The organism is Kitasatospora sp. RG8 (assembly GCF_017813315.1).
In the GTDB taxonomy this organism is placed as follows: domain Bacteria; phylum Actinomycetota; class Actinomycetes; order Streptomycetales; family Streptomycetaceae; genus Kitasatospora.
Map to the genome: position 1 here is coordinate 1 of NZ_JAGIYX010000019.1, position 115,343 is coordinate 115,343.

The 115,343-nt window shown below is 74.0% G+C and carries 71 protein-coding genes and 1 pseudogene (1 of these 72 running past the window's edge); 35 read left to right on the forward strand and 37 right to left on the reverse strand.

The features are described 5' to 3' along the window. Positions 1-519, reverse strand: a pseudogene (locus J5Y04_RS25615) (hypothetical protein); the annotation flags it as partial. A 10-nt stretch (positions 520-529) separates the two neighbouring features. Between J5Y04_RS25615 and J5Y04_RS25620 the strand changes: the two are divergent. Further along, positions 530-850: a hypothetical protein gene (locus tag J5Y04_RS25620; RefSeq protein ID WP_209414668.1), complete on the forward strand. Its 321-nt coding sequence runs from the start codon at positions 530-532 to the stop codon at positions 848-850. 134 nt (positions 851-984) lie between these two features. Here J5Y04_RS25620 and J5Y04_RS25625 read toward each other — a convergent pair whose 3' ends face one another. The 11 genes from J5Y04_RS25625 to eccD all read right to left on the reverse strand — a co-directional run bounded on the left by J5Y04_RS25625 (position 985) and on the right by eccD (position 34,758). After that, a complete protein-coding gene (locus J5Y04_RS25625) occupies positions 985-1,464 on the reverse strand; it encodes a hypothetical protein (protein WP_209414670.1) in 480 nt (159 codons plus the stop codon). Positions 1,465-1,580: 116 nt separating this feature from the next. Further along, the gene (locus J5Y04_RS25630; RefSeq protein WP_209414672.1) at positions 1,581-2,246 is read right to left on the reverse strand and encodes a type VII secretion system-associated protein; all 666 of its coding nucleotides are present in this window, start codon (positions 2,244-2,246) and stop codon (positions 1,581-1,583) included. 124 nt (positions 2,247-2,370) lie between these two features. Continuing rightward, positions 2,371-27,237, reverse strand: coding sequence for a toxin glutamine deamidase domain-containing protein (locus J5Y04_RS25635; protein ID WP_209414674.1), 24,867 nt, complete (start codon positions 27,235-27,237; stop codon positions 2,371-2,373). 76 nt (positions 27,238-27,313) lie between these two features. Next, positions 27,314-27,613 (reverse strand): hypothetical protein, encoded by a 300-nt coding sequence (locus J5Y04_RS25640; RefSeq protein ID WP_209414676.1) that lies wholly within the window; start codon positions 27,611-27,613, stop codon positions 27,314-27,316. Further along, positions 27,606-28,070 (reverse strand): YbaB/EbfC family nucleoid-associated protein, encoded by a 465-nt coding sequence (locus J5Y04_RS25645; protein WP_209414678.1) that lies wholly within the window; start codon positions 28,068-28,070, stop codon positions 27,606-27,608. The genes J5Y04_RS25640 and J5Y04_RS25645 overlap by 8 nt, the downstream gene beginning before the upstream one ends. Before the next feature lie 38 nt (positions 28,071-28,108). After that, positions 28,109-30,373, reverse strand: coding sequence for a hypothetical protein (locus J5Y04_RS25650; protein ID WP_209414681.1), 2,265 nt, complete (start codon positions 30,371-30,373; stop codon positions 28,109-28,111). Positions 30,374-30,498: 125 nt separating this feature from the next. Further along, positions 30,499-30,918, reverse strand: a complete 420-nt coding sequence (locus tag J5Y04_RS25655) for a hypothetical protein (RefSeq protein WP_209414683.1) — start codon at positions 30,916-30,918, stop codon at positions 30,499-30,501. Between the two features lie 39 nt (positions 30,919-30,957). Further along, positions 30,958-31,260: a hypothetical protein gene (locus J5Y04_RS25660; RefSeq protein WP_209414686.1), complete on the reverse strand. Its 303-nt coding sequence runs from the start codon at positions 31,258-31,260 to the stop codon at positions 30,958-30,960. A gap of 116 nt (positions 31,261-31,376) precedes the next feature. Next, entirely contained in the window at positions 31,377-31,736 is a 360-nt protein-coding gene (locus tag J5Y04_RS25665; RefSeq protein ID WP_209414688.1) for a hypothetical protein, read from the reverse strand. 126 nt (positions 31,737-31,862) lie between these two features. Next, positions 31,863-33,311, reverse strand: a complete 1,449-nt coding sequence (eccB, locus tag J5Y04_RS25670) for a type VII secretion protein EccB (RefSeq protein ID WP_209414691.1) — start codon at positions 33,309-33,311, stop codon at positions 31,863-31,865. Positions 33,312-33,378: 67 nt separating this feature from the next. Further along, a complete protein-coding gene (gene eccD, locus J5Y04_RS25675) occupies positions 33,379-34,758 on the reverse strand; it encodes a type VII secretion integral membrane protein EccD (RefSeq protein ID WP_209414693.1) in 1,380 nt (459 codons plus the stop codon). 461 nt (positions 34,759-35,219) lie between these two features. Between eccD and eccCa the strand changes: the two genes are divergently transcribed. The 4 genes from eccCa to J5Y04_RS25695 all read left to right on the forward strand — a co-directional run bounded on the left by eccCa (position 35,220) and on the right by J5Y04_RS25695 (position 46,266). Further along, on the forward strand, positions 35,220-39,173 hold the full coding sequence (eccCa, locus tag J5Y04_RS25680; protein WP_209414851.1) for a type VII secretion protein EccCa: 3,954 nt from the start codon (positions 35,220-35,222) through the stop codon (positions 39,171-39,173). Between the two features lie 211 nt (positions 39,174-39,384). Further along, positions 39,385-42,294: a hypothetical protein gene (locus tag J5Y04_RS42970; RefSeq protein WP_209414694.1), complete on the forward strand. Its 2,910-nt coding sequence runs from the start codon at positions 39,385-39,387 to the stop codon at positions 42,292-42,294. Between the two features lie 158 nt (positions 42,295-42,452). Continuing rightward, positions 42,453-45,317 (forward strand): BTAD domain-containing putative transcriptional regulator, encoded by a 2,865-nt coding sequence (locus J5Y04_RS25690; RefSeq protein ID WP_209414695.1) that lies wholly within the window; start codon positions 42,453-42,455, stop codon positions 45,315-45,317. Positions 45,318-45,438: 121 nt separating this feature from the next. Beyond that, positions 45,439-46,266 (forward strand): MBL fold metallo-hydrolase, encoded by an 828-nt coding sequence (locus tag J5Y04_RS25695; RefSeq protein ID WP_209414696.1) that lies wholly within the window; start codon positions 45,439-45,441, stop codon positions 46,264-46,266. Between the two features lie 147 nt (positions 46,267-46,413). On the opposite strand, the gene J5Y04_RS25700 is transcribed toward J5Y04_RS25695, so the two are convergent. Further along, entirely contained in the window at positions 46,414-47,070 is a 657-nt protein-coding gene (locus tag J5Y04_RS25700; protein ID WP_209414697.1) for a TetR/AcrR family transcriptional regulator, read from the reverse strand. Between the two features lie 101 nt (positions 47,071-47,171). Between J5Y04_RS25700 and J5Y04_RS25705 the strand changes: the two genes are divergently transcribed. Then, positions 47,172-48,200, forward strand: a complete 1,029-nt coding sequence (locus J5Y04_RS25705) for a hypothetical protein (RefSeq protein WP_245205434.1) — start codon at positions 47,172-47,174, stop codon at positions 48,198-48,200. A 133-nt stretch (positions 48,201-48,333) separates the two neighbouring features. Here the strand turns inward: J5Y04_RS25705 and J5Y04_RS25710 are convergent, their stop codons facing one another. The 3 genes from J5Y04_RS25710 to J5Y04_RS25720 are packed head-to-tail and all read right to left on the reverse strand — an operon-like array spanning position 48,334 to position 50,778. Next, positions 48,334-48,612 (reverse strand): hypothetical protein, encoded by a 279-nt coding sequence (locus J5Y04_RS25710; protein WP_209414699.1) that lies wholly within the window; start codon positions 48,610-48,612, stop codon positions 48,334-48,336. Between the two features lie 2 nt (positions 48,613-48,614). Continuing rightward, positions 48,615-49,235, reverse strand: a complete 621-nt coding sequence (locus tag J5Y04_RS25715; protein WP_245205435.1) for a SigE family RNA polymerase sigma factor — start codon at positions 49,233-49,235, stop codon at positions 48,615-48,617. After that, complete coding sequence (locus J5Y04_RS25720) at positions 49,228-50,778, reverse strand: sodium:solute symporter (protein WP_209414704.1); 1,551 nt, start codon at positions 50,776-50,778, stop codon at positions 49,228-49,230. Before J5Y04_RS25720 ends, J5Y04_RS25715 begins: the two co-directional genes overlap by 8 nt. 398 nt (positions 50,779-51,176) lie before the next feature. Between J5Y04_RS25720 and J5Y04_RS25725 the strand changes: the two genes are divergently transcribed. Continuing rightward, positions 51,177-52,832, forward strand: coding sequence for an AfsR/SARP family transcriptional regulator (locus J5Y04_RS25725; RefSeq protein ID WP_209414706.1), 1,656 nt, complete (start codon positions 51,177-51,179; stop codon positions 52,830-52,832). A gap of 110 nt (positions 52,833-52,942) precedes the next feature. Here the strand turns inward: J5Y04_RS25725 and J5Y04_RS25730 are convergent, their stop codons facing one another. Next, entirely contained in the window at positions 52,943-54,601 is a 1,659-nt protein-coding gene (locus J5Y04_RS25730; protein WP_245205437.1) for a long-chain fatty acid--CoA ligase, read from the reverse strand. A 267-nt stretch (positions 54,602-54,868) separates the two neighbouring features. Here J5Y04_RS25730 and hemA point away from each other — a divergent pair, with 267 nt between their 5' ends. From hemA to J5Y04_RS25815, 17 genes are all read left to right on the forward strand, one after another. Then, positions 54,869-56,134: a 5-aminolevulinate synthase gene (gene hemA / locus J5Y04_RS25735; protein WP_307853288.1), complete on the forward strand. Its 1,266-nt coding sequence runs from the start codon at positions 54,869-54,871 to the stop codon at positions 56,132-56,134. Between the two features lie 147 nt (positions 56,135-56,281). Then, on the forward strand, positions 56,282-57,091 hold the full coding sequence (locus tag J5Y04_RS25740; protein WP_209414711.1) for a 2OG-Fe(II) oxygenase: 810 nt from the start codon (positions 56,282-56,284) through the stop codon (positions 57,089-57,091). Positions 57,092-57,147: 56 nt separating this feature from the next. Further along, a complete protein-coding gene (locus J5Y04_RS25745) occupies positions 57,148-61,467 on the forward strand; it encodes a non-ribosomal peptide synthetase (RefSeq protein ID WP_209414713.1) in 4,320 nt (1,439 codons plus the stop codon). A 4-nt stretch (positions 61,468-61,471) separates the two neighbouring features. Beyond that, entirely contained in the window at positions 61,472-62,230 is a 759-nt protein-coding gene (locus J5Y04_RS25750; RefSeq protein ID WP_209414716.1) for an SDR family oxidoreductase, read from the forward strand. 85 nt (positions 62,231-62,315) lie between these two features. Beyond that, positions 62,316-63,089: an SDR family NAD(P)-dependent oxidoreductase gene (locus J5Y04_RS25755; RefSeq protein ID WP_209414718.1), complete on the forward strand. Its 774-nt coding sequence runs from the start codon at positions 62,316-62,318 to the stop codon at positions 63,087-63,089. 92 nt (positions 63,090-63,181) lie between these two features. Beyond that, on the forward strand, positions 63,182-64,432 hold the full coding sequence (locus J5Y04_RS25760) for an ATP-grasp domain-containing protein (protein ID WP_209414854.1): 1,251 nt from the start codon (positions 63,182-63,184) through the stop codon (positions 64,430-64,432). 5 nt (positions 64,433-64,437) lie between these two features. Next, positions 64,438-65,706: an acetyl-CoA carboxylase biotin carboxylase subunit family protein gene (locus J5Y04_RS25765; protein ID WP_209414720.1), complete on the forward strand. Its 1,269-nt coding sequence runs from the start codon at positions 64,438-64,440 to the stop codon at positions 65,704-65,706. Next, on the forward strand, positions 65,694-66,989 hold the full coding sequence (locus J5Y04_RS25770; RefSeq protein WP_209414722.1) for a hypothetical protein: 1,296 nt from the start codon (positions 65,694-65,696) through the stop codon (positions 66,987-66,989). Before J5Y04_RS25765 ends, J5Y04_RS25770 begins: the two co-directional genes overlap by 13 nt. 109 nt (positions 66,990-67,098) lie before the next feature. Continuing rightward, positions 67,099-67,770: an aspartyl/asparaginyl beta-hydroxylase domain-containing protein gene (locus J5Y04_RS25775; RefSeq protein ID WP_245205439.1), complete on the forward strand. Its 672-nt coding sequence runs from the start codon at positions 67,099-67,101 to the stop codon at positions 67,768-67,770. A 179-nt stretch (positions 67,771-67,949) separates the two neighbouring features. Further along, a complete protein-coding gene (locus J5Y04_RS25780; RefSeq protein WP_209414726.1) occupies positions 67,950-69,632 on the forward strand; it encodes a class I adenylate-forming enzyme family protein in 1,683 nt (560 codons plus the stop codon). Between the two features lie 56 nt (positions 69,633-69,688). Further along, the gene (locus J5Y04_RS25785) at positions 69,689-70,000 is read left to right on the forward strand and encodes a phosphopantetheine-binding protein (protein ID WP_209414728.1); all 312 of its coding nucleotides are present in this window, start codon (positions 69,689-69,691) and stop codon (positions 69,998-70,000) included. A gap of 30 nt (positions 70,001-70,030) precedes the next feature. Further along, a complete protein-coding gene (locus tag J5Y04_RS25790; protein WP_209414737.1) occupies positions 70,031-70,795 on the forward strand; it encodes a 3-oxoacyl-ACP reductase family protein in 765 nt (254 codons plus the stop codon). Between the two features lie 11 nt (positions 70,796-70,806). Then, the gene (locus tag J5Y04_RS25795; protein WP_209414739.1) at positions 70,807-71,385 is read left to right on the forward strand and encodes a hypothetical protein; all 579 of its coding nucleotides are present in this window, start codon (positions 70,807-70,809) and stop codon (positions 71,383-71,385) included. Continuing rightward, the gene (locus J5Y04_RS25800) at positions 71,382-72,185 is read left to right on the forward strand and encodes an SDR family NAD(P)-dependent oxidoreductase (RefSeq protein WP_209414741.1); all 804 of its coding nucleotides are present in this window, start codon (positions 71,382-71,384) and stop codon (positions 72,183-72,185) included. The genes J5Y04_RS25795 and J5Y04_RS25800 overlap by 4 nt, the downstream gene beginning before the upstream one ends. Positions 72,186-72,207: 22 nt before the next feature. Beyond that, positions 72,208-73,491, forward strand: coding sequence for a beta-ketoacyl synthase N-terminal-like domain-containing protein (locus J5Y04_RS25805; protein ID WP_209414743.1), 1,284 nt, complete (start codon positions 72,208-72,210; stop codon positions 73,489-73,491). A gap of 1 nt (position 73,492) precedes the next feature. Beyond that, positions 73,493-74,812, forward strand: a complete 1,320-nt coding sequence (locus tag J5Y04_RS43615) for a beta-ketoacyl-[acyl-carrier-protein] synthase family protein (protein WP_209414745.1) — start codon at positions 73,493-73,495, stop codon at positions 74,810-74,812. Between the two features lie 6 nt (positions 74,813-74,818). Then, positions 74,819-75,502 (forward strand): alpha/beta hydrolase, encoded by a 684-nt coding sequence (locus J5Y04_RS25815; protein ID WP_209414747.1) that lies wholly within the window; start codon positions 74,819-74,821, stop codon positions 75,500-75,502. Positions 75,503-75,543: 41 nt separating this feature from the next. On the opposite strand, the gene J5Y04_RS25820 is transcribed toward J5Y04_RS25815, so the two are convergent. From J5Y04_RS25820 to J5Y04_RS25840, 5 genes are read right to left on the reverse strand one after another with little or no spacing between them, the layout of a single operon-like run. After that, the gene (locus tag J5Y04_RS25820) at positions 75,544-76,323 is read right to left on the reverse strand and encodes a 3-oxoacyl-ACP reductase (RefSeq protein ID WP_209414750.1); all 780 of its coding nucleotides are present in this window, start codon (positions 76,321-76,323) and stop codon (positions 75,544-75,546) included. A gap of 5 nt (positions 76,324-76,328) precedes the next feature. Beyond that, positions 76,329-77,702 (reverse strand): aldehyde dehydrogenase, encoded by a 1,374-nt coding sequence (locus J5Y04_RS25825; RefSeq protein WP_209414753.1) that lies wholly within the window; start codon positions 77,700-77,702, stop codon positions 76,329-76,331. After that, a complete protein-coding gene (locus tag J5Y04_RS25830; protein WP_209414755.1) occupies positions 77,699-78,427 on the reverse strand; it encodes a gamma-glutamyl-gamma-aminobutyrate hydrolase family protein in 729 nt (242 codons plus the stop codon). Before J5Y04_RS25830 ends, J5Y04_RS25825 begins: the two co-directional genes overlap by 4 nt. Continuing rightward, positions 78,424-79,782 carry a glutamine synthetase family protein gene (locus J5Y04_RS25835; protein ID WP_209414757.1) on the reverse strand — a complete coding sequence of 453 codons (1,359 nt, stop codon included), beginning with the start codon at positions 79,780-79,782 and terminating at the stop codon, positions 78,424-78,426. Before J5Y04_RS25835 ends, J5Y04_RS25830 begins: the two co-directional genes overlap by 4 nt. Further along, on the reverse strand, positions 79,779-81,386 hold the full coding sequence (locus J5Y04_RS25840) for an amino acid permease (RefSeq protein WP_209414759.1): 1,608 nt from the start codon (positions 81,384-81,386) through the stop codon (positions 79,779-79,781). The genes J5Y04_RS25835 and J5Y04_RS25840 overlap by 4 nt, the downstream gene beginning before the upstream one ends. Positions 81,387-81,597: 211 nt before the next feature. Here J5Y04_RS25840 and J5Y04_RS25845 point away from each other — a divergent pair, with 211 nt between their 5' ends. The 3 genes from J5Y04_RS25845 to J5Y04_RS25855 all read left to right on the forward strand — a co-directional run bounded on the left by J5Y04_RS25845 (position 81,598) and on the right by J5Y04_RS25855 (position 85,048). Beyond that, positions 81,598-82,347, forward strand: a complete 750-nt coding sequence (locus J5Y04_RS25845) for a GntR family transcriptional regulator (RefSeq protein ID WP_307853289.1) — start codon at positions 81,598-81,600, stop codon at positions 82,345-82,347. 67 nt (positions 82,348-82,414) lie between these two features. Next, positions 82,415-82,774, forward strand: a complete 360-nt coding sequence (locus J5Y04_RS25850; RefSeq protein ID WP_209414761.1) for a zinc ribbon domain-containing protein YjdM — start codon at positions 82,415-82,417, stop codon at positions 82,772-82,774. A gap of 213 nt (positions 82,775-82,987) precedes the next feature. Next, positions 82,988-85,048, forward strand: a complete 2,061-nt coding sequence (locus J5Y04_RS25855; RefSeq protein WP_209414763.1) for a discoidin domain-containing protein — start codon at positions 82,988-82,990, stop codon at positions 85,046-85,048. Between the two features lie 108 nt (positions 85,049-85,156). Here J5Y04_RS25855 and J5Y04_RS25860 read toward each other — a convergent pair whose 3' ends face one another. The 5 genes from J5Y04_RS25860 to J5Y04_RS25880 all read right to left on the reverse strand — a co-directional run bounded on the left by J5Y04_RS25860 (position 85,157) and on the right by J5Y04_RS25880 (position 88,312). Beyond that, positions 85,157-85,519, reverse strand: coding sequence for a hypothetical protein (locus tag J5Y04_RS25860; RefSeq protein WP_209414765.1), 363 nt, complete (start codon positions 85,517-85,519; stop codon positions 85,157-85,159). Then, positions 85,519-86,517, reverse strand: a complete 999-nt coding sequence (locus J5Y04_RS25865) for a S8 family serine peptidase (protein ID WP_209414767.1) — start codon at positions 86,515-86,517, stop codon at positions 85,519-85,521. The genes J5Y04_RS25860 and J5Y04_RS25865 overlap by 1 nt, the downstream gene beginning before the upstream one ends. Before the next feature lie 76 nt (positions 86,518-86,593). Then, entirely contained in the window at positions 86,594-86,830 is a 237-nt protein-coding gene (locus J5Y04_RS25870) for a hypothetical protein (RefSeq protein WP_209414769.1), read from the reverse strand. A 214-nt stretch (positions 86,831-87,044) separates the two neighbouring features. Beyond that, complete coding sequence (locus J5Y04_RS25875) at positions 87,045-87,293, reverse strand: hypothetical protein (protein WP_209414770.1); 249 nt, start codon at positions 87,291-87,293, stop codon at positions 87,045-87,047. Positions 87,294-87,331: 38 nt separating this feature from the next. Next, positions 87,332-88,312 carry a hypothetical protein gene (locus J5Y04_RS25880; protein ID WP_245205440.1) on the reverse strand — a complete coding sequence of 327 codons (981 nt, stop codon included), beginning with the start codon at positions 88,310-88,312 and terminating at the stop codon, positions 87,332-87,334. A 767-nt stretch (positions 88,313-89,079) separates the two neighbouring features. On the opposite strand from J5Y04_RS25880, the gene J5Y04_RS25885 reads away from it, so the two are divergent. Further along, a complete protein-coding gene (locus tag J5Y04_RS25885) occupies positions 89,080-89,373 on the forward strand; it encodes a hypothetical protein (RefSeq protein ID WP_209414772.1) in 294 nt (97 codons plus the stop codon). 120 nt (positions 89,374-89,493) lie between these two features. Here the strand turns inward: J5Y04_RS25885 and J5Y04_RS25890 are convergent, their stop codons facing one another. From J5Y04_RS25890 to J5Y04_RS25910, 5 genes are all read right to left on the reverse strand, one after another. Next, entirely contained in the window at positions 89,494-91,098 is a 1,605-nt protein-coding gene (locus J5Y04_RS25890) for an MFS transporter (RefSeq protein WP_307853290.1), read from the reverse strand. A 186-nt stretch (positions 91,099-91,284) separates the two neighbouring features. Beyond that, positions 91,285-92,922, reverse strand: coding sequence for an alkaline phosphatase (locus J5Y04_RS25895; RefSeq protein ID WP_209414776.1), 1,638 nt, complete (start codon positions 92,920-92,922; stop codon positions 91,285-91,287). 281 nt (positions 92,923-93,203) lie between these two features. Continuing rightward, positions 93,204-93,398, reverse strand: coding sequence for an MbtH family NRPS accessory protein (locus J5Y04_RS25900; protein ID WP_209414784.1), 195 nt, complete (start codon positions 93,396-93,398; stop codon positions 93,204-93,206). A gap of 174 nt (positions 93,399-93,572) precedes the next feature. Further along, positions 93,573-99,221, reverse strand: coding sequence for a non-ribosomal peptide synthetase/MFS transporter (locus J5Y04_RS25905; protein ID WP_209414786.1), 5,649 nt, complete (start codon positions 99,219-99,221; stop codon positions 93,573-93,575). Next, the gene (locus J5Y04_RS25910) at positions 99,218-102,577 is read right to left on the reverse strand and encodes a non-ribosomal peptide synthetase (protein WP_209414788.1); all 3,360 of its coding nucleotides are present in this window, start codon (positions 102,575-102,577) and stop codon (positions 99,218-99,220) included. Before J5Y04_RS25910 ends, J5Y04_RS25905 begins: the two co-directional genes overlap by 4 nt. Before the next feature lie 258 nt (positions 102,578-102,835). Here J5Y04_RS25910 and J5Y04_RS25915 point away from each other — a divergent pair, with 258 nt between their 5' ends. The 3 genes from J5Y04_RS25915 to J5Y04_RS25925 all read left to right on the forward strand — a co-directional run bounded on the left by J5Y04_RS25915 (position 102,836) and on the right by J5Y04_RS25925 (position 105,802). Next, positions 102,836-103,402 (forward strand): TetR/AcrR family transcriptional regulator, encoded by a 567-nt coding sequence (locus tag J5Y04_RS25915; protein WP_209414790.1) that lies wholly within the window; start codon positions 102,836-102,838, stop codon positions 103,400-103,402. Positions 103,403-103,850: 448 nt separating this feature from the next. Further along, complete coding sequence (locus tag J5Y04_RS25920; RefSeq protein ID WP_209414792.1) at positions 103,851-104,294, forward strand: SRPBCC family protein; 444 nt, start codon at positions 103,851-103,853, stop codon at positions 104,292-104,294. Positions 104,295-104,440: 146 nt separating this feature from the next. Further along, positions 104,441-105,802, forward strand: a complete 1,362-nt coding sequence (locus tag J5Y04_RS25925) for a carotenoid oxygenase family protein (protein WP_209414797.1) — start codon at positions 104,441-104,443, stop codon at positions 105,800-105,802. A 110-nt stretch (positions 105,803-105,912) separates the two neighbouring features. Here the strand turns inward: J5Y04_RS25925 and J5Y04_RS25930 are convergent, their stop codons facing one another. After that, the gene (locus J5Y04_RS25930; protein ID WP_209414857.1) at positions 105,913-106,590 is read right to left on the reverse strand and encodes a TetR family transcriptional regulator; all 678 of its coding nucleotides are present in this window, start codon (positions 106,588-106,590) and stop codon (positions 105,913-105,915) included. A gap of 104 nt (positions 106,591-106,694) precedes the next feature. On the opposite strand from J5Y04_RS25930, the gene J5Y04_RS25935 reads away from it, so the two are divergent. The 4 genes from J5Y04_RS25935 (at position 106,695) to J5Y04_RS25950 (ending at position 111,634) form a co-directional block, all read left to right on the forward strand. Continuing rightward, positions 106,695-107,636 (forward strand): oxidoreductase, encoded by a 942-nt coding sequence (locus tag J5Y04_RS25935; RefSeq protein ID WP_209414798.1) that lies wholly within the window; start codon positions 106,695-106,697, stop codon positions 107,634-107,636. A gap of 499 nt (positions 107,637-108,135) precedes the next feature. Beyond that, complete coding sequence (locus J5Y04_RS25940) at positions 108,136-109,392, forward strand: sensor histidine kinase (RefSeq protein WP_209414799.1); 1,257 nt, start codon at positions 108,136-108,138, stop codon at positions 109,390-109,392. Continuing rightward, entirely contained in the window at positions 109,377-110,024 is a 648-nt protein-coding gene (locus tag J5Y04_RS25945) for a response regulator transcription factor (RefSeq protein WP_209414800.1), read from the forward strand. Before J5Y04_RS25940 ends, J5Y04_RS25945 begins: the two co-directional genes overlap by 16 nt. 236 nt (positions 110,025-110,260) lie before the next feature. Next, positions 110,261-111,634 (forward strand): FAD-dependent oxidoreductase, encoded by a 1,374-nt coding sequence (locus J5Y04_RS25950; RefSeq protein ID WP_209414801.1) that lies wholly within the window; start codon positions 110,261-110,263, stop codon positions 111,632-111,634. An 88-nt stretch (positions 111,635-111,722) separates the two neighbouring features. Here J5Y04_RS25950 and J5Y04_RS25955 read toward each other — a convergent pair whose 3' ends face one another. The 4 genes from J5Y04_RS25955 to J5Y04_RS25970 form a co-directional block, all read right to left on the reverse strand. After that, positions 111,723-111,914 (reverse strand): hypothetical protein, encoded by a 192-nt coding sequence (locus J5Y04_RS25955; protein ID WP_209414802.1) that lies wholly within the window; start codon positions 111,912-111,914, stop codon positions 111,723-111,725. Between the two features lie 305 nt (positions 111,915-112,219). Beyond that, positions 112,220-113,089 carry a nuclease gene (locus J5Y04_RS25960; protein WP_209414803.1) on the reverse strand — a complete coding sequence of 290 codons (870 nt, stop codon included), beginning with the start codon at positions 113,087-113,089 and terminating at the stop codon, positions 112,220-112,222. 552 nt (positions 113,090-113,641) lie between these two features. Further along, complete coding sequence (locus tag J5Y04_RS25965; RefSeq protein WP_209414804.1) at positions 113,642-114,691, reverse strand: M4 family metallopeptidase; 1,050 nt, start codon at positions 114,689-114,691, stop codon at positions 113,642-113,644. Positions 114,692-115,057: 366 nt separating this feature from the next. Then, a protein-coding gene (locus J5Y04_RS25970; RefSeq protein ID WP_209414805.1) for a DUF899 family protein crosses the window boundary here: on the reverse strand, positions 115,058-115,343 show its end. Its footprint extends 344 nt past the window's final position; only the last 286 of its 630 coding nucleotides appear in the window; its start codon lies beyond the right edge, outside the window — the gene reads right to left on this strand; its stop codon occupies positions 115,058-115,060.

Below are 115,343 nucleotides of genomic sequence, written 5' to 3' on the forward strand. Positions count from 1 at the left end.
GGACGCCGGGGCGCCGGGCGCGACGGACTGCCCGGCGGCGGGGGCCGCCTGCCCGTCCCCGCCGGTGGCCGCGCCGGCACCGCCGGCCGCGGCCCCGCCTGCCGCCGCGGCGCCGTCACCCGGCCCGGGCTGCGGTGGCTGCCCCGCCGGCTGGGCCGGGTCGCCGACGTTGCCGTGCGCGTCGGTGCCCGGGACGAACCCGTCGCCGCCGCCGTCCTGCTGGGTGTACCCGGCCGGGGGCGGGCCGTCCGCACCCGGGTGCGGGTCGTCGCCGCCGAGGTCGGAGAAGACCAGGGGCAGCCCGACCAGCACCAGCCCGGCGACGGCCGCCGCGGCGATCATCGGCCTGGAGATCCGGCGCGGCCCGGCCTCCCCGGGCGCGGGGGGCTCCAGCTCCTGTCCGGGGACGGCGACGAGACCCCCGCGGGCTTCGCCACCGGCCGCTGCGGCGGGCGCTCCGGCGGCCGCGCCGGCCCCGTTCTGCCCACCCCTGACGGGCGGCACCGGGCCTGTGGCCACCCCTGCCGTCGTGGCCGTCGTCCGGGCCGTCGTCCGGGCCGTCGTGGATGCGGTCGGGGAGGTGGTCGGGGAGGCCGTCGTCGAGGCGGGCGTGCGGGCCGTCGTCGAGGCCTCGCCGGCCGCCGTCGGAGGCAGTTCGGCGGTATCGGCCGTCTCGGCCGCCGCCGCGTTCGCGGCCGTCCCGGCCCCCGGTGCCCCGGACGGGCCGGCGGCCGGCGACTGCGGCACCACCCACGCCACCACCGGCAGTTCGTACCCGCCGCCGGCCGGCTCGTCCGGCTGGTTCCCGCGGCCGTTCCGGTTCTTGCCCACGATGGCCCCCTGGCCCTAGACGACGACGCTCGCAGGAGGCCGCCGCTCCGGCCCTCACCGGCCGGACGACGGACCGTCCACCCGTACCCACGGACGGCGGGCCGCGGCGGGTTCAGAGGCCCCCGAATTCGTCACGCCGGCCGGACCGGAAGGCTATCCGGTGGGCGCGCTGCCGTCCGGCCGCCAGACCGGTCGCGGCGGCTCCGGCGGGTTCAGGACGAAGTCCGCGGCCCGCTGCACGGTCTCCGCGTCCGGGGCCGGGCCGAACACCCCCCGCTCCCGGACGTGCGAGCGCAGGGCGGCTTCGGGCGCGAGGGCGTACCGCTCCAGGTAGTAGGTCACGGTGTCGGTCCAGATCCACTCGCCGTCGGTGCGGTAGTGCAGCGGGACGACGCCCCTGCGGGTCGCGTCCAGCACGTCGTCCATGAGCATCGGCGTCATCAGCACCGCCGCCCCGGCCCGCAGGTACGCGACGAGGGCGGCGAGTTCCTCCGGGTCGTCGACGACGGCCCGGTCCGGGGCGAAGCCCGGCCCGGTCACCGGGTCGACACGGTCGAACACCGCCGCGAGCCGGAATCCACCGTCCGGGCCCTGCCGCACCCCGCGGTCCGCCCGCTCGCCCGTCCCCGCCATCGGTACCCGCTCCCGTCGTCCTCGGCCCCGGTCCGGCACCGCCGCGGCTGCGGCCGGCGCCGGGGCACCCTCACCCGGAGGAACGGCCGGCAGGCCCGGGGGCGTTCACCGGCCGCTCAGCCGAAGGGACGGAGCGACGGCTCAGGACCGCCGGACCGCACCCGCTCCTCGACCAGCTCCCGCAGGGCGTCCTGCTCCAGCCGCATCGCGGCCGGGGCACCGGGATTGACCAGGATGCGGCACCCCCGCGGCAGCCGTTCCAGCAGGTCCGCGACGCCGAGCACGGCGTGCTCCGGACCGCCGGCGGCCGCCAGCCACGACCGCGCCGTGAAGACGACGGCCACCGTCTCCCCGTCCGGCAGCTCGATGCCGGCGACGCCGCCCTCCCCGTCCAGCGGCACGGCGACCTGTGCCGACGCCAGTGCGCGGTAGACGTCGCCCGGCGGCCCGTACCCGGTCACGGACAACTGACCGGCGGCGTCGACCGGGTCGGTCGGCGCGGGCCACTCCAGCGCGAGCGGCGACATCCGGTACTCCTCGTTCGCCGCGAACTCCTCGACGCCGCCGTCCTCCCCCGCGCGCCACTGGCCGATGACCGCCCAGGCGGGCGGCGGCCCGTCGCCCGCCCAGGCCGGGTCGACCAGCCCGATCCAGTGCCCCGGGGCCACCCTGGCAGCGGCGGCGATGTGGTCGGGAACCCCGATCACGTCCGGTACGACGGCCCCTTCGCCGCCCGCCCCACTGGCCGCCGTCCCACCCGCACGCTCGTCCGACACGGTCACAACAACGCTCCTGTCGACTCGTTCGCCCCTCGCGGCCGCCGCGACCGCCCCGTCTCCCCCTTCTACGGCCCGCGTCCGGAGCCGCGTTCACCCCCTCAGGACCGGCGCCCGCGTGCCGGACCCCTCAGTCCGTGACCGGCGGGCCACCCAGCAGGAACGTCACCTCCTCGCCGAGCTCGGAGCCCCAGTCCCCGCCCCCGTCCTCGTCCTCGTCCTCGTCCGACCCGGCCCCCTCGTCATCGCCCTCGTCCTCGTCCTCGTCCTCTTCCTTGTCCGAGCCGGAACCGTGCGGCACGCCGCCCAGGAACAGGAAGGGCACCTCCTCCCCGGACTCGGAACCCCCGTCGGTCCCGGACTCCCCGTCCCCGTCCGACCCGGCCCCCTCGTACTCGTTCTCGTCCTCGTCCGTGCCGGAACCGTTCAGTACTCCGAGGCCCGAGAACAGGAAGGTCACCTCCTCCGCGGACTCGTTACCCCCGTCGGACCCGGACTCCCCGCTCCCGTCCGCGTCCGGCTGCCCGGCCTGGTCGGAACCGGCCGGCTCGTCGTGCGCGAACACGAACTCCAACTCGTCGTCGGAGCCGGATCCCTCGGAGTCCGAGCCCTCGGAGTCGGAGCCCTCGGCCCCGGAGTCCTCGCCCTCGGCGGCAGCGGGGAACGTCTCCGCACCGGAGCCGGCCGGCGCCTGGTGCGACTGCGCGACCGCCGGTCCCTCCCCGTCCGGGCCGGCCTGCGGCACCTCCTCCTCCGCCACGATCAGGATGTAGTCCTTGTCGACGTCGCCGCCGGGATCGGGCATGGCCTTGCGGTCGGTCACCCTGAAGCGGGCCCCGGGCAGGAGCAGCACCTCGGCCTCCTCGCGCTTCTGCGAGAACGCGGCGATGTCGCGTCCGCTGCCGCCGCGCAGGGTGAGCATGTAGACCACCCGGTGGCGGTACGCCCCGACCGGGTCCTTGGTGGCGAACATGTGGGCCTTGGTGAACCTCGTGCTGGTACTCGCGTAGGTGTCGAACTCGACGTGGTCCTTGGCGAAGAAGGAGGTCATGAACGCGCTGACGTTGCTCTCGTTGCCCCACTCCCAGGCACCGCGGTAGACGGTCATCTCGTTCGCCACCGGAAGCTCCCTGAGCGCCTCCAGCAGCATGCCGGCGTGGAGCTTCGACTCGGCGACCACCGACGGCAGCAGCTCGTCGACCTTGTGCTCGATCTTCCTCATGATCTCCGGCTTGTCCTCCGGGCCGGCCGTGCGGTGCAGGTTGACGAGGTCCGTGACCTCCTCGTCCTGGAAGAAGATGTTGGGCGGTAGGGCCTCGGAACCGGCCAGTTCCTTGACGACCATCTCCTTCAGGACGTGACGCGTCGCCTTGGTCACCACGTCGACGAAGGGCAAGCCGCCGCCGATACCCCGGGTGCGCTCGACGACCAGGTTGATCAGGGCGTGATCGTTTCCGGTGTAGGCCCGGATCGCCATCAGATGGGCCACGGTGAAGTTGGGCAGCCGCGCGCGCATCTCCCCCACGGGAATCCCGTGCTTGCCCAGCCAGCGCCTCAGCAGCACGTCCGTCGGAGGGCCGAGCACCCCGTTGATCTGCTGATGGAAGAACTTCCTTGCCGCGTTGGCCTCCAGCTCGTCGAGCGCGTAAAGACCGCCCTCGTCGCCGTCCACGAGCATCCGGTCGAAATAGTGCCGCTCGTGCGGCAGCATGCCCCACGCGTCGAGTTCGCGCAGCCGCGGTTCGGCGAACGCGGGGCCCAGCGCGTCCAGGCTCCGGTACATCGACACCGCGTCGGTCAGGTCGAAGGTCCTGCCGTCCACGCCCTGGAATCCCGCGATCTGGGCGCCCCGCAGGATCTCGTACAGCGAGTGGTCGTTCTGGAGGCGCATCCAGCCGATCAGGCCGACGACGAAGTCCTCCGGCCGTGCGTCCGGGACGTTCAGCCAGTCGAAGGCGCTGAACATGCGGGTGGCCGTGCCGGACAGTCCGCCGATCGCGAGGATGCCCCGCTCTTCGAGGTCGCGGTACCAGGTGGAATCCGGGTCCAGCTGGTACCGGGCGCCGCCCTCGATCGACCCGAGCGGGAACTCCGGCCCCTGCCGCCTGGGGATCCGCCCGCCCGGGAACACGTGGCCCTGCGCCAGCAGCTCGTCGATCTCCTCCGGTGTCATCTCCTGCAGGTCGCTCGAACGGAGGTCCGTCCGGCCGGAGACCTTCGCCGTCACCGTGGTCGTGACGTTCCCCTGCGCGTCCGGGGCGCCGGTCACGACCTCCACCTCCGACACGGTCTGCCACTCCGGGAAGATTCGGGCCGTGTCCGGCTCCCCCTCCGGCGTGAGCGGGACGGTGCCGAGCTCGCGGGTCGCGGCCGCCGTGAGCGGCAGCACCTCCCGCTCCAGGAGCAGCGCCCGTTCGCGCCGGCTCAGCTCGACGTCGGCCCGCCTGAGCTGGGACGGCGTCAGCCTGCCCGGCGTGAGCATTTCGTCCGCGCGCTGCGTGCGGATCGACTGGCTCATGCCGAGTTCGCTGGTGTTGTTCAACGGTTCGGCGCTCCACCGCATGAGGTTGCCCAGCGCGAACGGGTCCTCGGAGAAGTTCCTGGCCTGCGGGGACGAGACGGCCGTCAGCATGCCGTGGAGCAGGCGCCGCTCCGAGCTCTCCAGGTAGTCGCGGTAGGGCCGCAGCTTCTCCACGTTGAGGCCGAGGGCCTGGCCGAGCAGCATCTCGGGGTCGCCGAACACCTTCAGCAGCAGCTCCTTCAAGCCGCCGATGTACTCGACGCCCTCGCCGCCGGGCCGGTAGTAGGCGGCGTTGTAGAACGCGGTGTACTTCTCCCGCGGGTTCCCGGACTCGACCATCTTGTCGATGTCACGGACGGTGAGGCGGGAGTGCCCGATCTGGCCCGCACTGGTCACGTCGTCACGGGTGAGGAGCTGCCTGAGGTGGACGTCCTCCTGCCAGTCCGGACCGTGGCTGAACACCAGGATCCGGAGCAGGTGGTTGAGCGCCAGGCCGATGGCGGAGTCCTCGTGTGCCACGAGGCCGACGGCCCGCTCGGCGATCTGCCGCTCGAACTTCTCGGCCTGCTCCTTCCACCCCGGCTGGGCGGCGATCGGGTGCTTGGGGAACAGCCGCTCCGGGCCCGCCACGCCGAAGGTGTGGCCGGGCGCCCCCGTGGCGGGGTCGTGGAAGAGCAGCTCGTCGTACTGCCCGTCACCGCGGATCTGGTCGTGCGCGGCGTCCTCGACGTAGGCCCAGACGGAGGCCGTGCCGGTGACGTCCGGCGCGGTCTCCGGGAACTCGGCCAGCTGCGGGTCGATCCACATCAGCTCGCCGCCGTCCGTGTGCAGCACGGTACTGGCGTGGCCGATCCGGCCCTGTTCGGCGGTGAGGACGAGGGCCCGGGCCCCCGGTCCGGCTTCCCGGACCAGGGCCGTGACCCGGTTCAGGGCCTCGGCGCCGGCGCCGTAGTGCCAGGCGGGGCCGAGGCGCCTGGACAGCTCCCAGACGCCGTCGCGTTCGGGCTGCCGGTCGGGGCGGCTCCCGGCGGGGTGCGGGTCGCCGTCCATGGTGTCCCACAACGCCAGGTTCACGTCGAGGCAGTTGACCCGGTCGCCGTCGGGGTTGAGGTGCCTCAGCAGCGCCCCGGTGAGCTGCGGCTCGCCGCCCGGCGCACCGGGCAACCCGGCCAGCCACGCCTGGTGCTGCTCAGGGGTGGGCTCGACCAGGCCGCGGTCGGCCGCCGGGGTGACGTCGCGGCCCATGCCGTGGTGCCGCTTGGGCCCCGGACCGTCCGACTCGGGGACGTGGTCCTCCTCGGCGCGGCGCTTGGCCTTGGGGACGAGGACGTTCCAGATGTCGTCGCCGGTGGGCTGGTGGTTGCCGGTCCGCCCGTCGTCGGGCGGCGGCAGGAGCGACCTCCCCGGCGCCGGTGGCTGCGGCTCGCCGCTCAGCGGCGGTTCACCGGACGAACTGTCCGGCCGGGTCTCCGGCCGCGCGTCGGTCCCCGGCAGCACCGGGGCGGCCTCCGCGTCCTCGCCGACCTGGCCGACCCACGCGGTTCCGACGGCATCGGGCGAGTTCCGCCGGGGGTCGCCGGCGAAGCTGCCGAGGTACGTCCGCCCGGCCAGGGCCGACGGCTGGTCCGGCTCGGCGGTCCCGAGGATCGGGCGCTTCAGTCCCGGCACGAAGCGCAGCAACGCCTCGCCGCCCGCCTGATGGCTCTTCACGATCTTGTCGAAGATCGACTTGTCGAAGGCCGACTCCGGCTGCCAGAACATGTGGGCGCCGTGCTGCACGCCCATGTCCGCCCCGACCATGGCCGCGACCGCCTCGCCGTACTCGTCGGCCTCGATCCGGTAGCCCAGTCCGTCCTGCATGTCGAAGATGTCGTGGTCACCGGTGATCGGCTTCCAGACGCCGTTCCCGTCCAACCCCTGGACCACACCGTCCACCACGCGGAATGCCCCTGCCAGCGACTCCATCACCGGCTTGAGCTCGGCGTACTCGACCGACCGCTGCTCGAAGCGCGCGACGACGCGCTCCCAGCGCCCGGGCACCGCGTCGAGCTCGGGCGAACGCACCGGCGCCACCGGCTCGAAAAAGCCGACCAGGCCCTTGTCCTCCGCCTTCGCCCCGAGCCAGAGGTCCTCGTCGCTGATCGTCTTGGCCTTGATCGCCTTCGGCTTGGGCAGGGCCCCCCTGTTCAGGTGGGGCACCGAGTCCGGGTTGGTGGGCCGCACCTCGATGACGATCCGCCGCTCGTCCGCCATCCGCTGGAACTTCTCCTGGTTGCGGACGGGCACCCCGAGCGCCTTCTCCGCGAACTGCGGCGACACCTCGACGAACCGCGCGTTGGCGTCGGCCGCCGCGAGGACCTCCGCCGGCACCTCTCCGTAGACCGGACGGCCGGAGCGCACCGTGAGGCCGCCGCCCGCGACCACCACCCGCGCCGGCGGGTCGCCGGCGTCGTGGTCCGTGCCGGCCACCTGGCCGGGTCCCCGGCCGTCGTCCTCGTCCGGGGCGGGCGACGCGGAGTCACGCCCGGCCCGCACCGGCTCACGCTCGACGGGGACGGGCACCGGCCCGGGCCCGGCCGGGAGTACGGCCTGCTCGGAGTCGCCCGTGCCGGGGCTGACGGGCTTCCCGACCGGGGGCTCGGCCGGCGTGTCGGCAGCGGGCTCGACGGGCTTCCCGACCGGGGGCTCGGCCGGCGTGTCGGCAGCGGGCTCGACCGGCCTGGCGCTGGAAGGCCCGGCGGGCGCCTCGCGGCGCCAGCGCTCGCCGGTCTCCCGAGCCGCCCGCGTGAAGACGGTGTCCGCCGGAGCGGTGATCGTGCGCTTGATCTCCGCCTTGGGGACGGACACCGCGAACGGGACGACACCGACGGAGGTCGCCGCCCCGGCCGGGCCGGTCTCGCCGTGGTGGAAGGTGAACCGGAACTTCACATGGCCCTCGAAGTGGACCAGCGGGACGGGGACCTTCGAGCTGGCGATGATCCGCCCGCCCACGGCCTGTTCCCCGCCCTGGCGCACGCGGTAGCCGCCGCCACCGGTGAGGGCGGCGGAGAACTTCCCCTTCACCTTGGAGAACTCCGCGCCGATCTGGCCGATGAACTGGAAGTGCCGGGAGTTGAGCGCGCGTTCGCTGCGCCGCACCGTGGTCTCGCCGACCAGCGCGACCTCCGCCGCGGGCTCCTCCCGCAGGTGGGCGAGGTCGACCAGCTCGGCCCTCACGGAGACCCAGGCCTTGCGGCCGTTCACCCGGAAGGGCGTGCTGGTCAGTTCCCCGCCGGCCGTCAGCCGTGGCAGGGCCGCCATCAACCGCTCACGGCCGAACTCGCTCATCACCCGCTCGGAACGCCGGCCGCCGCCGGCCACCCGGCCGTCCCAGGCGCCGGGGTAGTGCCGGCGGCCTTCGGCGTCGAGCAGGCTCCGCAGGGAGCCGACGTCGGACAGGTCGCGGATCACGTGGGTGACGGCGAGACCGTCGGTCCAGACGGTTTCCGGCGGCACGGAGTGCGTCGTCGGCGTGGCGTCCCGGTCCGGGCGGGTGGTCCCGTCCCCGGTGGTGATCGGCGGGGGCGCCGTGAAGCGCCGGCCGGCAGCGTCGGCGGCCGGGCGGGTCTCCGCGGTTTCGACCAGGGCCTGGAATTCGACCTTCGCGTACCCGAAGGCGTGCCGGCGGACGCCGAACGCCGTCTTCGTCATCGGGGCGATCCGGTCGGGTGCCCGGTGGCTCCCGGGCTTCGCGGCGCCCTCGGTCCGGTGCCGGGCGAGGTCGGCCAGGTGCCGGTTCCGCTCGGCCAGGTAGCGGGCGTGCTGCTCCTCGGTGCCGGGCCGCCCGCCCAGTTCACTGATCCGGGCGTCCAGTCCGGCCACCTGCCGCCGCAGGTCCGACTCCCACTTCCCGGTGACGGCGGCGTCGATCCGCTGCTGCTGGGCCTCCAGCACCTCGCGGAGCGCCTCCTCGTACCGGCGTTGCAGCACCTCACGCTCGGCTTCGTACCGACGGCGGAGGGCCTCGGTGCCGGGCCTGCCGTCGAGCTCCTTCAGCCGGCCGTCCAGCTCCCTGACCGGCCGCTGGAGGCCGTCGATCCGCTCCTGCTCGGCCCGGGCCGGCCTGGGGACGCCCTGGTCGACGGTCCTGCCCCAGAGTTGCAGGTTCCGGCGGAACTCCAGGTGCAGCAGGGCGGTGCCCTCGAAGACGCTGCCGGGGACCTTGGACTTGGTGCCGATGCCCGTCCCGGCCGCGCTGGCGTTCTCCTCGACCCGGTCCTTCCCGCTGATGTGCGTCAGCGTGCCGCCCGCGACGACGGCGGCGGGGAGCGGGCCGAGGGGGTCGGAGGTGCCCACCAGCCGGAAGGCGGTGGCCTCGCTGGTGCTCCGGGTGTAGGCCGTCAGGCCGTCCGTTCCCCCGCTGGAGAAGCCGCTGGTGCTCCCGCTGTTGAACTCGGTCGCCTTGGTGTCGGCCACGTGCGCCATCTCCTGCACGCTGGCCCGGACGGTGACGGTGCCGCCGCGCACCGCGATGGTCCAGCTCTGGCCCGCCATCAGCGACCGCAGCCTCGGCTGGAGCGCCTCGGCGGTGAACTTCGGCGCCAGCTGCTGCTTCACCCGCCGCCAGTTCCGGTCCGAGCCGAAGACCTCCCGGCCGGTGGCGTCCAGCTGGCTCAGCACGGCGTCGGCCCCCGGCCGGGGCCTCGGGGCCTGCCCGGCCCCGGCCGCCGCCGCGGCTGCCGCGGTCGTCGCGGTCGTCGGAGTCGTCGCGGGCGGCCCGGACGGGCCGTCGGACACCGGCTGGAGCGGGATGTCCCCCTGCTGCTCCGGCCGGTGCTCCGGTGCGTGCACGCCGTCGCCGTTCGCGGGCACGGCGGCCGGCGCCACCGTGTCGCGTGCGGCGGCCGGCGGCACCGTGTCGCGTGCGGACGGGTGCGACGGGGAGACGTGCAGGACGATGTCGGTGGCACCGAGCACCAGCGACTTCATGATCCGCTCGGGTACCTGTCGCAGCTGCGCGGGGGCCGGCCTGGAACCGGTCGCCGGGTCGACCGGCAGTTCACGGACGGGGAACGCGAACTCGGCCCCGGTCGTCGCGTGCAGGGTGTGCCGGATCGCCCGGTTCCCCGGGAGGCCGAACGTGCGGGACAGGTCCACCTCGATCCGGAACGTCAGGTCACCCCGGAAGACGGCCGCCGCTTCGACCGTCTTCCCCTTGGACACCGCGTTGGTGCCGACGTCCCGGGTGCCGCCGACAACGGCGTCCGTGTTCCAGGAGTGGCCCAGCCCTCCCGTGACGTACGAGGCCTTGGCGGCCACGGCGACGGTCTGGGTCGTCCTGGTCCGGTGGTCCTGCATCGCGCCGGTGGACGTCGAGGACTCGGTGCCGGTCTCGAACTCGAAGTCCTTCACGGACTTCAGGTACTCCTTCATGGTGACCGTCGCCTCGACGATCCGGATCTCGCCCCGGACGCCGTTGGCGGACACCGACGTCCCCCAGCTGCGGCCGGTGGTCAGCGCGGACGCCATCGGCCGGAGCGTCACCGGGTCGAAGAACGGCATCAGCTCCGCCGCGACGTGGTCCCACCGGTCGCCGAAGACGGACTCCAGCGTGTCGCGGAGTTCGTGCATCACGGCCAGGCCGTCGGTGAGCGTGAGCACGGCGTCGGACGAACCGAGCTGCCGGTGCTCGGCGACCCGCTGCGGCGGCTGGTACGCGAGGGGCGGCGTGTTCTCCCCGCCGTCCCGCGAGGTGGTGGTGCCGGTCTTCCCGTCATTGACGGGCGCGACGGGCTGGACCGGCTCCGCGGGCACGACGGGCGCGGCGGACTCTGCGGGCTTGACGGGCAGGGCGGCGGACCCGCCGTCCGCGGCGGGTTCCTCGGGACGGCTGAAGACCTCCGGCTTCGCCTCCGTGCCCTCCGTCAGGTAGCTCTCGGCGTGGGACTGCGGGACGGCCACCACGAACCGGATCTCGGGGTGGGTGCCACCCGCCGTCGGGGCGAGACCGCCCTGGCCGGCCACCTTGATGTTCAGCCGGGCCGTGGCGAGGTAGACCACCATCGGCTCGGCGAACTTGGCGCTGGACACCGTGCTGGAGCCGCCGGCCGCGCGGTCACCGCTGCGGTGGCGGAACGTCACCCCGCCGCCCTCCATGACCGACAGCCACTCGCCGCCGGGGAAGGCGTAGTTGAATCCGCCCTGTACCTGCCCGCCGTAGGAGTACCCGGTGATGTCCCGCGAGGCGTCGCCCTCCGCCGTCTCGTTGAGGACGTTCAGCTCCGCCTTGTCGATCGTCCGCAGGAACTCCAGCCGCTCCACCCGGGCGGTGGCCCGGACGTCGGTGTCCGCGTGCCGCGGCCGGCTGAGCAGCGGGCCCTGCAGCGGGACGTCCCGGCTCATCGCGGGCAGCGAGGCGGCCAGCCGCTCCAGGTGGAAGGTGTTCCGGACGGCCTGGCGGAACTCCTTCCAGCCCTCGGGCCCGAAGGCCCGCGGTCCCAGCTCGTCGAGGGCGGTGTGCAGGTCCTTGCCCTGCCCGGTGTCCCCGGCCGGGTGGGCGTGCGCGAACACGTCCAGGACGACGGTGCTCTCCGGCAGGCCCGACCCCCAGATCCCGGGCTTGGGCCGCCACGCGGTGGAGCCGGGCTCCAGGCGAGGCGGCAGGACCGGCTGCGGCGCGGCACTGCCGGGGCGGAAGGGCTCCGGTCCGGCCACCACCACGGAGTCGGCGGCCTCGGACAGCACCTGGAAGCCGATCTCCGCGGTGGCGTGCGGGCCCGCGGCCGGGGCGTCCGCGGCAGGCCTGTCCGCAGCCGGGCTGCCCACGGCCGGACGGTACTCGAAGGCGAGAACGGCCCGGCCGTCGAAGACCACACCGGCGGTCTTCACCTTGACGGCGTTGCCGGCCCGCACCGTGACCTGGTCGATCGCACTGCGGTCGTGGCCCAGCTGACCGGACGGCAGCGCGCCCGTGACCCCCATCGGCAGCTCGCCGAAGTCGGTGTGCTTGACGGAGGGCTGTCCCGACAGGTTCCGGCTGTTCGTGACGGACGAGACGACGGTACGGGTCACGTCCGTGCCGGTGTTGAACTCCGTCTGGTCGGTGTTGCGAAGGTGGGACATCTCCGAGACCCGCGCGGAGACCAGGATGCTCCCCCGGCCACCGGAGAGCACGATCTCCAGGGGCTCGCCGGCCATCATGGACTTCAGCTCGGTGCGCAGGCTCTGGAGGCTCACCCTGCCGAGGATCTCGGTGCGCACCGTCGCCCAGTCACCACCGAACGCCTCGCGGCCGAACGCCTCCAGCGAGGCCCTGGTGGTGCCTTCGGGGAGCGAGGCAGCGGGGGCGGCGGCCGCGAGCAGCGCGCGAACGCCGCCGGCCGTCCGGTTCCCGGCCGCGTCGACCGTGTGGACGCTCTTGACGACGTCCAGCCCGCCGAGCGCCAGGGACTGCTGGACCCGCAGCGGCGGACGGTAGTGCTTCTGCCCGGCGGGCAGCACGGCGCCCGCGGCCTCGGCGGCCGGCACGACGACCGGAACCGGCAGGTCGACGCGGAGCCGGTGCCGCGCGTCGCCGGTGCCCTCGCCGACCGGCATGCTCTTCCCGCCCTTGCGGACGTCGGAGAAGTCGAGCTCCAGCCGGACCTCGGCGTCGACCCGCAGGGCGGGTTCGGGCGTCTTGCTCCGGGAGAAGGCCCGGCCGCGGCTGTGGACGGCGCCGGCCTTGCTCAGGTCGTTCACCACGCCGGCCTGGCCGGTCATGCTGGTGTCCGGCGCCTCCGGGGAGAACTTGCCCCCCAGGAGCAGCCCGATGCCGAGCCTCCTGCGGCCCTCGTCGAAGGAGCCCGCGGTGGCGAACGAGTCGCTGCCGTCCTCGAACTCGAACTTCTTGTCCGTCCCGGTGCTCTCGGCCCTGATGACGCGGGCGGTCACCTGGACGTCGCCCTTCCAGCCGCGGAGCTCGAACGGCACCGCGAGGGTCTCCCCCTGGGTCATCGCCGACAGCACGGGTTGCAGGGCGTCGAGGTCCAGCGCGCCGGACAACTGCTCCCTGGTCTCCCTGGCCAGCTGCTCGCGGGCCGCGGCCAGCTGCTCCTCGACCTCGGTCAACCGCTCCCGGGCCGGTGCCGGCTGCTGCCCGGCGTCGGTCACCTCTCCCTGGGCCTTGCGATGCCTCTCCAGCAGGTCCCCGGGGAGCAGCCCGGGGACGGCGGTCAGGGCCGTGACGACCTCCGCCACCACCCGATCGGCGCGGCCCGGTATCGGCAGGACCCGGTCGCCGCCGGCGAGTTGGCCGTTGGTCGGATCGGTGAGCCGGGTCGGAGGCGCGGCCGGCTCCGGAGCCTTCGTCGCCTCGACGGCCTCCTCGACGCGCGGCACCTCCGTCTTGGGCACCTCCGTCTTGGGCACCTCCGCCGTCGGCACCGGCGTCAACAGCGGTGCCTCCGGCGACGGCGGCAGGTCCAAGCCGGACAGCTGCTCCGGAACCTCCGGCAACAGGACCGGCGACTCCGGCAACGGCGGCAGGTCCAACCCCGACAACTGCACCGGAACCTCCGGCAACAGGACCGGCGACTCCGGCGACGGCGGCAGGTCCAACCCCGACAAGTGCGGCGCCTCCGCACTCGCCTCCGGAGGGGCCGGCAGCGGCGGCGGATCCGCAGGCACCGGCTGCCGGGCGGGCCGCAGCGCCGAGTAGTGCGCCCCGGCGCCGTCGCGGTAGAGCATCACCGTTCGGCGATCGGGGTACTCGGAGAATCCGAGGAAGCCCCCGTCGTGGTGGAGGACACCGATGTTGAGGCCCACCGCCGAGGCCACGATCCGGGGCACGTCCTCGAAGAAGAACGTGTTCCAGAGCTCACGGTTGCGGATGACCAGGTCGACCATCCCGCTCCGTGACATCCCTCGCAGGGTCTCGGGGTCCAGGGCCCGCGGCTGTCGGGAGTCCGGCTCCACCAGCACGGGCCTGGTGAAGATCGGACGCTCCTCGAGGTAGCGGCCCCAGGTCGCCTGCTCGGTGAGCACGGGGTTGCCGAACTCCCGGAGCAGGGCGAGCGAGTCCATGCCTGCGGGCGGCGTGCCCGGCCGGCCCATCACGCGCCACAGCTCGATCGGCGCCAGGTCCTCCAACAGTGCCTGCAGGACCTCTCCGGTCTCGTCCGCGAACTGCCGCTCGGTGGCGCCCTCGGGCCCCCGGTACCAGCGTGAGGCGGCGTCGCGCAGCCCGGCGACGTCCAGGTGGTGGTGCTCCCACTCGCCGAACTGCCGGTTCGCGCCGACCAGCAGGGACGTGAAGAGGCAGTCGCCGTCGCCCGGCACGGTGAGGGCTTCGAAGGGCTGTCCGGCGATGGTCAGCCCGGTCTGGTGAACGGTGCGCTCACGGGCCGCGACCTCCGCGACCGGCCGTGGTGCCACCGCGACCGGGGCGGGACCGTGGTCCGCGGGGACCTGGGTAGGACCGTGCTCCGCGGGGACCTGGGTAGGACCATGGTCCACCCCGACCGAGGCGGGACCGTGGTCCGCGGGGACCTCCGCCGCACGGTCGCCGCCCGACCCGGCCGGGACCATCTCGATCGCCTCCGGCTCCTCCACCATGGTGCTGGTGACCGTGCCGAAGCGGACCGCGCCGGGCAGATCGCCGACGATGTCGTCCCGGGTGCCCTCCGAGCCCTCCGGCAGGAGCCCCTGCTGCTCCTCGCCCACCGGCGGCAGGTTCGCGCCCAGCTGCTCCTGGACCGCCTGGTCGGGGTCGCCCCCGGGCCCGCGGTGCCGGACCCACCGGCCATAGGGAATGATCACCGGCCGCCCGTTCGCATCCACACCGACCCCGGCCGAGACGACCAGACGGGCCGCGCCCTGATGGGCCGCGCCCTGTGCAGGGACGAACCAGACGTCCCGGTCGGCGGCCACCGCCGAGGTGCCCAACTCCCGTTCCCGCAGGAACCGCAGGACATCCGGTACGTAGGTCGAGTCCAACGCCGAGCCGAGGCCGCACGCGACGAACACCAGCTCGTCCGTCCCGTTCCACGCCCCGTCCTCCGCCAACAGGACGGCCAGCTCCTCCGGGCCGATCGCCCGGCCGTTCCACAACGGCCGGCCGTCGTCGCCCGTGTGCACCACCACGAGGTAGCGGCCCGGCTGCGCCGGGAACTGCGCGAGCGCCTCCTCCTGCCGGGCCCTCGCCTCCTCCGACATCGCCGGGTCGACGATCACCCGCCCCCGGACGCCGGTACCGAACTCACTCAACGACCGCCACGGGACGGCGCTCCTGACCGGCTCGTGCGGCACCGTCGGCACGCCGCCGCCGTCGGTGCCGGGGGCCTCGGTGTCCGGGGCCTCGTACCAGGGGTGCAGGTACTCGTCGGGGAACAGGCCGCCCGGCGCGACCTCGGTGCGCAGCTCCTCCTCCGTCAGCGGCGGGAGGGTCCGGTAGCGCCAGGGCGTGTCGTCGTAGCCGAGCCGCTCGTCGAAGAGCCGGCTCCCGAGCATGATCTCGTGGAAGGTGTGGTCGTCCGCGTCGATCATCCAGGCCAGCAGCGCCAGCCGCAGGAGCCGGGGGTCGACCGCCGCGTCCGCCGTTCCCCGCTTCGCCGCGAGCGCGCCGATCTCGGCCGCGGACTGGAGGAGGCCGTACGCCGTACCGGAGGTGCCGCTGCTGACCAGACCGCCGCCGCGCATGGCGCCCTGCTGGAGCTCGGCGTCCAGCCGGTAGTGGAACGCCTTGGCCCCCGGCTGCCAGCCCAGCTTCCCGTCCTTGTCCACGGCGCTGTACCACTCGCCGCCGCTGAGCGGGGGCTGCACGTCGAACGGGTTGAGGGCCGTCTCGCGGTCCTCGGCCGGACCGTTCTGCCGGGCGTCGCGCTCCGCCGTCAGCGCGTCGGGGCGCTGCAGCCTGTCCTTCTCGACCAGCCTGGCGAAGTGGTCGGAGCGGTAGCCGTTGTAGAGCATGGCCATGCGCTCGCGGAGCGTGCCCTCCTCGACGACGCGCTCCAGCAGGTGGCGCTCGGTGCCCACCATGCCCGTCACGCCGGCCAGCCTGGTCCCCAGCTTGTCCTTCTGGTCCGCGGGCGTGAGGTCCCAGGCGAGCCGCACCAGCTTCCCGACCTCGCGCTGGACGTCGTCCCGTCCGCGCAGGTGGGCTGCGAGCCTGCGCTCGTACTCCTCCGCCTGCGCCAGGTAGCGGATCCGCCCGAGGTCGCGGGGGTGTGCCGGTGGGGCCTCGTGCAGGGCGGCGGTCTCCGCCGGCGCCGGCACGGGCCGGGCCATCCGCTGGAGCAACTCACGCCTCCGCAGACGGGCCTGCGCCTTCTCCCGGTGGGTCCTGATGAGGTAGTTCTCGTACTCGGCCACGAACTCGCCGGCCGAGTACTCCTTCCAGGTCAGGGCGTCCTTGCCCTCCTTCACCTTCAGCGACACGAGCCGCAGTCCGCTCTCCCGGACGGCGGGCTCGTGGTGGGCGCCGCTGCCCTGGAGGAACCCGCCGTAGAACTCCGGGTGGAACTTGAACTGCGATCCGTCGGTGAGGAAGTCGTAGTCCTGCATCGTCTTCGCGATCTGGTTCGCCTTCCAGTCGTCCTTGGTGTGCTTGACGACCTTCAGCCCCCTGGCGGGCCGCGCCAGCTCCAGCTCCATGACGACCGGCAGGCCGCGCAGCCCCTCGTCGTACGACGCCGCGTGGCCGAAGGTGTGGCCGGTGTACAGCCCCGGCCCCAGCTCCGCCCAGTTCGCGGCGTTCTTGATCTTGCCGAATCCGCCGCCCAGCAGGTAGGTCCGCACCGTCATGGCGTCGGTCACCCGGAACACCCGCTGTCCGGCTCCGATCGCGACCTCCTCCGCGGTCGTGACCGGGACGGCCTCCTGCGGGCCTCCCGCGGCCTGCGCGTTCTGCTTCTCCGGCTCCGTCGGCCCTTCCGTCGCCGGTTGCGCCTGCTGCCCCTTCTGCTGCCTGGGCGGCTTCCTCTGCTGCTGCTTGCGCGGGCCGGCCAGCTCGTCCAGGTACTTCTTCCCGACGGAACCCTCGGTGGCCGTCGCGGTGGTGCTCCCGGCTCCCAGCCGTTGCACGCCCGAGTAGTGCGGCAGGCTCCCCGGACGCTCGGGGTCCCTGAGGACCACCAGCTCCGGACCGCCCGCGCCGGTGCTCGTCCGGTGCTCGCCCTGGACGACGGTGAGGGCGACTCCGAGGGCACCGGCGATGATGGCCGGCGCCTCGTCGTAGAACGGGGTGTTCCACAGGGACCGGTTCCGCAGTGCGAGGTCGTACATCTCGCTCATCGTCCGGGCGGCGATGTCCTCCCGGCGAAGGGTGGTCGGCTCGGTGTCGCCCGGTTCCAGGTACACCTCCCAGGTCGCCGTGGTGTCGTCCTCGTCCAGACGGTCGAGAGGGTGCTCCCCTCGCCGGTTGGTGTCGCGGTAGAGGGTCGCGCCGCCCTCACCGCGGAACCACTCCGACGCCAGCCGCCGCAGCCCGTCGGCGTCGAGCCCGGCGTGCCGCCACCCGGGCAGTGCGGCCCGTCCACTGCCGAGGACGGCGTTCAGCAGGCAGTCGCCGTCCGCCGCCACCTCGACGACCCGGTGCAACGCCCCGCCGAGCAGCAGGACCCGGCTGCCGGGGGACTCCTCCGGGGTGGTCTCGTGAGAGGGCGCGGACGGCGTGTCGGAAATCTCCCCGGTGTCGCCCAGCCCGTCGCGCCCGGTGCGCTTCGCCTGCTTCTTCTGGCCCTTGCTCCGGCCGCCGGCCGCGCTCGCCGCGGGCACGGGCTCGTGGGAACCCTGCTCGGTGTCGGGGGTCCCGCCCGGCTCGAACCTGACCCAGCGTCCGCGGGTGCCGTGCTCGTCGCTGAGAATGCCGAGCGTGGCGACGCGCTGCCCGATGCTCACGTTGACCGAGGTCGTGGCCGCCCACACGACGTTCCCGGTCGCGTCGGCCAGTTCCTGGGCCACCACCTTCCCGCTGTCACCGCGCGCGCCGGCCTGACAGGCGAGCAGCACGATCTGGGAGTCCTGCGGCATCCGCCGGAAGCTGGGCCGCCGGCGGACGACCTGGCCGAGCGCGTCGCCCGTGAGGTAGACCTTCTTCTTCCCGCCCGGCTGCTCCGAGAGGGTGGGCAGGATCGCCGCGAGGTGCGTGGCGTGCGTCATGACCGTGTAGATGGGCGCCGAGACGTCCCACGGCACCAGCCCGATCGAGCCGAGGTCGGGGTTGTCCGACGAGGCCGCGGTCGGGTCCTCCCGTTCGAAGAAGTCGGACGGGAGGTACTCGAAGTGCGGGGTGGTGGGGTCGAATCCGTCCCGCACCTTCTCCCACTTCCGGGTGAGGGCGGTGTCCCGGTAGAGCCGGCCGCCCGACTGCCGGCCCAGCGGGAACAGGACGGGATGGCTGTCGAGGTCCGTCTCGTCGACGACCCCCGGTTGCTTCGTGTCGACCCGCCGGCCGTCCTTCTGGCCGATGCCCATGGTCGGGATGCCGCCGATCCCCGCTTCCTCCGGCAGGGCCGGGTCCGGCGGCACCTCCTTGATCCAGAACCCTCGTTCGACCTTCTCGTCCTTCAGCTCGGGCCGCAGTCTGGCCTTCACCCTGACGAGGCCGTCGGCCAGCGACGACGCCACGGAGTTGGTCCACACCGTCCGCCCGGTCGCCGCGGCCAGGGCCCGCGGGAACGCCAGGTCCGCACCGAGGACACCGGGGCCGACCAGCACCAGCGGGGTCTCGGGGGTGAGCCGGTCGAGCGGCAGGTCGGACGCCACGGCCTTGGCGAACGGTTCGGGTTCGAGGGCCTCGACCTTGTGGGGCATCAGCACGAGGAACGGCCGCGGCCCGGTGATCCCGGTCAGGCTGTAGTGCTTGTTCTTCTTCTCCTTCACGGCGTCGCCGGTGACGACGGCCGGGGGGTCGGCCGGAGCCGGGACGACGGCCGGGGAGTCCGCCGGAGCCGGGACGACGGCCGGGGGGTCGGCCGGAGCCGGGACGACGGCCGGGGAGTCCGCCGGAGCCGGGACGACGGCCGGGGAGTCCGCCGGAGCCGGGACGACGGCCGGGGGGTCCGCCGGACGCACCCCGGCGCGCTCCACCGGTTGGGGGCCTCCGTCGGACACCTTCAGGGGTTCGGCCCAGTGGTAGACGTCCAACACGTCCTCGGCCACCTCGGGCGCGGTGTCCGGCCAGCGCCCTCCGCGCACCGCGATGCCGACCGTGGCCCCGCCGGGCGTGGTCACGAGGCGGGTCTGGTAACGGCTCTGGCGCTTCTCGGGTGCCGGCTGCGCGGGTTCGCCCGCGGCAGGGGACTCGCCCGCCGCGGGGGACTCGCCCGCCGCGGGGGACTCGCCCGCCGCGGGGGATTCGCCCGCGGCAGGGGAGGTGTCGGTCGGCTTCACCGGCGCAGCGGCCTGGTCCGGGTGCGGTGGCGGCGTGTGCGTCGACAGCACGCCCCTCAGGGCGGCGTGCAGCGCGGCCCCGGTCAGGAGTCCGTCGGCGGTCCCGGCCGCCTCCACCACCTTCCGGAGGTGCTCCGGCAGGGGGCGCGCCCGTTCCGGCAGCGCGAGCAGGTCATGCGCCATCCCGGCCAGCCAGCCGCCGGTCAGGAAGGGCGCCTGCATCCGGTAGTGGTCGCGGCCGAGCTGCTCCAGGCGTCGCAGCACACGGAGCTTGCCGGGGTCACGGGTGATCGTGCCCGCGACCTCGTCCCGGTGGTACAGGTCGTCGTACAGCTTCAGGAGCGCCCCGGCGGCCAGCCGCTCCCGGGCGGACGGGGCGGATGCCGACGACGCCTCGGTGGTGGGGACCGTCGCCGGTGCGTCCGCCCCTGCCGGTTCCTTGACGGCCTCACCGGCACCGGCCGCATCGGCGGCCAGTTGCCTGGCGGCCTCGTCCAGTGCGGTCCGGTCGATGGTGCCGCCGGTGCCGTCGATGTTGCGCGTGGTGATCGCCTTGGGCTGCTTCGCGGGTGCTGCCGCCTTCTTCGCAACCTTGGGGGCGAAGCTCGTGTCCGCGACGGCGGGCCTCGCGAGCGGCAGCGGCGGAGCCTGCGACGCCGCCCAGCTGGTGTCCGGCCTCTCGGAGTCGGAGGAGGCGAAGTCCGATCCGTCGAAGTCCTCGGCCGCGTCCGAGGCCTCGTCCACCCCCTGCTTGGTGATGCGCCGCTGGCCCTTCTTCTGCGGCTCCTCGTCCTTCTTCTTCTTCGGCTTGGACTTGGTCTTGGACTCCGCGCGGGCCGGCTCGTGGGAGCCCTTCTCGGTGTCGGGGACCACGCCGGGGACGAACTTGACCCAGCGTCCCGGCGTGCCGTGCTCGTCGCTGAGGATGCCGAGCGGGGCGACCCGCTGCCCGATGCCCATGTTCACGGAGGTCGTGCTCGCCCACACGGTGCGCCCGGTGGCCTCGGCCAGCTCCTGGGCCACCACCTTGCCGTTCTCGCCGATCGCGCCCGCCTGGCAGGCGACCAGCACGATCTGGGTGTCGTCCGGCATCCGCCGGAAGCTGGGCCGCCGGCGCACCACCTGTCCGAGCGCGTCGCCGGTGAGGTGGGTCGTCCTCTTCCCGTCGTCCTGCTTCGTCAGCGTGGGCAGCAACGCCGCGAGATGCGTGGCGTGCGTCATGACCGTGTAGGTGGGCGCCGCGACGTCCCACGGCACCAGCCCGATCGAGTCGAGGGAGGGGTCGTCCGCCGAGGCCGCCGTGTCCTGGGACTCGTCGAAGAAGTCGGACGGCAGGTACTCGAAGTGCGGGGAGGTGACGTCGAAGCCGTCCCGCGCCCCTTCCCAGAGCCTGGTCAGCGAGTTGTCCCGGTAGAGCCGGCCGCCCGACTGACGGCCCAGCGGGAAGAGGATGGGCTGGCTGTCCAGGTCCTCCTCGTCGATCCGGCCCGGCTGCTTCGCATTGACCAGCCGGCCGTTCTCCCGGATCACCGTCATCGTGTCGACGGTCCCCAGCCCGCCGGTGTCGACCGCCACCGCCGCAGGATCCGGCGGCACCTCCTTGATCCAGAAGCCCCGCTCGGCCTTCTCCCCAGCGTCCTTGAGCGACTCCCGCAAATCGGCCTCCACCCGGACGAGGCCGTTCTTGAGCTTGGACGTCACGGAGTTCGTCCAGACCGTCCGCCCGGTGGCCTTGGCGAGGGCGCGCGGGATGGCGAGCTCCGAGGCCATGGTCCCGGGGCCGACCAGCAGCAGCGGCGTCTCGGGAGCGATCTGACGATCGGCCAGGTCCGCTGCGATGGCTGTGACGACGTCTGCGGGTTCGAGATCCCTGACCTTCCGGGGAAGCACCACGAGGAACGGCTGGGCCCCGGTCACCGCGGCCAGGCTGTAGTGGCGGTTGCGCCCCTCCTTGGGTGTGGCGGCCGGTGCTGCGGCCGGAGTGACGGTGGCCGGAGTGACGGTGGCCGGAGGGACGGCGCCCGGTGCGGTGGCCGGTGTGGCGGCGGCCCGCTGTACGGGCTGCGGGCCGCCGTCGGTGACCGGCCTGGGGGAATCCCAGTAGTAGACCGCTCGCACGTCCTCGTCCACCGGCTGGTCCGACGCGGCCCAGTCGGCGTCCTTCGCACCGCCCCGCAATGACGTGCCGACCACGGTGCCGCCGGTGGTGCGCAGGTCGCGGGTCTGGAAGGGGGTGCCGGTGGGCCGCGTCAGCGGCACCGGTGCCGGTGCCGCCGGTGCCTGCGGGGCGGCGACGACCGGCGGTGCTGCCGGTGTCGCCGCCGCGGGCGGCGACAGCGCGCCGCGCAGTGCGGAGTGGAACGCGTCCCCGCTCAGCGACGGGTCGATCTTTCCGGCCGCCGTGACCACCTGCTCCAGGTGCTGCCGCAGCGGGCGCTGCCACTCGGGCATGGCGTGCAGGTCCTGCGCCATACCGGCGAGCCAGCCGCCGGTCAGGTAGGGCGCCGACATGTGGTAGCGGTCGCGGGCCAGTTGCTCCAGGCGCCGCAGCGCCCGCACCGACCCGGGGTCCCGGGTGATCGTGCCGGGATCCGCGTCCCGGTGGTACAGGTCGTCGTAGAGCTTCAGCAGCGCCCCGGCGGCGAGCCGCTCCCGCGCCGATGGTGCGGACGCCGAGGACTCCGTACCGACCCCGGCCCCGGCCGTCGTCGACGTGGCGGGCTCGCGGGCCAGCTCCCTGGCGTACTCGTCCAGCGCGGCGGTGTCCACGGCGCCGCCGGTCCCGTTGATGTCCCGGGTGAGGATCACCGCCGGCGCAGCCGGTGCCGCGCCCTTCTTCGCTGGCTTGGGGCCGAGGTCGGTGAGGTCGCCGAACCGGTTCCCGTTGGTCCCGGCCCCGGGGCCGCCGGTGCCGGCCGTCGGCATCTCCCCGAGCGCCGTGCCCGGGAACTCGGGCATCAGGTTTCTGGCACGCAACGACTCGACGCGGACACCGAGTTCGGCCGCCAGCTCGTGCCAGGCCCGGGTGGCCGCCACCTCGCCGGGCGCCCGGGAACCCGATCCGCCAGAACCCTCACCCTGCGCCGCGATCTCCTCGGTACGACGGGCGATCCGCGCCTGCGCGTCACGCAGCGTCAGGTGCTCCGACTCGCCCGAGTCGCCGCCCGACTTGTCCCGGAGATCCTGCAACAGCAGCTTCCAGGCCTCCTCCGCCGCCGCCCGCTGCTCGGCACGGGCGGACGGGGCGGAGGCGAGGGACTCCCCGCCCGGCACGGCCTCGACGTCCCCGGCACCGGCGGCCGGCCGCTCCCGCAGCGACAGCACGGGAGCGGTCCGCACGACGGGAGCGAGCGGCGTCTCCACGGCCTCGGGCATCAGACCCCGACCACGCAACGAATCGACGAAGATACCGAGTTCGGCCGCCAGCTCGTGCCAGGCCCGGGTGACCGCCGCCTCACCGGGCACCCGGGAACCGAGACCGCCGGAACCCTGGCCACCGCCGTCGCCCCGCGCCTCGATCTCCCTGGCACGCCGGGAGATCCGGTTCTTCGCGTCACCCAGCGTCAGATGCTCCAACTCACCCGATCCGCCGCCCGACTTCTCCCGGAGGTCCTGCACCAACAGCTCCCAGGCCCGCTCCTGCTCGGCCTTCCGTTCCTCGGCCTTGGCCTTCTGCTCGGCCTTCCGCTCCTCGGCCTCCCTGGCTTCTCGGGCCTCCCGGGCCCGCTCCTCGACCCTTGCCCGGCCCTCCGGGGACGCCTCGTTCTCCTTCCGGCGCTGGTCGGTGATCGCGTGCTGCCGGTCCCGGGCGGCCGCATCGGGGGCGTCGCCGGACCGCACGCCGTCCTTCCCACCCTGGTCGGCCTTCTGCTGGGTCTCGGCAGTGCCGTCCGTCAGCCGGTGCCCCTCGCCGGGGAAACTCTCCGGCTTCGGCTTCGGCTCCGGCTTCGGCGCCGACGCTTCGGCACCCGGCTTGTCACCCGTCGGCGCCGGATCCACCTGCGTCTCGCTGCCCGCGGACCGGCCTCGGGACTTCACCCCGCCGGTACCGCTCCCTGAATCGCCGCCCTCGCGCCGCGGTGAGCCGTTCGACTCGGCGTCAGACTCTGCCGCTCCCTCTTCCCTGCGCTTGAGCTCGTCAAAGGTGACGATGTTCGACCGCTTCGGGGCCCTCCCCGCACCCTCGCCCTGCCCGACGCCCTCGGCCTTCACCGGGCCGGGCGAATCCGCCGTCGGACCACCCGCCTCCCGCAACTTCTCCTGACGCTCCAAAACCGCCTTCGCCCTGTCCGAACGCGCCCCATCAGCCGACCCACCCAACCGATGGCCCTCACCCGGGAACGGCTCGGCCTTCGCTGCACCCTCCTCGGAACCGCCACCACCCATGCGCTTGAGATCATCAACAGTGACGATGTTCGACCGCTTCGGAGCCTCACCCGGGAACGGCTCGGCCTTCGCCCCACCCTCCTCGGAACCGCCACCACCCATGCGCTTGAGATCATCAAGAGTGACGACCTCCGACCGCCTCCAGGCCTTCCCAGCACCCTCGGACCTCACCGAACCGGGCGAATCCGCCGTCGGACCACCCGCCTCACGCAACTTCTCCTGACGCTCCAGAACCGCCTTCGCCCCGTCCGAACGCGCCCCATCAGCCGACCCACCCAACCGATGGCCCTCACCCGAGAACGGCTCAGCCTTCGCTGCACCCTCCTCGGAACCGCCACCACCCATGCGCTTGAGATCATCAACAGTGACAACCTCCGACCGCCTCCAGGCCTTCCCAGCACCCTCGGACCTCACCGAACCGGGCGAATCCGCCGTCGGACCACCCGCCTCACGCAACTTCTCCTGACGCTCCAGAACCGCCTTCGCCCCGTCCGAACGCGCCCCATCAGCCGACCCACCCAACCGATGGCCCTCACCCGAGAACGGCTCAGCCTTCGCTGCACCCTCCTCGGAACCGCCACCACCCATGCGCTTGAGATCATCAAGAGTGATGACCTCCGACCGCCTCCAGGCCTTCCCAGCACCCTCGGACCTCACCGAACGGGGCGAATCCGCCGTCGGACCACCCGCCTCACGCAACTTCTCCTGACGCTCCGGGAAATGCGTCCCCGGCGACAGGACCTCTTCGACCTCGTTCCGGAGGTCCCCCTGGTCAACGGGCTTCACCGGGCCGTTCTTCGGGTCGCTCTTCTCGCCCGGTCCGCCGCCGTCCCGCAGGCCCGGCTTCACCCGGCCGTCGCTCCCGGTGGTGCCGCCCCCGATGTCCTCCGAACCGGCCGGAATCAGCCCGTCCATCTTCTGCCCGTCGCCGCCGGCCTGGTCGCGATCGGAGTCCGACGCGTCCTTGTCCGGCCGGTTCTGCTCCGGCTTCGGGCCGGCGTCCTTCTGCCCTCCCGGGCCGTCCTCGGTCCGCAGCGGGCTCGGCGGCTTCTCACCAGCACCCGGATTCCTGGCCCCACCGGCGTCCGACGCATGCGGGTCCGCAAGCCCCGACTCCCGGAGCCGCGCCTGGCGCTCCAGGAACAACTGCCGCGTGAGGTTCCTCGTCGTCGCGTCCTCACCCGTCCGGTCACGCTTGGGGTCCGGAGTGTCCTTGTCGGGCCGCTTCGGGTCGGGCTTCGGGTCCGCCTTCGGGTCGGGGCCGTTCGGCCCGGCGTCCTTGTTGCCGCCCGGGCCGCCCTCGGTCCGCGGCGGGATCGGCGGCTTGTCATCACCACCCGGATTCCTGGCCCCACCGGCGTCCGACGCATGCGGGTCCGCGAGCCCCGACTCCCGGAGCCGCGCCTGGCGCTCCAGGAACAACTGCCGCGTGAGGTTCCTCGTCGTCGCGTCCTCACCCGTCCGGTCACGCTTGGGGTCCGGAGTGTCCTTGTCGGGCTGCTTCGGGTCGGGCTTCGGGTCCGCCTTCGGGTCGGGGCCGTTAGGCCCGGCGTCCTTGTTGCCGCCCGGGCCGCCCTCGGTCCGCGGCGGCGGGGTGTCGCCGTCGCCGCCGCCCTTGGGCGGGTGCGGCGGGTTCGGGCCCGGCTTCGGGTCCGTCCTGGGGCCGGGCGTCGGGTCGGGCGTCGGATCGGGCTTCCGGTCCGCGTGCGGCTCCGGGGTGGGCCGGGACGGCGACGGCTTCGGGCCGTCGCCGTGCCCGCCGGTGGAGCCCGACGTCCCGGTGGAGCCCGACGTCGCGGTGGCGCCGCCCGCACGGTTGGCGTCGCCGCCCGTGTTGGTCCGCGTGTCGCTTCCGCCGCCGCCCGAGGACTCGGTGCTGCGCCGGGGGGCGGGCTCGGGGATGTTCCTGCCGCCCGTGTTGTCCTTGGCGCCGGAGCCGGACTTGTCACCCCCGCCGGACCTGTCACCCCCGCCGGACCTGTCGCCCCCGCCCGACTCCGTCACGACACCCGGTTTCGGGGCCTCCGGCTTCGCCGCGCCGGTGGACGAGGTGGAGCCGCCGGCCTTGTGGTCCGAACCGGACGCGTTCGACCCGCTCTCCGTCCGGTGGGAGGAGGGCGGCGGGGTGAGCGACGTGGTGGAGGCGGAGGCGTCACCGGCGCGGAGGTGTTCGGCGCCGCCGCCCGGGATCTGGTCGTGGCCGCCGGGCCGGGGCACCGGGAACGGCGCGGGGTGCCCGGAGATGTTGCTGATCGCCGACAGCAGGTGCAACGGGTGCAACGCGCCGTAGTACTTGCCGTTCGCAGCGTTGATCTGGGAGCTGTCGAGCCCCCGGACGAAGTCGACGTACTTGGTGGTCAGCGGCGAGGCCAGGCCCATGATCATGTGCCGGGCGCCGCCCATCATGAAGCCGCCGACGAAGCTCATCCCGCTGGCCGACCACTCGCCGTTGTAGATCTGGTTGAAGAAGCCCTCGGTGAGGTACTGGTTGGTCCCCATCTTGATCTGCTCGCCCAGGACGTGCCCCAGCACGAACATGGTGTTCATCCGGTCGACCCGGCCCGCGAGTTCGGGCAGTTTCTCGGCGAGCGCCCGCAGGCCGGCCGACGGGGCGTGGGCTCCCCCTTCGGCGATCTCGCGCAGGGCGGTGGCGAGCGCCGTCCGCCCCGCGGCCGACCTGGCGCCGTTCTCCGCGAAGGCCTTGCCGAAGGCCTGGCCGAGCTCCCGGGCCGTCTTCTCGCCGAGTTCCTTGCCGAGCCCCTTCTCGAAGGCCTTGCCGAGGTTCTCCGCGAACCGCACCCCGGCGGCCGCACCCGTCTTCCCGCCCGCCGCGAAGCCCTTCGACAGGTACTGGGAGTTCTGCTTGAGGAGCTTGCTGATGTTCTTGGCGAACTCGGAGGCCACCGGGTTGGCGAGCAGGCGCCCGGCTTCCTTGCCCACCCCCGCCCCCGCGCCCTTCGCCGCGCCGGCCGCCGCGCCGGCGCCCAGCTCCCGCACCAGGTTGTTCAGTTCCTTGGTCACGAAGATCTTGGCGAGGCCGGCGCCCAGCAGCTTGCCGAGGCCCATGCCCAGCAGGTGCAGCGGCCCGGCGATGGCCCCGCTGATCGCGCCGAAGATCGCGGCCTGCTTGGTGAGGTCCTTGTCCCACTCGTGCCGGTTGCCCTGGCCGAACTGGATGCCCTGGAGGATCGCGTCCAGGACCAGGCCGCCCACCACGCCGAAGAAGGTGTGCGTCAGGATCACCTGGACGAGCTTCTTCAGCAGGTTGATGATGATCGTCTTGACGACCTGCTTGAGCCCCTCCGCGGCGACCATCGAGCCCCCGAAGGTGAACGGGAAGAAGGCGATGGCCAGCGCGATCTCGATGAGCAGCTGGACGATCTGACCAATGATCATCCATTTGGTGTACTCGACCGTGTTCGCGACCTTCCCCGCGAACTCGCTCAACTCATGGGAGAGTTCCCCCGCGAGCGTGAGGTAGTCGGCCTCTTCCTTCTCTCCGATGAACCGCCCCATCGCGTTGGCGAAGGCCTCGGCGGCCTCCCCCTCGAACTGGCTCCGGCACCTGGCCACCAGCTCGACGATGTACCCCTTCAGCTTCGGCAGGTCGTCGGCGAGCGCGGCGTAGTCGTCCCGGACGTCCCGCAGCAGGCCCTCGTCGGATTCGGGCCACGGCATGCCGGTGAGGACGTGGAAGAACGTCGCGACGCCGGGCGAGACCTGGATCGACGAATGGGCCATGGCGGGGAGCCTCCGACTGCGAAGCCTGCTGGTGCGGGTGGGGAAGTGGCGCCGCAGGGCGCTGGGGCGTGGCCGGTCAGACCAGTTTGGCGGCGTGCTCGTCGGCCGCGTCGAAGAGGTCGGCGGTGTTCTGGCCGTTCTCGCCGACGCTCAGCAGCTTGAGCTTGATGCTCTCGACCAGCCCGTTGAGGCTCGTGGTCGGCTTGTCGACCTTGCTGTGGTACTGCTGGCCGATCTGGTCGTGCCCGCCCGCCTTGACGTTCTTCAGCCCGATGTCCTTGAGCTCACCCTCGATCTTCTCGACCAGCGCCGCCATCTCGGGGAACTTGGTGAACTCCGCCTTCAGGTCCTCAAGCTTCACCAGCTGCTTAGCCATTGAACTCCTCCTGCTTGTCCGACCGCCGGGCCCGGTCCGCTCCCGGCCGCATCGCGGTGAGCGGCGCCAGCAGCGCGTCCAGGTCCAACCCGCCCGATCCGGGCAGGAGTTCGTCCTCCCGCTCGCCGGTGAAGGCCAGTCGCAGCGACTCGCCGACGCCGTCGAAGGAGCGCATCGCCCGAGCGATCTGCTCGCCCATCCGGGCCTGGGCCTCGTTCAGCACGTCCTTCAGGACGGCGGCGAGGTGGGCGGGGGCCATCTCCTGGTAGGCGGTGGTGTGGAAGGTCAGCGCGAGCACCTGGCCCTGCGCGCCGATCTTGGCCGTGACCAACCGGTCCTTGGTGGTCGCCGAGGCGCTCGACGCCTGCAACTCCTGCGTCATCGCGGCCATCCTGGCCTGCTGTTCCTCCAGGGACGCCATCGCCTTGGCGAGGTGCTCCTCGAACGAGAACTCCATCTCCGTACCCTTCCCGACTGTGGAAACGTTCGACCGGCTCAGCGGCCGATCACTCCGTGGACCGCACCGGTGTCGGTGCCCCAGACCTCTTCGTCCTCGGACAACCAGGTGGTCCGCTGGCGGTCCTTCTCTCCCTGGGCGCCGCCGCCCATGCCTCCGCCCATCGGCATCATCGGGGCCCCGGCGCCACCGGAGGTGGTCACCGAACGGCCCCGCATCGCGGCGGCCTCCTCCGCGGCGAGGGCGGAGGCCTTCTGGCTCATCGCGGCCTTCTCGCCGGCCGCGGCCCCGGCGACGGTGGCCGTCTTGCCGCCGGGCGCCATCCCGCCGCTGTTCTCGATGGCCTTGGTGCTCAGCCCGCCACCGGAGCCGACCAGCCGGGGCCCCGTGCCGGAACCAAGGCCCTCGCCACCGCCCGTCCCGCCGAACAGCCCGGCGTACGGGCCCGGCGAGCTGATCCCGGTGCCACCGCCCGACGAGCCGCTCCCGTAGTCGCCGAAGGACCCGAGGTCGAGGTTCCAGGAGGGGAGGGTGGACGGCGGCCGGGTGGTGCTGGTCTCACCGCCGCCACCACCACCGCTGCCACCCGAGATGATCGCGTCGACGGCGTGCTGCCGGTCGGTGTAGCGCTGGGTCATGTCGGCGATGGGCCGGCCGGTCGAGTCCAGCAGCGTTCCGTCCGCGGCGATGGTGCCCCCCTTGGGCATCATCACCGGGTTGCCGTCACGGTCCAGCACCTGCTTGCCGTCGGGGCCGATGACCGAGCCGTCCTCGCGGACGGTCGAACCCTTCGGCACCTTGGCGTTCGGGCCGTAGATGCCGCTGCCCGTACCCGGCGGGATGTCCGAACCGACCGGCACGACGACCGGCTTGCCGTTCTTGTCCTTGACCGGTTGTCCGTTGCCGTCGTACACCTGGCCGTTGGCGCCGATGTATCCGCCCGGGGGCAGCAGCACGGGCTTCTTGTCGGCGTCCAGGACGGGCTTGTGGTCCTTGTCGAGGATCGGCGTCCCCGCGCCGTTGCCGCCGATGCCGCCGCCGCCGATCCCACCGCCGCCCCCACCGATCACCGGGGGCGGGGGGAGATGGGAGTTGGAACCGCCGCCTCCGGTACCCCCGCTCCCCGAGCCGCCACCGCCCCCGCCCGCGCCGCCGCCGAGGTCGAGCTTCTTGTTCGTGCCGTCGCCGCCGCTGCCACCGCTGCCACCGCTGCCGCTGCCACCGCCGAGGTCGGTGTCGTTGCCACCGGAACCCGTCTTGTCCTTCTCGGGGTCCGGGGCCGTCGCCGGGGGCAGCTCCAGGCCGACCGGCCGGTAGCCGAACCCGAAGTCCGTGTCCAGCGTGCTGTAGGCCGCCAGCAGCCCGTCCATCGGATCCGCCGACATGACCTGGCGCTCGCTCACGACCCGGGGCGCCTTGCGATTGTCGAGGAAACGCTCGACGTCGGCCAGCCAGATGGCCTTCGCCCGCTGCTCCAGCCTGTCGTAGAAGTCCTGCTCCCGGGGATCCCCGAACGCGGTGCTGACGGACTGCAGCTTGTTGTTGGCGTCGAAAGTCGGTGTGACGTTCTGCAGGGTTTCCGTCAGCGCCTGGAAGATCGCGTGCGAGGGCCACTGCTTTCCCGTGCTCCAGTACCACTCCTGGACGTAGTGGAGTCCCGTGATCGCGTAGTCGATGGCGTTGGCGGCCGCGTTGAGATCGGTCTCGAACGGCTCCTTCTCAAGCTGCAGCCGCATGCCGTCCAGCTCCAACGCGTACTGGTTGAGGAGCGTCTTGAACGCGCCTGCCGCGCTCCCCTGCCAGGCGCTGTCCGGCGCGTCGAGCTTCTCCGCCCACTCCTTCACCACCGGCACCCAGGTGTTCAGCCAGGACCTGACCTGCCCGATGCCCGTCGCGCCGGCTCTCAGGCTCGCTGACTTGACCGTGTCGTTGCCCGTCCCACCCGGCATGAGCGGCGCGAAGATCTCGCGATGCTGGTTGAGGAACTTGGACAACGGCTTGTCCGTGTCGTTGCCCCAGTCGGTGTAGTTGACGCTCAACGTGATCGAGTAGTTGTAGTGAGCGAGGCCGATGGAGTAGTTCCACGCCCACCAGATATCGGGTGACCCCATCCCGGAGTACCGGCCGTCGGCGGCTGTCGCATTGGTGTAGTAGCCCCCACCGGCCACCATCTTGTTGATCGGCCTGAACCAGGGCTTGTCGGCCGAGGGCCCCGCGACCTCCTCCCTGGTGACGATCTTCGCGGTGCGCTGAGCCTCGGAGGCGAACGTCTTGAGGACGTCCTCCCATCGCATCGTGGCCATGGGCTTCGCTGTCTCCTATCCGGTGGGGCGCTGCAGGGGGTGGGTCCGGACGACGGGCCCCCGGGGAACGGCGGGGTCCGGTGAACCCTGGGGCTCACCGGACGGGTCGATCAACCCGGCTTCTACTAGGCGGACTTCGGAGGAGCCGAAGCGATGACCTTGTTGAGGATCTGCAACATCTCCGCGGTCGTGATCGCCTCCTCGTGGGCGCTGTCCATGATCTGCATCGCCTTCAGGATCTCCAGCTGGGCGTCGGTCATCTGCAGACCGGCTTCCTTGAGGTCCGAGGCCAACCCCTTGGCCAGTGCCGCGAACTTGGCCTTGACGGAGCCCGCGAGGGGGAAGGAGCCGGCGAATCCCGTGTACAGCTGGGTGTACTCACCGGGCTCGATCCCGCCGAAGGAGAGCATCGCCTTGTACCCGGGGTCGGAGGCCAGTTGGTCCAGGAAGTTCTTCAGCTGGACGTTGGCGAAGTACTCCAGGTCGTCGTGGTTGACGCTGAGCGTGTGGTGGAGGTCGACGCCGCCCGGCCCCGGCTCAGCCATCGTGTCCGCCCCCTCCGCACCCCCGGTTCACCGCGGTCATCAGCCGACACCCGCGGCGCCACGGCGGTCCGCGTCACGGAGCAGGCCGTGCATCTCGCGCAGCTTGTTGGCCGCGTCGGTGACCTGTCCGCTCATGACGGTGTCGAGGGCGTCCAGGTGATCGGCGAAGTTCTTGGCGGCCGTCGCGAGCTCACCGCTGAGGTTCGCCTGGTCCTTGCGGAGCGCGTCGCGGAAGCTCTCCATCTCCGACTGCATCGTATTGCCGGCGGCGACCAGGTCGTCCGCCGCGTCGTCGATGTTGGCGTGCTGGAGCCTGATGCCCGAGGGCGCAGGGGTCGTCATGGGAGGAGGTCCTTTCGATGGGTCGCCGTGCGACCTCGTTCAGCCGTGGAAGCGAACGCACGGACGGCGCGAGGGCACTGCGCGGATCGGATGGGGGAACGGAAGGGGAGAGGGCGTCAGTGCGCCTTGGGGTTGAGGCCGGACTCCACCATGGCGGAGTAGCCTCCGCCGACCTGCCCGGCCACGTTGTAGGCACTGTCATGGCCGGCGAAGACCGTCCCGCTGCCCGCCAGGAGGTCGGCGTGGAAGCGGTCGTACTCCCGCGAGAGCTGGACGTACTCCTCGTGCCATTCCTTCATCTTCTGTACGAAGACGCTGCTGCAGGCGGCCTGGAAGTGCTCGTGGATCTCGGTGTTGATGGCTTCGACGTTGGCGCCGGCGGCCTTCATGCTGCTCATGTGCGTCTCCACCGTGTGGAGCACGTTCTTGATCGTCGTGTTGTCGATCTGGAGAGTGCCGGGGTTGGGAGTGGTCACCGGGGTCCCTTCGTCGGTGTGCGGACGTGCGGCGGCCGCCGCGGGGAGGGGTCGAAGGACCCGCTCATCCCGTTCAACGGGCCGGTGCCGCAGGTGGGTTCAGCGGGGCGGCGGTCCGGTCGGGCGTCAGCGCGCGCAGGTCGGGGCGGCCGAACGGGCGGCCGGGCCGGCCGCGCCGGTCAGCGCGGCCGGGTCGAGGCTGGGCCCGGTCGGGAACAAGGTCAGCAGGCCCTCCGGAACGGCCGACGGGACGGTGTCGCCGTACCCGAGCTGCTTGGCGACGGCCGCCGAGGCGAGCGGGTACTTCACCCCGGCATCGGTGACCAGGTAGAGGGTGGCTCCGACGCCCGCACCGGACAGGGCACGGACCAGGGCGCCACCGCCGGGCCGGACGGCGATGCTGTCGGCACCGGCGCAGGCCGGCTCCACGCCCGGCTGGGCGGCCGGCGGCGGGCCCGCGACGGCGGAGGCGTCGAGCAGGCTGACGGAGGTGGTCGGCGCCTGGTCGGTGAGCCGCAGCTCGGCGCAGACGCCCCGGCTCTGGGGGATCGTCACCAGCTCCGGCGGCGCGGTGGGCAGCCCGGCGGCGGGTGGGGCCTGGGCGGCCGGGGCGGTGTGCGCGGCGAGGTCGGCCGGGCTGAGGGCGGCGGGGGTGACGGCCGCGTTCTGGTAGGCGGCGCTCTGGGTGCGGGGGTCGTTGCGCAGCAGCTCGAAGGCCATCCGGCTGAGCGGGGTGAGGCCCGCCGCGGTCAGCAGGTAGGGGTCGCCGCCGGGGCCGGTGAAGAGCTGGCCGATCCTGGTGGGGCCGGCGGTGAGCTGCGGGCCCGCGTTGCCCCGGCCGTCCGGGACGGTGGCGGTGAGGTCCGGTCCGGCGGCCAGCGCGTTGAGGAAGGCGGCCGTGACCGGATGGGCGGTGACGGCGGCCTGGCCGAGGGCCAGGCGGGCGTTGTTGCGGGTGTCCAGGCGGAGCCGGCGGCCGTGCCAGAGCAGGTACTGGGTGTCGTCGGGCGCGACCACCAGTGCGCCCTGGCCGTCCGTGAGGCTCGTCCCCCGGTTGCCGGGGCCGACCGCCAGGGCCAGTTCCGGGCGGCGGCCGCCGGACGGGGCGGGCCCGCTGACGGCGCAGGCGAGCCAGGGCGCGTCGGCGAGCCGGTCCGGGCCGGGCAGGCCGTCGGGGGCTCCGAGGACGCCGATCGGGGCGCCGCGCGGGGTGTCGGCCAGCGACTTCACGCTGACCTGGTCGACCACCAGCTGGTCGCCGGCCAGCAGCCGGGCACTGGCCTCGTTCAGCACGGGGTGCAGGCTGCCGTCCAGGTAGAGGTACCGGGCGCCGCTCTCCTTGACCACCACCAGGGTGCCGGGCTTCTTCCAACCGGTGGCGCCGCCGGGGACGAGCGCGCCGTAAACGGCGACGCCCAGGCACACCAGGACGGCGATGACCAGCCCCGTCATGGTGCCCCGCGAGGTGCGTCCGGACGGGGTGTCCGGGGCGTCGGGCTCGCCGCGGAGCATGCCGGTGGCGAGCCTGCCCATCACGAACAGGTGGGCCTGCACCTGGTCGCGCTTCGACTGCATCTCGTGGTTCTCCTCGGGGCGGCGGAAGGTGGTGGGCCGTCGGGACCTTGGGGGCCGTCAGGGAGGCTCAGCCGGCGATGGCCCGCAGTGCGTGGTAGACCCCGGCCACGGCCAGCGCCAGCGGGAGCACGGCCATCGCCACGGCCGAGTGCAGCAGGTCGGCGGCCCGCCCCCAGTACGGCAGCAGCCGGCGTCCGGGTACGGTCCAGGCCGCGATCGCCAGCGCGGCGGCCACGGCGAGCAGTCCGGCGAGCAGCAGCAGGCGGCCGCCGGTCCCCTGGCCGAGCGCGGCGCCACCGGTGAGCAGCGCCAGCCCGTAGACGCCCGGCAGCAGGACGGCCAGCCGCTGCGGGATGCTCCCGACGGCCCGGGCGTGCAGGAGCAGCAGGACGGACAGGGCGGCGGTGAGGGACTCCGCGGCCCAGCCCTCCGCCACCCCGATCACGGTGGTGCAGAGGGTGAGGACCAGCCCGAGTGCCAGGTGGAAGGAGGTCAGGTAACCGTCGGCGACGGCGCTGCGGCTCAGCACGGTGGCGCTGGGGAAGGCGGCGATCCCCTCCTGGAGCTCGTCGGCGTTGCGGGGCAGGGCGGGCAGCCGAAGTCCGGACAGCCGGAAGCAGATCCCGGGGACGAAGGCGCCGATGACCACCGCCAGCACGGCGAGGACCGCCGCCGCCTCGGGTGCGGTCACACCGTTCAGCACGAGCACGCCGGCCAGGACCACGTGCAGGGCCACCAGGACGGCGCCGAGGAACAGCGGCGCCGAGCAGCCCACGGCGGCCACCGCGAGGACCGCCGCGCCGGCGGCGGCGGAGCCGCCCGCCAGCAGCCGGGCCCCGGCCACGCCGGCCCCTCCGCCGGTCGGCAGCAGGCCGCCGGCCAGGGCCAGGTAGGGCACGGCCATGGCGCCCAGCGCGGTTCCCGCACCGGCGTCGCCCACCGCCCGGGAGGCGCTGACGGCGCCGAGCAGCAGCAGGACGCCGGTGACGGCCGCGGCCAGGTCCCGGGTGGACTGCGGCCCGGGGAGCAGCAGCAGGGCCAGCCCGCCCGCCAGGACGGCTACGGCCAGCCCCACCGCCAGGTGGTGGGTCAGCGCGGGCCGCCAGGTGTCGGGGCGGGCCTGCATCCCGGTGGCGACGCCGTCCGCCAGGTCGTCGAAGTGCACCTCCGGCAGCGCGTCGCGGCGCGGACGCAGGTAGAGGTCGTCGCCGTCGCGCAGTTCGAGCGCGTCCGCGCTGAGCTCCTCGTCCAGCGGCGCGCCGCCGAGCCGTTGGAGCACCCAGCCGTCGTGGTCGACTCCCTGCTCGTCCACCCCGGGGCCCGCGTAACCGAGCACGGCCGGCAGCAGGTCGGCCAGCGGAACGTCCGCCGGCACCGCGAGTTCGAACACCGCGTCGGGTGTCCGGAACCTCAGTCGGCACAGTCCGGCAACGGCGGTCCCGTTCAAGGCTCTCCTACCCTCCGACGACCCGGGAATCTCCAGCGGACCGGCCGGGGCGGCGGCGTGGCGGCGCACCTCGGCGGGACGGTCCTGGCGGGGCGGGCGCCCCGGCCGCCTGGGGGAGGAGCAGCCGGGGCGCCGCCCGCACCGGGAGTTACGTGGGGCGGGGCCCGGGAGGTTCACCGCCCGGCGGAACGCGCCGGGGTGCCGGGCCCGAGGTGCGCCGGGGCGGCGGGCCCGAGGTGCGCCGGGGTGCCGGGCCCGAGGTGCGCCGGGGCGGCGGGCCCCGGGGTCCACCGCCCGCCGGGGCAGCCGCCCGTGAACCCGCGGCGGGCCGCCGTCCGTGTCCCCTGACGGACGACACGCGTCCCGGGCCGCGGATCACCGGCCGGCCGTCCCCCATCGCGAGGAGCCCTTCGTTGAGCGTGGTGCTGGTCAACCGTCCTCCCCGGCGCCCCGGCCCGGAGATGCCCGACGGGGAGATCCAGTTGCAGGAGCCGCCCGGCCTCCCCGAGCAGCAGAGCGGGATGGCGAGCGTGATCAGCATGGCGCCGATGGCGCTGAGCTCGCTCTCGATGGTGTTCATCTTCCTGCGGCCGGGCGAGAGCGGCGGCATCCTCATGTACATCGCGATGGGCATGATGGGGCTCTCCGCCGTGGGCATGCTCGTCACCCAGCTGATCCGCGGCTCCAGCGACCGCAAGCGGGAACTGCGCGCCGAGCGCCGTGACTACCTGCGCTACCTCTCCCAGATCCGCCGCCAGGTGCGCGGCCACATCGCCCGTCAGCAGGAGGCCCTGGCCTGGCGCCACCCCGCCCCGTCCGCCCTGGCCGCGCTGGCCCGCACCTCCCGTCTGTGGGAGCGCCGGAGCGCGCACCCGGACTTCGGCGACGTGCGGATCGGCACCGGTCCGCAGCGCCTCGCCGTGCGGCTCGCGCCGCTGGCCACCAAGCCGGTCGAGGACCTGGAGCCGCTCTGCGCCCACGCGCTGCGCCGCTTCATCAACGCCTACGGCACCGTCGCCGACCAGCCGATCGCGGTCTACCTGCGGGGCTACGCGCAGGTCCTGCTGCGCGCCGACGACCGCGCGGCGGCCCGTGACCTGGCCCGCGCGATGCTGGCCCAGCTGGCCGTGTTCCACGCCCCCGACGAGCTGCAGATCGCCGTCGTCACCGACGCGGAGCACCGCGCCGAGTGGGAGTGGACCAAGTGGCTGCCGCACGCCCTCCACCCGGTGGACACCGACGGGGTGGGCCCGGTGCGGCTGGTGGCGGGCTCGGTCGCGGAGATCGAGCAGCTGCTCGGCGGCGAGTTCGCGGCCCGGCCGCCGTACGAGCCGGACACCCAGCCCGGCCGGGACGAGCCGTTCACCGTGATCGTGCTGGACGGCCCGCAGGCCGGCCCCACCAGCCGGGCCGCCCTCGCCGGCTACCGCAACGCCACCCTGATCGACCTCGGCGACACCCTGGAATGGAAGCCGTCGCGGTTCCGGCTGCGGCTGCGGATCGAGGACGGTGCGCTGGCCATGGTCGGCGCGGACCGCAACCACCGGGACGACGTCACCGACCTCGGCCGGCCCGACGCCCTGCCGGCCACCGCCGCCCGCCGGCTGGCGGCCGCGCTGGCGCCGTTCCGGATCGGCGACACGACGGAGGCCGGGGAGCCGCTGGACGCCGACTTCGACCTCGCGTCGCTGCTCGGCATCCGCGACCTGTACCAGCACGACGTCGCCGAGAACTGGGCCCGCCGCGGCATCGCGGACCGCCTGCGCGTCCCGCTCGGGGTCTCCGGCGACGGCTCGCCCGTCGAACTGGACATCAAGGAGTCGGCGCAGGGCGGCATGGGCCCGCACGGGATGCTGATCGGGGCGACCGGCTCGGGCAAGTCCGAGCTGCTGCGGACGCTGGTGCTGGCACTCGCCGTCACGCACTCCTCCGAGGTGCTGAACTTCGTCCTGGTGGACTTCAAGGGCGGCGCGACGTTCCTCGGCCTCGACCGGCTGCCGCACACCTCGGCGGTCATCACCAACCTGGCCGACGAGGCCGAGCTGGTCGACCGGATGCGCGACGCCCTGCACGGCGAGCTGGTCCGCCGCCAGGAGCTGCTCCGGGCGGCCGGCAACTACACCTCGCTGCTGGACTACGAGACGGCGCGCGCCGCCGGGGCGGCTCTGGAGCCGATGCCGACGCTGTTCGTGGTGGTCGACGAGTTCAGCGAACTGCTGGCCGCGCACCGCGACTTCATGGAGCTCTTCATCATGATCGGCCGGCTCGGCCGCTCCCTCGGCGTGCACCTGCTGCTCGCCTCGCAGCGCCTGGACGAGGGCCGGATGCACGCCCTGGAGTCCCACCTGTCCTACCGGATCGGCCTGCGGACCTTCTCCGCGATGGAGAGCCGCGGCGTCCTCGGGGTCCCGGACGCCTACCAGCTGCCCTCCCAGCCCGGCAACGGGTTCCTGCGCAGCGACATCGCCACCCTGACCAGGTTCAAGGCCGCGTACGTCTCCGGCCCGTACAGGGCCAGGGTCCGCGCCGCCCGCCAGGAGGTGGTGGCCGGCCAGGTCGCCGCCTACGGCACCGGGTACGTCGCGCCGCGCCGGCCCCTCGCGCCCGTCGAGGAGACGCCCGAGGAGGCGACGGCTCCCCAGGAGACCCGCAGCCTGCTGGAGATCGTGGCGGATAAGCTCACCGACGCCGGTCCCCCGGCCTACCAGGTCTGGCTGCCGCCGCTGGCCGCGGCGCCGACGCTGGACGAACTGCTGCCGCCGCTCGCGCCGCACTCGGAGCACGGCCTGACCGTCGAGGACCCGGCCCTCCGCGGCACCCTGACGGTTCCGATCGGCGTCGTCGACCGCCCCTTCCAGCAGCTGCGCGACCTGCTCACCGCCGACCTCTCGGCCGCCGACGGCCACGTCGGCATCGCGGGCGGCCCGCAGAGCGGCAAGAGCACCCTGCTGCGCACCCTGATGACCGGCCTCGCACTCACCCACACGCCGGCCGAAGTGCAGTTCTACTGCCTCGACTTCGGCGGCGGCACGCTCTCCGCGCTGCGCGGCCTCCCGCACGTCGGCGGGGTCACCGGCCGGCACGACCCCGAGCGGGTGGTGCGCACCATCGCGGAGGTCAACGCCATCCTGGTCCACCGCGAGCAGCGCTTCGCGGAGCTGGGCATCGACTCCGTCGCCTCCTTCCGCCGGCGCCGGGCGGCCGGCGAACTGCCCGACGAGCGGCACGGCGACGTCTTCCTGGTCATCGACGGCTGGAACACCATCCGCCAGGAGTTCCCGGACGCCGCCCCCGCGCTGACCCTGATCGCCCAGCGCGGCCTCAACTACGGCATCCACCTGATCGTCGGCACCACCCGCTGGGGCGAGGTCACCGGCGCGCTGCGCGACCTGCTGGGCACCCGGTTCGAGCTGCGGCTCGGCGACGCGGTCGACTCCGCGATCAACATGCGGGCGGCCGCGAAGGTGCCGAAGGTCCCCGGCCGCGGCCTCACCGAGGACCAGATGCACTTCCTCACGGCCCTACCCCGGCTGGACGGCAACAGCGGCACCGACGACCTTGGGGAGGGCGTCGCGGACCTCGTCGACGCGATCGCCGACCACTGGACCGGCCCGCGCGCGCCCGAGGTCCGGATGCTGCCGCTCACCGTCGACGCCGCCACGCTGCCCGCCCCCGAGGGCCGGCTGCGCATCCCGATCGGTCTGCAGGACACCACCATCGCGCCGCTGTGGCACGACTTCGAGGAGTCGCCGCACCTGCTCGTGGTCGGCGACACCGAGTCGGGCAAGACCAACCTGCTGAAGCTGGCCACCGCCGCCATCACCGGCGCCTACACCCCCGACCAGGCACGGATCATGCTGGTCGACTACCGCCGCGAGCTCTACGAGGCCGTCCCCGACGAGTACCGGCTGGGCCACGCGGTCGCCCTGGACGTCCTGCGGCAGATCGTCGACGGCGCGGCCCGGGCCATGGCGAACCGCCTTCCCGGCGCCGACATCACGCCCGCCCGGCTGAAGCTCCGGGACTGGTGGGAGGGGCCCGAACTCTTCATCCTGGTCGACGACTACGAACTCGTGTCGGGCGCCTCCGGCAGCATGAGCGGCCACCCGTTCTCGGCCCTGCTCGACTACCTGGCCCAGGGCGCCGAACTCGGCCTGCACCTGATCGTCGCCCGCAGTGCGAACGGCATCGCCCGCGCGATGTCCGACGCCCTGCTGCGCAAGCTGGAGGAGGTCAACACCCCGGTGATGCTGCTCTCCTGCCCGCCCAGCGAGGGCTACGTGTTCGGCAACCTCAAGCCGCGCACCTTCCCGGCCGGCCGTGGCCTCTACGTCACCCGGCGCCGCACGGTGCAGGTGCAGACCGCGATCCTGGCGGAGGAGGAGAAGGAGGGGTCGGAGGACGGCGGGTTCTGAGGCCGGGCCGGGGCCTGCGGCCCGGGCTTCGGCCTCGGCCAGGGCTACGGATACGGCTACGGCCCCGGTTTCGGCTTCGGTCCGGCTTCGGTCCGGCTTCGGTCCGGCTTCGGTCCGGCTTCGGTCCGGCGGCTGAACCACCTTCGGTCCGGCGCCCGTAGAGCCGATTGGAACCCGCCGCAGCCGCGGCCGGCGGCGAGAGGGCAGAGCGTTGAGCACAGCAGGACAGACGGTCGGCGCGGGGCGCGGTGACGACCCGGCCGCAGGTGCCGCACCGGCCTGGCGCCGGCTGGCCCGCCGCCTCGGCCCCGCCGCGCCCCGGCCCGCGGCCGGCTCCCGCCCCTCGACCCTGCACCAGGCGGGCCCGCACTTCGTCATCGCCCCGGGCGACGGCGGAAGTGGCGGGCCGACGACGTTGCCTCCCGCGCTGACCACAGCGCTGGCGCGGCTGGAGCCGGTGGTGCGCACCGTGACCGTGCTCGCCGCCGCCCCCGACGCGCCGGACGTGCTGTTCGAGCGGCTCGACGAGCTGATCCGCACGGTTTCCGCGAGGGGGGCCACCGCTCTGGTCCTCGCCGCCTCCGGGCTGGCCGCCGCCCCGGCCGAAGGGCGGCGGCCGTCCGAACAGGTCGCCGAGCTGACCGGGATCGGCATCGTCGCCCCGGACGGGGTCGTGACGCTGCGCCCGGACGGCACGCTGCTGACGACCGGTCCGGAGGGCGGCGTCCCGTCGTCCTGGTGGCTCTGCACGCCCGCCGGGGTGGTCCGCCGGCTCGGCCCGGTCTGGCCGCTCTCCCACCGGGGCGGCGCCGCCCGGTCCGGGGTGGTCCCGGCGGTCGTCAACGCGGCACCCCATCTGGCACCGGCCCCGATCCCGGTCGCGGTCGCGCCGGCGGTACCGGTGCAGGGCTGGGCCACGGCACCCGCCGGCCGGGCCGTGGCACCAGCGCCAGCGCCGACGCCGACACCGGGGTGGGTGGTGGCCCCGGCGCCCGCGCCGGCCGCCGAGGCGCCCGTCCCCGCCGCCCCGGCGGGACCGCTCACGAGCGTCGGCGCTCCCCCGCCGCCGCCGGCTGCCACCGCGCCGGAGCCGGTGCCCGCGAGCGCGCCGACGCCCCCGAGCCCGTCCACGGACGGGCCGGCGAGCCCGGCCGCTCCCCCCGGTGTCCGGACCGGTCCGGTGACCGCAGAGACCCCCGTGCCGGACCGCCCTGACGACCTCCCGGCCACCCCCTTCACCGGCGGCTTCCGGATCGGCCTCGGCCCGGACCCGCTCGCCGGGACTCCCGGAGCGCCGGCCCGGGCCGAGGCCGGGGAGGGCACCCTGGTCCTGCTCGTCGGCCGCCCCGGCGAGCCGCTGCCGCAGGCCCACCGCCTGGCCGCCACCACCCGCCGGCTGTTCCCCCGGCCGCCCGCCGGACTGCTGCTGAGCGCGCCCTGGGCGCCCACCGCCGCGCTCACCGTGCTCGCCGCCGGGCTCGCCGCCGAACTGGAACGCGACGTCCGCGTGGCCGTCGGTCTGCCGCAGCGCACCGCCGGCGGCTTCTCCGCCCGCGTCCTGGACGCCGACGGAGTCCCGGCCTGGGAACCGTGGCTGACCGAACTCACCGCCTCGGCCGGCCTGCGCCGTGTCGTGGCCTCCGCCTGGCGCAGCGCACCGGCCGGCCTGTCGCCGTGCGGGCCGGCGCTCTTCGCGGCCGCGGTGCCGGGGTGGCTCCTGGAGGCCGTGCCGGCCGGCCTCTGGCTTCGCCCCGGGGACCCGCCACAGGACCTGGCACCGCGGCTGCTGGACCCCGACCCCGCAGGACCGCTGCTGATCGTCGGTGAGGAAGGCCGGCCCGTACCGCCGGACGTGGCGGCCGGTGCGGGCGACCTGGTGACCGCGCTCGCCGGGCAGGGCGCGCCCGCGCCGCGGCTGACGGTCCGCGGAGTGGCGAGCCCCGACGCCACCACACCGGGGAAGCTCGACGCCGACCGGCCCGTACGGCCAGATGCGGACGCCGCGCCGGACGCGAACGAGGACGCGGACGCGGACGCCGCACCCGACACCGACCCCACGCCGGACACTCACCCCGGGCCCGACCTGGATCCTGCGTCGGACGTCGACTCTGCGTCGGAGGTGGACGCCGCACCCGACACCGACCAGGCACCGGACACCGTGCCGGACGCGGAGGCGGCCGCCTCCGAGGCACCGGCACCAGCACCCGGCCCCGGTCAAGGGCCCGAGACCGAGACCGCACCCGCCCACACCCCCGCCACCGCCCCGGGCCCCGCCCGGCCCTTCGGGCCCGAGACGGCCGCCGCACCGGCCCGCCCGAGCACCGCCGCCGAACGCGCCGCCGTCAAGGACCTCCTGGGCGGCCACTTCCAGCGCTGCGCCAGCCACGCCGACCAGGTGGCCACCCGGCTTCCGGCCCTGCGCTCCGGAGGCCGCGACGATCTCAACGAGCTGAAGACCGACCTCGCTGCGGTGTTCCTGCATCACGCCGACCCCGGTGCCCCGGTCTCCCGCACGGAGCTGGTCGAGGCGGCCCGCCGGCCCGACCCGGGGCCGCTGGACGCGTTCCTGGCCTGCCTCGGATCCGGCCTGCGCAGGCTGCCGAGCCACCACGGCGCCGTGCTGCTCGGCGCCCACGCGACCGCGGAGGAGCTGCGGCACTACGTCCCCGGGGCCCGGCTGACCGAACCTGCACCGGTCGTCGGTCTCCCCTCCCACGACGTCGAGCTGGGGACACCGGTCGAGTTCGCCGTCTGGTCGGCCACCGGCCGGCGGACGGCGGTGTTCGCCGAGGAGGGTGAGCACGAGGTGGTGTTCCCGCCGGGCTCGCACTTCTCCGTCCTCGACGTGCTGCCGGGCGAGGACGGCCGTCCGACCCGGGTCCTGCTCCGCGAGACCGGCCTCCCCCTCCCCCGGGAGCGCGCGGAGGTGGGGCTGGCGGACGACGACCGTGACCAGCACTGCCGCGCCCGGCTCCTCGTCTGGCTGGCCCGCCGGGACCTCCTCGCCCCCGAGGAGCGCCGCACCCCGGACCGCCCGGAGCGCTTCCTCCTCACCCCCGGCGTCGCCCCGCACCGGGCCACCACCTCCGCCCCCTCCGCCACCTCCGGCGACGCGACCTGACGCCAAGTCAGCGCCTTCGCGCGGCACGCGGCCGAGCAGGACGGCCACCGCCGCAGGGCCGTCGGCGCCCCCGGCGGACGGCGGGTGCCGTCGGCACCCTACTCGCCGGTAGGCTGCCCGCGACCTTCGCGGACACGGCGGCACAGGCGGGACGGGACATGGGGATACGGCTGCTCGGCCCGGTCGAGCTCCGGCTCGCGGACGGCGAGGCCGCCGGGGTCGGCGGCGCGCAGCGACGGGCGGTGCTCGCCCTGCTCGCGCTGGAACTCGGGCGGGCGGTGCCGGTCGAGCGGTTCTTCGAGCTGCTCTGGGCCGACGCGCCGCCGACCCGAGCGAGGGCGGCCTTGCAGGGGCACGTCGCGGCGCTGCGCAAGGTCCTGGCCGGTTCGGGGTTCACGCTGCTCACCCGGTCGCCCGGCTACCAGCTGACCGGCGAGCCCGGGGCGGTGGACGCGCTCGCCGCCGGGGCGCTGGCCGCACGCGCCGCGACGACCGCCGACGACGCGGCCGCCGCCGCCCTGCTCCAGCAGGCGCTGCGGCTCTGGCGGGGTGCGGCACTCGCCGACCTCCCGGCCACCCCGCTCTGCGCCGCCCTGGCCGACCGGCTCGACGACACCCGCACGGAGACCCTGACCGCGTGGGCCGGGCGGCAGCTGCGGCTCGGGCAGGGCCACACGGCCGTCCCCGCGCTGGAGCAGAGCGTCCGTGCGGACGGGCTGCGCGAGCCCACCACAGCCCTGCTGATGCGCTGCCTGCACCAGGGCGGTCGCGGCCCGGACGCGCTCCGCGTCTACCACCGGACCCGCGTGCGGCTGGACGAGGAGTTGGGCGTCACGCCGGGCCCCGCGCTCCAGGCGGCCCTCACCGCGGTCCTGACCGCCGACCGGGTCGCCGAACAGTCGCCCACCGACCGGCCCACCGCCCAGGGCACCGGTCCCGCCACCGGGGCCCCCGGCATGCCCGCCGTGCCCGTGCCCGTGCCCGTCGCCGGCCAACTGCCCTCCCCGCCCCGGGGTTTCGTCGGCCGCGCGACCGAGGACGGCTGGCTGGACCAGCAGTGCGGCCCGGACCGCAGCGGGGACGGCCTGGCCGTGGTGGCCGGCCCGGCCGGCGTGGGCAAGACCGCGCTGGTGGTCCGCTGGGCGCACCGCGCGGCGGCGGGCTTCCCGGACGGCAGGCTCTTCGCGGACCTGCGCGGCTTCGACCCGGCCGGTCCGGGCGACCCCGGGCAGGTGCTGGGGGGCTTCCTGCGGGCCCTGGGCGTGCCCGAGACGGCCATCCCCGAGGAGCGGGACGCGCGGGCGGCGCTCTTCCGGGAGCAGACCGGCCGGCGCCGGCTGCTCGTCGTGCTGGACAACGCCCGGTGCGTCGCCGACGTCGCCGGCCTGCTGCCCTCCGGGCCCGGCTGCGCCACGGTGGTCACCAGCCGGAACAGCCTGGAGGACCTGGTGGTCACCGACGGCGCCGCCCTGCTCCAGCTCGACGCGCTGCCCGCCGGGGACGCCCGCCGGCTGCTGGAGCGGCAGCTGACGGCCGAGCGGGTGGCGGCCGAGCCGGACGCGGCCGGACGGCTGGTCGGGCTCTGCGACCGGCTGCCGCTCGCGCTGCGCATCGTGGCCGCCCGGCTCGCCGCCCGCCCCGGTTGGCGGGTCGCGGACCTGGTGGAGGAGCTCTCCGACGAGCGGACCCGGCTGGCCTCCCTGGGCACCCCGGGCGGGGTGACCAGTGTCCGGACGGCGCTCTCCCTGACCTACCCGCACCTGCCGGACGGCGCGCGGAGCCTGCTCGCACTGCTGACCGTGCACCCCGGCGCCGAGGCCGACCCGTACGCGGCGGCCGCCCTGCTCGGCACGGACGCCGCTGCCGCCCGGCAGGCGCTCGGCCCGCTCACCGCCCACCACCTGCTGACCGAGCCCTCGCCCGGCCGCTTCGGCCGGCACGACCTCGTCCGGCTCTACGGCGCGGAGCTGTTCGAGCGGCTTCCCGAGGGGCGCCGGCGGCAGGCGTTCCGGAGCCTGGCCGACTACGAGCTGGTCGCCGCCGGCCTGGCCGTGCAGCGGATGAACCCGTTCCACGAGCCGTTCCGGCCGACGGGGCCGGGGCCGCTGGCACTGCCCCGGCTCGCCGACGCGCCGTCCACGCTCGCCTGGTGCCACGCCGAGGAGCCGGTGCTGCGCGCGCTGGTGACGGCCGCCACCGACCGCGGCGAGCACGAACGCGCCTGGCGCCTGGCCCGGGTGACGGCCACCCTGTACTACGGCGCCGGACGCGTCTCCGACCGGCTCGGCTGCCTGCGGATCGGGCTGCGGGCCGCCCGGCTGGACGGCGGCCGCGAGGGCCTCGCCGCCATGGAGGCGGCGACGGCCTGCGCGCTCGGCTCCGCCGGACACGTCGCCGAGGCGCTGCCGCTCGCCGCCCAGGCCGTCGCCCGGACCACCCCGGACGACGGCGACCTGCACATCCACGCCCTCTCGGTACGCGCCTCCATGGCCGCGCTGTCCGGCGACCCGGCCGGGGCCGACCGGCTCTCGCAGGCCGCCCTCGACCTGATCCGGGCGAGCGGGCTGCGCGAGCACGCCGCCACGGTGCTCAGCAACGCGGCGGCGGTCAAGGTCGTCCTCGGCGAGCCGGCGGCGGCGCTGGACCACGCGCGGGAGACCCGCGCCCTGCTGGCGGACAACCCGACGGCCAACGCCCATCTCTGGGCGATGGTCAGCGAGGCCCTCGCCCTTCAGGCGCTGGGCGAGCGGACGGCGGCCGAACGGGTCTGGCGGGAGGCGCTGCGGCTGTGCCGGTCGACCGGGAACGTGCGGCTGCACGCCCTGACGCAGCGGCACTTCGCCGGTTTCCTGGCCGGGACGGGCCGGGCCGACGAGGCCCGCGAGCACCTGCGGGCGGCGAGCGAGCTGTACACCGCGCACGGGGACGCCCGACCGGCCGAGGAGCTGGACCGGCTGCTCGCACCGCCACCCGCCGCCGCGGCCGACGACCCCCGGGGCCGCCGCCGGATGCGGATCGCGTGAGCCGGTGCGCCGCCCCGGACGACCGACCCTGGGCCGGGCCCCGACCCCGACCCTGAGCCCGAATCCGAACCCCCAACCCGACCCTGGACCCCAACCCGAACCCGAGCCCTCCGGAGACGACATGACCATCCATCACCTGGACTGCGCCACCATGTGCCCGGTCGGGGGCAGGTTGCTGCTGGGCGCCGGCGGACCGCTGGTCGGGCACCTCTCGGCCCACTGCCTGCTGGTGGAGGGGGCGGAGGGGCTGATCCTGGTCGACACCGGCTTCGGGACCGGCGATGTCGCCGACCCCCGCCGGCTCGGGCGTGCCTTCCTCGGCACCGTGCGGCCCCGGCTCGAACCCGCTCGCACCGCTCTGCACCAGGTCCGCGCGCTCGGCCACGACCCGCGCGACGTCCGGCACATCGTGCTGACCCACCTCGACCCCGACCACGCCGGCGGGATCGGCGACTTCCCGCACGCCGAGGTCCACGTCCTCGCCGACGAGCTGCGGGCCGCCACGGCGCCGCCCACCCGCGGTGAGCGGGACCGCTACCGCCCGGTCCAGTGGGCCCACGGTCCGCGCTGGGCCGAGCACCGGGCGGACGCCGCCACCGAGGACTGGTACGGATTCCGGGCGCTCCCGATCCTGCCGCGCGAGGCGCCCGGTCTCCTGCTCGTCCCGCTGGCGGGGCACACCCGGGGCCACTGCGGCGTCGCCGTCCGGGACGCCGACGGCTGGCTGCTCCACTGCGGCGACGCCTACTTCTCGCGCACCGACACCGACCCCGCCTCCCCCCGCCGGCCGCCCGCGCTGACGGCCTTCCAGCGCATGATGGCCGTCGACAACCGCGCCCGTCTGCACAACCGCGAGCGCCTGCGCGAGCTGCGCCGCACCCGGCCGGACGAGGTACGTCTGATCTGCGCCCACGACCCCGCCGACCTCGCCCCGTACCGGGCCGGCTAGGTGTACTGACCACGGAGGTTGGTGACGGGGTTCACTGTGTGGTGATCTTGAAATGAGTGAGGGCCTTCCGGCTCGGTGTGGATTGCGACATCTGCACCGGCTTCCGGATCCGCTCCTCGACGAGCGGACGCCCCGGGCGGGTCGACTTCACGGCCGGGTGCGTCGCTCGGAGACGTCGAACGCGGGCGCGAGCGGGGACAGCGCCGCGCGGAGCCGGTCGGGCAGTGAGCCGGAGGGCACGACCAGTCCTCCGACGCCGGGACCCCCGGCGTTCCCGGCGTTCCCGGCCGGCTGGAGCCAGCCTTCCAGTGCGATGCGAACCGCCGCGGCCACGCTCGCCGCGAGAACGCGCGCCGTGTGCGGTCCGGCGTCACCCAGGCGTTCGGCGATCACCGCCGTGAGAGGGGGCTCGATCCCGGCGGTGGCGTCGAGGAACGCGTCGCGCAGGGCGGTCCGGGTCGTGATCAGCAGCAGCGCCCGGTGCTCGTGCTCACCCGTGTTCGTGTACTGCTCGACCACTGCTTCGGTGACGGCATCGGCCAGGCGCGTTCCTGCGGGCCGGGCCGCGACCGCCGCCGCGATCCGCGTCTCCCGGTCTGCGGTGACAGCGGAGACGATCGCCTGCTCGCGGCTGGCGAAGTAGTTGTTGTAGGTGCGCGGCGAGACCCCGGCCGCCTCGGCGATGTCCTCGACCCGCACCTGGTCCGGCCCGCGCTCCACGGCCAGGCGCAGGGCCGCCTCACGTAGCGCCACGCGCGTGGCCTGTTTCTTCCGCTCCCGCAGCCCTGCCGGTGGTGTCGTCACGGTGTCAGCCTTCCACACAGGCCTGCGCGCACGCAAACTTGCGTGCGCGCACTTTTCATGTCAGCCTCGACCCGCCCGAGACCGACGGAGAGGACGTCACCATGCGTGCAAGAGGAATGACCTACGACACGGGATTCGTCGTGCACGGTCGGACATCCCGCGAACACTTCGACCCCGCGGTGGTCCGCCGCGAGCTCGCCGTCATCCGCGACGACCTGCACTGCAACGCGGTCCAGATCATCGGCGGTGACCCGGACCGACTGGAGCTGGCCGCCGGTGCGGCCGCCGAGCTCGGCCTGGAGGTCTGGTTCTCGCCCTATCCGCTGGAGCTGGATCCGGAGCAGATCCTCACGCTCTTCCGCGACTGCGCCGGGCGGGCGGAACGGCTCCGGCGGCGGGGGGCCGCGGTGGTGTTCGTCACAGGGGTCGAGCTGAGCGTGATGAACCGCGGGTTCCTGCCCGGAGACACCCCCGAGGAACGAGTCGGGCAGCTGATGGGACGACCCGAGCGGCGGGCCGAAGCGATGCACGGGCTCGGCGTGCGCATCAACGCGTTCCTCCGGGATGCCGCGGCCGCGGTCCGCGAGCACTTCAAGGGCAGGCTCACCTACGCGTCCATCCAGTTCGAACAGGTCGACTGGACCCCCTTCGACTTCGCGACGTTCGAGCTGATCCGCTCCGCCGAGGTCGCCGACCGGTTCCGGGACGCGGTACGCACCCTGGCACGGGGCCCGAAGCCGCTCGCCATCACCGGGTTCGGCACCGCGGCCTACCGCGGTGCGGGAGACCGCGGCGGGCGGGTGCTGGACGTGGTCGAGTACGACCCGGCGACCAGGGCCCCTGCACGACTGGACGGCGTGTACGAGCGCGACGAGGCCGGCCAGGCCGCCTATCTGAGCGAACTGCTGGAGATCTTCGAGACCGAGGGCGTGGACAGCGCGTTCGTGTTCCTGTTCGCCCTTCCCGGCTACCCGCACCGCCCCGACGGCGACCCCAGGGACGACTTGGACCGGGCCGGCCTGGGCATCGTCAAGCTCCTCGAAGGGGGGCGCCGGGGGCAGACCTACCCCGACATGGACTGGGAACCCAAGGCCGCCTTCGCCGCGGTGGCGCAGCGGTACCGGAGGTGACCGGCCCGCACGCGGCGGCCACGACCCGGGATCCGCACTGCCTCGCAGCGCGGATCCCGAGCGGGTGGAGGCGGCGTTCGCGGAACCCGCCGCGGAAGAACACCGCCTCAGGTCGCGATCGACTGCTGGAGCACTACGGAGACCCGGGCGGGAAGAGGGTGCCGGGGCGGCGGGTGTGGTCGTCGAAGATGACGTGCTGCCCGGCCGAGGCGCCGGACAGCGCCCACAGGCCGATCGCGCAGGCGACGGCGACGACCAGCAGGGCGGTCGAGACCATGACCGCCCGGCGCCGGAGCTCGAAGCGGTTCCACGCCCGCCGGGCACGCTGGTAGGCGTCCTCGGGGGGCTCCTCGACGGTCTCCGCGAGGGACGCGAGGACGGCACGCAGCCGGTCTTCGGTGGACGCGCCCATGCCTAGGCCCCCTTCAGGATCCTGCTCAGCCTCGCCATCCCCCTGGAGGCGTGGGACTTCACGGCGCCCGGCGAGATGCCCATGATCTCGGCGATCTCGGCCTCCTTGAGGTCGAGCCAGTATCGCAGAACGAGCACCTGGTGCTGCCGGGCCGGAAGGGCCGCCAACGCCTTGGCCACCAAACGGTGTTCGTCCCTGATGAGGGCCTGGGTCTCGGCCGACAGCTCCAGCCGCTCGACGTGGTGGTGGGTGTGCTTGCGGACGACGCGGAGGTGGCGCAGCCGCATCCGGGCCATGTTGCAGACGGTCCCGCGGAGGTAGCCGAGCGCGGCGTCCGGGGTCCGCAGCCGGCCCCAGCGGCGGTGCAGTTGGTAGAAGGCCTCGGCCACCACGTCCTCGGTGTCCCCGTCGGCGCCGAGCAGGAAGGCGAGCCGCAGGAGCCCGTGGTAGTGGGTGGCGAAGAGGTGGGCGATGGCGGCGTCCCGGTCGGCGTTGCCGGCGTCGAACCCGTCCGGCGGGACCGGCGGGTCCCGGTGCGGCGGCCCGCCCCCCTGGTCACCGGCCGTGCGGGTGCCGTCGGACGCCTGGGCGGGGTGGTCGGGCCCCGGCTCCTCTTCAATCAACCCGCACCGCGAATCGCGAGCCCCTGCGCTGGACATCCCGGTCCTCCTCGGGCTGCTCGGTCCGCCGCGGCACACCGGCGCGGTCGAGGACGGGGGTGAGGGCCAGCGCCACGAGGAGGTTGGCGACGAGTGCCGTGACGGCGACGTACACGGGGAGGTGGACGAGGCCGAGGCCGACGTCGACGACGGAGGAGAAGCCCCCGCTGACCACCAGCGCGGTGCCCGCGAGCATGCCGACCGCCCACCCCGCGAGCAGGGCCCGGTGGTGGAACCAGCGGGTGAACGGCGCGAGCCCGACGGCGGGCAGGGTCTGGCTGATCCAGACCCCGCCGAGCAGGTGGAGGTTGATCGCGTCCTGCGGGTGGAGGGCGAGGGCGAAGGCGAGGGCGCCCGTGATGATCACGACGGCGGCGAGGCCGGCCGCCCTGACCTCGTGCTTCGGGGTGGCGGTGGGGTTGAAGTACTCGGCGTAGATGTTGCGCGCGACGAGGGTGGCGATCCCGACGGCCATGACGGCGGCCGGCAGCAGGGCCGCGATCGCCAGTGCGCCGAGGAGCAGTCCGGAGACCGGGGGCGCGTCGAGCCGGTCGAGCAGCATCGGCACGGCCAGCTCCGCGTGCCCGTCGGGGGTGCGGACGTCGAGGGCGAGCGCGACGAAGCCGAGGTAGGCGAAGAGGCCCAGCGCGGCGGTCCACAGCGGCAGCGAGAGGACGGCACGGCGCAGCGCGTCGGTGCTGCGGGCGGCGAAGGACACGGTGAGGACCTGCGGGTACATCAGCTGGGCGAGCGCCGAACCGAGGGCGAGCGTCAGGTAGGCGGCCTGGGAGCCGGGCGGGGCGACGGAGCCGAGGCCCTCGGCGGAGAGCCGCCGGCCGGCCTCGGCGAACACCTGCCCGGGACCGGCCGTCCGGCGGGTGGCCATCAGGAGCACCACGGCCAGCATGCCGAAGATCAGGACGGCCTTGAAGCGCGCGAACCGGGCACAGGCCCGCAGCCCGCCGGGGAGGAGGACGAGGGCGAGGACCACGAACGCCCCGGCGAGGCCGAGCAGTCCGGCGGGGCCCTGCGGGTCGATCCCCATGACGCGCAGGACCGCTTCGAGCCCGACCACCTGGAGGACGAGGTAGGGCATCGCCGCGAGGATGCCGGTGAGGGCGACCGCGAGTGCCAGCGCGTGCGACCCGTGCCGGTTGAGCGCGAGGTCGGCCGCGGTCAGCAGCCCGTGGCGGGAGGCCAGTTCGCGCAGTGCGGGAAGGACGACCAGGGCGACGGGCTGCAGCAGCACGGTGTAGGCGAGGGCGTACAGCCCGAACCCGCCGGTGGCGTAGGTGAGTCCGGGAACGGCCACCACGGTGTAGGCGGTGTAGACGGTGCCGCCCAGCAGGACGGCCGTGCCGCCCGGGCCGAGCCTGCGTCCGGCGAGCGTCCAGCCCGCCGGATGGGGGAGTTCGCGCGGGTCGGAGCGCCGTGCGGCGACGCGCACCGCGGCGGCGACCCCTCCCACGAGCAGTGCGAACGAGGCCAGTGAACCAATGGAGGACATCTGCCGCCCTTGTCTGCATGTACGGTTCAGGCGTTCGTCATGTTCATGCGACAGGACCGTAATCCGAGCACGTGACGGACGCAACAAAGCAGGGTGCGCTTCCCAGGTGGTGGACGCCCCATCCCCCGGAATGCGCCGGATTGCCCCGGCTTCCGGCAACGGCCCGCCCCTCGCGGGTGTGACGCAGATCACCCGGTCAATACGGTCGCCCGGGTAAACCGAGCGTCGGGCGTACGCAACTCCCCTGTGAGGCGGAGCCTTGCGCCGGCCCCACCGGGTCAGCCCGGACGGCCGGCGACGAACCTCGTGGAAGGTCGACGGGGACGGTGCGCCGGTCCGCCACCTGGAGCCGGCGCTCATGCGGAGGACCCTTTCCGAATATCCGACCGGAGTGCGGGATGCCCCTTTCTGACAACTTTCAAGACATTCGCGACAACGGTGCCGACCCGCTGCGGCTGCGCTCCCTTCCCACCGGGAACCGCCGTGCGGCCCAGGCCGCCCCGGGCGGTCCGAGCCGGTCCCTGCTCGCGCCGGAGCCCCCGGCGGACCGGCCGTACGACCGCACCGGACGCCCGGGGCCGGGCGGGCCGGCCGCGCCCGCCTCCGCCCCGGCGGCGGAGCAGGTCGTGTTCCGGCTGCTGGGGCCCCTGGAGGTGGTCCACCACGGCCGTGCGCTGCCGCTGGGCGGCGTCATCCAGCGGACCACGCTCGGGTTCCTGCTGCTCCACGCGAACCGGGTGGTCTCGACCAACCAGTTGCTGAAGGCGATGTGGCCGCAGGAGGCCCCGCCGACCGCGCGGAAGATGCTGCAGAACGCCGTGTCGGGGCTGCGCGGCCTGCTGGCCCGCGCCCGGGTCGACCCGCGCGCGGCCGAACTGGTCAGCCGGGCACCCGGGTACATGCTGCGGATCGACGCCGACCACATCGACCTGGCGCACTTCCAGTCCCTCCTCCAGGACGGACGGGCGGCCCTGGTCTCCGGCTCGCCCGGTGACGCCGCCCGGCTGCTGCGAACGGCGCTGGACTGCTGGCGCGGGCCCGTCCTGGAGGACCTCGCCGAGACCGGCATCGACTGGCCGGAGCTGGCCGCCCTGCGCAACTCCCGGATGGCGGCCCTGGAGGACTACTTCGAGGCCGAGCTGGACAGCGGCCGCCACCACGAGGTGATGGCCGAGCTGGAGGCCGAGGTCGCCCTGGCCGCCCCCCGGGAGCGGCTGTGCCGGCTGCTGATGCTGGCGCTCTACCGCTGCGGCCGCCACGTGGAGGCGCTGGGCGTCTACCGGCGGCTCAGGCCCCGGCTGCTGGACGAGTTCGGCCTGGAGCCCGGCCCGGAGCTCCAGGACCTCTACCGGGCGATCCTGCGTCACGACCCCTCCCTCGACCTGCCCACGGCACCCGCCGGCCCGGCCGCCCGGGCGCCCCGCCGGAGCGTCCCGGTGGGGCGCCCGGTCACCCCCTACTGCACCGAACCCGGCCGCGCCCCGCTGCGCAGCACCGTCGTGCCGCCCCGGGGCGCCGTGCCTCAGCAGGGCGCCGTACCGCCACCGCAGGGCATCGGCCGGCCGCAGGCCGCGGCACTGCGCTCGCCCGACCGGGTCGCCGAACTGGAGCTGCTGCGCAGCCTGCTGACCCTGGTGCGGCGCAAACGCAAACCCCATGTGGTGACCATCCTCGGCAACCGGGACACCGGGAAGAGCGGGCTGGTCACCGACTTCGGCGACAGCCTCCGGCAGGACGGCGTGGCGACGCTCTGGAGCGCCGACTCGGTCGCGCGGCCCCGGGAGCAGGCCTCCGGCGGGCTGCACAGCGCGCTCGAACGGGCGGCGGCCGGCCAGCCGCTGGTGGTCGTGCTGGAGGACCTGCACCGGGGCGACGACCCGGTGCTCGCCTCGCTCGGCGACGCGGTCCACACCCCGGGTCCGCTGTCGCTGCTGGTGATCGTCACCGCCCGGCCGGAGCTGGCCGGGCCGGAGCTGGCGATCCGCCGGCCGGGCCCGGACGACACCGCCCCCTCGTCCACGACCATCACGCTGGAACCGCTCTCGGCGGCCTGACCCCGGGCCGGGCGGGTCGCCGGGGGACGGCGGCCCGGGCCGGCCCGCGGCGGGCGCGCCGCGGGGAGGGCGGCCGCCCGCGGGGGGCGGCGGTCCGGACGCCGTACGGTTCACGACCCGAACCGTGCGGCCAGCTCCCGTTTGAGCACCTTCCCGCTGATCCCGAGCGGCAGTTCGGGCAGGAACTCGACGCGTCGCGGGTACTGGTGGGCGGCGATCCGCTCCCGGGCCCACGCCGTGATCTCCGCGGCGAGGGCCGCGTCCGCCACCCTGCCGGGCCCGGGCACCACGACCGCGCACACCTCCTCGCCGTGGACCCGGTCCGGCACCCCGATCACCGCGACCCGGGCGACGGCCGGGTGGTGCACCAGCACCTCCTCCACCTCGCGCGGATAGACGTTGTAGCCGCCGCGCACGACGAGGTCCTTCTTGCGGTCGACGATCGTCAGGCAGCCATCGGCGTCGACCCTGCCGAGGTCCCCGGTGCGGAACCAGCCGTCGACCAGCACCTCGGCGGTCGCGTCCGGCCGGCCGTGGTAGCCCGCCATCACGTTGTGACCCCGGACCACGACCTCGCCCACGGCGGCGCCGGGCAGCAGCTCGATCCGGCCCTCGACGTCCGGCCGGGCGATCCCCACCTCGACGCCCCAGACCGGCCGCCCCACCGTCCCGGGCCTGGTCGGCCCGGCCTTCTGGTTGTAGGCCACGACCGGGGAGGTCTCGGTCAGGCCGTACCCCTCGTAGACGGTGCAGCCGAACACCTCCTGCACCTCCTCCAGCACCTTCACCGGGAGCGCCGAGCCGCCCGAGTAGGCGCGGTCGAGCCGGGGGCGCGGGCCCCCGGGGTCCGCCGCGACCGCCTCCAGCAGGGCCAGGTACATCGTGGGCACGCCCATGAACACCGTGCAGTCGTGGGCCGCCATCAGCTCGACCGCCCGCCGGGCCTCGAACCGGGACATCAGCACCAGGGTGGCCCCGGCCAGGAAGCACACGCCCATCCCGCAGAGCTGGCCGAAGGTGTGGGAGAGCGGCAGACAGCCCAGCAGCCGGTCCCCGGGGCCCATGTCGAAGGGGGAACGCGCGGTCGTCATGAGGTTCATGACGATGTTGAGGTGGGTGAGCGCGGCGCCCTTGGGCCGCCCGGTGGTCCCGGAGGTGTAGAGGATGACGGCGACGTCCCCGGGGGCCCGCGGCAGGTACCCCTCGACGGGTTCGGCCCGCGCGGCGAGCAGGTCGATCCTCGGCACGCCGTCGGTCCGCTCGCCGGCCGGCTCCGGCGGGGTTCCGTGCGGGCCGGCGGCCGGGCGGCCCGGGCCCGGCCCCCCGGCGACCGCCGGTGGGGCGTCGTCCAGCGCGAACACCACCACCGGCGGCCCCGGTTCGGCCGTCGCATCGCGCACCGCCGTCAGGGCCTGCGGCAGCATCGCCGCCGAGCAGACCAGCGTCCGCGCGCCGCTGTCCCGGAGCACGTGCGCGATCTGCCCGGCGCGCAGCAGCGGGTGGACGGGGACGACGACCGCGCCCAGCGCCAGCACGCCGAAGTACACCGCCGGGAAGTGCGGGGTGTCGGTCAGCAGCAGGGCGACCCGGTCTCCGGGGCGGGTGCCGGCGGCGCGCAGCACGGCCGCATGGCGCCGTGCCCGTTCCCAGAGCTCGCCGTAGCGCAGCTCCCGCCCCTCGTGGACGACGGCCGGGTGGTCCGGCCGCCGCAGGGCCGACTCGGCGAGCACCGCCGCCACCGAGAGCATTCCGTCGGACTCCACGCGCATCACAGCCTCCCGTCGGGCGCGCGGCGCACCCGGAAAAGCATCGCACGGCCTGTTCGGACGCACCGGAACTTCGTCCACTGCCCGGTAATCGCCGGGAAACCGGACAGGCAGTGGCGCGGCTGGTGGACCGCCGGTTACCGGGCAGTGGAAATGCGGATAGCGATCTCCCTGGACAGTCCCGACGGGCGTCGCCTAGCTTGTGGTGAGCCGGGGTCACCGACCGGCGGCGCTTCGTGGAAACGAAAGTCAGACAGGGGGGGTGATTTCGTGAACCGGCATTTCGACTTCTTTTCGCAGCGCCTGGCGGATCCGTCCGGGCGAGGCCGGGAGTTCCTGGAGATCGGCCGGGTCGCCGGCCGCTTCCCGGCCGCGACGACCGCTCCGGACCCGGCCGGCGGCGTCTCCGAGGTCAACGTCTGGTGCAGCAACGACTATCTCGGCATGGGTCAGCACCCCGCCGTGGTCGCGGCCATGCAGCAGGCCGCGGGCCGGTTCGGCGCGGGCTCGGGAGGCTCCCGGAACATCGCCGGGACCAACCACCAGCACGTGCTCCTGGAAAGGGAGCTGGCCGATCTGCACGGCAAGGAGGAGGCGCTTCTCTTCACGTCCGGATATACCGCCAACGACGGCGCTCTCGCCGTACTGGCCGGAATTCCCGACGACTGCGTTGTTTTCTCGGACGAGCTGAACCACGCGTCCATCATCGACGGAATCCGGCACAGTGGCGCGGCCAAGCGGATATTCCGGCACAACGATGCCGGTCATCTCGACGAACTGCTGGCCGAGGCCGGGCCGGACCGGCCGACGCTGGTCGTCCTGGAGTCGGTCTACTCGATGTCCGGGGACGTCGCACCGCTCGCCGAGGTCGCCGCGACTGCCCGGCGGCACGGCGCGACGACCTACCTGGACGAGGTGCACGCCGTGGGGATGTACGGCCCCCAGGGCGCCGGGCTGGCGGCCGAGGCCGGGCTCGCGGACGAGTTCACCGTCGTGATGGGCACCCTGGCCAAGGGGTTCGGCGTGAGCGGCGGCTACATCGCCGGACCGGCGGCGCTGGTCGACGCCGTCCGCGGCCTGTCCCGCCCGTTCATCTTCACCACCTCGCTGCCGCCCGCGGTGGCGGCGGCCGCGCTCGCCGCCGTGCGCCACCTCAGGACGTCGGAGTCGGAGCGGGACGCCCTGCGGCGGAACGCGCAGCTGCTGCACCGCCTCCTGACGGAACGCCGGATCCCCTTCCTCTCGGACCGGTCGCACATCGTCTCCGTCCTCGTGGGCGAGGACGAGCTCTGCCGGAAGGCGTCCGCCCTCCTGCTGCAACGCCACGGCGACTACATCCAGCCGATCAACGCACCGAGCGTGCGGCCCGGCGAGGAGATCCTGCGGATCGCGCCGTCCGCCGTGCACGGGCCCGAGGACGTCCGCCGGCTCGTCGACGCCCTCGACACGGTCTGGCGCGACCTCGACGCCCCGCGCGCCGACGGGCCGCACGCCGGCTCCCCGCGCACCGAGGGCCTGCCCGGCCACGCGGCCTGACCCCGCCCGGGTCCGGGCCGGACCGCCCGCGCCGGCCGCGCCGCAGCACACCACCACACCGCGCCACCACGGCGGGCCGCCGCGTCCACGACCGCACCGTCCCACGCCTGCACCAACCCGTTCCCGTCCACCAAGAGGAGCACATCCGTGACCGTCACCACCCCGGTCGTCAGGTCGGCGACCAACAAGATCGCTGACGAGCTCACCACCGAGAGCCTGCTCCAGCTGGCCAACCGCGAGATCGGCGCGATCCACGTGCGCGGCTACTACCCCGTCGAGATCGCCAAGGAGGTCGCCCAGAAGGCGATCAACCACCAGGCGCTCGGCCACTACCACAAGCAGCACACCAGCAGCGTCGGCCGCGTCTACATGCCGCACATCGACACCAAGTGGGACGAGGACCTCACCCGGCAGTACCACGACGCCGCCCTGCCGGCGATCGAGGACGTCCGCTCGATGTTCCACCCCTACCTCTCGCCGGTCGACCGGGTCCGCCTCCAGCTCCAGGAGCTCTGGCCGTCCGGGGCCAACCTGCTGCGACTGCGCGGCCGGGCCTGCTTCGTGGGCGCCTTCCGGGTCTTCCAGCCCACCACCTCGGAGTTCTACCCGCACAACGACGCGATCGACCAGGAGACCGACGCCCCCGAGATCGCGGGCGTGCTCAACCAGCTGGTCGCCAACATCTACCTCCAGGTGCCGAAGGAGGGCGGCAACCTCCAGCTGTGGCTGCGCGAGCCCACCCCCGAGGAGACCAAGGTCATCCTGGAGGTCGAGGGCCTGGAGCGGGACTCCGTCGAGGCGCCGGTGGTCGAGATCCACCCGGAGGCCGGCGACCTCATCATCTTCAGCCCCCGCATGCTGCACGCGGTCACCTCCGGCCAGGGCGAGCACCGCGTCGGCGCGGCCGCCTTCATCGCCACCAAGGGCCCGCAGGAACCGCTGCTCTTCTGGAGCTGACCCCGGCTCCCCGTCCGTCCATCGAGCAAGAGTCGACACGCAGAGGACTACGGCAGATGCTCCCGGCGCTGGTTCACGCGCACGCGAAGGCTCATCCGAACCGAACGGCCGTCGCGGTGGGTCAGAACAGCCTGACCTACGCCCAACTCGACGACAGAGTCGCCCGGCTGATCCGACGCCTGTGCCACCGGGGCATCGGCCGTGGCCACCTCGTCGGCGTCCACCTCGACCGCACCCCCGACGCGGTGGCGGCCGTCCTGGCCGTGCTGGGGGCGGGCGCGGCGTACACGGTGATCGACCCGGCCGAACCCGCCACCAGGAACGCGGGAGGCCTGGCGGCCGGCCTCGACCTGGTGCTCACCTCCGCCGCGTACCGGGCGGACCTGCACCGGCGCGGCCTCGACGTCCTGGACGTGCAGGAGGTCCTCGACGGGCCGCGGGCCCCGGGCGGGCAGGACGCGCGGGAGCGGCACGCGGACGAGGACGGGCCCGCCGGGCCGGCCGCCCGCCCCGCACCCGGCGAGGACGACACCGCGTACGTCCTCTACACCTCCGGCTCCACCGGGGTGCCCAAGGGCGTCATGGTCACCCACCGGAACATCCGGCACTACACGGAATCCCTGCTCGACCGCCTCCGCATCACCGAGCCACTGCGGTACGCGCACGTCACCACGCTCGCCGCCGACCTCGGCAACACCTGCGTCTTCCTCGCGCTGTGGACCGGCGGCACCCTGCACCTGGTCGACGAGTCCACCCGGCGCGACCCAGCCGGACTGCTCCGGTACCTGCGGACGGAGCGGATCGACGTCGTCAAGACCACGCCCTCGCACTGGACCGTGCTCTTCCAGGCCTTCGGGCTGGACGCCGCCTCCCGGCCCGCCCTGCGGTACCTGCTGCTCGGCGGCGAACTGCTGCCGGTGCCGCTGGCCCGCCGGATCCTCGCCTCCGGCGTCACCCGCACCCTCGTCAACCACTACGGGCCGACCGAGGCGACGGTGGGCGTCGCGACGCACCTGCTCACCGGCGAGGCCGGCCTCGACGCCCTGGGCGACGCCGCCTCGGTCCCCATCGGCAGCCCGCTCGGGGCGACCGGGCTCTACGTCCGCACCCCGGACGGCACGTTCCACCGCAGCGGCGCCACCGGCGAGTTGTACATCACCGGCCCCTCGGTCGCCCTCGGCTACCGGGACAACCCGCAGGCCACCGCCGCGGCCTTCACCACCGAGCTCGACACCGCCTCCCCCGGGGCCGGCCGCGCCTACCGCACCGGCGACCGGGTCCGCGCCGACGACCGGGGCGTACTGGAGTTCCTCGGCCGCGGCGACCGCCAGGTCAAGGTCGGCGGCTACCGGGTCGAACTCGGCCACGTGGAGGCCGGACTGCGCCGTCTGCCGGCCGTCACCGACGCGCTCGCGCTACTGCTCCCCGGGGAGCGCAAGCGGCTGGTCGCAGCCGTCGCGGCGCCCGCCGCCGGGGCCGGCGACCTGCGCGCCCGGCTGCGCGAACTCCTGCCCTCCTACATGATCCCCCAGCGGATCGAGGTGTTCGACGCCTTCCCCCGCACGGGCAACGGCAAGACCGACCAGGCGGCGCTGCGACGGCTGGTCGAGAGCCGGCTCGCCGACCGGTCCGAACAGGCCCGCGCCACCGACGACCCGCTGCTGGCCGAGGTCTGCGAGGCCTGGCGGCGCCAGCTCGGCCACGACGACTTCGGCATCCACGACGACTTCACGCTGGCCGGCGGGAACTCCATCGACGCCATCCAGGTGATCGCCGACCTCCAGGCGCAGGGCCACCGGGTCTCGGCCGCCGCCTTCCTGGCCGAACCCACCGCCGCCGCCCTGGCCGCCCGGCTCCGGGCCGGCCGGAGCGACCGGCCCGCCGGACACCCGGCCGCCACCCCCGCGGAGACGGACGACACCGCGCTGTCGCCCGCCCAGGCGTGGTTCTTCCGGCAGGAGTTCGCCCAGCCCGACCAGTGGAACCAGGCCCTGCTGCTGGACACCGACCCGTCCGTCCAGCCGGCCGGCCTGGCCGCCGCCGTCGCGGACGTGGTCGCCCTGCACCCCCTCCTGCGCACCGCGTTCCGGCCCGAGGGCACCGCCTGGCGCCGGGTGGCCGCCCAGCCTCCCGCCGCGTTCACCAGCTCGGTCCTGCCCGAGGACGAGACCGCGGCCGCCCACCACGTCCGGGAGACCGCCGCCGCCTGCCAGCGCCGGATCCGCGTCGCCGACGGCTCGCTCTTCCAGGCCCACCTGTTCCACGGCGCCACCCGCGCCCACCTGCTGCTGGTCGGCCACCACCTCTGCGTCGACGCCGTCTCCTGGCGCATCCTCGTCAACGACCTCAGCCGCTGCTACAGCGAGCGGATCCGCGGCGGCACACCCGCCACCGCGGCCGCGGCGACCGACTTCGGCGCCTGGGCCACCCACCTGCGCGCCCAGGCCCCCGCCCTGCGCACCGACCTCGCCCACTGGGACGGCCTCGACCGCCTCCCCGAGACGGCGGCCCGGTCCGCGGCCGGCGACAACCGCGAGGGGGACGCCGAGGCGGTCTGGTTCCGGCTCTCCCGTGCCGAGACCGGCGCCCTGGCACACAGCGCCGCGGCCAGCACCGGCATGCCCCCGCACGCCGCCCTGCTCGGGGCCTTCGCCCAGGCGCTCGCCCTCCTGCGCGACACCGACGAGGTCGTGGTGGACGTCGAGAGCCACGGCCGGGTGTCGCTCGACGACTCCCTCGAAGTCTCCCGTGTGGTGGGCTGGTTCACCTCGACCTTCCCCGTCCGGATCGACACCGTCGCCGACGACGCCGCCGCCACCGGCAAGGCCGCCGCCGCGGCCCTGGCCGACATCCCCCGCTACGGCGTCGCCTACGGCCTGCACGACCGGCCCCAGCGCACCGACGTCTGCTTCAACTACCTCGGCACGCTCGCCCTGCCGCACGGCGACGACCTGCGCCTCACGCCCTCGCGGCGGCAGCTGGGGCCGGTGCGCGGCCCGGAGAACGACCGCGGCCACGGCCTCAAGCTCACCGCCCGCATCCACGACGGACAACTGGTCGCCGACCTGTCCTACTCCCCCCGGCGTCACTCCCCGGCGCAGGTGCTCACGCTGGCCCGCACCACCCGGGCCCACCTGCTGGCGGCCGCCGGACTCCCCTGCGCCGAGGCCCAGTTCGTGGTGGAGCACGGCTCCAGCACCGGCCTGCTCGCCCAGGTGCCGCGCGCCCTGCACTGCGAGCCGCCGGCCGACTCGGTGCGGGAGTACGACAGCGTCCTGCTCACCGGCGCCACCGGCTTCATCGGCGCCCACCTGCTCCACCTCCTGCTGACCCGCACCACGGGCCACGTCCACTGCCTGGTCCGCGGCCGGGACGGCCGGTCCGCCGCCGAGCGGCTGCGCGACGCCTACGCCTGGCACCTGCCCGGCGAGGACCTCGACCGGTACGCCGGCCGCTTCACGGTGACGGCCGGCGACCTCGCCGAGCCCCACCTGGGCCTCACCCGTGAGGAGCACGAGCGGCTGCGCCGCGAGATCGGCGCGATCTACCACCTCGCCGCCGACACCCGCCTGTTCGGCGACCGCGAGACCTTCGACCGGCTGAACGTCGAGCCGCTGCGGGCCCTGGTCGAACTGGCCTCCACCGGCCGCCCCAAGGACCTGCACTACGCCTCCACCCTCGCCGTCTGCGGCGAGGGACCGGACGGCGAGGAGGTGGTCTTCTCCGAGGAGAGCCTGAACGTCGGACAGCGGTTCCTGAACGAGTACGAGCGCAGCAAGTTCGACGCCGAGCGGCTGGTCCACGCCTTCACCGCGGCCGGCGGCGGCGGGTTCATCTACCGCTCCGGCAACGTCTCCGGCCACTCGGAGTCCGGCCGGTTCCAGCGCAACGGGGGCGACAACCGGCTGGTCCAACTCCTGCGCGCCGCCGTGCGGATCGGACGGGTGCCGCAGGTCGGCCACCGGACCCTGGCGCTCAGCCCGGTGGACGTGGTGGCCGGGGGCATCCTCGAGATCTCCCGCAGCGAGCGCGTCCGCAACGGCACCTTCCACGTCGACACCCCGCACGAGGTCCGCTACGAGGACGTCTTCGCCGTGCTGCGCGAACTCGGCTGCCCGCTGGCCGAGGACGAGGCACCCGACTTCGCCTCGCTGTTCGGGCGCCACCTCGCGGAGCGCGACGAGCAGGTCACGCTCGCGCACTTCTGGGCGAGCCGGCCCGAGCGCAACGTCCGGTACGACCACACCCGCACCCGGCGTCTCCTCGCCCACCTCGACGTGGAGTTCCCGACGCCCGAACGCGCCTGGCTGCGCCAGTACTTCACCGGCCTGATCGAACAGGGCGAGATCTCCCTCGCCGACCGAAAGCAGGGGTAACGACATGACAGAGGGACGCATCGCCGTCGTCACCGGAGCCTCCTCCGGGATCGGACGGGCCGTCACCGGGGACCTCGTCCGCCGCGGGGTGCACGTGGTCGCCGCGGGCCGCCGGGCCGACCGGCTCGCCGCCCTGGCGGGCGAACTCGCCGACGGGCCGGGCCGGGTGGCCCCGTTCGCGGGCGACATCACCGCTCCGGGCCACACCGAGGAGCTGCTCGCCGCGGCCGAGCGGGAGTGGGGGCCGGCGAGCCTCTTCGTCGCCTCCGCGGGGCTGGGCCTGCCCGGGACGGTCCTGGGTTCCGACCCGTCCCGCTGGGAGGAGCTCATCGAGGCGAACTACCTCGCCGTGCTGCGGCAACTGCGCGCCTGCGCCGCCGAGTTCCGCAAGCACGCGGAGGCGGACGGCGGTGCGGCCGTCCGGGACCTCGTGGTCATCGGCTCCACCGTGGGCCGCCAGGTCTCGGCGGCCAACCCGGTCTACGGCTCGACCAAGTTCGCCGTGCACTCGCTGGTGGAGGCGCTGCGCCAGGAGGTGTGCACGTACAACATCAGGGTGACGCTGATCGAACCGGGGTTCGTCCGCTCCGGGTTCCAGGCGGCCGCCGGGTACGATTCCGCATGGTTCGAGGCCGTCGCCGAGGAGAACGGGCCGCTGCTGACGCCCGAGGACGTCGCCGACGTCATCGGGTTCGCGATCAGCCGCCCGACCCACGTCCATCTCGACGACATCCGCCTCCGCCCCACCCGTCAGCGGGCCTGAGGCCGGCGGTCCGGTGCGCGGGGCGGCCTCGGCCCGGCCGGGCAGCACGCCCGCCGCGAGTCCCGCCACCTTCGAAGGAGCCACCTTGGACGCGTTCATCGACGACCTGTTCTCCCTGAAGGGCCGCAAGGCCTTGATCACCGGGGGCAGTTCGGGCATCGGCCTGGCGATCGCCTCGGCCCTGAGCCGGGCCGGCGCCGAGGTGGTGCTGACGGCCCGCCGTGCCGAACCGCTGGCCGAGGCGGCCGGCGCACTGCGTGCCGAGGGCGGCACCGCCGACTGGATCGACGCCGACCTCGGCGACCGCGAGGCCGCCCACCGGCTCGTCGACACCCTGCTGGAGCGCCACGGCGACCCGGACATCCTGGTCAACTCGGCCGGGATCAACATCCGGCCGCCGTTCGGGGAGTTGAGCGAGGCCGACTGGGACCGCACGATGCACACCAACCTGGACGCGCCGTTCGTGCTGGGACAGCGGCTCGGCCCCCGGATGGCCGACAACGGCTGGGGACGGATCGTCAACATCTCGTCCCAGCAGGCCATTCGGGCGTTCGGCAACAGCGGCGCGTACGGGGTGTCCAAGGCCGCGCTGTCCGCGCTGACCCGCTCCCAGGCGGAGGCCTGGTCGTCACGCGGCGTCTGCGTCAACGCCATCGCACCGGGCTTCGTCCACACCCCGCTGAACGAGGCCGTCTTCCGGGACCCGGTCCGGACGGAGGCCATGGCGCGCCGCACGATGATCGGACGCAACAGCGAGCTGGGCGACTTCACCGGGGTCGCCGTCTTCCTGGCGAGCGAGGCCTCGGCCTACGTGACCGGCCAGACCATCTTCGTCGACGGGGGCTTCTCCGCCACCTGACGGCCGGGGGCCGAGGTTCAGCCGCCGGGACACGCACGATCGGACCAACAGCGCGAAGAGCACGAGGAGTTCCGTTGTCACGCAGCAAACCGGTGGTGGTGCTGGTCGATGCCTACACCTCGGGGAAGTACCTGCCCCCCGAGTTCGCGGCACAGGGCGCCGAGGCCGTGCACGTGCAGAGCACGCCCGAGTTCATGCCCTCGATGCCGGCCCCCGACCTCGGCCCCTACCTGGCCAACATCGTCCACGAGGACGTGGACACGACCGTCGAACTGCTCGCGAAGTACGAGCCGGTGTACGTCATGGCGGGCCAGGAACCCGGCGTGACGCTCGCCGACACCCTCTCCGAACGGCTCGGCGTGCCGACCAACGGGACCCTCCGCTCCGAGGCGCGGCGGGACAAGTACCGGATGATCGAGACGCTGCGGGCGGCCGGACTGCACTGCGCCGAGCAGTTCAAGAGCGGCGACGTGCAGGAGCTCGTCGACTGGGCGGAGCGCGCCGCGGACTACCCCGTGGTGGTGAAGCCGCTCAAGTCCGCCGCCGGCGACTCGGTGTTCGTCTGCGCCGACGCCGACGAGGTGCGGACCGCCGCCCGGGCCGTGCTCTCCTCCGACACGATCTACTGCGAGACCAACCGCGAGGCGCTGGTCCAGTCGTACCTGCGCGGCCCGGAGTACGTCGTCGACATGGTGTCGTCCGGCGGCCGGCGGTACGTCTGCGGCGTGTGGATGTACCACAAGCGGCTCCTGCCGAGCGGGCGCAACATCTACGACCGCGAGCACCTGCTGGACGCGGCGGAGGACCCGGCGCCGGCGCTGGTCGCGTACGTGGACCGGGCGCTGACCGCGCTGGGCGTGGAGCACGGCCCGACGCACGCGGAGGTCATCCTCACGCCGCAGGGCCCCGCCCTGGTGGAGGTCGGCTCCCGGATCGCCGGGAACATGCACCCGGGGTTCCACGACGCGTGCGCCGGCGGCAACCAGGCGACCCTGACCGCGCTCGCCGCGCTCGACCCCGGCCGCTTCCTCGCCGAGTACGCGGGCCGCTCCTACACCAAGCGCGGCGAGGCCGTCTGCTCCACCACCTCCACCACCCTGTCCGGCGTCGTCGAGGGCGCCGACGAACGCGTGGTGGCCGAACTCTTCGGCCTGGACACGGTGTTCGGCCTCAATCTGAAGATCGAACCGGGCGGGCGGATACGGCCGACGGTCGACCTCTACACCAGCACGATGAGGATCTTCCTGCACGGCGGCACCATGGCCGCCGTGCAGCGCGACCACCGGCGCATCGAAGAGCTCAAGGACCGTGTGTACCGGATCCGTCCCGACGAGGGTGAGTGAGTCCATTGACCAGTGTCGTAGTTGCCATCGTCCCGGGCGCGGCCGTCAGGCCGGCCGAGATAGCCGCGGCCGCGCAGGCCTGCGGGCACACCCCGGTCTTCGTGGCCCTGCCCGGCGCCCTGGGCGGACCGGAGCACGCCGAGTGCGCGGCACTCGGCCCCGTGCTCGCCTGCGATCCCGACGCCGTCGGCGCGACGGTCGAGGAGCTGCGGCGCCACCGCCCGGCGGGCGTCACGACGTTCAGCGAGGCCATGGTCCCGCTCGTCTCCGCGATCGGCGACGGCCTGGGCCTGCCCTTCCACGACCCGGCCACCGTCACCCTGCTCACCGACAAGTGGGCGCAGCGGCGGCGGCTGGCCGAGGCCGGGGTGGACGCCGTGCGGTGCACGGTGGTCGCGGACCGGGCCGGGCTGCTGGCCGAACTGCGCGCCCAGGACGGACCGGTGGTGGTGAAGCCGGTGCGCAGCCAGGGCAGCCGCGACACCTACTTCGTGCCCGTGCCCGACGCCCTGCCGGCCGGCCTGCTGCCGACGCCCGGCCGCCCGTTCGTGGTCGAGGAGTTCCTGCAGGGCCGGGGCGAGGGCGACTTCGCGGACTACGTGTCCGTCGAGGGGCTGGTCGAGGACGGCCGGGTGCAGACCCTCGGGATCAGCGGCAAGCTGCCGATGATCACCCCGTTCCGCGAGGTGGGCGCGTTCTTCCCCTCGCACCTGCCGCCCGCGGAGCTGGACGCGATCGCCGGACTCGCCGCGGACGCGGTGCGGGCCCTGGGCGTGCGGCGCGGTCACGTTCACAGCGAGGTCAAGCTCACCCCCGACGGCCCGCGGCTGATCGAGGTCAACGGCCGGATCGGCGGGTACAAGAGCGAGCTGTACGGCCGCGTCACCGGGGCGGACTGGCTCGCCCTCGGCATCGCCGTGGCCTGCGGGCAGCCGGTCGGGACGGTGGCTCCGGCGCGCTCGGACACCGTCGAGTTCCAGTTCTTCAACAACCCGCCGCTGGAGGGCGGGGTGCTGCGCCGGGTCGATGGCGTGGACGCGGTCCTGCGGGAGCCGGGGGTCGTCGACTACCTCGGCCGGTTCCCGGTGGGCAGCGTGCTGAAGCCGGAGGGCGGCACGCTCTGGATGGACCTGCTGCGCGGCAGCGCGCCCGACCACGCGGGCATGCTGAAGACCATCGACCAGTGCCTGGCGCAGATGAGGTTCCACATCGAGGCGCCGGACGGTGCCACCCGGGTGTGGCAGGCGGGCCGGGGCGGGCTGTGCGCCGTCTAGGGAGCGCCCTGACCGCCCTCGCCGGCGCGCGGCCCCCGGCGGGGACCGGCGGGCTGCTGGCCGCCACCCTGGTGCTCTCCGTCGGCAAGGGGACGTTCCTCGCCACGGTGATGGTCTACCTGCTGAAGACGGCCGGGCTGGGGACGCTGGCCGCGTCGACGGCGCTGTCCCTGTGGGGCGCGGCGTCGGTGGCGGTGGCGTTCCCGGTAGGGGCGCTGATCGACCGGGGCCGGGGCCGGGAGACCGGGGCCGTCTCGGCCCTCGTCACGGCCGTCCTGGTGCCGCTCACCGGCCAGGTGCACACCCCGTGGCTGCTGATGCTGGTGCTCTGCGCGGCCGGCGGCTTCGACAGCGCCGGGAACGTGGTGCGCCGGGGCCTGATCGCGGGTGCGGCAGGCAGCGGGGTGGCGGGGCTCGCCTGGGCCCGCACCATCACCAACATCGGTTTCGCCCTGGGGGCGCTGGTGTCGGTCCGGCTGCTGTCGGCCAACTCCGCGTCCGGGTACGCCCTGGCCTACGGGGTGATCGGCGGGGTGTACGTGCTGATGGCGGTCTGCTTCCTGCTGACGCCGCTCGGCGCGCGGCCGCGGAAGGCGGCGGCCCCGGCCGCGGACGCGGCGGGGGACGCGGGGGCGACGGGGGCGGACGCGGCGGGGGCGACGGGGGCGGGCCGGCCCCGCGACCGGCGCAGCGGCCGGCTGCTGGCCCTGTCCACGGCCATCCTCACCGTGCACACCACCCTGCTGACCACCGTGCTGCCGCTGTGGATCACCAAGCACACCGAGGTCCCGGTGTCCGCGATGGGCTGGCTCTTCATGATCAACACCCTGATCACGATCGGCGGCCAGATCTCGGTGAGCCGGCTCGCCGCGACCACCGAGGGGGCGCTGCGGTGCTTCCGCGGCTCGGCCTTCTGGACGGCGGCGTGCTGCGTGCTGCTGGGCCTGGTCGGCCACGTGCCGACGACGCTCCAGGTGGGCGTCCTGGTCGCCGCGACGGTCGCGCTGACCGCGGGTGAACTCCTGGAGGCCGCCGGCGAGTGGGGGCTCTCCGCCACCCTCGCCACCGAGGGCGAGCACGGCTTCTACCAGAGCGCCTGCGTGGTCGGCGAGGCCACCCAGAGCGCCATCGGCCCGCTGCTCGTCGGCACCCTGCTCACCGCGCTGCCGGTGGCCGGCTGGGTGCTGCTGATGGGCGGGATCGGCACCGGCCGGTACGTCGCGGGCCGCGTCCTGCCGAACACCGCACGCGCCGGCGAGGTGCGGCCGGCGCCCTCGCTCTGAACCGGGCCGTCCCTTCGGCGTCCCGGGGCACCGGGAGGCCGGCGCACCAACCACCCACAACAACCGGGAGCAACGTGTGAAAGGTTCACCGAGCGTCAACCATCCGCGGATGCGGGCCCTCACCAACTGGGTCTTCCTGCGCGCCTCCGGCGGCGAGAACCGGCCGCGGATCATCCCCTCGCGCACCGCGTTCCCCGCGGTGCGGAAGCTGGAGGCGGTGTTCCCGACCCTCCAGGCCGAGGTCGACGAGCTGCTGAAGAACCGGAACATCCCGAAGTACGGCACCTTCGACCCGGTCCGGGCCGCCCAGGTGTCGGAGGACTGGAAGCTCTACTACGCGTACATGTTCGGCCGGCCCAACGAGCTGGCCCGCACGGAGATCCCGTCGCTGCTGGCGTTCGCGGAGTCCACGCCGAACGTGATCAACGCGTTCGTCTCCATCCTCGACCCCGGGGTCAGACTGCCGCCGCACCGGGACCCGTACGCGGGGATCCTCCGCTACCACCTCGGCCTGCGGATCCCGAAGGACAACCCGCCCCGGATCCGCCTGGACCGGGACTACTACACCTGGAAGGAGGGCGAGGGCACCGTCCTCGACGTCTCCCTCGAACACGAGGTGATCAACGAGAGCGAGGAGCCCCGGATCATCGTGATCGTCGACTTCCGGCGGCCGATGGGCGTCTTCGCCGACCTGCTCAACCGGTACTGCCTCTGGCTGAAGCGCAAGTGGGCGCCGCAGTTCGTGGAGGCCGCCAAGTACGACGTCATGCACGCGGTCTGACCCGTCCCCGGGTGCGGCGGGCCGGGACGGGACGGTCCTCGGCCGGCCCGGCCGCCGCGCCCGGGGGCGTACCACCCGCGGCCTGCGCGCCGCCCTGTGGCCCTGCGCCCGGCCGCCGCGCCCGGGGCGCACCCCGACCACGCCCTTCCCCCGTTCCGCCGACGCGAAGTGAGGCCCGGATGACCAGCGACACCGCCCCGGCCGGGGGCCCCGTGCCGGCCGACGCCGGCGAGCCCGTCGACGGCGGGTACGTCCGGCGGCTGCTGGAGGTGTTCGACGCCGCGCCGGAGCGGGTCGCCGTCCGTTGGAGCGGCGGCGACGTCACGGCGGCGGAACTCGCCCGGTCGGTCCGGTCGGCGGCGCGGGTCATGGTCCGCCACGGGGTGTGCGCGGGCGGCGCGGCCCGCCCCGGACCGGGCGGGCGGCCGGTGGTCGGCGTGCTGACGGTCACCAACAGCCCGGCCAACCTCGTCCTGCGGTACGCGGCCAACCTGGTCGGCGCCACCGCGCTCCACCTGCACACCGCCAACGCGGTGGACCCGCGGAGCCGGTTCACCGACGACGACCTGCTGGAGCTGCTCTCCCGCTCCGACGTGGCACTGCTGGCCGTGGACGCCGACCACGCCGGCACCGCGCGCCGGCTGTGCCGCCGGCTCCCCGCTCCCCCGCTGCTCGCCGCCCACGGCGGCGGCCCGGGCCTGCTCGACCTGGCCGACGCCGACCCCGACGCCGTCGGCGCTGGCACGGGAACGGGCGCGGACACGGGAACGGACACGGGCGCCGGGCCGCTGGACGAGGGACTCGCCGTCGGGCTGGCCGAGGAGGCCGGCATCGTGACCTACACCAGCGGCTCCACGGGCCGCCCCAAGGGCGTGACCTCCGCCTTCCGGCTGCGCGGCCTGGCCATCGCCGCCGGCCTGGCCTCGGAGATCCGGTCGGTCTGCCTGGTCACCCTGCCGCTCAGCCACATGTCCGGGGTGATGGCCGACGGCGCCCTGGCCTCCGGCGGCACCGTGCTCCTGCACCAGGGGTTCGAGCCGGGCGAGGTGCTGCGGGCGGTGGAGGCCCACCGGGTCACCCGGATGACGATCAGCCCGCCCCAGCTGTACCGGCTGCTCGACCACCCGGACGTCGGCACGACCGACCTGTCCAGCCTCAGGGTCGTCACCTACCTCGGCTGTCCGGCGTCGCCGGAACGGCTGGAGCGGGCGGTCCGGGTGTTCGGGCCGGTCCTGCAACAGACCTACGGCACCAGCGAGGCGGGGACGGTCACCCGGCTCTCCCCGGAGGAGCACCTCGTGCCGGAGCTGCTGTCCACCGTCGGGCGGCCCACCGTCGCCCGGATCGCCGTCCTCGGCCCCGACGGCCGGCCCGTGCCGGCCGGGGAGGCGGGCGAGATCTGCGTCCGGTCGCCGCACGCGATGCTCGGCTACTGGGCCGACCCCGCGCTGACCGCGCGGGTCGTCCGCGACGGCTGGCTGCACACCGGCGACCTCGGCCGGTTCGACGACCGCGGCTATCTGCACGTCCACGGCCGGATCGCCGACGTGATCAAGACCAACGGCATCCGGATCCACCCCGAGGCCGTGGAGCGGGCCCTCCTCGGCCACCCCGGCGTCGCGCAGGCCGCGGTCTTCGGCATCGTCGCCGAGGACCGCACCGAGCGGGCCCGGGCCGCCGTCGTGCCGCACCCCGGCGCCCGGCTCACCGCCGACGAGCTGGCCCGGCACCTGCGGGCGGAGCTCACCCCGGAGCACGTGCCGGCCGTCATCACCTTCCACCCCGAACTCCCGCTCGGCCCCACCGGGAAGCCCGACCGGGCGGCCCTGCGGGCCCCGGGAGCGGCCACGCCCTCCCGCTAGCGCCCGGCCGGTCACTACGACCGCGCGCCACACCCCCACCAGAACCGGAGATTGTCATGACCACTTCCAACGCCCCCGCTTCCAACTCCCCCGCCTCCGATGCCCCCGCTTCCGGCGACGACCGTTTCGCCGGCCTCGCCGCACTCGTCGTCGAGGTCAAGCCCGGCCTCGGCGACCTCACCCTCACCCCCGAGCAGTCCCTCGTCGACGACCTCGGCCTCGACTCCCTGGACCTCCTCCAGCTCGCCCGGAAGATCAACCGCAAGCTCGGCGGCGACTTCGACCTCGACGCCTGGAACGAGCAGGCCGACACCCACCGCCGCTCCCTCGGCTCGGTGCTCGCCGCCATCGAGCCCACTGCCGTCTGAGCCCGCGGCACCGACCCGGAAGGAGCGAAGATGACCGAGCACCACAGGGTCGCCATCGTCACCGGCGGCTCGCGGGGCATCGGACGCGCCGTCGCCCTGCGCCTCGCGCGCGACGGCCACACCGTGCACCTGGTGTACCGGGAGGCGGCCGACGAGGCCGCCGAGGCGGTCGAGGAGATCACGGCCGCCGGCGGCCGGGCGCGGGCCCACCGGGCCGACGTCGCGGACGAGGCCGCCGTCGACGCCCTGGTCGACGACGTCGCCGAGCAGGACGGCGGCATCCACGTCCTGGTCAACAACGCCGCCGTGATCGACGACCGGCTGCTGCTCGGCACCCGGACCGCCGGCTGGGAGCGCGTCCTGCGCACCAACCTCACCGGCCCGTTCCTCACCAGCCGGGCGGTCCTGCCCGTCATGCTGGACCAGGGCTGGGGGCGGATCGTCAACATCTCGTCGAACTCGGTGCGGATCCCCGGCCCCGGGCAGACCGCCTACGCCGCGTCCAAGGGCGGCCTGGAGGCGTTCACCCGCGCCCTGGCCGCGGAGGTCGGCCACAAGGGCGTCCGGGTCAACACCGTGGCGCCCGGCAAGGTCCGCACCGACATGACGACCGCCGTCGCCGACCTGCTCGGCGGCGACGGCGCCGGGACCCGCTGGGGCGTCCCCGAGGACATCAGCGGCATCGTCGGCTTCCTCGTCGGCGACGAGGCCGACTACATCCAGGGGCAGACCATCACCGTCGACGGCGGACGCCTCGTCATGCGCGACCGGGCCGGCCGGGGCCGGGCCTCGTGAACGGGGAGACCTTGAACGGGAAGACCACGAACGGGGAGCCCCTGAAGGAGGAACCCCCGACCAGGGAGACCCTGAAGTACTGGGAGGACCTCGTCGACGCGCCCGTCCGGAGGTTCGGACCGCTCGTCGTCGGGACCGGGCTGATGGACCACCTGCTCGACCTCATGGGCGAGAAGCACCCGATCCACGATGACGCCGGGTTCGCGCGGACGCTGGACCGGCAGGAGCGGATCGTCCCCGGCGGCTTCATCCACTCGGTGACCTCCGGCTGGACCGTCCAGCACGGTGCACCGGTGGCCGTCATCGGCATGCGCCGGCTCGCCTGGGACTTCCTGCGGCCGCTCTACCCGGACCAGCCCTTCTGGTTCACCACCGAGACCGAGCGCTCCGCCGAGATCGACGCCAGGCGCGGCACGATCGACTCCGTCCGCCGGGTCTTCGACGAGCAGGGGCGCACCCACGCCATCGGACGGATGAGCCTGGTCGTCCTGCGCCGCGCCGCCGCGCCCGGGAGCACCGCCGCGGACCCGCCCGGGAGCACCACCGACTCCGACTCCGACTCCGAATCCGCCGAGAGGAACACCCGATGAGCACCGAGATCAAGCCGCTTCAGGGAAAGGTCGCCCTGGTCACCGGCGGCTCGCGCGGGATCGGCGCCGGCATCACGCGCAAGCTGGCCGCCTGGGGCGCCACCGTCTGCGTCAACTACGTGGACCGGGCCAAACCCGCCCGCGAGCTGGCCGCCGAACTCGCCGACCAGGGGTGCAAGGTGACGCTCCACCAGGCCGACCTCGCCGACCCGGAGGCGATCGAGGGACTGATCGGCGAGATCGGGGAGCAGCACGGGGACCTGCACGTCCTGGTCGCCAACGCGGCGGCCACCAAGTTCACCCGCCTGGAGGACGCCACCCTCGGCCAGTGGCAGTTCGTCCAGGACACCAACGCCCGCTCCACCTGGCTGCTCGCCAAGCACGCCGTCCCGCTGATGCGGGACCGCCCCGGCGCCCGGTTCATCACCATCACCAACTCCACCACCACCCGCATCGTCCCGGGGGCCGGCCTGTTCGGGGCCGCCAAGGCCGCCCTGGAGTCCCTGACCGAGTACCTCTCCTACGAGCTGGCGCCCTACGGCATCGTCGCGAACTGCGTGCGCCCCGGGCTCGTCCAGACCGGTGTCTTCAAGGTCCGGCCCGACCTCAACCGGGGCGTGGCGCACGAGCAGTCGGTCACGCCGTGGGCGGGCGACCGGATGACCACCCCGGAGAACAGCGCCGACGTCGTCGCCATGCTCTGCCTGGACGAGGCCGCCTGGATCGCCGGCCAGACCATCACCGTGGACGGCGGCTACCGGCTCTGGGGCCACAGCCTCGGCGACCACCAGAGCCTCTGACGGCCGGAAGGACGGCACAGCCATGTCCGACATCGACATCGCCATCACCGGCACCGGCCTGCTCACCTCCGCCGGTGCCGGCGTCCACCGCGCCTGGGAGGCGCTGGAGTCCGGCACGCCCGGCTTCGGCGACGGCGCCGGCCTGCCGTGGCCGGTCGCCGCGGTGGACCCGCGCCACGCGCCCTGGCCCGACGGCGCCCGCTGGCAGAACATCCGCAAGTACGCCGGCCCGGGCGCGCACTGGGGCCTCGCCGCCGCCCGCGCGGCGCTGGCGCGGGCCGGCTGGGAGGACGGCGCACCGGCTGGCGATCAGGCCGGCGACCAGGCGGGCGACCAGGCCGGCCGCCCGGACCCCACCCGCGGCGGCACCGTCGTGGCCGTCAGCAGCAACGGCTCCGACGAACTCGCCGACATCCTGCCGGGCCTCGCCGTCCTCGCCCAGCACGACGAACGCCCGATCGCCGAGCTGCTCTACGACGAGGTGCCCGACTACGCCTACATCCGGAGCATCCCGTCCCAGCTCGGCCAGTTCGTCGCACTCGCCTCCGGGTTCGAGGGCTCGAACCTGTCCGTCTACGGCGAGACCGGCGCCGGCGGGCTCGGCGCGCTGGCCCTGGCCGTCCGGCTGATCGGGAGCGGCGAGCTCGACCGCGTCCTGGTCGTGGGCGTCAGCCCGCCGCTGCCGCTGACCACCGCCGTGGCCTTCGACCGGGAGGAGCGCTTCGGCCGCGAGGCCGGCCCCGGGCGCGGCCCCTTCGACCTCGACCGGGCCGGCACCCTCGTCGGCCAGGCCGCGGCGGCCCTGCTGATCGAGAACACCGCCGCGGCCCGCGCCCGGGGCGCCGCCCCGCTGGCCCGGCTCGCCGCCTGCGAGACGCTCTGCGCCGCCGACCGGGCGTCCGCCACCGCGGCCGTGGTCGACGACGTGCTCGCCCGCGCCGGCCGCCCCGCCGACCTCTGGTGGGCGCACGGGTGCGGCTCCGTCGCGATGGACCTCGCCGAGTGCGAGGCCGTCGCCCCCCGCCTGGGCGCGGCGGTGCCGGCCACGTCCAGCAAGGGAACCCTCGGCAACGCCCTGGAGTGCTCCGCACTCGTCGACGCGGTGCTCGCCGTGGAGGCGCTGCGCCGCGGCCGGCTCCCCGCCGTCGGCCTGCTGGAGAAGCCCGACCCCGCGCTCGGGGCCGTGGACTTCGTCGTCGGCGGACCGCGCGAGGTGCCGGGCGCGGCCGCCGCCCTGGTCACCGCGCTCGGCCACGGCCGGGACGCGGCGACGGCGGGTGCCGCCGTGATCGTGAAGGGAAGCTGACGTGGACAGTCGCATCGTCATCACCGGGATGGGCGTGGTCACCCCCATCGGCGCGACCGTGGAGTCCTTCTGGGAGGCCAACCTGGCCGGCCGGTCGGGACTCGTGGCCGAGGACCGGATCGACGTGTCGGGCCTGCCGTGCGGGTGGGTGTCCGGCGTGATCCCGGAGCAGGTCAAGGCGCAGGTGCGGGAGGGCTGGGGCGCGCCGGGCCGGTCGTGGAGCGACACGATCATGCACTGCGCGGTCGACCAGGCGCTCACCGACGCCGGGGTCGGCGGGCCGCTGGCCCGGCCGGCCGGGCTGGTCTGGTCGCGGGTCTGGCCGGGGCCGAGCGGCTCCGACCCGCGCGACTACGAGGTCCACCTGCGGGAGGTGGCCGCCTGCCGGAGCGCCGTCGGGGACGATCCGGCCGCCGTGGCCGCCTACCTCCGCGAGCGGCCGCTGCCGCCGGAGCCCACCGACGTGTCGGCGTTCCCGCGCGAGATCTCGCGGCGGCTGGGCGTCCCGCTGGTCACCACCCGCCTGGAGGCCACCTGCTCGGGCGGGCTGCGGGCGATCGCCGAGGCCGCAAGGCTGCTGCGGTCGGGCCGGGTGGACGTCGCCGTGGTCACCGCCGCGGTCTCGCGCAGCACCCCGTACGTGCTGTCGCAGTACAACCAGCTGATGGCGCTCTCCCGGTGGAAGGGCGACCCGGCGCAGGCGTCGATGCCCTTCGACCGGCGGCGCTCCGGGATGGTCATCAACGAGTCCGCCGGGGCGCTGGTCCTGGAGACCGCCGAGCACGCCGCCCGGCGCGGGGCCGGCGGGGCGCACGCGGTCGTGGGCGGCTGGGGCCTGGCCGTGGACACCGCGCACATCACCGCTCCGCAGGTCGGGTCGGTGGAGCGGGTGATCCGGACCGCCCTGGAGCGCTCGGGCACCGACCCCGCCGGGATCGACACCGTCAACGCGCACGGCACGTCGACCAGGCTCAACGACCTCACCGAGGCCCGCGCGCTGCACCGCGTCTTCGGCGGGCGGATGGCCGAGCTCGACGTCTGCGCCGTCAAGTCGCTGACCGGGCACGGCTCCGCGGCCTCCGGCATCGTCGAGTCGGTGGTCGCCGCGCTGACGCTCTGCCGGGGAGTCGTCCCGCCGGTGGTGACCTGCGCCGAGCCGGACCCGGAGTGCGCGGTGCGGACCAACGCGGCACCGGTGGAGCGGCCGGTGCGCACGGTCCTGAAGAACTCGTTCGGCTTCGGCGGCCAGTACGCGTCCATGGTCTTCCACCGGCCGGACGATCCGCGCGCACCCCGCCCCGCCGCGGCGGCCCGGGGCTGAGCGACGGTGCTGGACGTCGTCGAGCTCACCCTCGGACAGCAGCCGGCCGGTGCGGACGGGCCGCCGGTGAGCGTGATCTGGCTGCACGGCATGGGCCAGGACCCGTCCGCCCTGATGCCGACCGCCCGGCTGCTCGGCCCGCCCGGGCCGGCCCCGCGCGGGCTGTTCCCGCGGGCGCCGGAGCAGCCGGGCGGGCTGGGCGGCGGCCGGGTGGTGCGCGCCTGGTTCCCGCAGAGCGTCTTCAGCCTCGACCGGATCGGCCTGCCCGACGTCCTCGCCATGGCCGAGCGCCTGCGCGAGGTGGTGGACGCCGAGACGGCCCGGACCGGCACGGGCCGGGTGCTGCTGGCGGGCTTCTCCCAGGGGGCGGTCATGGCCCTGGTCACCTGCCTGCTCCACCCCGCCCCGCTGGCCGGGCTCGCCCTCAGCGCCCCCTACCTGCCCGGCGGCCTCGCCGCCTGCCTGGCCGAACGCCGCACCCCGGCCAGCACGGCGACGCCGGTCTGGATCGCCCACGGCGCCGACGACTGGGTGATCCCGCCCTCCGCCGGCGCCCACGTCCGCGACACGCTCCTCGCCTGGGGCCATCCCGTGACCTGGCACCACCTCCCCGCCGGCCACACGCCCTTCCCCGCCCCGCCGGCCGCCCTCCTGCGCTTCCTGGCCGCCTGCCGGTCCGGTCGTGGCTGACCGGCCGGGGTCCGCGGGCCCCGGCCGGTCGGCGGGGACGGCTACTGGGGGGTGACGTAGGCGCCGGAGATGCCGCCGTCGACGAGGAAGGTGTTGGCGGTCATGAAGGACGAGTCGTCGGAGGCCAGGAAGGCGACCGCGGCGGCGATCTCCTCCGGCTCCGCGAAGCGGCCGAGCGGGATGTGGACGAGGCGGCGGGCGGCGCGCTCCGGGTCCTTGGCGAACAGCTCCTGGAGCAGCGGGGTGTTGACCGGGCCGGGGCAGAGGGCGTTGACGCGGACGCCCTCGCGGGCGAACTGCACGCCCAGCTCGCGGGACATCGCCAGGACGCCGCCCTTGGAGGCGCTGTAGGAGATCTGCGAGGTGGCGGCGCCCATCACGGCCACGAAGGAGGCCGTGTTGATGATGGAGCCCTTGCCCTGGCGCTGCATGTGCGGGATGGCGTACTTGCAGCAGAGGTAGACGCTGGTCAGGTTGACCTCCTGGACGCGCTTCCAGGCGTCCAGGCCGGTGGTGAGGATGGAGTCGTCGTCGGGCGGGGAGATGCCCGCGTTGTTGAAGGCGATGTCGAGCCGCCCGTACTCGTCCACGGCGCGCTGGAAGAGGGCCTCCACCGCCCGCTCGTCGGTGACGTCGGCCTCGATGAAGAGGCCGCCGACCTCGTTGGCGGCCTTGGCGCCCGTCTCCGGGTCGAGGTCGACGCAGACCACCTTGGCCCCCTCGGCGGCGAACCGCCTGGCGGTGGCCAGGCCGATGCCGCTGCCGGCGCCGGTGATGACGGCCACCCGGCCGGCCAGTCGCTCGTTCAGTCGCTCGGTCATGCTGATCACTCCTCCGTGGAGATGAAGACGTTCTTGGTCTGGGTGAAGGCGTCGAGGGCGTCCGGGCCGAGCTCACGGCCGAGGCCGGACTGCTTGAAGCCGCCGAAGGGCGTCGAGTAGCGCACCGAGGAGTGCGAGTTGACGGAGAGGTTGCCGGCCTCGACCCCGCGGCAGACCCGCAGGGCGCGGCCGACGTCCCTGGTCCACACGGAGCCGGAGAGCCCGTACTCGGTGGCGTTGGCGATGCGCACGGCGTCCTGCTCGTCGCGGAACGGGACGACGGTGACGACCGGGCCGAAGATCTCCTCGGTGAACGCCCGGTCGTCGTGCCGCACGGGCGCCAGCACCGTCGGCGGGTACCAGAAGCCGGGCCCGTCGGGGGCGCTGCCGCGGAAGGCGACCGCCGACCCGTCCGGTACGTAGGAGGCGACCCTGGCGCGGTGGGCGGCGGAGATCAGCGGGCCCATCTCGGTCTTCTCGTCGGCCGGGTCGCCGACCCGCACACCCCGGACGGCGGGCTCCAGCAGCGCCATGAACTCGTCGTACGCGGAGGCCTCGACGAGGATCCGGGAGCGGGCGCAGCAGTCCTGGCCGGCGTTGTCGAAGACGGCGTAGGGGGCGGTGGCGGCGGCCTTGGCGAGGTCGGCGTCGGCGAAGACGATGTTGGCGCTCTTGCCGCCGAGTTCGAGGGTGACCGGCTTCACCTGGGCGGCGCAGCCCGCCATGATCTCCTTGCCGACCCGGGTGGAGCCCGTGAACACCACCTTCCGCACGTCGGGGTGGCTGACGAAGCGCTGCCCGACCACCGGGCCGCGGCCGGGCAGGATCTGCAGCACGCCCTCGGGGAGGCCGGCCGCGAGGGCGAGTTCGCCGAGGCGCAGGGCGGTGAGCGGGGTGAGCTCGGCGGGCTTGACGATGACGGTGTTGCCGGCGGCCAGGGCGGGGGCCAGCGCCCACGCGGCGATCGGCATCGGGAAGTTCCACGGCACGATGACGCCGACGACGCCGAGCGGCTCCTGGAAGGTGACGTCGAGACCGCCGGCGACCGGGATCTGCCGTCCGAAGAGCCGTTCCGGGGCGGCGGCGTAGTACTCGATGACGTCGCGCGCGTTGCCGGCCTCCCAGCGGGCGTTGCCGATGGTGTGGCCGGCGTTGGCGACCTCCAGTGCGGCGAGGTGTTCGCGGTCCGCGTCGACGGCGGCGGCGAAGGCGCGCAGCAGGCGGGCGCGGTCGGCGGGGGTGACGCGGCGCCAGGTGTCGAAGGCCGCGTGGGCGCGGGCGACGGCGGCGTCGGTCTCGGCGAGGCCGGCCAGTGTGACGGTGGTGATCACCTCCTCGGTGGCGGGGTTGACGACCTCGAAGAGGTCCGGTTCGGTCATCGTGCGGTCTCCCTGTGGCTGGTGGTGGCGAGCGCGGCGGTGCTGAGCGCCTGGAAGAGGCGCAGGTCGTCGGGGTCGGTCTCGGGGTGCCACTGGACGCCCAGCGCGAACCGGCGGCCGGGCAGTTCGAGTGCCTCGACGGTGCCGTCGGCGCTGTGGGCGGTGGCGGTCAGCCCGGTGCCGAGCCGGGCGACGGCCTGGTGGTGGTAGCAGGAGACGTCGGCGGCGGGCCCGAGCACGGCGGCGATCCGGCTGCCGTCGTGGACGTCGACGCGGTGGCGGACGAACCCGGCCGGGACGATCTGGTGGCTGCGCTCGGGCAGGTGCTGGAGGAGCGTGCCGCCGAGGGCGACGTTGAGCAGCTGCATGCCGCGGCAGACGCCGAGCAGCGGCAGGTCGCGCTCCAGCGCGCCGAGCAGCAGGTCGTTCTCCCAGTCGTCGCGGGCCCGGTGCGGCGGGCCGGTGTGCGGGCCGGCGGCGGCCGCGTAGCGGGCCGGGTCGATGTCGGGGCCGCCGGCCAGGACCAGCCCGTCCAGGGCGTCGAGCAGGTGGCCGACGCCGCCGGGCTGCGGCGGCAGCAGGACGGGCGTGCCGCCGGCCCGGGCGACGGCGTCGACGTAGGTCTGCGGGACGAGCGAGGCGCGCTGGCGCCAGACGGCCCAGGCGGCCTCGTCCTGGTAGCTGGTGATGCCGATCAGGGGGCGCCGGCGGTGGTCGCGGTTCACAGCCGCTCGAATCCGCGGCGCCGCTCCCAGTCGGTCACCGCCCGGTCGTAGGCGGCGAGTTCGACCCGGCCGGCGTGGGTGTAGTGGCGGACGACGTCCTTGCCGAAGGCCGCACCGGCGGCTGCGCTGCGCTCGAAGGCGGTGACCGCTTCACGCAGCGTGGCCGGCACCCGGGGGGCGTCGGAGGCGTAGGCGTTGCCGGTGAACTCCGGTTCGAGTTCGAGCTGTTGCTCGATGCCGTGCAGGCCGGCCGCGATCAGGGCGGCCACCGCGAGGTACGGGTTGACGTCGCCGCCGGGGACGCGGTTCTCGAAGCGCAGCGAGGGGCCGTGGCCGACCACCCGCAGGGCGCAGGTGCGGTTGTCCCGCCCCCAGGCGATCGCGGTGGGTGCGAAGCTGCCGGGAACGTAGCGCTTGTAGGAGTTGACGGTGGGGGCGAAGAGCAGTGAGAAGTCGGCCAGGCAGGCGAGTTGGCCGGCCAGGAAGTGCTCCATGGTGCGGGAGAAGCCGTGCGGCCGGTCGCCGGCGAACACGGGGGTGCCCTGCTCGTCACGCAGGCTGAGGTGGATGTGGCAGGAGTTGCCCTCGCGTTCGTCGTACTTGGCCATGAAGGTGAGGCTGTAGCCCTCCTGGGCGGCGATCTCCTTGGCGCCGGTCTTGTAGACGGAGTGGTCGTCGCAGGTGGTGAGGGCGTCGGCGTACTTGAAGGCGATCTCGTGCTGGCCCAGGTTGCACTCGCCCTTGGCCGACTCGACGGTGAGGCCGGCGCCGGCCATCCCGTTGCGCAGCCGGCGCAGCAGGGGTTCGATCCGGCCGGTGCCGAGGACGGAGTAGTCCACGTTGTACTGGTTGGCCGGGGTGAGCCGGGTGTAGTCCTTGTCCCAGGCCTGCTCGTAGGTGTCGCGGAAGACGATGAACTCCAGCTCGGTGGCGGCGTGGGCCCGCCAGCCGTATCCGGCCAGCCGGTCGAGCTGGCGGCGCAGGATCTGGCGCGGGGAGACGGCGACGGGCGTGCCGTCGTGGTGGGCGACGTCGCACTGGACCATGACGGTGGCGGGGTGCCAGGGCACCGCGCGCAGCGTGGCGAGGTCGGGGCGGAGGACGAGGTCGCCGTAGCCGCTCTCCCAGGAGGAGATGTCGTAGCCGTCCACGGTGTTCATGTCGACGTCGACGGCGAGCAGGTAGCCGCAGCCCTCGGCGGCGTTCGGGACGACGTCGGCCAGGAAGTACGGCGCGGCGACGCGTTTGCCCTGGAGGCGGCCCTGCATGTCGGTCATCGCGAGCACGACGGTGTCGACGGACCCGTCGGCCACGCGGGTGCGCAGCTCGTCGAGGGTGAGCCGGGGGCTGTTCAACGGATCTCCAGTGCGTCTTCGGCGTCCGGTGCGGCCGGGCCCTGCGGTGTCTCGTGGATGCGGGGGCCGGTGAACCAGTGGCGGGCGGAGGCGAGCCACCAGAGGCCGGCGAAGCCGACGACCACGGCGACGGCCACGGGCGTGTAGTTGAAGCTCTCTGCGGTGATCGGGTTGACGGTGGGGAGCATGAACAGGACGGTGATCACGGCCGTCCAGCCGACCGCGACGGTGCCGATCATCCGGCTCCAGCGGCCCAGGTGCCAGGGACCACGCGGGAAGGCCTCGCCCTGGCGCAGCCGCAGGTAGACCGGGATGACGTAGGAGATGTAGAGGCCGATCACCGAGATCGAGGTGACGGCGGTGTACGCGGTGGTGTTCCAGAGCGCGGGCAGGCCGAGCAGCAGGGCGCCGCCGGTCGCCAGCCAGACCGCGTTGGTGGGGGTCTGGGTGCGCGGGTCGATGCGGTGCCACAGGGCCGAGCCGGGCAGTGCGCCGTCCCGCGAGAAGGCGTAGATCATGCGGGAGTTGGCGGTGACGGAGGCCATGCCGCAGAAGAACTGGGCGCCTATGACGATCAGCAGGAGCAGTTCGGCGCCGTTGACGCCGATCGCGTCGATGAAGATCTGTGCGGGCGCCACGCCGGTGTCGCTGGCCAGCGCGCCGTCGTAGTCGCGGATGGCGAAGGTGATGCCCAGCAGCAGGATCCACCCGGCGACCAGGGAGACGGTGATGGCGTTGACGATGCCGCGCGGCCCGGAGCGGGCGGCGTCGTGGGTCTCCTCGGTCATGTGGGCGGAGGCGTCGTAGCCGGTGAGGGTGTACTGGGCCATGAGCAGGCCGAGCATGGCCACGTAGAGCTGGTTGTGGAAGCCGGTGTTGTTGACGAACTCGGTGAACACGAAGGAGGCGGAGGCGTGCTGGTCGGGCAGCAGGACGAGCGCGCCGACGATGACGGCGACGCCAACCAGGTGCCACCAGACGGACACGTTGTTGAGGAAGGCGACGAGGCGCACGCCGCGGGTGTTGAGCAGGCCGTGCAGGAGCAGGATGACGGCGAAGATCTCCACCGTGTGCGCGGGGCTCGCAGCGAACCCGAACTGGAGGCTCAGGAAGGCGTTGGTGAAGAACGCGGCGCCGTAGTCGACGCCGGCGGTCACCGCGACCTGTCCCAGGAAGTTGAACCAGCCGGTGAACCAGCTCCAGGCGGGTCCGCTGCTGCGGGCCAGCTTGGCCGACCAGTAGTACAGGCCGCCCGCGGTCGGGTAGCTGGAGCAGATCTCGGCCATCGCCAGCCCGACGCAGAGCGTCAGCAGGCCGACCACCGGCCAGCCCCAGACGATCATCGCGGGGCCGCCGGCGTTCATCCCCGTCCCGTAGAGGGTGAGACAGCCGGACAGGATGGAGACGATGGAGAAGGAGACGGCGAAGTTGGAGAAGCCCGACATCGAACGGGCGAGCTCCTGGGTGTAGCCGAGCTCGCGCAGCCGCTGTTCGTCGGCGGAGAGCCCGTCGGCGGAGGAGGCGGTGTCGGCGGCGGTAACGGGGGGTGTGTCTGCCGGAAACACCGGCGGGGCAGGCTGGTCGGGTGAGCGTTCGTCGGTCATGGGCACCCCTGGGGGTTGAGGGTGTGCCGGCGGACGGGCGGCCACGGCGGTGTGGCACGCCTCCCCCGGCGGGTGAGACGGTCGGACGGCTCTTCAATGGCCTGGATTCAGACCATTGGGGTGGTGAGCAGCATCGTTCACCCCCCGCCCGGGCCGCGTCAAGGGTGGTGAGGGGGCGGGTCCGGGAGCCACTCATAGGTACGATTCCGGCGTGGACGTCGACGAGGTACGCGAACAAGCGCGCGTGGACTGGCAGGCCGGGGCGATCTTCCGGCCCGTACGGACCGGCAACGCCTTCGAGGAGACCGTCGAACGCCTCCTCCAGGCGATCAAACTGGGCGTCTTCGGCCACGGCGACCGGCTGCCCGCCGAACGCGACCTCGCCACCCGGCTCGGGGTCAGCCGCGAGACCCTGCGCGAGGCGCTCCGCACGCTCCAGCAGGCCGGCTGCGTCGAGTCCAGACGCGGCCGCTACGGCGGCACCTTCGTCACCTACCGGATGCCGCCGCCGGACGTCGCCGAGCTGCGCCGGGCCGCCCGCGACCTCGGCGGCGAACTGGAGGACGCGCTGACGTACCGTCTGGTGCTGGAGACCGGCGCCGCCGAGGCGGCCGCCCGGCGCACCCTCTCCGCCGACCAGCGCGCCTACCTGGAGAGCCGGCTCGCCGACCTGGAGGGCGCGGCCCCGGAGCAGTACCGGCAGCTGGACTCGCGGTTCCACCTGGCCGTCGGCGAGCTGACCGGCTCCCGCACCCTGGCCGCCGGCATCGCCGAGGCCCGGATGCGCCTGAACGACCTGCTCAACGCCATCCCGATGCTGGAGCGCAACATCGAGCACGCCGCCGACCAGCACCGCGCGATGGTCCGGGCGATCCTCGACGGCGACGGCGAGGCCGCCCGCCGCGCCACCGAGGAGCACCTCGCCGCGACCGCCGCACTGCTCCGCGGCTTCCTGGCCTGACGGGCACGCTCCGCCCCCGGGCGACCACGGAACGTGATATCCGCTGGTGGTCGGATACCCTGGCCCGGTGAGCGAGAACCTTCCCCCCTGCCCCTGGTGCTCCAGCGAGTACACGTACGAGATGAACGCACTCATGGTCTGCCCCGAGTGCGGCAACGAGTGGCTGTCCACCGAGGACGCCGCCGACGGGACCGGCGCCACCGGCGAGCGGGTGGTCAAGGACTCGGTCGGCAACGTGCTGAGCGACGGCGACACCGTGACCGTCGTCAAGGCGCTCAAGGTCAAGGGCAGCCCCTCGGGCATCAAGGCGGGCACCAAGGTCCGCAACATCCGCCTGGTCGACGGCGTCGACGGCCACGACATCGACTGCAGGATCGAGGGCTTCGGCCCCATGCAGCTCAAGTCGAGCGTGGTCAAGAAGGCCTGAACCCCCCGCGAGGGCGCCCGTGTCGGACTTCGACGCAGGGCGCCCTTCGCCATTTGTCAGGTCATCCGTCCCGGCCTATTGACTCGGATTCCAACAGTGGCGATTCTCGTCACACCGAGTACGCGGGACATGACAGTCGACCGGGACGGCGGTTGCCCCGCACCGGTCCGGCCGTCCCACCGCGTCATCCGCTCCCCGACCCGAGTGGTGCCCATGACCCAGCTCCCCCACAGCAGGCTCCGGCTCGCCACCCTCCTGGCCTCGTTACTCGCCCTGATCGCCGTGGCGCTCGCCGCGCCGGCGCCCGGGGTCGCGAGCGAGCCGGGCTGGTGGAACCCGATCGCACGGCCCTCGCCCGACTCGCAGATCAACGTCACGGGCGAGCCCTTCAAGGGAACCGACGCCCAGGGCAAGGTCCGCGGCTTCGTCGACGCGCACGACCACATCATGGCCAACGAGGCCTTCGGCGGCCGGCTGATCTGCGGCAAGGCGTTCTCCGAGGCCGGGGTCGCCGACGCGCTCAAGGACTGCCCCGAGCACTACCCCGACGGCTCCCTCGCCGTCTTCGACTTCATCACCAAGGGCGGGGACGGCAAGCACGACCCGGTCGGCTGGCCCACCTTCAAGGACTGGCCCGCCCACGACTCGCTGACCCACCAGCAGAACTACTACGCCTGGATCGAACGCGCCTGGCGCGGCGGCCAGCGGGTGCTCGTCAACGACCTGGTCACCAACGGGGTGATCTGCTCGGTCTACTTCTTCAAGGACCGCAGCTGCGACGAGATGACCTCCATCCGGCTCCAGGCGCAGAAGACCTACGAGCTCCAGGCCTACGTCGACACCATGTTCGGCGGGCCCGGCAAGGGCTGGTTCCGGATCGTCACCGACAGCGCGCAGGCCCGCGAGGTCGTCAAGCAGGGCAAACTCGCCGTCGTCCTGGGCGTGGAGACGTCCGAGCCCTTCGGCTGCAAGCAGATCCTGGACGTCGCCCAGTGCAGCAAGGCCGACATCGACCGCGGCCTCGACGAGCTGTACGGGCTCGGCGTGCGCAGCATGTTCCTCTGCCACAAGTTCGACAACGCGCTGTGCGGGGTCCGCTTCGACGAGGGCGCGCTCGGCACGGCGATCAACGTCGGCCAGTTCCTGTCGACCGGCACCTTCTGGAAGACGGAGCAGTGCGCCGGACCGCAGCACGACAACCCCATCGGCCTCGCCCCGGCGCCGGCCGCCCAGCAGCAACTGCCGCAGGGCGTCGCCGTCCCGTCGTACGCCACCGACGCCCAGTGCAACAGCCGCGGGCTGACGGAGCTCGGCGAGTACGCCGTGCGCGGCCTGATGAAACGCAAGATGATGCTGGAGGTCGACCACATGAGCGTGAAGGCGGCCGACCGCTCCTTCGACATCCTCGAATCCGAGTCGTACCCGGGCGTCATCTCCTCGCACAGCTGGATGGACCTCGACTGGACCGAGCGGGTCTACAAGCTCGGCGGCTTCGTCGCCCAGTACATGAACGGCGCCGAGGCGTTCAGCAACGAGGCGAAGCGCACCGACGCGCTGCGCGACAAGTACCAGGTGGGCTACGGCTACGGCACCGACATGAACGGCGTCGGCGGCTGGCCCGGCCCGCGCGGCGCGGACACCGCCAACCCGGTGCGCTACCCGTTCCGCAGCGTGGACGGCGGCTCGGTCATCGACAAGCAGACCGCCGGCTCCCGCACCTGGGACATCAACACCGACGGTGCCGCGCACTACGGCCTCGTCCCGGACTGGATCGAGGACATCCGGCAGGTCGGCGGCCAGGGCGTGGTGGACGACCTCTTCCGGGGCGCCGAGTCCTACCTCACCACCTGGGGGGCGTCCGAGCACCACCGGGCGGGCGTGAACCTGGCCGCGGGGTCGCCCGCCGCGGCCTCCTCGACGGAGTGGAACCCGTTCGTCAGCTACGCCCCCGGGCGGGCCGTGGACGGCGACCTCGGGAGCCGCTGGGCCAGCGACTGGAGCGACGACCAGTGGCTCCGGCTCGACCTCGGGTCCACCACCCTGGTCGGGCGCGTCACCCTGGACTGGGAGCGCGCCTACGGCAGGGGGTACCGCATCGAGGTCTCCACCGACGGCACCGACTGGCAGTCCGTCTGGTCCACCACCACCGGCGGCGGCGGACTGGAGACCGCGCGGTTCGCCGGCGTCCCCGCCCGGTACGTCCGCGTCCACGGGCTGCAACGAGGCACCCAGTGGGGCTACTCGCTCCACGAGGTCGGCGTCTACAGCACCTGACGGACGCCTTGCCCCGCTGCCCCGGTGCCCCGGTCCGCCGTGACCGGGGCACCGGGCTACCGGGCTACCGGGCTACCGGGCTACCTGGGCAGCCGGCCGGGCGGCGGATCACCTCCGATCGCCGTCCGGCCACTGGGAGATCGGGCTCAGGTCGCCCTCCACCGTGGAGACCGTCGTGCCGCCCGGCACGAACGACTCGAACTCGATCCGCGGATCGCCGATGTCGACGGTCACCACCAGCAGGTAGTGGTTCATCCGGGTCACCACGTCCTCGCCGAACAGCTCCACCTTCGACACGTTGCCGAAGGCGTGGAGCGGCCGCTCCGGCAGGGCCTTGAAGTGGGGCGACACGGCGTCCAGGAAGGCCTGCCGGGCCTCCTTCTCCTCCTCGATCTGCTCGGGGGTGGGGTTCCCGTCCCCCTTGAGCTCGATCCCGGTCCCGGGGGCGTCGATACGGAAGACTGTGATCATCAGCGGAACTCCAGTTCATCGGGGACCGGCCGCCGCGCGGGAGGTGACCCGCCGGCCCTCCGGTCCGTGAACGGACCGCTGCCGCCCCGGCGGTCCGGGGCACGCAGCAGCTCGGTGTACGCCGCCCAGGCGTCCAGCAGGGGCGGCACCACCGTCCGGCGCCGCCCGGAACCGGTGCGCAGGACGGCCGCCCGCACCTCGGCCGGCGACGCCGCGGGGAACTCGGACAGCAACAGGGCGACCGTGCCCACCACGAACGGGACGGCGGCGCTGGTACCGGTGAGCGCGAACGGACGGTCCCCGGGGCCGAGACCCGTGACGGCCTCGCCGGGTGCGCCGATGCCGCGCCCCCCGATCGATCCCCCCAGGTTGGAGAGGTCCATCGGCCGCCCCCGCCGGTCGTAGGCGATCACCGGGATCGTCCAGGGGTGCCGGGTGAGGACGGAGGTGCCGACCGCGCCCTGGTTCCCGGCGGCCACCACCGTGATCACGCCGCGGTTGGCGGCGTGGTCCAGCGCCCACTCCAGCTCGCGGTGCGCCGTGCCGACGGGCCGGTCCGGGCCGACGCTCAGGTTCAGCACGCGGGCGCCCGCGTCGACCGTCTCCACGACGGCGGCCGCGAGGTCCTCCAGCCGCGTGGCGGGGGCGGCGCGGCCGGCGGGGCGGTCGGCCGCGAAGACGGGGCGCAGCAGGAGCGTGCAGCCCGGGCAGATGCCGGGCGGCTCCCACCCGCGCCCGGCGCCGAGCAGGCCGGCGACGAAGGTGCCGTGGAGACAGGCCGGGCCGCCGCCGCCCGCGCGGCTGCACGCGCCGCCGTGTCCGCCGTGTCCGCCATCTCCGCCGTGTCCGCCATCCGTCAGGATGCGCAGCCGCCGCCCGGCGAGGCCCGGGTGGTCCAGGGCCACCAGGCCGTCGATCACCGCGACGACGACCTCCGGCCGGCCGGCGCCACGTGCCATCAGCCGTGTGAGCCCGGCCTGTTCGAACGGTGTCGTCATCAGGTCGTCCCGCGTGCGTGGTCCCGCCGGCCTGCCTCGGTCCTCGGCCCTCGGCCGGGTCCGGTCGGGTACCGGATCACCGGAAGCGGCTGGTGTCGCAGGTGTCCAGACAGTCCTTCCGACACTGCCGGCACTCCCGACCACCGGGGTGGTTCCGGCACGGGACCAGGCATTCGGCCCTGCACTCCTGCGCGCAGAACGACCACTGCCCCACGATCACCAGCGGGCCCCGTGCGGAGCCGTGGTGCGACACCCGGTAGTGCCCGCCCGTGCGGTGGAGCACCGACTCGGCGGTGAATCCCGGGATCGTCATCTCCGACACCTCCTTCTCCCGCGCCCGGCCGGCGCGGGTCAACGGTCGTAGTAGGGACGCGGCTTGTTCACCGGGAAGGGGAACTCCTCCGTGACGTCCACCCGGACGAAGACGCGGCGTTCGTCCCGTGTGCGTCCCCCGCCCATGCGGGCCCGTCCGGCCGCGGTCCGGTCCGACCCGGTCCGGTCCCGTGCCGGGGTCGTGCCCTGTGCGGTCAGCCGATGGGGCCGGAGTCGCAGTCGTCCAGACACCACTTCCGGCACCGCTTGCAGCGGGGGCCGCCGGGGTTGCCCGCGCACGCGTCGAAGCAGACCCCGCGGCACTCCAGCTCGCAGAGCGGGGTCAGGAACTCGCCCTGCCCCTCGATCACCTGCGGGCCCCGTGCGGAGCCGTGGCTCAACACCCGGTAGTGCCCGCCCGTGCGGTGGAGCGCCGACTCGGCGGTGAATCCCGGGATCGTCATCTCCCGCACCTCCTTCTCCCGCGCCCGGCCGGCGCGGGTCAACGGTCGTAGTACGGACACAGCTTGTTCACCAGGAAGGGGAACTCCTCCGTGACGTCCACCCGGACGAAGAACTTCTCGGTGACGTCCGTCCGGCGGTCGGTGTAGCAGAACAGGACGTCGATGATCCTGCGGGCGCCGCTCAGCCGGGAGTCGCGGAAGCTCACCGCGGTCAGCGAGGAGTCGGCGGCGAAGGCCTCCACGGTCTTCTCGTAGATGCGCGGGTAGCGGACCGCGAGGTAGTTCAGCGCGCGGTGCTCGTCGGTGTCGCCCGCGTTGTCCCCCAGCTGCATCACCCGGTGCAGCAACTCCCTGGAGGACGTCGCGAACAGGTCGTCGGCCATGCCCGCGGGCCGGTCTATCGCCGCCACCAGCTCCTCGGTGTCGAAGGAGTAGATCTGGTCGAAGGAGACGACCGGGAGCGTCAGGCCGTTGCAGAGGTCGGGCGGGGCGAGCGGCCCCCGGTGGCCGATGACGACGTCGAGGTCGGAGCCCTTGGGTTCCGGCCGGACGGCCGCGACCAGGCGGTCGAACTCCACCGGGTCCCGCGGTCGCAGGAGGTAGGTCTCGATCCCCTGCACGCTCAGGACGTAGCACAACTGGCGTGCGAGGTAGCGGTTGTCGGGGTGTGACACGACCGCGTGCACGGCCTGCCGGTCGGTCAGCTCGGCGCTGTCGGAGCGGTACACGGCCTGGGCGACCTCCTTCTCGACCGCCAGACTCGGGAACCGGTAGTCGACCTGGCCGAGCACGTAGACGTAGCCGCCGCCGTGACCGCGGCCGCCCCGCCCCGAGTCGTCCCCGGCCGCCTCCGCGGTCGTGTCCCCGCTCCCGCACCCGTGGCCGCAGCCGTAGTCCGGCATCGCGGCGGCGGTCACGGTGGCATGGTCCGGCGGTGCGAGCACCGGCCCGAGGCGGTCGGGGCCGTCCGCCGGCCGGTCCTCCACCAGGTCCGGGTGTTCCTGGTACTCCTGCTCCATCGGTGACTCCTCACGTCATGCCTCGGGTCACGCGTCCTGCCTCACGTCACGGCGTCCGGACCGTCGCGGAGTCCGCGTCACGGTCCGTCACCACGCTCACGGTTGGTGAGCGCGGCCCCGCGACAGGACCACCCGGCGGTTGAGTGCGGCCGCGCGCCGCTCACAACCACCGCAGGGCCTCCTGACGCCCATCGTGCTCGTCACACGCCTGACCGCGTCCCCGAGGCCGATCTCCTCGTCGGTGACGAACCCGGGGACGCGCACCCTGCGCGGACGGCGGGCCCCGCCGCCGGGGGCGGGGGCGTCCCGCCACTCACCGTCGGTCATCGGTCATCTCCCTCACCGTCACCGCCCGTGCGCAGCGCTGCGGCAGCGGGCGGCGGCCCGCCCGGGTGCCGCGGGAACGGGGGCGTGAAGACATGTCGGGTCGTGCACGTGTCTGGTCGTGAAATGTCAGGTCGTGAAATGTCGGGTCGTGAAACATGCCGGGCCGTTCGACGCGAGGTTTCCGTTCACTCGCGTGGGGGGAACCGGGGAGACCCTGGCTTCGGTCGCCCGCGGTCATCCACTACTTCCAGGCTGCTCCTGCCCGGCCCGACGTGCACCTCGGCGGGAGCGGGGCCGACCCCGGGGGCGGCACGGCCCGACGGCGTAGCCTGGACGCAGCGGGCCGCTCGCCCGGTGCCCCCCGGGGGAGGCCCGCGAGGGAGCGCCGGCCGACCGGCGGCCGGAGGTCTCCGTCCGGACCACGTGACGGGAGCATCATCATGGCCATCCCCGGATTCCACGCCGAGGCGTCCGTCCGGCCGGGCCCCGGCCGGTACGCGACGACCCGGTACGCGACGACCCGGCCGGCGGCGGGCCCGCACGGCGGCGCCACCGGAGAACGGATCGTCCCCATGTTCACCGAGGAGGAGCGGCAACAGCGGATCAGGTGCAGCCAGCGCCTCGACTCCTGCGATCAGGACTGCCAGCCCCAGCTCGACATGGGCGACTTCTTCCAGTGGCAGCGGTGCCACGACGAGTGCAACCAGCAGTACGACGAGTGCATGCAGACCTGAGTTCCGGCTTCGAACCGGACGCGGTGCCCGCGGACACGCGAGGGCGGCCGGTCTCGGGGAGACCGGCCGCCCTGGTCACTCTGCCGGCGCCGTGGGGGCCCGGCGTGTTCGCCGTGCGGCTCAGGCGCCGGTCTTGGCCACCTGCTCCTCCTGGCCGGCGGCCGGGGCCGACTCCGCGGTGACCCGCGTGCCGGGGTGGAGCAGCGCGCACAGGAACGCGACGCCGAGCGCGGCCGCCATGCCGTACAGCACCGGGCCGTTGGCCTCGGCGAAGGCGTGGCGGACGGCGTCGATCATCTCGGCGGAGGCGCCGGACGCGCCGCCCTGGCCGCCGCCCTCGCCGTGGCCGGTGATGCTCTTGGTGATCTCCTCCGCGGTGCCGTGCGCGACCTCGGCCGGGACGCCGTGTGCCAGCAGGGTGTCCTGGATGTTCGCGGTGGTGCTGTGCAGCAGGACGGTGCCCAGCACGGCCATGCCGAGGCTGGCCGAGTAGTTGCGCACGGTCTGCGTGATGCCGGTGACCTCGCCGTACGAGGCGCCGATCGCGCGGTTGACGGCGTCCGTCGACGCGGGCGTGAGCAGCAGGCCGATGCCGAGGCCGGCCAGCATGATGTACGGCCACTGGGCGCCCAGCGACAGCTCGGTGATCTTGCCGGCCCAGAGCGCGAATCCCACGGCGCCGACCGCGGTGCCCACCATCATCGGCGGCCGGGCGCCGACGCGGTCGAGCAGCCGGCCGCCGAGCTGCGAGCCGGGGGCGAAACCGGCGAAGAACACCAGCAGGTAGAGGCCCGCGTCGTTGGCCGACTGGTTGAGCGCCACCTGCGAGTAGACCGAGGCGAAGAAGAACACCGGGACGAACGCGATCATCGCGAAGAACAGCACCGCGTTGTCGGCCGCGAAGGCGCGGTCGGCGAAGACCCGGAGCTTGATCAGCGGGTCCTGGCTGCGCAGCTCGAACAGGACGAACAGGACCATCACGGCGAGGCCGCCGGCGATGCAGAGCCAGGTGGCCGGGCTGTCCCAGCCCCAGGTCGCGGCCTGCTGGAGGCCGAGCACGCTCAGGGCCATGCCGACCGCCACCAGCGCGGCGCCCACCCAGTCGATCGGCTCACGGCGCGGGGTGTTGCGGATCTTCGCCATCAGCGTCAGGACGATCGCGATGACGGCCATCGGCACGTTGACCCAGAAGATCGCCCGCCAGGTCCAGCTGGTCAGCCAGCCGCCGAGGATCGGGCCGACCGCGGTGAGACCGCCGGCCACGCCGAAGAAGAGCGCCAGCGCGCGGCCGCGCCGCTGCACCGGGAAGACCTCCACCACCACGGCGAGCGCGGCCGGGAACATCAGCGCCGCGCCGACGCCCTGGAGCGCGCGGAAGACGATCAGCCAGGTCTGCGCCGCGCCGCCGGTGGGCACCGCGCCGCACAGGGCCGAGGCGGCCACGAAGGTCAGTGTGCCGACCAGCGCCATCCGCTTGTGGCCGAGCACGTCCGCCAGCCGCCCGCCGAGGGCGAAGAACGCCGCCAGCGCCAGCAGGTACGAGTTGACCACCCACTGCATGCCGACCGAGGAGAGGCCGAGCTCGTGGATGATGTCGGGCGCCGCGATGGAGACGATGGTCTGGTCGATGAAGGTCATCGAGACCGCGAAGAGCATGCCTGCCAGCGTCAGTGACTGACTGGCGGCCACAGGTGTCGAGGTGGCCGGAGCGTTCTCGGACCGCACGGGTTCCCGTCCCTTTCGTTCGATGGGTATGGCGGCAGGGCTCCGCCGCCGGTTCACCCCGTCCGGCCCCGCCCGTACCGCGAACTGACACGGCGTCTCGCCGGTCAGCGGACACTATGTCACCCGGATGGCCGCCCCGCACGCCGGAGGGACGGCCGAATCGACACCGGTGTAGTTTACGGGCCGTCAGACCTCCCGGAGTCCCGGGTTCCCGGCCTCGGTCACGAAGGACGCGGCGGTGGCCAACGTCCCGCCCGGGGTGGTGATGTGGGACACCGTCCGGAAGTCGGCGCGGGCGTGCTCCGGGGTGAGGGTGACCGTCGTGTAGCCGCGCAGTCCGTTGTAGAACTTCATGTGCGGGTTGGCCGCCGTCAGCGTCGACCAGTTGGCGGGCTTCGCGGCGCCGTCGCCGTCGCTGCTGATCGAGGTGCCGACGAACTCGACGCCCACCGTCCGGGACGCCGGGTCGTCGAAGTCCCGCTTGACGTCCAGCGCGTAGGCCACGTGGACGTCCCCGGTGAGGATCACCAGGTTCTCCACGCCGAGCCGCTCGATCCCGGCCAGGATCCGCTCGCGGGCGGCCGGGTAGCCGTCCCAGGCGTCCATCGAGAGCTTGGACCGCTCGGCGGTGGTGTTCTTCCGTCGGCTGAAGACGACCTGCTGCGGCAGCACGTTCCAGACCGCCCTGGACCTGCGCAGGCCGTCCAGCAGCCAGCGCTCCTGGGTGGCGCCGGTCAGCGTGCGCGACGGGTCCTCGGACTCCGGCGTGGGGTACTGCCAGCCGTCGCCGTTGGCCTGGTCGGAGCGGTACTGCCGGGTGTCCAGGATGTCGAACTGCGCCAGCCGGCCGTACTGGAACCGGCGGTAGAGCCTGAGGTCGGTGCCCTCGGGCTTCGGCATCCGCAGCGGCATGTTCTCCCAGTACGCGCGGTAGGCGGCGGCGCGGCGGGCGACGAACGCCTCGGGCGACTGGCCCTTCTCGGGGATGCCGGCCGCGTAGTTGTTCTCGACCTCGTGGTCGTCCCAGGTGACGTACCAGGGGAAGGCCGCGTGCGCGGCCTGGAGGTCGGGGTCGGACTTGTAGAGGGAGTACCGCAGCCGGTAGTCCTCCAGCGTGGCCGTCTCGTGGTTGTAGAGCGCGGGCAGCGTGCGGTCGGTGTACCTGCGGTCGCCGCCGGCGGCGTCGACGGCGTACTCGTAGATGTAGTCGCCGACGTGGAAGACGGCGTCGAGGTCCTCGCCGGCGAGGTGGCGGTAGGCGGTGAAGTAACCGTCCTCGTAGGCCTGGCAGGAGACCAGCCCGAGGCGGACCTGCTCGGTCCGGCGGCCGTCGGCGGGCGTGGTGCGGGTGCGGCCGACCGGGCTGGTCCAGTCACCGACGCGGAACCGGTACCAGTGGACGCGGTCGGCGTCGAGGCCGTCGGCCTCCACGTGCACGCTGTAGTCGAACTCGGCGTACGCACGGGCCGTGCCGCGGCGGACCGTCCGGCGGAACCGCTCGTCCCGGGCCACCTCCCACTCGACCCGCACCGCGCCGGCCGGCGGCAGCCCGCCGCCCGGCTCCAGCGGGCGGGGGGCAAGCCTGGTCCAGAGCACCACCGCGTCCGGGAGCGGGTCGCCGGAGGCGACGCCGAGGGTGAACGGGTTCTCCTTCAGCGAGCGGGGCGCCAGTTCGGCGTCGGCCGCGTGCGCGGAGGGCAGGTTGGTGGTGAAGGCCAGCGCGGCGGCGGCCGAGGTGGCGGTGAGGAAGCGGCGGCGCCCGAGGCGTGCCGCGGCTTCCCGGAGCTGCTGGTCGACCGGGGGCCGGCCGTCTGTACGGGCCATGGTTCCACTGCCTTCCCGATGCCGGACCACCCGGGGCCGGGCAGCCCGGTGCTGGACTGTGTGCGAAGGAATTCGAGTGGACGGCGCGGTACACCGGGGGTCGGCCCGTCGGCGATTGAGTGATCATCAGGTGATCAATGGGTTCGAACCGGGCGTTTGCCGCAACCGGCCGCCCGCGGCGGCCGCGGTGAACCGCGCGGGAGCGCGGCGCCCGGTCCGGCCGGACACCGGGAACGGCCGGACGCCCGGGCACCGGCGAGCGGGTGCCCGGGCGCCGGCGGTCAGCAGCTCAGGCGGCGGCGCAGGCTGAGCGGGCGGATGTCCGGCCACACCTGGTCGACGTGGGCGGTGCACTCCTCCTCGCCGCCGCTGAAGCCCTCGGCCCGCCAGCCGGCCGGCACCGGGGCGCCGGCCGGCCAGAGTGCGTGCTGCTCCTCGTCGTTGACGACGACCTGGTACTGGGCTTCGGTGCTCACGGGGTACTCCTTGCCGGAGGGGGTGGGGGCCCGGCGGCCGGGGGCGGCCGCCGGGCGTCGGGAGGCGGGGTCAGGGGCGGGGTCGGGGGCGGGGTCGGGGGGCGGACGTTGGACGCAGAAGACCGGACCTGACGCCCGGCATCCGGGCGTCCGGGCGTCCGGGCGTCCGGCGGATCAGCCGGAGAGCGCCTCGGAACGGTCGGCCTGCGCGGCCCTGCGGGCGGCCGCCAGGCGGGCGCGCTCCCGCAGGCCGACCAGGTCGTCCGGCTCCGCGTCGGGCACGTCCCGGTCGAACCGGGCCAGGGCGGGCAGGCGCAGGCCGACCGCCACCAGGACCAGCATCACCAGGCCGAACAGCAGGTACATCAACGCGATGCCGCGCCCCGGCCCGGTGCCGATCAGCGGGCCGAAGACCCCGGCGAGCGCACCGCCGTCGTCCATCAGCGGGCCGAACACCGCCGAGCCGAGCGGGGCGATCACGCCGTGCCCGAGCGGCAGGGTGGACCACGCGACGAGCGTGTTGAGCGCGAACACCCGGCCGTGGAACCGCTGCGGCACCTTGACCTGGACGATCGTCGAGTAGACGCCGTTGACCAGCGTCAGCGCGAAGGACATCCCGAACGCCCCGGCGGCGATCACCCAGAGCCCGGCGTGCAGGCCGGTGAAGGCGCAGGCCAGCGAGAGCAGCGCGGCGAGCCCGAGCATGCCCCGCAGCCGGTGCCGGCGCGGCCCGCCCCAGAAGCCCATCGCGATCCCGCCGAGCAGCGCCCCCGCCCCGCCCGCGACGGCCACCCGGGCGGCGCCGTCGAGGTCGGAGAAGGCCAGCACCATCGGGGTGACCAGCAGGAACAGAGGCGCCAGGAAGACGTTCAGGCCGGCGAACCAGAGCAGCATCGAACGGAAGCCCCGGTTGCGCCAGGAGTAGCCGAAGCCGTGCCGGATCTCCTCGGTGAGCGACTCGCGCCTGGTCCAGGGCAGCGTCCTCGGGAACCTCACCACGAGCAGCACGCCGACCGCCAGCGCGTAGCTCACCACGTCGATGACCAGGATGCCGCGCAGGCCGATCGCCGCCATCAGCGCGACCGCCACCAGCGGGACGACGAACTGTGCCGCACCGAAGGCGAGTTGGACGATGCCGTTGGCGTGGCCGAGGTACTGCTTGGGCACCATCTGGGGCACCGCGGAGGCGTAGGCGAGCCGTTGGAAGGTGAGCGCCACCGAGAGCACGCCGAGCAGCACGTAGACCTCCCAGGAGTGCAGCTGCCCGGCGACCAGCAGGGCCAGCATCCCGGCCTGGGTGGCGCCCGCCGCGACGTCGCCGGCCAGCATCACCTTCCGGCGGTCCAGCCGGTCCACCAGCGCGCCGGCCAGCGGGCCGACGAGGATGCCGGGCAGCATGGCGATCACCGCGTAGAGCGCGTACCGGGCCATCGAGCCGGTCTCCAGCAGGATCCAGACCGGCAGGGCGAACTCGGTGAGCGCCGAGCCGGTGATCGAGACCAGCTGGCCGGCGGCGACGGCCAGGAAGCGGCGCATGCTGGGCTGCGGGCCGTCGTCGGCCGCGGTCGTCGGCGCAGGCTCCGGGCCGTCCGCGGCGGGGGCCGGCGGTCCGGTCTCGCCGTGGAACCACCAGGAGGAGTCCGGGCCCGGCGTGGGCAGCCGGTCCGTCGTGCCGTCCAGGACGGCCCGGTGCACGGTGGTGACCGCCTCGGCCACCTCGTCGGCGCGGTACTTGACGAAGAAGTGCCCGCCCTGGTCGAGCACCGCGACGGCCGACCGCTCGGCGAGCAGCAGCCACTCGCGGTAGCGCTCCTGGTAGAAGTCGGCGGCCGGGTCGCGGTCGCCGACCAGCGAGATCATCGGTGCCCTCAGCCGCGGCGCGCCCGCGTCCACCTCGGCGATGGCCCGGGTGAAGTACTCCTCGGCGGCCTGGGAGTCGCGGCGCATGTTGCCGACGATGAACCGGACCTGGTCCTGGTCGAGTTCGGAGGTGTCGACGCCCATGCCGGTGAGCCAGTTGACGTAGACCCGGTCGCCGAGCAGCGGCTCCAGCGAGGCCAGTCGGCTCAGCGTGGTGAGCACCCTGCTCCGCGGCTTGGCGAAGGGGAACTGCGCGCCGGCGTAGACGGCTTCGAGCTCGCGCCCGGAGGCCTCCAGCAGCCGGGCGGTGGCGACGGCGAGCGCCGTGCCGACCCCGCAGTGGCCGTAGACCACCACCGGGCCCTCGACCCGCTCACGGACCTCCTGGGCCAGCTGCTCGGCCAGTTCGTCGAAGGGCAGGTGCTCCTCGGTGACGCCGACGTCGTGGCCGGGGATGGCCACCGCCCACAGCTCGGTGCCGGCCGGCAGCAGGTCGGCGACCGGCTGGTAGACCACCGCGCTGCCGCCGCCGTACGGGACGCAGACCAGGGTGAGCCGGCGGCGGTCGGCGGGCACCGGCCGGGTTAGCCGGTGCAGCAGCCTGCGCGGGCCGCGGTCCTGCTCGGAGAGGTCCGCCAGGGCGGCGAGGTCACGCACCGTCCGGCAGGTGAAGAGGTCCATCACGGAGATCGGGCGGGCCCCGGCCTCGGTGAGCCGCTTGCGGGCCTTGGCGACCACCTGGGTGGCGAGCAGCGAGTGGCCGCCGAGGTCGAAGAAGTCCTCGTCCGTGCCGACCTCGGGCAGGCCCAGCACCTCGGCCCAGATCGCGGCGAGCACCCGCTCGGCCCCGGTCACGGGCTTCTGCACCCCTCCCCCGGCCCGGCGCTTCGGGGCGGGCAGGGCACGGCGGTCCAGCTTGCCGTTGGGGGTGAGCGGCAGGGCCGCCAGCACGGGGAAGGCGGTGGGCACCTGGTGGTCGGGCAGCGAGAGCTTGAGCGTCGAGCGCAGGGCGGCCGGGTCGGGCTCCTCGGCCCCCGGCTCCAGGACGACGTAGCCGACCAGGCGCTTGTCGCCGGGGTTGTCCTCGCGGACGATCACGGCGGCGTCGGCGATGCCGGGCTGGGCGCGGAGCAGGGCCTCGGTCTCGCCGGGCTCGATCCGCAGGCCGCGGATCTTCACCTGCTGGTCGATCCGGCCGAGGTGTTCGAGGGTGCCGTCGGGGCGGCGGCGGGCGAGGTCGCCGGTGCGGTAGAGCCGGGAGCCGGGCGGGCCGTAGGGGTCGGGGACGAAGCGGGCGGCGGTGAGACCCGGGCGGCGGTGGTAGCCGAGGGCCACGGCGGTGCCGCCGATGTGGAGTTCGCCGGGGGCGCCGGGCGGGACGGGCCGCAGCGCCCCGTCGAGCACGTAGAGGCGGGTGTTGTCGATCGGCAGGCCGATCGGGACGGTCTCCAGCGGGCCTTCGCACTCCCAGGAGGAGACGTCGACGGCGGCCTCGGTCGGCCCGTACAGGTTGGCGAGCGCGCAGTCCGGCAGCCGGGCGGTGAACTCCCGTGCGGTGTCCGGCGGGAGGGCCTCGCCGCTGCAGACCACGCGGCGCAGCGCGGTGCACTTCCCCACCTCGTCCTCGGCGAGGAACACGGTGAGCATGGCGGGCACGAAGTGGGCGACGGTGACGCCGGCACGGGTGATCAGGTCGCGCAGGTAGCCGGCGTCCTTCTGGCCGCCGGGCTTGGCGAGGACGATCCGGGCGCCGGTGGCCAGCGGCCAGAAGAACTCCCAGACGGACACGTCGAATCCGGCCGGGGTCTTCTGCAGGACGGCGTCGCCGGGGCCGATCCGGTAGGCGTCCTGCATCCAGCGGAGCCGGTTGGCGATGCCGCGGTGGGTGTTGGGCACGCCCTTGGGGCGGCCGGTGGAGCCGGAGGTGTAGATCAGGTAGGCGGTGTCGTCGGGCGCCGGACCGGCCGGGCGGCTCTTCGCCCTGGGCCACTCGGCGGGGTCGTCGAGCAGCAGCACGCGGGCCGTGCAGCCCTTGGGCGTGGGGAGTCCGCGCTGGGTGAGCAGGACGGGCGCGGCGCTGTCCGCGAGCAGGAAGGCCAGGCGTTCGGCAGGGTACTCGGGCTCCAGCGGGGTGTAGCCGGCGCCGGTGCGCAGCACGCCGAGCAGGCCGGCGACGAGTTCGGGCGAGCGTTCGGCACTGACCGCGACCAGGCTCCCCGGGCCGATCCCCTCGGCGGCCAGGCGGGCGGCGATCCGGTCTGCTGCCGCGTCGAGTTGACGGTACGTCAGTGCGGGCCGGTCCTCGTAGGCGACGGCGACCGCTTCCGGGGTGCGGGCGATCTGCTCGGCGATCATCGCGGTCAGCGTGGTGTCCGGGCGGTCGACCATCGTCCGGTTGAACTCCTCCAGCTCGAAGGCGCGTTCGTCATCGGCCAGCTCGTCGAGGGTGGAGACCGGCGCGTCCGGCCGGGCGGCGACGGCGGCCAGCAGCCGGCCGAGGTGGCCGCCGAACCGGGCGATGTCGTCCTCGGTGAAGAGGTCGGTGTTGTAGTTGAAGGCGCCGGCCAGGCCGTCGGGCCGCTCCTGGAGGAACAGCTCCAGGTCGAACCGGGTGCCGCTGGCGCGGACGCCGAACGGCTCGACGTCCAGCGGCAGTTCGCCGATCCCGTCGCGGGTGGTGGCGTAGTTCTGCACGGCCAGGACGGCCTGGAACACCGGCGGACGGCTGACGTCGCGGGGCACCTTCAGCTCGGTGACCAGCTGGGCGAAGGGCAGCTCCTGGTGGGCGTAGGCCTCCAGGCAGGTCTCCCGGGTGCGCCGCAGCAGCTCGCTGAAGGACGGGTCGCCGCCGAGCCGGGCGGGCAGCGCCAGCACGTTGACGAACATGCCGACGAGCGGTTCGAGTTCGGGCTCGGGGCGGCCGGCGATGGGCGAGCCGACGGCGAAGTCGGTCTGGCCGCTGTAGCGGGCCAGCAGGGCCTGGAAGGCGGCCAGCAGCACCATGTAGACGGTGGCGTCGTGGCGCCTGCCGAGGGCGGTGAGCTCGTCCAGCAGGGCCCGGTCGACGCGGAAGCCGTGGCCGGCGCCGTCGAAGGTCTGGCGGGGCGGGCGGGGGCGGGAGAAGGCCAGTTCGAGCGGCTCGACGCCGGCCAGCTCAGCGGCCCAGTGGGCGACCTCGGCGGCGAGCCGCTCCCCGCTCAGGCGCTCCCGCTGCCAGATCGCGAAGTCCCCGTACTGGACGGTGAGTTCCGGCAGCGGGTCGGGTCTGCCGGCCGCGTAGGCGGCGTAACCGCGGAGTACCTCGCCGCCCAGCACCTCGCTGGACCATCCGTCGCTCACGCTGTGGTGGACCACCAGCAGCAGGAGGTGGTCGTCCTCGGCGATCCGGACGAGCAGGGCACGCAGGAGCGGCCCGGTCTCCAGGTCGAACGGCACGGCGGCCGCGGCGTCGACCAGCCGGCCGGCCTCGTCCTCGTCCGCCGCCTCGGCGGTGACCAGGTCGAACGGCGCGGGCTCGGCGATCTCCAGCACCGGGCGGCCGTCCTCGGTGGCCGGGTAGCGCGAGCGCAGCGTCTCGTGGCGGGCGACCGAGGCGTCCAGCGCGCGGCGCAGCGCGCCGGTGTCCAGCGGGCCGCGCAGCCGGCGGGTGACCGGGATGTTGTAGGCGGAGGTGCCGGGCGCGAACTGCTCCATGAACCAGAGGCGTTCCTGGGCGAAGGAGAGTGGCACGGTGGCGTCGGCGGCCCGCCGCGGGACGGCCTGGCGCGGCGCGGTGCGCGCTTTGAGGCGGCGGCTGAGCAGCTCCCGCTTCGCGGCGGAGAGCTTCGCCGGGGCCGGCGCGTCCGCTCCCGCGACGGGGGTGCCCGCCCCCACTGGCGTGCCCGTGCTCACTGGCGTGCCCGGGTCCACTGGTGTGTCCGGGCTCGCTGGTTTGTCGGCACTCACTGGTGTGTCGGTGCTCATGACGGGGTGGTCCCTTCCGGGGAGTCCTGCGCGGCGAGCAGTTCCTCTGCGGCGTCCTCGGACAGCTCGGCGAGTTCGGCGACCAGGGCGGCTTCGACGGCGTCGGCGAAGGCGGCCACGGTCCGGTGGGTGAACAGGGTGCGCAGCGGCACGGCCAGGTCGACGGTCGAGCGGATGCGGGCGACGACGCGGGTGGCCAGCAGGGAATGGCCGCCGAGGTCGAAGAAGTCGTCGAGGGCGCCGACCTGCTCCACGCCGAGCACCTCCTGCCACACCTCGGCGACCAGCTCCTCGGCCTCGGTGCGCGGGGCGAGGTAGGCGGCGCGCAGTTCGGGCCGGCTCTCGGGGGCGGGCAGGGCGCGGCGGTCGAGCTTGCCGTTCGGGGTGAGCGGCAGCGCGTCCAGGACGAGCAGGGCGTTCGGCACCAGGTGGGGCGGAAGGGTGGCGGCGAGCCCGGTGCGCAGCGCGTCCGGCACGGGGGCGGCGCCCCCGGCGGCGGGCACCACGTAGCCGACCAGGGCGTCGCCGCGGACGGTCACCACGGCCTGGCCGACGCCGGGCAGGGCGAGCAGGGCGCTCTCGGTCTCGCCGGGCTCGATGCGGAAGCCGCGGACCTTGACCTGGCTGTCGAGCCGGCCGAGGAACTCCAGGGCGCCGTCGGCGCGGCGGCGGACGAGGTCGCCGGTCCGGTAGCGGCGGGCGCCGGGTGGACCGTCCGGGTCGGGGACGAAGACGCGGGCGGTGGCGCCGGGGCGGCCCAGGTAGCCGTGGGTGACGCCGTCGCCGCCGATGACCAGCTCACCGGGGGTGCCGGGCGGGACGGGGTTGCCGTGCCGGTCGAGGACGGCCGTGGTGGTGGCGCCGATCGGCCGGCCGATCGGCGGGCGGGCGGTGGCGTCGGCGGCGCCGAGCTCGGCGGTGGTGGCGATGACGGTGGTCTCGGTGGGCCCGTAGGAGTTGACCACCCGGACGGTGTCGCCGAACCGGGCCCGCCAGGCGGCGACGGATTCCGGCCTCACCTGGTCGGCGCCGAGGATCAGCAGCCGCAGGCCGGCCGGCCAGGGCGTGGCATCGAGGTCGGCGACCAGCTGGTGCCAGTACGGGGTAGGGAGGTCGAGGACGGTGAGCCCGGCGGCGGAGGGCTCGGCGAGCTGTTCGGGCAGGGCGGCGCCCGGCTCGGCGACGACGAGGGTGGCGCCGGCGGCGAGCGCCGGGAACACCTCCTCGGCGCAGGTGTCGAAGGAGAGCGAGGCGAACTGGAGCACGCGGTCGGCGGCGGTGATCCCGTAGCCCTCGCGCATCCAGGCGACCCGGGCGGCCAGCGCGCGGTGCGGCACCAGGACGCCCTTGGGGGTGCCGGTGGAGCCGGAGGTGTAGACGAGGTAGGCCGGGTCGTCCCCGCCGACGGCGGGGCCCGCCGACAGGGGCGCCCGCTCGGCGGAGGCGGCCACGGCGAGCGGTTCACCGGTGACGGAGGCGACCGCAGCGAACGGGTCACCGGTAACGGAGGCGGCCGCGGCGAACGGTTCACCCGTACCGGAGACCGCCGACGCCAGCGGTTCACCCGTACCGGAGACGACCGCGGCGAGCACCGGGACCTCCGCCGGGAGGCCGTCGACCGGCCGCCCGTCGGCGGTGACCAGGACCTTCGCCCCGCTGTCGGCCAGCATGAAGGCAAGCCGCGCGGCCGGGTACTCCGGGTCCAGCGGCAGGTAGGCGGCGCCGGCCCGCCAGGCGGCCAGCATGGTGACCACCGCACGAGGCCCGCGCGGCAGGCAGAACGCGACGACGTCCCCGCGCCTCACCCCGGCCGCGGCCAGCCGGGCGGCCAACCCGGCCGACTCCTGGGCCAGTCGGGCGCGCGAGAGCTGCTCGCCGCGGCTCTCCAGGGCGGGCGCGTCCGGGGCCTCGGCGGCGGCGCGGTCGATCGCGGCGAGCACCGTCTCCGAGTGGGGGGCCGGGGCGGGGCCGGCGGTGGCGGCGGCCTCGGCGCGCTCCGCGGCGTCCAGCAGGGCCAGTCGGTGCACGGGCGTGTCCGGCCGCGCCAGGGCGTCGCGCAGCAGGGTCTCGAACCAGCGGCCGAGCCGGGTGATCCAGGCCTCGTCGAGCAGTTCGGTCTGGTACCCGAAGATCGCCAGCAGGTCGTCGCCGTCCCACCGGACGTCCAGGGCGAGTTCGAACTTGGCCGCCGTGTAGCCGCCGTCGAGTTCGGTGCAGCGCAGGTCGGCGAAGGCGTGCTCGTCCAGCGCGCCGCCGCTCTGGGTGTGGACGGTCAGCAGGGTCTGGAAGACCGGCGTGCGGCCGGGGTCGCGCTCGACCCGCAGCTCCTCGGTGAGCTGCTCGAACGGCACCTGGCTGTGGCCGAGCGCGCCGAGCCAGTCCTTGCGGGTGCGGCGCAGCAGGTCGGCGAAGGTCGGTGCACCGGCGAGGTCCGCGCGCAGCACCAGGGCGCTGGAGAAGTAGCCGACCGTCTGCTCGGCCTCGACCGTGGTGCGGGCGGCGGTGGGCACGCCGATGCAGAAGTCGTCCTGCCCCGTGCAGCGTTGCAGCACGGCCTGGTAGGCGGCGGCCAGCACCATGAACGGCGTCATGCGGCGGGCGCGGGCGAAGGCGTCGAGTTCGGGGCCGAGGCCGCGGAGGGTACGGGTGTGGAAGGCGCCGGCGCTGCCCGGGTGGGCGGGCCGGGGCCGTTCCAGCGGCAGTTCGAGGGCGGGGGCGTCGGCGAGGCGGTCGCACCAGTAGGCGAGCGCCGCGGGCGCCTCCGGTCCGGCCAGCCACGCGCGTTCGGCGGCGGCGTGGGCGAGGTAGGAGGGCGGCGGCGGCAGGTCGAGCGGCCGGCCGGCGCGGTGCGCGGCGTAGCGGTCGGCGAGTTCGGTGCGCAGCAGGCCGAGTGACCAGCCGTCGGCCGCGATGTGGTGCACGGCCAGGCAGAGCACGTGTTCCTGCGCGCCGGTGCGGAACAGGGCGGCGCGCAGCAGCGGGCCTGCGGCGAGGTCGAAGCCGCGGTTGGTGCGCTCGGCGAGGGCAGCGGGGAGCCGGTGGGGCTCGCCCCGCAGGTCGACCACCTCCAGCGGGAGCGGTGCCGGGGGGTCGACCACGGGCGCCGGGCGGCCGTCCTCGTTCGGGAACCGGGTGCGCAGCGCCTCGTGCCGGGCCACCACCCCGTCGAGGGCGGCGCGCAGGGCGGCCGGGTCCAGCTCGCCGGTGAGCCGCAGGGCGAGCGGGATGGTGTAGGAGGCGTCCCCCGGGTCCAACTGGTCCAGGAACCAGAGGCGTTCCTGTCCGACGGTCAGGACGGCCGACGCCGGGGAGACCTGCCCGGGCCCGTGGGGTGCCGCATGGACGGACGTGCTCATCGTGCTCCTCATGACGCGCCGGCGGTCGACAGACGGCAGGGCTCGGACGTGGCTCGGCCGCATGCCCTGTCGGTGGGAGGGAGCTGCGCGCTCGGCGAGGCGGCGGGCCCCCGTATGGCCGCCGCAGTGCGGATCATGCTAGGAGCGGGGTCGGCGAGCGTCAATGGTCTGGACCAGCTATCCGCCGGGCGATTGCGGGACCGCCGCCGGAACTGACGGAGGGTTGACTCGGCAGGGTGTGAGTGATTGAGTACTCACATGAAGAACGAACGCCCCCGCCAGTTGTCAACGGCCGAGGAGCGCCGTGAGACGGTGCTCCGCACCGCGATCGGAGCCTTCGCCTCGCGGGGGTACTTCGGCACCACGACCACCGAGGTCGGCAAGGCCGCCGGCATCTCCCAGGCCTACGTCTACCGCCTCTTCCCCAACAAGGAGGCACTGTTCGTCGCCGTCGTCGAGCACTGCTTCACCCGGGTCCGGGCCAGCCTGGAGGAGGGCGCGGCGCAGGCCGAGAGCAGCGCACCGGAGGCCGTCCTGCACGCCATGGGGGACGCGTACGCCAAGCTGATCAGCGACAACGACCTGATGCTCGTCCAGCTGCACGCCCAGGCGGCGGCGGTCTCCGAGCCGGCGATCCGGGACGCCGTCCGGGCGGGCTACGCCCGGCTGGTCGAGTACACCCGGGGCGCCTCCGGGGGCGACGAGCGGCAGATCCAGGAGTTCTTCGCCACCGGCATGCTCTGCCACCTGCTGGTGTCGATGGGCGCCGAAGAGGTCGACGCCCCCTGGACGCGCACCCTGACGGCCGGGATCACGCACTACTGAGACACCGCTCCACCGCAGCATCCACCACTGGGCGCCGGACGCCGACCACCGACCGGCGGGCCCCTAGCCCGCACCCGACGCCACACCCCGCCGCGGCGGGGCGGCGGCCCGCACTCCCCCGGGGCCGCCGCCTCGCCCATCCTTTGGCCACAAGAGTGAGTGGTCAACCACACATAGGAGCTCTCGGGGCCGCCCCCGGCACGGAAACCGGTACGAACGGCGCTTTACGGCCCGGTGCCGCACTCGCCGCCGCCCTCGCGCCGGCCCCGCACCGAAGCGCACTGATCCGCGCCGGACCGCGCTGATCCGCACTGAACCGCACTGAACCGCACTGAACCGCACGGCCACAGCCCAGGCCCCTGGCCCGGCCCCCGCGCACCACCACGTCCGTCCTGCCAGTTCCACTCCACACGTTCCATTCCGCAGACCCACTCCGGGAGAGACCGCCATGACCGTCCACACCATCGACGAGAGCGCGCCCGTCATCGTCCGCCTGACCACCACGATCCACGCACCGCTCGCCGTCGTCTGGTCCCTGCACACCGACATCGACTCCTGGGCCACCTGGCTCCCGGACGTCGACCGGGCCCGCCTGGACGGCCCGCTCGCCCCCGGCGCCGCGTTCCACTGGCAGACCCACGGCCTGGACATCGCCTCCACCCTGCTGGAGCTCGTCCCCGGCCGGCGGATCGTCTGGGGCGGCCCGGCCAACGGCATCGAGGGAGTCCACGTCTGGACCTTCGCGGAGACGGACGGTGCGGTGACCGTCCACACCGAGGAGTCCTGGTCCGGCGCGCCGGTCGACGCGCACCCGGCCGAGCTGGAGGCCGCGCTGCGGGCGTCCCTGGAGGGCTGGCTCGACCGGCTCAAGGCCGAGGCCGAGCGCTGCTGAACAGCCGCCGGGCCCGGCCGCCGGCCCGGGCCCACCGGCCCCGCCCCACCCCGCCTGATCCCGCTCCGCCCCGTTTGATCCCCGCCCGATCCCCACGCCCGCCGCCGTCTCCGGTGCCGCGATGCCGAGAACCCGAGGAGTCCACCATGACCGCCGCCGCCAAGCCCTACCTGACCGGCCACTACACCCCCGTCGCCGACGAGATCACCGCCACCGGCCTGACCGTCGAGGGCACCCTGCCGCCCGAGCTGACCGGCCGGCTGATCCGCAACAGCCACAACCCCAAGCCCGGTATCACCCCCACCCACTGGTTCAAGGGCAGCGGCATGGTGCACGGCATCCGGCTGCGCGACGGGCGCGCCGAGTGGTACCGCAACCGCTGGGTGCACACCCCCGCCCTGGACGGCGCGCCGTACATGACCGAGCACGGCCCCGACCTGACCGCCTCCACCGCGGGCACCCACGTCATCGAGCACGGCGGCCGGCTGCTCGCGCTCTGCGAGGCCGCGCTCCCGTTCGAGTTGACGCCCGAACTGGAGACGGTCGGCGCCTTCGACTGGAACGGGCGGCTCACCTCCGCCATGACCGCCCACCCCAAGGAGGACCCGGTCACCGGCGAGCTGCACTTCTTCGCCTCCTCGCCCTTCCCGCCCTACCTGGTCCACCACGTCTCATCCCCCGACGGCACGGTGCTGACCAGCCAGGAGGTCCCGGGCGCGAGCGCGGCGCTCAAGCACGACTTCGCGATCACCGAGCGCCACGTGGTCTTCCTGGAGGGCTCGGTTGCCCTCGACCTGTCCGAGCACTCGGGCATCCCGTACCGCTGGAGCGAGGCCCAGGTCTCCCGGATCGGCGTCATGCCACGCGGCAACGGCGGTGCGGCGAAGGTCCGTTGGTTCGAGGTCGGCCAGGGCTTCGCGATGCACCTCGCCAACGCCTACGAGGACGCGGCCGGCCGGATCGTCGTCGAGGGCCCGTCGGTGGGCCGGGAGGGCTGGCAGCGCTCCTGGAACTGGTGGGTCGGCGCCCCGGACCGCGGTGCCGAGCCCACCTCCGGTTCCCTCGGCCGCCGCTGGACCGTCGACCTGGTGGCCGGCACGGTCCGGGAGGAGCAGACCGACGACCTCACCGTCGAGTTCCCGACCATCAACGAGGCGTTCCTCGGGCGCGAGCACCGCTACCAGTACGCGCTGTCCTTCCCCGACGACCGCGGCATCGGCAACTACTCCCTGGTCAAGTACGACCGCGGCACGGGCGCACGGCAGTTGCTGCCGGTCGGCACCGGGCAGCTCCCGAGCGAGGCGGTGTTCGTCCCGGCCGAGGGTGCCGGTGACGAGGACGCGGGCTACCTGCTCACCGTCGTCAGCGACCTCAACGCCGACGCCTCCCGGCTGCTCGTCCTGGACGCCTCCGACCTCTCCCTCCCGCCGGTCGCCACCGTCCACCTCCCGCGCCGGGTGCCGGCCATGATCCACGGCTCCTGGATCCCGGACGCCGACCTGGCCTGACCCTCACGTCGTCGACGCCCCGTCCTCGGCCACGTCCCCACCCCCGGCCACGTCCTCGACGACGTCCCCGTCCGCGTCCGCCCCGGCTCTCCCCGCCGGGGCGGACGCCCTCATGCGCGGGGAGCGCCCACGGGACCCACGGCATCCACGGTGTCCGCGGCACCCAGGGCGTCCACGGAGTCCACGGCGTCCAGTGCCGGGGCGAGGACGGCGAAGGCCCGGTCCAGCAGGGCCGCCGGGTCCTCGGCGCCGTCGCTGGCGCTCCACCTCTTGAGCACCGCGTCGAAGGCGGCCAACGCCATCCCGGCGGCGAGCGGCGGGTACATCGCGGTGGCCGGGTCGAGCCGGAGACGGTCCGCCAGCTCCGCCGCCAGCTCCTCGCGCCACTGCGCCTGGCGTTCCAGGAAGCGGGCCAGCAGGGCCGGGGTGCGCAGGATCAGCTGCACCACCCGCAGGGCGCGGTCGTCGTGGTCCGCCCGGCCCGCCGGCCCGGAGCGGTCGGCGCAGGCGGCGAGGGAGATCCAGACGGCGTGCCGCAGCGCGGCCGAGGGCCGCTCCCCGGCGGGCCGGGCCGACAGCTCCGCGCACATCCCGGGCCCCAGGTCGGCCAGGACCTGGACGACGACGTCCTCCTTGGAGGCGAAGTAGCGGAAGAACGTCCGTTTGGAGACGCCGGCGGCGGCCGCGATCTCGTCGATGGTGACGGCGTCGAACCCCTTCTGCGCCAGTAGTTGGAGGGCGGCTTCGGCCAGCTCGGCGGCGACGAGCCGACGCTTGCGCTCGGCCATGGTCAGTTCGGGGCGGGTGGTCACCCCGGCATGGTACCGCGATGCCCCGCATGGCACTCAGGGACATCTTGACACCAAGTGACAGGCTCGGCAGCATGTGCCGCATGACAGAGCATCAGAGCTGGAGCGCCGAACACATCCCCGACCAGACCGGCCGGATCTTCGTCGTCACCGGGGCCAACAGCGGCCTCGGCCTCGCCACCACCCGCGCTCTGGCCCGCCGGGGAGCACAGGTCGTCCTGGCGGTCCGCGACGAACGGAAGGGCCACCGCGCGGCCGCGGAGCTGCACTCCGCACAGCCGGACGCCCGGCTGGAGGTCCGCCCGCTCGACCTCGCCGACCTCGACTCGGTCCGCGCCTTCGCCCGTGACCTGCGGGCCGACCACGGCCGCCTGGACGTGCTGGTCAACAACGCCGGCGTGATGGCCCCGCCGCGCACCTTGAGCGCCCAGGGCCACGAGCTCCAGTTCGCCGCCCACCACCTCGGTCACTTCGCACTCACCGGCCTGCTGCTCGACCTGCTCGCCGAGGGGCGCGACCCCCGGGTGGTCACGGTCACCTCGATCAACCACCGGCGGGGCCGGATCCACTTCGACGACCTCGATGGCCGTCACCGGTACGCGCCGATGGCCTTCTACAACCAGTCCAAGTTCGCCAACGCGGTCTTCGGCCGACAGCTCCACCTGCGGCTCTCCGGGGCCGGCAGCCCCGTCCGCAGCCTGCTCGCCCACCCCGGCTTCTCCGCCACCAACATCGTGACCGACGGGCCGACCGCCCTCTACCAGCTGCTCTTCGGCCGCCTCGCCCGGCCGCTCGCCCAGAGCCCCGACCGGGGCGCCCTGCCCCAGCTCTACGCGGCCACCGAACCGGGCGCGCGGAGCGGGGAGTTTATCGGCCCGGACGGCCCGGGCGAGCTGCGCGGCAACCCCACCCGGGTACGGCTGTCGCCCACGGCCGCCGACCCCGGGACCGGCCGCCGGCTCTGGGAGTTGTCGGAGAAGCTGACCGAGGTCAGGTACGACCTTCCGGACACCACCGCTAGCTGACCGGACCGCCCCGCCCGGTGGTGGGCACGGCGGTCCGGTCAGCCGGAGCCACCTCCTTCGCCGACGCGGCCCGCAGCGGCCACGAGTTGCGCCACGCCCGGACGAAGGCCCGCCGGGCGCACGGGTGGTGGCGTCCGCGCTCGATTCCTCCACGCCATCGACGTCCCGAGGCACAGCTGTTGACGTCTCGTCACCGTGCGCGTGACGGGCGCTCGCCCGGCGCAGGCGGCCCGGGCGCCGGGGCCTGGACGTACTCGTGGGTGGGGCCAGGCCCCCTTCCGGGCCGATCAGGCCGAGATCGGGCTCACGGCGGCGCACGATGGAACCATCGGGTCGAACCGGCCAGCTCGGTCGGCCGGCCTGCCGGTCAGCCGGTCAGCCGGTCGGCCGGCCTGCCGGTTCAAGCTGCCGCCTCGGAGCGGGCGGTTCGGAGCGGCGCGGGGCGGCTCGGGACAAGCGGCTCGGGGCGGGGCGGCACGGCAAGCGGGAGGGAAGGATCATGCGACAGGTGGTGTCGTGGTCGGCGAGGGCCGGCGTGGGACTCGTACGGGCCTGCGCAGTGGCGGTCGTCAGCATGCTGGTCCCGGCGGTGTGGGCCGGCGCGGCGGCGGTGGCGGTCTGGTGGGCGGGCAACCCGTGGTCCTGGCCGGGGTTGTTCGTCCCGGCGGCCACCTGCACCCTCGCCCTGTCCGGCCCCGTCTGCCGGGCCTTCCGCCACCTCGTCGCGCGCTGGACCGGCACCGTCATTCCCGCCGGCTACCGGCAGGCCCCTCCCGTGGTGCGGATGTCGACCGGGTACTGGTGGAACGGCTACTCGTACAAGCGCAGCCGGCGGGACGCCGAGGAGGAGCAACAACGGCGGCTCCGCTGGAGCGATCCGGCGACCTGGCGCGACCTGCGGTTCACCGCGATCGCGCCGGTCACCGTCGGGCTGGTCGCGGCCGTCCCGCCGGCCGGGCTCGTGGCGGCGGCCGTCGGGCTCACCGGGTCGACGACCGCCGCACGGACCGCGGGGGCACTCGGCCTGGTCCTGGCCCTCGCCGGAGCCCCGTACGCCTGGCGCCCCGTCGGCCCGGTGGCGGCCCGCTTCCTGGGCCCGTCGCCCGCGATGCTGCTGACCGACCGGGTGGACGAGCTCACGGCCCAACGCGCGGACGCGACGGTCGCGCAGGCCGCCGAGATCCGCCGGATCGAGCGGGATCTGCACGACGGGGCACAGGCCCGCCTGGTCGCACTCGGGCTCACCCTGACGACCGCGGAGAAGCTGATGGAGACCGACCCCGACCGGGCCAAGGCCCTGATGCGGGAGGTTCGGGCCGGCGCCGCCGCGTCACTGGCCGAACTCCGCGAGCTGGTCAGGGGCATCAACCCGCCGGTCCTGACCGAGCGGGGGCTCGTCGACGCCGTCCGCGCGCTCGCCCTCGCGAGCCCGCTCGACGTGGCCGTCGGCGCCGGCCCCCGACTCGACCTGGACCCGCCGATCGAGTCCGCCCTGTACTTCGGGACGGCCGAGCTGCTGACCAACGCGGTCAAGCACGCCCGGGCGACCCGCGCTCGGATCTCCGTCACCCGTGACGACACCGGCATCGTCGTCATCGTGGAGGACGACGGCCACGGCGGAGCGGACCTGCGCCCCGGTGGCGGGCTCGCGGGACTGCAGCGCCGCCTCGCGGTCTTCGACGGCACACTGGAGATCATCAGTCCGGCAGGCGGGCCGACCGTCGCAACCATGGTGGTGCCATGCGAATCGTTGTAGCCGAAGACCTCTACCTCCTGCGCGACGGGATGGTCCGCCTCCTCGACGCGTACGGACACGAGGTCGTCGCGACCGCGGCGACCGGGCCCGAGACCCTCGACGCGCTGCTGACGTGGCGGCCGGACGTCGCCGTCGTCGACGTCCGCATGCCGCCGACCCAGTCCGACGAGGGCCTGCGGGCGGCACTCGCCGCCCGCCACCAACTGCCCGGCCTGCCGGTCCTGATCCTCTCCCAGCACGTCGAACAGCTCTACGCCCGGGAGCTGTTGGCCGACGGCGGTGGTGGCGTCGGGTACTTCCTCAAGGAAAGCGTCTTCGACGGCGACCAGTTCATCGACGCCCTGGAACGCGTCGCCGCCGGCGGGACCGCGATGGACCCCGCCGTCATCACCACCCTGCTGTCCGCCGGCCCCTCGAACCGGCGTCTCGAAGGGCTCACCCCGCGCGAACACTCCGTGCTCGGCCTCATGGCCGAGGGACTGTCCAACCAGGCCATCGGACAGCGCCTCTTCCTGAGCGAGAGCGCCATCAGCAAGTACACCACCTCCATGTTCGGCAAACTCGGCCTCACCGACGACGACAACTCCAACCGCCGCGTCCGCGCCGTCCTCACGTACCTGAACAGGCCGTGACGGCCGGCCCGCCCGTCGCTACCGCCGCCGGGCCGCACGGAATATGACGGAGCATCATATGGCGACCGTCACGGCACGGCCCGGCGCATGACGGTTCGGGGGCAGCTCGGCGCGTGACGGCCCGGCACCGGTCGGCCCGGTGCTCCGACCGGGACCCGGGAGGACCCGGTTGCCGATCGAAGATCACCAAGCAGTAGGCTCACTCCGCAACACGACGCGAAGCGAAGGGGAGCTCAGTGGCGCGGGTTGCGGTGATCGGTGGCGGTATCAGCGGGCTGGGGACGGCACTCATGCTCGGCCGACGGGGCCACACGGTCACGTTGTTCGAGCAGGACACCCGGGCGGCCGGGGAGGACCTGAACCAGGACTTCTTCCGCTGGAACAGGCCCCGCGTCCCCCAGGCCGTCCAGCCCCACTCGTTCCTCGCGCCCGTCCGCACCGTCCTGCTCGCCGAGACCCCCGACGTCTACGCGGACCTGCTCGCCCGCGGAGCCCGGGAGTACCACGACTTCGACTGGTTCGGCGAGCACCCGCCGCACCGGGACGGCGACGAGGACCTGGTGACCCTGCGCACCCGCCGCATCGTGCTGGAGGCCGCCCTAACCGCGGCCGTGCAGCGGGAGCGGACCGTTGACGTGCGGCAGGGCTGCCGGGTGGACGCCCTCACCGTCGAGGAGGGCCGCCCTCCCCGGGTCACCGGTGTGCGGGTGGGCGCGGAGGTCCACCGGGCGGACCTCGTCGTCGATGCGTCCGGTCGGCGCTCACCGGTTCCCGCCTGGCTGGCCGCGGCCGGCTGCCGCCCGCCCGTGGTCGAAAGCCACCGCGCCGGGATCGCCTACCTGTGCCGCTGGTACCGCCTGCGTGCCGACGGCCCCCGCGACCCCGGGCGGGTGAAGCCCGGCTCGGCCGCGCCGTTCGCGCTCGCCGGCGTCTTCCCCTCCGACAACGACACCTTCGCGGTGAACGTGGTGCTCTCCACCGGCGATCCGACCCGCGGCGCGCTCACCGACCCCGACGTCTTCGAAGCCGTCGCCCGCCGCTTCCCCGCCACGGCCGCCTGGCTCGACCTGGACCCCGAGCCGCAGTCCGCCGTCCTGGCGATGGCCGGCCTGGACAACCGCTGGACCTCCCTCACCGACGACGACGGGCCCGTCGTCACCGGCCTGGTCAACGCCGGGGACAGCCTCGTCCACACCAACCCCACCCTGGGCCACGGCGTGGCCCTCGGCCTGCGCGCCGCCCAGCACCTCGCCGCCCATGCCGACGACACGGCCGCGGACCCGGTCGGCTACCACGCCTGGACGACACAGGCCCTGCGCCCGTGGTTCGACGCACAGGTGACGGCCGACCGTGCCAACGAGGAGCGCCTCACCGAGAGCGCACCGCCCCCGGACCGGCGGGCTGCCGCCCTGGCCGCCTGTGCCTTCGACGACCCCGTCGTCATGAGGGCCCGTGCCCAGGTGCGCCATCTCCTGCAACCCGCCGAGGCCGCCTACGGCACCGACGAGGTGGACCGGCACCTCACCGCCTGGCTGGCCGCCCACCCGGAGTTCTCGCCGACGCACGACGGCCCGACCCGGGACCAGTGGGACGCGCTCGTCCCCGCCTGAGCACTCGCCCGGCCCCCAGGTGCACGGTGCCGGCAACCCGCTCCGGCAAGCCGGGCCGACACCGCACCGGGTGCACGGGACGGCGGCATCAGGCCCGGTGCCGCCGTCCGTCGGCACCGGCGTCCCGCCGGACCTCCGCCGGCCGGTGGCTGTAGTGGGCGGCCCCGTGTTCGAGTGCGACGTACCGGAGGCGGGGGTTCTCGGTGAGCGGCCGCAGGTCACCGTCCCGGACGACGGTGGTCCCGGTGACGGGCTGCCAGCCCTCGCAGGTGAGCTGCATCTCGGTGATCCCCGAGGCAATCCTTCTGATCTTCATTACCTGCGACTGGCTCCGCTCGCTGCGTGCATCCCGAACGAGCACCCTGCCACAGGCTGCGGACACCGCTACGGGGCCGGGGGAACGGTCCGGCTACGGCAGCCCGAGCCTCCCCTCGGCCCCGTCACCAGTCCCGTCACCCTTCGGCCCCGCGTCAGCCGAAGTGGGAAGTCGACCGGGCCGACCTCCCGCTCCACCGCACCCTGGATGACCGCCGCCGGCCCGCACCCGCGGCGCGGCCGGCATCGGTCATGGCCGGACGCCCCGGCTCACTTCTCCTCGAAGAGCAGGTCTTCCGCGGGGTGGGTGAGCCGCAGGGTCTGCCCGTTGGTGATCTCCAGGATGCTGTGCAGCCCGGGGAGCTGCTTGCCGTCGGGAAGCGTGAAGACGTCGTTGGCCCCGGCCAGGAACGAGGGGAAGCAGGCCAGCGAGTCGCCGCCGAGGTCCAGGTAGTCCTTGAGCCGCCGGAAGAGCTTGGGGAGGATCACCACGTCCGTGTTGATCGACTTCATGTCGACGATCTTCGCGCCCGTGGTCGTCGCGTCCTGCGACCAGAGACCGTTGGCGGGGGGCGCGGCGGCCTGCACCTGGTGGACGAGGTTGGTCAGGACGCGGCGCAGGTCCTGGGGGAATCCCTGGTAGAAGGTCGGGTAGGCCAGCCCCTTCGACAGCAGGTGGTAGTTGGCGGTCTTCGCCAGGAGCTTGTCGTCCACGTCGATCTCGTAGCCGCTGGCCCCCGGAGCCCGGCCCCGGCCCACCAGTGCCACGCAGCGGCCGAGGCTGTCCGTGCCGCGGGTGAGGATGTAGCCGGCCACCCGGTCGGGCGTGACGCTGACGGTCTCGTCCTTGTGACGCTGGATGTCCACGAAGCCCAGCCAGTCGAGCAGTTCGTCCGCGGCGGCGTCGGCGTACGTCAGCGGCTGGTGCTCGTCGTGCTTGTTGGCGCCCGGGTAGTGGGTCTCCAGGGCGTCGATGGCCTCCAGCCGGACGTTGACGTGGCCGTCGGCGGAGGGCCGGAGCGGCTTCCCGTGGACGAGCTTCCACTCGCCCACGTAGTCGGGGATGAACCCGATGGTGTCACCGTCCGGCTTGGCCTGCGCGGAGATGTGGAACGAACCCTTGATCAACAGCATCGACATGGTAACTCCCTGATGCTCTGTGCTGCTCTGCTGGGGGTGCTGCTCTGCTGGGGTGGCGTGCGTGCGTGCCCGGTGGCAGCCGCGCCGGAGAGCCCTGCTCCCGGGCGGACGCCTCGTGGGGCCGGCCGCGGTCGGGATCCGTTCGGGTGACGGCCCGGGCGGCGCCCGCCTCGGATCGCGGACGTCGGGCGGGCCGGACGCTCCCGGCGGCCCGGGCGGGGTCCCGGCCGGACCGGGCCCCGGGTGGCGGGACGCTGACCACATGCTCCGGCAGGTGCCGGACGGCCACGAGCCGGCGCGGGACGATCGGTGGTCACGCCGTCGCAACCGGTGCACACTGCCGTGAATATTCGTACACGGCGCTTGGCGTCGCAACCGCGCCCGTACGGGAGCACCCGGTGCGGGCGCGACGTCCACCCGCGCACGATCGCCCCCTGTCCCGCCGCGCCGAAGGTTGGGCGATCTCACCGAAGGTTGATGACTGGCCTGCTCGCAGGGTCGGTGGGGCGAGGATCGCCGCCCGCGTCACCTCCGACCCTGCGTTTCCTCCGTCTACGCGATGGGCACCCCGACCATCGACCACGCCTTGAGCACCGCCTGGATCTCGTCGCCTTCGCCGAACAGGCTTCGAGCGGTCGCGGCGGTCAGCCTGGCGAAGTCCGCGAAGTCGGCGTCCGCGGCGAGCTCGCCGCCGGTCAGCGTGGCGTACCAGATCTTTCCGGCCTGCTCCCAGGCATGGCCGCCGAGGGCGCTGGCCACCAGGTAGAAGGCGTGGTTGGGGATGCCGGAGTTGATGTGCACGCCGCCGTTGTCGCGACTGGTCCTCACGTAGTCGTCCATGGTTGTCGGCTGGGGATCCTTGCCGAGTTGCGGGTCGTCGTAGGCAGTGCCCGGGGCCTTGAGGGAGCGCAGCGCGACGCCTCGGATGGCCGGGCCGAACAGTCCGGCGCCGATGAGCCAGTCGGCCTGGTCCGCGGTCTGGCCGAGCGCGTACTGCTTGACGAGCGAGCCGAAGACGTCCGAGATCGACTCGTTGAGCGCGCCGGACTGCCCCGAGTAGTCCAGGTCGGCGGTGGATTGCGTGACGCCGTGGGTGAGTTCGTGGCCGATGACCTCCGGTGACTCGGTGAAGTCGAGGAGCACCTTCCCCATGCCGTCACCGAGGACCATCTGCTCGCCGTTCCAGAACACGTTCCCGTAACTGTCGCCGTAGTGGACGGTGGCGTCGAGCGGCAGCCCGCAGTCGTCGATCGAGTGACGACCGTACGCCTTGAGGTAGAAGTCGAAGGTCGCGCCGAGCCCGGCGTGTGCCCGGTTGACCGCCTGGTCCTTGGCAGGCCGGTCGCTCTCGGCATGCACCTTCGCACCCGGCAGCGTGTCCCGCTGTGCCGCGTCGTAGATGGTGCGTTGTGGCCTGTCGGAAGGGGTTCCGGCCGGAGCAGCTTCGCCGCGACCCGCGCTGATCCTGCGCTGGGTGCGCAACAGGGCGTCGCGCTCGAGAGTGCGCCGGGCGGGCTCGCTGACGGCGGGGTCCTCGGACTGGGCCAGCTTGTCGAGGATGTGCGGTGGGACGATCGTGCAGAAGGTTGCGGTGGTCTCCATGGGCAGAAATCTGACACAGGGTAGTCAGGTTGTCGCTCGACGCAGCCGCGATGGTCGAAAATTGACGACAACCGACTCTCGGCAGGCCCAGCGGGTCCGACCATCAATCCCGGCCGGGGCCGCCATCGCATCCGCGGGTCTCTGGACCCGCGATCGGTCGGAGCGTCAGACCGGGGCCATCCCATCAACCTTCGACGAGACGACCTGGCCAGTGATCAACCCTGGGTGAGATTGCCCAACCCTCGGTGCGACAGGGCACCCTCACGCGATTCACCCGCAGGGATTCCCAGGTGGGCGCGCTCACGGACGCGCCCACCCAGGCCCGGCCGGTCACCCGCACCCGGCCGGTCACCCGTACGTGGCCGGTCACCCGTACGTGGGCCGCTGTGGCCAGCCCGCCGGCGAGTCCTCCCAGTCCTCCTGGCGCCCGTAGGGCGTGAGGTCGAGAACGCTGTTGCGGAAGACCAGCCGGTCCACCCCGCGCGAGTACGTGCTGTACGTCCGGTAGACGTCGTCCCCGTCGCGCAGGAACACGCTCAGCAGGAAGCCGCCCCCGGCGCCGGTGTCCTCGGCGAACGAGGTGCCGTGCGACGAGACGAACGGCAGCGCCCAGCCCGTCCGTTCCCTGTGCGCCTCGATCTGCGCGAGCGGC

Bases quoted from the DNA above. Each gene is read 5' to 3' on its own strand.
- J5Y04_RS25625 (WP_209414670.1), bottom strand. From the start codon at position 1,464: ATGGCGGGGACGGGCGAGCGGGCGGACCGCGGGGTGCGGCAGGGCCCG.
- J5Y04_RS25635 (WP_209414674.1), bottom strand. From the start codon at position 27,237: ATGGCCCATTCGTCGATCCAGGTCTCGCCCGGCGTCGCGACGTTCTTC.
- J5Y04_RS25640 (WP_209414676.1), bottom strand. From the start codon at position 27,613: ATGGCTAAGCAGCTGGTGAAGCTTGAGGACCTGAAGGCGGAGTTCACC.
- J5Y04_RS25645 (WP_209414678.1), bottom strand. From the start codon at position 28,070: ATGGAGTTCTCGTTCGAGGAGCACCTCGCCAAGGCGATGGCGTCCCTG.
- J5Y04_RS25650 (WP_209414681.1), bottom strand. From the start codon at position 30,373: ATGGCCACGATGCGATGGGAGGACGTCCTCAAGACGTTCGCCTCCGAG.
- J5Y04_RS25655 (WP_209414683.1), bottom strand. From the start codon at position 30,918: ATGGCTGAGCCGGGGCCGGGCGGCGTCGACCTCCACCACACGCTCAGC.
- J5Y04_RS25660 (WP_209414686.1), bottom strand. From the start codon at position 31,260: ATGACGACCCCTGCGCCCTCGGGCATCAGGCTCCAGCACGCCAACATC.
- eccB (WP_209414691.1), bottom strand. From the start codon at position 33,311: ATGCAGTCGAAGCGCGACCAGGTGCAGGCCCACCTGTTCGTGATGGGC.
- eccCa (WP_209414851.1), top strand. From the start codon at position 35,220: ATGCCCGACGGGGAGATCCAGTTGCAGGAGCCGCCCGGCCTCCCCGAG.
- J5Y04_RS25690 (WP_209414695.1), top strand. From the start codon at position 42,453: ATGGGGATACGGCTGCTCGGCCCGGTCGAGCTCCGGCTCGCGGACGGC.
- J5Y04_RS25695 (WP_209414696.1), top strand. From the start codon at position 45,439: ATGACCATCCATCACCTGGACTGCGCCACCATGTGCCCGGTCGGGGGC.
- J5Y04_RS25705 (WP_245205434.1), top strand. From the start codon at position 47,172: ATGCGTGCAAGAGGAATGACCTACGACACGGGATTCGTCGTGCACGGT.
- J5Y04_RS25710 (WP_209414699.1), bottom strand. From the start codon at position 48,612: ATGGGCGCGTCCACCGAAGACCGGCTGCGTGCCGTCCTCGCGTCCCTC.
- J5Y04_RS25720 (WP_209414704.1), bottom strand. From the start codon at position 50,778: ATGTCCTCCATTGGTTCACTGGCCTCGTTCGCACTGCTCGTGGGAGGG.
- J5Y04_RS25725 (WP_209414706.1), top strand. From the start codon at position 51,177: ATGCCCCTTTCTGACAACTTTCAAGACATTCGCGACAACGGTGCCGAC.
- J5Y04_RS25730 (WP_245205437.1), bottom strand. From the start codon at position 54,601: ATGCGCGTGGAGTCCGACGGAATGCTCTCGGTGGCGGCGGTGCTCGCC.
- J5Y04_RS25745 (WP_209414713.1), top strand. From the start codon at position 57,148: ATGCTCCCGGCGCTGGTTCACGCGCACGCGAAGGCTCATCCGAACCGA.
- J5Y04_RS25750 (WP_209414716.1), top strand. From the start codon at position 61,472: ATGACAGAGGGACGCATCGCCGTCGTCACCGGAGCCTCCTCCGGGATC.
- J5Y04_RS25775 (WP_245205439.1), top strand. From the start codon at position 67,099: ATGCGGGCCCTCACCAACTGGGTCTTCCTGCGCGCCTCCGGCGGCGAG.
- J5Y04_RS25780 (WP_209414726.1), top strand. From the start codon at position 67,950: ATGACCAGCGACACCGCCCCGGCCGGGGGCCCCGTGCCGGCCGACGCC.
- J5Y04_RS25785 (WP_209414728.1), top strand. From the start codon at position 69,689: ATGACCACTTCCAACGCCCCCGCTTCCAACTCCCCCGCCTCCGATGCC.
- J5Y04_RS25790 (WP_209414737.1), top strand. From the start codon at position 70,031: ATGACCGAGCACCACAGGGTCGCCATCGTCACCGGCGGCTCGCGGGGC.
- J5Y04_RS25800 (WP_209414741.1), top strand. From the start codon at position 71,382: ATGAGCACCGAGATCAAGCCGCTTCAGGGAAAGGTCGCCCTGGTCACC.
- J5Y04_RS25805 (WP_209414743.1), top strand. From the start codon at position 72,208: ATGTCCGACATCGACATCGCCATCACCGGCACCGGCCTGCTCACCTCC.
- J5Y04_RS25820 (WP_209414750.1), bottom strand. From the start codon at position 76,323: ATGACCGAGCGACTGAACGAGCGACTGGCCGGCCGGGTGGCCGTCATC.
- J5Y04_RS25825 (WP_209414753.1), bottom strand. From the start codon at position 77,702: ATGACCGAACCGGACCTCTTCGAGGTCGTCAACCCCGCCACCGAGGAG.
- J5Y04_RS25840 (WP_209414759.1), bottom strand. From the start codon at position 81,386: ATGACCGACGAACGCTCACCCGACCAGCCTGCCCCGCCGGTGTTTCCG.
- J5Y04_RS25855 (WP_209414763.1), top strand. From the start codon at position 82,988: ATGACCCAGCTCCCCCACAGCAGGCTCCGGCTCGCCACCCTCCTGGCC.
- J5Y04_RS25860 (WP_209414765.1), bottom strand. From the start codon at position 85,519: ATGATCACAGTCTTCCGTATCGACGCCCCCGGGACCGGGATCGAGCTC.
- J5Y04_RS25865 (WP_209414767.1), bottom strand. From the start codon at position 86,517: ATGACGACACCGTTCGAACAGGCCGGGCTCACACGGCTGATGGCACGT.
- J5Y04_RS25870 (WP_209414769.1), bottom strand. From the start codon at position 86,830: ATGACGATCCCGGGATTCACCGCCGAGTCGGTGCTCCACCGCACGGGC.
- J5Y04_RS25875 (WP_209414770.1), bottom strand. From the start codon at position 87,293: ATGACGATCCCGGGATTCACCGCCGAGTCGGCGCTCCACCGCACGGGC.
- J5Y04_RS25880 (WP_245205440.1), bottom strand. From the start codon at position 88,312: ATGGAGCAGGAGTACCAGGAACACCCGGACCTGGTGGAGGACCGGCCG.
- J5Y04_RS25885 (WP_209414772.1), top strand. From the start codon at position 89,080: ATGGCCATCCCCGGATTCCACGCCGAGGCGTCCGTCCGGCCGGGCCCC.
- J5Y04_RS25895 (WP_209414776.1), bottom strand. From the start codon at position 92,922: ATGGCCCGTACAGACGGCCGGCCCCCGGTCGACCAGCAGCTCCGGGAA.
- J5Y04_RS25905 (WP_209414786.1), bottom strand. From the start codon at position 99,221: ATGAGCACCGACACACCAGTGAGTGCCGACAAACCAGCGAGCCCGGAC.
- J5Y04_RS25910 (WP_209414788.1), bottom strand. From the start codon at position 102,577: ATGAGCACGTCCGTCCATGCGGCACCCCACGGGCCCGGGCAGGTCTCC.
- J5Y04_RS25915 (WP_209414790.1), top strand. From the start codon at position 102,836: ATGAAGAACGAACGCCCCCGCCAGTTGTCAACGGCCGAGGAGCGCCGT.
- J5Y04_RS25920 (WP_209414792.1), top strand. From the start codon at position 103,851: ATGACCGTCCACACCATCGACGAGAGCGCGCCCGTCATCGTCCGCCTG.
- J5Y04_RS25925 (WP_209414797.1), top strand. From the start codon at position 104,441: ATGACCGCCGCCGCCAAGCCCTACCTGACCGGCCACTACACCCCCGTC.
- J5Y04_RS25930 (WP_209414857.1), bottom strand. From the start codon at position 106,590: ATGGCCGAGCGCAAGCGTCGGCTCGTCGCCGCCGAGCTGGCCGAAGCC.
- J5Y04_RS25935 (WP_209414798.1), top strand. From the start codon at position 106,695: ATGACAGAGCATCAGAGCTGGAGCGCCGAACACATCCCCGACCAGACC.
- J5Y04_RS25940 (WP_209414799.1), top strand. From the start codon at position 108,136: ATGCGACAGGTGGTGTCGTGGTCGGCGAGGGCCGGCGTGGGACTCGTA.
- J5Y04_RS25945 (WP_209414800.1), top strand. From the start codon at position 109,377: ATGCGAATCGTTGTAGCCGAAGACCTCTACCTCCTGCGCGACGGGATG.
- J5Y04_RS25955 (WP_209414802.1), bottom strand. From the start codon at position 111,914: ATGCAGCTCACCTGCGAGGGCTGGCAGCCCGTCACCGGGACCACCGTC.
- J5Y04_RS25960 (WP_209414803.1), bottom strand. From the start codon at position 113,089: ATGTCGATGCTGTTGATCAAGGGTTCGTTCCACATCTCCGCGCAGGCC.
- J5Y04_RS25965 (WP_209414804.1), bottom strand. From the start codon at position 114,691: ATGGAGACCACCGCAACCTTCTGCACGATCGTCCCACCGCACATCCTC.